At 70.2% G+C, this 115002-nt stretch carries 99 protein-coding genes and 3 pseudogenes (2 of these 102 only partly in view); 51 read left to right on the top strand and 51 right to left on the bottom strand.

Annotated elements, in window-relative coordinates; all coding sequences use genetic code 11:
* The 3 genes in view from C8E87_RS00880 to C8E87_RS00890 are tightly spaced (each overlapping or abutting the next) and all read left to right on the top strand, a layout consistent with a single transcriptional unit that may run on beyond the window.
* A protein-coding gene (locus tag C8E87_RS00880; protein WP_133871296.1) for a hypothetical protein crosses the window boundary here: on the top strand, positions 1–19 show its 3' end. 299 nt of this gene lie to the left of the window's left edge; the window shows 19 of its 318 coding nt (coding positions 300–318); the start codon falls outside the window, past its left edge; it ends in the stop codon at positions 17–19.
* Positions 12–731 (top strand): hypothetical protein, encoded by a 720-nt coding sequence (locus tag C8E87_RS00885; protein WP_133871297.1) that lies wholly within the window; start codon positions 12–14, stop codon positions 729–731. The genes C8E87_RS00880 and C8E87_RS00885 overlap by 8 nt, the downstream gene beginning before the upstream one ends.
* Positions 721–1152 (top strand): hypothetical protein, encoded by a 432-nt coding sequence (locus C8E87_RS00890; RefSeq protein WP_133871298.1) that lies wholly within the window; start codon positions 721–723, stop codon positions 1150–1152. Before C8E87_RS00885 ends, C8E87_RS00890 begins: the two co-directional genes overlap by 11 nt.
* A 72-nt stretch (positions 1153–1224) precedes the next feature.
* Here the strand turns inward: C8E87_RS00890 and C8E87_RS00895 are convergent, their stop codons facing one another.
* Positions 1225–2118, bottom strand: coding sequence for a LysR family transcriptional regulator (locus C8E87_RS00895; RefSeq protein WP_133871299.1), 894 nt, complete (start codon positions 2116–2118; stop codon positions 1225–1227).
* A 202-nt stretch (positions 2119–2320) separates the two neighbouring features.
* Here C8E87_RS00895 and C8E87_RS00900 point away from each other — a divergent pair, with 202 nt between their 5' ends.
* The 12 genes from C8E87_RS00900 to C8E87_RS00955 all read left to right on the top strand — a co-directional run bounded on the left by C8E87_RS00900 (position 2321) and on the right by C8E87_RS00955 (position 14697).
* Positions 2321–3340, top strand: coding sequence for an alcohol dehydrogenase catalytic domain-containing protein (locus C8E87_RS00900; protein WP_239080630.1), 1020 nt, complete (start codon positions 2321–2323; stop codon positions 3338–3340).
* 111 nt (positions 3341–3451) lie between these two features.
* The gene (locus C8E87_RS00905) at positions 3452–3655 is read left to right on the top strand and encodes a hypothetical protein (protein WP_133871300.1); all 204 of its coding nucleotides are present in this window, start codon (positions 3452–3454) and stop codon (positions 3653–3655) included.
* Positions 3652–5268, top strand: coding sequence for an amino acid adenylation domain-containing protein (locus C8E87_RS00910; RefSeq protein ID WP_133871301.1), 1617 nt, complete (start codon positions 3652–3654; stop codon positions 5266–5268). The genes C8E87_RS00905 and C8E87_RS00910 overlap by 4 nt, the downstream gene beginning before the upstream one ends.
* Positions 5269–5647: 379 nt before the next feature.
* A complete protein-coding gene (locus C8E87_RS00915) occupies positions 5648–7279 on the top strand; it encodes a tannase/feruloyl esterase family alpha/beta hydrolase (RefSeq protein ID WP_203720965.1) in 1632 nt (543 codons plus the stop codon).
* A complete protein-coding gene (locus C8E87_RS00920; RefSeq protein WP_239080629.1) occupies positions 7276–8037 on the top strand; it encodes an ABC transporter ATP-binding protein in 762 nt (253 codons plus the stop codon). The genes C8E87_RS00915 and C8E87_RS00920 overlap by 4 nt, the downstream gene beginning before the upstream one ends.
* Positions 8030–8722 (top strand): ABC transporter ATP-binding protein, encoded by a 693-nt coding sequence (locus C8E87_RS00925; protein WP_133871302.1) that lies wholly within the window; start codon positions 8030–8032, stop codon positions 8720–8722. The genes C8E87_RS00920 and C8E87_RS00925 overlap by 8 nt, the downstream gene beginning before the upstream one ends.
* Positions 8723–8741: 19 nt before the next feature.
* On the top strand, positions 8742–9992 hold the full coding sequence (locus tag C8E87_RS00930; protein WP_133871303.1) for an ABC transporter substrate-binding protein: 1251 nt from the start codon (positions 8742–8744) through the stop codon (positions 9990–9992).
* A complete protein-coding gene (locus C8E87_RS00935) occupies positions 9989–10861 on the top strand; it encodes a branched-chain amino acid ABC transporter permease (RefSeq protein ID WP_133871304.1) in 873 nt (290 codons plus the stop codon). The genes C8E87_RS00930 and C8E87_RS00935 overlap by 4 nt, the downstream gene beginning before the upstream one ends.
* A complete protein-coding gene (locus tag C8E87_RS00940; protein WP_166661009.1) occupies positions 10858–11940 on the top strand; it encodes a branched-chain amino acid ABC transporter permease in 1083 nt (360 codons plus the stop codon). The genes C8E87_RS00935 and C8E87_RS00940 overlap by 4 nt, the downstream gene beginning before the upstream one ends.
* Positions 11937–12617, top strand: a complete 681-nt coding sequence (locus tag C8E87_RS00945) for a TetR/AcrR family transcriptional regulator (protein WP_133871305.1) — start codon at positions 11937–11939, stop codon at positions 12615–12617. The genes C8E87_RS00940 and C8E87_RS00945 overlap by 4 nt, the downstream gene beginning before the upstream one ends.
* A 25-nt stretch (positions 12618–12642) precedes the next feature.
* The gene (fabG, locus tag C8E87_RS00950) at positions 12643–13380 is read left to right on the top strand and encodes a 3-oxoacyl-ACP reductase FabG (protein WP_133871306.1); all 738 of its coding nucleotides are present in this window, start codon (positions 12643–12645) and stop codon (positions 13378–13380) included.
* A gap of 51 nt (positions 13381–13431) precedes the next feature.
* Positions 13432–14697: a serpin family protein gene (locus C8E87_RS00955; protein WP_133871307.1), complete on the top strand. Its 1266-nt coding sequence runs from the start codon at positions 13432–13434 to the stop codon at positions 14695–14697.
* On the opposite strand, the gene C8E87_RS00960 is transcribed toward C8E87_RS00955, so the two are convergent.
* The 6 genes and pseudogenes from C8E87_RS00960 to C8E87_RS46225 form a co-directional block, all read right to left on the bottom strand.
* Positions 14677–15144, bottom strand: coding sequence for a hypothetical protein (locus tag C8E87_RS00960; protein WP_133871308.1), 468 nt, complete (start codon positions 15142–15144; stop codon positions 14677–14679). The two genes, C8E87_RS00955 and C8E87_RS00960, sit on opposite strands and share 21 nt — an antisense overlap.
* A 113-nt stretch (positions 15145–15257) precedes the next feature.
* Positions 15258–17228, bottom strand: a complete 1971-nt coding sequence (locus C8E87_RS45120; protein WP_341771753.1) for a beta-galactosidase small subunit-related protein — start codon at positions 17226–17228, stop codon at positions 15258–15260.
* A gap of 197 nt (positions 17229–17425) precedes the next feature.
* Positions 17426–19681, bottom strand: a pseudogene (locus C8E87_RS45125) (glycoside hydrolase family 2 TIM barrel-domain containing protein); the annotation flags it as partial.
* 117 nt (positions 19682–19798) lie between these two features.
* Positions 19799–21640 (bottom strand): DUF1996 domain-containing protein, encoded by a 1842-nt coding sequence (locus C8E87_RS00970; RefSeq protein ID WP_133871309.1) that lies wholly within the window; start codon positions 21638–21640, stop codon positions 19799–19801.
* Positions 21641–21690: 50 nt separating this feature from the next.
* Positions 21691–22941: a lactonase family protein gene (locus tag C8E87_RS00975; protein ID WP_166661010.1), complete on the bottom strand. Its 1251-nt coding sequence runs from the start codon at positions 22939–22941 to the stop codon at positions 21691–21693.
* Positions 22942–23128: 187 nt separating this feature from the next.
* A complete protein-coding gene (locus C8E87_RS46225) occupies positions 23129–23260 on the bottom strand; it encodes a hypothetical protein (RefSeq protein ID WP_275409156.1) in 132 nt (43 codons plus the stop codon).
* Between the two features lie 262 nt (positions 23261–23522).
* Between C8E87_RS46225 and C8E87_RS00980 the strand changes: the two genes are divergently transcribed.
* The 3 genes from C8E87_RS00980 to C8E87_RS00990 all read left to right on the top strand — a co-directional run bounded on the left by C8E87_RS00980 (position 23523) and on the right by C8E87_RS00990 (position 25212).
* A complete protein-coding gene (locus C8E87_RS00980) occupies positions 23523–23975 on the top strand; it encodes a DoxX family protein (protein WP_133871311.1) in 453 nt (150 codons plus the stop codon).
* Between the two features lie 29 nt (positions 23976–24004).
* A complete protein-coding gene (locus C8E87_RS00985; protein WP_133871312.1) occupies positions 24005–24781 on the top strand; it encodes a hypothetical protein in 777 nt (258 codons plus the stop codon).
* A 203-nt stretch (positions 24782–24984) separates the two neighbouring features.
* The gene (locus C8E87_RS00990) at positions 24985–25212 is read left to right on the top strand and encodes a hypothetical protein (RefSeq protein WP_133871313.1); all 228 of its coding nucleotides are present in this window, start codon (positions 24985–24987) and stop codon (positions 25210–25212) included.
* 179 nt (positions 25213–25391) lie between these two features.
* Here C8E87_RS00990 and C8E87_RS00995 read toward each other — a convergent pair whose 3' ends face one another.
* The 3 genes from C8E87_RS00995 to C8E87_RS01005 form a co-directional block, all read right to left on the bottom strand.
* Positions 25392–25892, bottom strand: a complete 501-nt coding sequence (locus C8E87_RS00995; protein ID WP_133871314.1) for a cupin domain-containing protein — start codon at positions 25890–25892, stop codon at positions 25392–25394.
* Entirely contained in the window at positions 25889–26818 is a 930-nt protein-coding gene (locus tag C8E87_RS01000) for an NADP-dependent oxidoreductase (RefSeq protein WP_133871315.1), read from the bottom strand. The genes C8E87_RS00995 and C8E87_RS01000 overlap by 4 nt, the downstream gene beginning before the upstream one ends.
* Positions 26819–26981: 163 nt before the next feature.
* Positions 26982–32210: a diguanylate cyclase gene (locus tag C8E87_RS01005; RefSeq protein ID WP_166661011.1), complete on the bottom strand. Its 5229-nt coding sequence runs from the start codon at positions 32208–32210 to the stop codon at positions 26982–26984.
* Between the two features lie 227 nt (positions 32211–32437).
* Here C8E87_RS01005 and C8E87_RS01010 point away from each other — a divergent pair, with 227 nt between their 5' ends.
* Positions 32438–33235: a helix-turn-helix domain-containing protein gene (locus tag C8E87_RS01010; RefSeq protein WP_275409158.1), complete on the top strand. Its 798-nt coding sequence runs from the start codon at positions 32438–32440 to the stop codon at positions 33233–33235.
* A gap of 33 nt (positions 33236–33268) precedes the next feature.
* Here the strand turns inward: C8E87_RS01010 and C8E87_RS01015 are convergent, their stop codons facing one another.
* The gene (locus C8E87_RS01015; RefSeq protein ID WP_133871318.1) at positions 33269–33475 is read right to left on the bottom strand and encodes a DUF397 domain-containing protein; all 207 of its coding nucleotides are present in this window, start codon (positions 33473–33475) and stop codon (positions 33269–33271) included.
* 352 nt (positions 33476–33827) lie between these two features.
* Between C8E87_RS01015 and C8E87_RS01020 the strand changes: the two genes are divergently transcribed.
* The gene (locus tag C8E87_RS01020; RefSeq protein ID WP_166661013.1) at positions 33828–34712 is read left to right on the top strand and encodes a GGDEF domain-containing protein; all 885 of its coding nucleotides are present in this window, start codon (positions 33828–33830) and stop codon (positions 34710–34712) included.
* A gap of 130 nt (positions 34713–34842) precedes the next feature.
* Here the strand turns inward: C8E87_RS01020 and C8E87_RS01025 are convergent, their stop codons facing one another.
* From C8E87_RS01025 to C8E87_RS01045, 5 genes are all read right to left on the bottom strand, one after another.
* Positions 34843–35769, bottom strand: a complete 927-nt coding sequence (locus tag C8E87_RS01025; protein WP_133871320.1) for an NADP-dependent oxidoreductase — start codon at positions 35767–35769, stop codon at positions 34843–34845.
* A 61-nt stretch (positions 35770–35830) separates the two neighbouring features.
* Entirely contained in the window at positions 35831–37087 is a 1257-nt protein-coding gene (locus C8E87_RS01030) for a cytochrome P450 (RefSeq protein ID WP_133871321.1), read from the bottom strand.
* A 4-nt stretch (positions 37088–37091) separates the two neighbouring features.
* Positions 37092–37445, bottom strand: a complete 354-nt coding sequence (locus C8E87_RS01035) for an acyl carrier protein (protein WP_133871322.1) — start codon at positions 37443–37445, stop codon at positions 37092–37094.
* Positions 37427–38773 carry a carotenoid oxygenase family protein gene (locus C8E87_RS01040; protein ID WP_133871323.1) on the bottom strand — a complete coding sequence of 449 codons (1347 nt, stop codon included), beginning with the start codon at positions 38771–38773 and terminating at the stop codon, positions 37427–37429. The genes C8E87_RS01035 and C8E87_RS01040 overlap by 19 nt, the downstream gene beginning before the upstream one ends.
* The gene (locus C8E87_RS01045; protein ID WP_133871324.1) at positions 38770–40071 is read right to left on the bottom strand and encodes a cytochrome P450; all 1302 of its coding nucleotides are present in this window, start codon (positions 40069–40071) and stop codon (positions 38770–38772) included. The genes C8E87_RS01040 and C8E87_RS01045 overlap by 4 nt, the downstream gene beginning before the upstream one ends.
* 610 nt (positions 40072–40681) lie before the next feature.
* On the opposite strand from C8E87_RS01045, the gene C8E87_RS01050 reads away from it, so the two are divergent.
* The 3 genes from C8E87_RS01050 to C8E87_RS01060 all read left to right on the top strand — a co-directional run bounded on the left by C8E87_RS01050 (position 40682) and on the right by C8E87_RS01060 (position 45737).
* A complete protein-coding gene (locus tag C8E87_RS01050) occupies positions 40682–42322 on the top strand; it encodes a protein kinase domain-containing protein (RefSeq protein ID WP_438865998.1) in 1641 nt (546 codons plus the stop codon).
* Positions 42323–42642: 320 nt separating this feature from the next.
* Positions 42643–44211, top strand: a complete 1569-nt coding sequence (locus C8E87_RS01055; protein WP_133871325.1) for a ricin-type beta-trefoil lectin domain protein — start codon at positions 42643–42645, stop codon at positions 44209–44211.
* 242 nt (positions 44212–44453) lie between these two features.
* Positions 44454–45737, top strand: coding sequence for an outer membrane protein assembly factor BamB family protein (locus tag C8E87_RS01060; RefSeq protein WP_133871326.1), 1284 nt, complete (start codon positions 44454–44456; stop codon positions 45735–45737).
* A 259-nt stretch (positions 45738–45996) separates the two neighbouring features.
* Here the strand turns inward: C8E87_RS01060 and C8E87_RS01065 are convergent, their stop codons facing one another.
* The 4 genes and pseudogenes from C8E87_RS01065 to C8E87_RS01080 form a co-directional block, all read right to left on the bottom strand.
* The gene (locus tag C8E87_RS01065; RefSeq protein ID WP_133871327.1) at positions 45997–53643 is read right to left on the bottom strand and encodes a type I polyketide synthase; all 7647 of its coding nucleotides are present in this window, start codon (positions 53641–53643) and stop codon (positions 45997–45999) included.
* Positions 53636–54640 carry an FkbO/Hyg5 family chorismatase gene (locus C8E87_RS01070; protein WP_203720964.1) on the bottom strand — a complete coding sequence of 335 codons (1005 nt, stop codon included), beginning with the start codon at positions 54638–54640 and terminating at the stop codon, positions 53636–53638. Before C8E87_RS01070 ends, C8E87_RS01065 begins: the two co-directional genes overlap by 8 nt.
* A 259-nt stretch (positions 54641–54899) precedes the next feature.
* A pseudogene (locus C8E87_RS01075) lies at positions 54900–55334 on the bottom strand (methyltransferase); the annotation flags it as partial.
* A 121-nt stretch (positions 55335–55455) separates the two neighbouring features.
* A complete protein-coding gene (locus C8E87_RS01080; RefSeq protein WP_166661015.1) occupies positions 55456–57120 on the bottom strand; it encodes a methyl-accepting chemotaxis protein in 1665 nt (554 codons plus the stop codon).
* A 304-nt stretch (positions 57121–57424) separates the two neighbouring features.
* Between C8E87_RS01080 and C8E87_RS01085 the strand changes: the two genes are divergently transcribed.
* From C8E87_RS01085 to C8E87_RS01120, 8 genes are read left to right on the top strand one after another with little or no spacing between them, the layout of a single operon-like run.
* Positions 57425–58012 (top strand): chemotaxis protein CheW, encoded by a 588-nt coding sequence (locus C8E87_RS01085; protein ID WP_133871329.1) that lies wholly within the window; start codon positions 57425–57427, stop codon positions 58010–58012.
* Entirely contained in the window at positions 58009–58845 is an 837-nt protein-coding gene (locus tag C8E87_RS01090) for a CheR family methyltransferase (protein ID WP_239080627.1), read from the top strand. Before C8E87_RS01085 ends, C8E87_RS01090 begins: the two co-directional genes overlap by 4 nt.
* Complete coding sequence (locus C8E87_RS01095; RefSeq protein WP_133871330.1) at positions 58838–59329, top strand: chemotaxis protein CheD; 492 nt, start codon at positions 58838–58840, stop codon at positions 59327–59329. Before C8E87_RS01090 ends, C8E87_RS01095 begins: the two co-directional genes overlap by 8 nt.
* Positions 59326–60384, top strand: a complete 1059-nt coding sequence (locus tag C8E87_RS01100) for a protein-glutamate methylesterase/protein-glutamine glutaminase (protein WP_203720963.1) — start codon at positions 59326–59328, stop codon at positions 60382–60384. Before C8E87_RS01095 ends, C8E87_RS01100 begins: the two co-directional genes overlap by 4 nt.
* Entirely contained in the window at positions 60377–61411 is a 1035-nt protein-coding gene (locus tag C8E87_RS01105) for a methyl-accepting chemotaxis protein (RefSeq protein WP_133871331.1), read from the top strand. Before C8E87_RS01100 ends, C8E87_RS01105 begins: the two co-directional genes overlap by 8 nt.
* Positions 61412–61420: 9 nt before the next feature.
* The gene (locus tag C8E87_RS01110; protein WP_133871332.1) at positions 61421–61789 is read left to right on the top strand and encodes a response regulator; all 369 of its coding nucleotides are present in this window, start codon (positions 61421–61423) and stop codon (positions 61787–61789) included.
* The gene (locus tag C8E87_RS01115; protein ID WP_133871333.1) at positions 61786–62049 is read left to right on the top strand and encodes an STAS domain-containing protein; all 264 of its coding nucleotides are present in this window, start codon (positions 61786–61788) and stop codon (positions 62047–62049) included. Before C8E87_RS01110 ends, C8E87_RS01115 begins: the two co-directional genes overlap by 4 nt.
* The gene (locus C8E87_RS01120; RefSeq protein WP_133871334.1) at positions 62049–64205 is read left to right on the top strand and encodes a chemotaxis protein CheA; all 2157 of its coding nucleotides are present in this window, start codon (positions 62049–62051) and stop codon (positions 64203–64205) included. The genes C8E87_RS01115 and C8E87_RS01120 overlap by 1 nt, the downstream gene beginning before the upstream one ends.
* A gap of 130 nt (positions 64206–64335) precedes the next feature.
* Here C8E87_RS01120 and C8E87_RS01130 read toward each other — a convergent pair whose 3' ends face one another.
* Genes C8E87_RS01130 through C8E87_RS01170 form a run of 9 tightly spaced genes read right to left on the bottom strand, consistent with a single transcriptional unit; the run spans position 64336 to position 72751 of the window.
* Entirely contained in the window at positions 64336–64950 is a 615-nt protein-coding gene (locus C8E87_RS01130; RefSeq protein WP_133871335.1) for a nuclear transport factor 2 family protein, read from the bottom strand.
* Positions 64947–66374 (bottom strand): aldehyde dehydrogenase family protein, encoded by a 1428-nt coding sequence (locus C8E87_RS01135; protein WP_133871336.1) that lies wholly within the window; start codon positions 66372–66374, stop codon positions 64947–64949. Before C8E87_RS01135 ends, C8E87_RS01130 begins: the two co-directional genes overlap by 4 nt.
* Positions 66364–67050: a 3-oxoacid CoA-transferase subunit B gene (locus tag C8E87_RS01140; protein WP_133871337.1), complete on the bottom strand. Its 687-nt coding sequence runs from the start codon at positions 67048–67050 to the stop codon at positions 66364–66366. Before C8E87_RS01140 ends, C8E87_RS01135 begins: the two co-directional genes overlap by 11 nt.
* Positions 67047–67709, bottom strand: coding sequence for a 3-oxoacid CoA-transferase subunit A (locus tag C8E87_RS01145; RefSeq protein ID WP_133871338.1), 663 nt, complete (start codon positions 67707–67709; stop codon positions 67047–67049). The genes C8E87_RS01140 and C8E87_RS01145 overlap by 4 nt, the downstream gene beginning before the upstream one ends.
* Positions 67706–68899 carry a thiolase family protein gene (locus tag C8E87_RS01150; protein ID WP_133871339.1) on the bottom strand — a complete coding sequence of 398 codons (1194 nt, stop codon included), beginning with the start codon at positions 68897–68899 and terminating at the stop codon, positions 67706–67708. The genes C8E87_RS01145 and C8E87_RS01150 overlap by 4 nt, the downstream gene beginning before the upstream one ends.
* Positions 68896–69861 (bottom strand): LLM class flavin-dependent oxidoreductase, encoded by a 966-nt coding sequence (locus C8E87_RS01155; protein WP_133871340.1) that lies wholly within the window; start codon positions 69859–69861, stop codon positions 68896–68898. The genes C8E87_RS01150 and C8E87_RS01155 overlap by 4 nt, the downstream gene beginning before the upstream one ends.
* Entirely contained in the window at positions 69862–70953 is a 1092-nt protein-coding gene (locus tag C8E87_RS01160) for an ABC transporter substrate-binding protein (protein WP_203720962.1), read from the bottom strand. It abuts the gene before it with no gap.
* Between the two features lie 14 nt (positions 70954–70967).
* Positions 70968–71834 carry a cupin domain-containing protein gene (locus C8E87_RS01165; protein WP_133871341.1) on the bottom strand — a complete coding sequence of 289 codons (867 nt, stop codon included), beginning with the start codon at positions 71832–71834 and terminating at the stop codon, positions 70968–70970.
* Positions 71835–71860: 26 nt separating this feature from the next.
* Entirely contained in the window at positions 71861–72751 is an 891-nt protein-coding gene (locus C8E87_RS01170; RefSeq protein WP_133871342.1) for a DUF6282 family protein, read from the bottom strand.
* 197 nt (positions 72752–72948) lie between these two features.
* On the opposite strand from C8E87_RS01170, the gene C8E87_RS01175 reads away from it, so the two are divergent.
* From C8E87_RS01175 to C8E87_RS01195, 5 genes are read left to right on the top strand one after another with little or no spacing between them, the layout of a single operon-like run.
* Entirely contained in the window at positions 72949–73728 is a 780-nt protein-coding gene (locus tag C8E87_RS01175) for an IclR family transcriptional regulator (RefSeq protein ID WP_133871343.1), read from the top strand.
* 43 nt (positions 73729–73771) lie between these two features.
* Positions 73772–74560, top strand: a complete 789-nt coding sequence (locus tag C8E87_RS01180) for an ABC transporter ATP-binding protein (RefSeq protein ID WP_133871344.1) — start codon at positions 73772–73774, stop codon at positions 74558–74560.
* An 8-nt stretch (positions 74561–74568) separates the two neighbouring features.
* Positions 74569–75411, top strand: a complete 843-nt coding sequence (locus C8E87_RS01185; RefSeq protein ID WP_203720961.1) for an ABC transporter permease — start codon at positions 74569–74571, stop codon at positions 75409–75411.
* Between the two features lie 3 nt (positions 75412–75414).
* On the top strand, positions 75415–76170 hold the full coding sequence (locus C8E87_RS01190) for an HpcH/HpaI aldolase family protein (protein ID WP_203720960.1): 756 nt from the start codon (positions 75415–75417) through the stop codon (positions 76168–76170).
* Positions 76167–76922 carry an SDR family NAD(P)-dependent oxidoreductase gene (locus C8E87_RS01195; protein WP_166661017.1) on the top strand — a complete coding sequence of 252 codons (756 nt, stop codon included), beginning with the start codon at positions 76167–76169 and terminating at the stop codon, positions 76920–76922. Before C8E87_RS01190 ends, C8E87_RS01195 begins: the two co-directional genes overlap by 4 nt.
* Positions 76923–77204: 282 nt before the next feature.
* On the opposite strand, the gene C8E87_RS01200 is transcribed toward C8E87_RS01195, so the two are convergent.
* Both C8E87_RS01200 and C8E87_RS45130 read right to left on the bottom strand, forming a co-directional pair.
* Complete coding sequence (locus C8E87_RS01200) at positions 77205–78023, bottom strand: alpha/beta fold hydrolase (protein ID WP_133871345.1); 819 nt, start codon at positions 78021–78023, stop codon at positions 77205–77207.
* Between the two features lie 133 nt (positions 78024–78156).
* On the bottom strand, positions 78157–78342 hold the full coding sequence (locus C8E87_RS45130; protein WP_239080636.1) for a hypothetical protein: 186 nt from the start codon (positions 78340–78342) through the stop codon (positions 78157–78159).
* Here C8E87_RS45130 and C8E87_RS01205 point away from each other — a divergent pair.
* On the top strand, positions 78284–78886 hold the full coding sequence (locus C8E87_RS01205) for an MFS transporter (RefSeq protein ID WP_239080626.1): 603 nt from the start codon (positions 78284–78286) through the stop codon (positions 78884–78886). The two genes, C8E87_RS45130 and C8E87_RS01205, sit on opposite strands and share 59 nt — an antisense overlap.
* Here C8E87_RS01205 and C8E87_RS01210 read toward each other — a convergent pair.
* Positions 78798–80774 (bottom strand): PucR family transcriptional regulator, encoded by a 1977-nt coding sequence (locus C8E87_RS01210; RefSeq protein WP_133871347.1) that lies wholly within the window; start codon positions 80772–80774, stop codon positions 78798–78800. The genes C8E87_RS01205 and C8E87_RS01210 overlap by 89 nt on opposite strands.
* Before the next feature lie 228 nt (positions 80775–81002).
* Positions 81003–81269 (bottom strand): STAS domain-containing protein, encoded by a 267-nt coding sequence (locus C8E87_RS01215; protein WP_166661018.1) that lies wholly within the window; start codon positions 81267–81269, stop codon positions 81003–81005.
* Between the two features lie 268 nt (positions 81270–81537).
* Between C8E87_RS01215 and C8E87_RS43425 the strand changes: the two genes are divergently transcribed.
* Positions 81538–82212, top strand: a complete 675-nt coding sequence (locus tag C8E87_RS43425) for a YoaK family protein (protein WP_166661019.1) — start codon at positions 81538–81540, stop codon at positions 82210–82212.
* 123 nt (positions 82213–82335) lie between these two features.
* A complete protein-coding gene (locus C8E87_RS01225) occupies positions 82336–83154 on the top strand; it encodes a PrsW family intramembrane metalloprotease (RefSeq protein ID WP_133871349.1) in 819 nt (272 codons plus the stop codon).
* 126 nt (positions 83155–83280) lie between these two features.
* Here the strand turns inward: C8E87_RS01225 and C8E87_RS01230 are convergent, their stop codons facing one another.
* Entirely contained in the window at positions 83281–84495 is a 1215-nt protein-coding gene (locus tag C8E87_RS01230; protein WP_133871350.1) for a cupin domain-containing protein, read from the bottom strand.
* A 246-nt stretch (positions 84496–84741) separates the two neighbouring features.
* Here C8E87_RS01230 and C8E87_RS01235 point away from each other — a divergent pair, with 246 nt between their 5' ends.
* The 5 genes from C8E87_RS01235 (at position 84742) to C8E87_RS01255 (ending at position 89350) form a co-directional block, all read left to right on the top strand.
* Positions 84742–85683 (top strand): metal ABC transporter substrate-binding protein, encoded by a 942-nt coding sequence (locus C8E87_RS01235; RefSeq protein ID WP_133871351.1) that lies wholly within the window; start codon positions 84742–84744, stop codon positions 85681–85683.
* Positions 85680–86420, top strand: a complete 741-nt coding sequence (locus C8E87_RS01240) for a metal ABC transporter ATP-binding protein (protein ID WP_133871352.1) — start codon at positions 85680–85682, stop codon at positions 86418–86420. The genes C8E87_RS01235 and C8E87_RS01240 overlap by 4 nt, the downstream gene beginning before the upstream one ends.
* Positions 86417–87292 carry a metal ABC transporter permease gene (locus C8E87_RS01245; protein WP_133871353.1) on the top strand — a complete coding sequence of 292 codons (876 nt, stop codon included), beginning with the start codon at positions 86417–86419 and terminating at the stop codon, positions 87290–87292. The genes C8E87_RS01240 and C8E87_RS01245 overlap by 4 nt, the downstream gene beginning before the upstream one ends.
* A 22-nt stretch (positions 87293–87314) precedes the next feature.
* Entirely contained in the window at positions 87315–87875 is a 561-nt protein-coding gene (locus C8E87_RS01250; protein ID WP_133871354.1) for a hypothetical protein, read from the top strand.
* A gap of 134 nt (positions 87876–88009) precedes the next feature.
* Positions 88010–89350, top strand: coding sequence for an IS4 family transposase (locus C8E87_RS01255; RefSeq protein ID WP_239080768.1), 1341 nt, complete (start codon positions 88010–88012; stop codon positions 89348–89350).
* Between the two features lie 181 nt (positions 89351–89531).
* Here C8E87_RS01255 and C8E87_RS01260 read toward each other — a convergent pair whose 3' ends face one another.
* The 3 genes from C8E87_RS01260 to C8E87_RS45135 all read right to left on the bottom strand — a co-directional run bounded on the left by C8E87_RS01260 (position 89532) and on the right by C8E87_RS45135 (position 93968).
* Positions 89532–92282, bottom strand: a complete 2751-nt coding sequence (locus C8E87_RS01260; RefSeq protein WP_239080749.1) for an AAA family ATPase — start codon at positions 92280–92282, stop codon at positions 89532–89534.
* A 5-nt stretch (positions 92283–92287) separates the two neighbouring features.
* Positions 92288–92482 carry a hypothetical protein gene (locus C8E87_RS01265; RefSeq protein ID WP_133871357.1) on the bottom strand — a complete coding sequence of 65 codons (195 nt, stop codon included), beginning with the start codon at positions 92480–92482 and terminating at the stop codon, positions 92288–92290.
* Between the two features lie 298 nt (positions 92483–92780).
* On the bottom strand, positions 92781–93968 hold the full coding sequence (locus C8E87_RS45135) for a LuxR family transcriptional regulator (RefSeq protein WP_239080748.1): 1188 nt from the start codon (positions 93966–93968) through the stop codon (positions 92781–92783).
* A 124-nt stretch (positions 93969–94092) separates the two neighbouring features.
* On the opposite strand from C8E87_RS45135, the gene C8E87_RS45140 reads away from it, so the two are divergent.
* Positions 94093–94986 (top strand): hypothetical protein, encoded by an 894-nt coding sequence (locus tag C8E87_RS45140; RefSeq protein WP_239080747.1) that lies wholly within the window; start codon positions 94093–94095, stop codon positions 94984–94986.
* Positions 94987–95160: 174 nt separating this feature from the next.
* Here C8E87_RS45140 and C8E87_RS46750 read toward each other — a convergent pair.
* The 6 genes and pseudogenes from C8E87_RS46750 to C8E87_RS01300 form a co-directional block, all read right to left on the bottom strand.
* Positions 95161–95559 (bottom strand): annotated as a pseudogene (locus tag C8E87_RS46750) (AAA family ATPase); the annotation flags it as partial.
* Positions 95556–96173, bottom strand: a complete 618-nt coding sequence (locus C8E87_RS01280; protein ID WP_166661021.1) for a helix-turn-helix transcriptional regulator — start codon at positions 96171–96173, stop codon at positions 95556–95558. The pseudogene C8E87_RS46750 and the gene C8E87_RS01280, both read right to left, overlap by 4 nt.
* Complete coding sequence (locus C8E87_RS01285) at positions 96115–98151, bottom strand: ATP-binding protein (protein WP_133871361.1); 2037 nt, start codon at positions 98149–98151, stop codon at positions 96115–96117. Before C8E87_RS01285 ends, C8E87_RS01280 begins: the two co-directional genes overlap by 59 nt.
* Before the next feature lie 158 nt (positions 98152–98309).
* Positions 98310–99203, bottom strand: a complete 894-nt coding sequence (locus C8E87_RS01290; protein ID WP_133871362.1) for a sugar phosphate isomerase/epimerase family protein — start codon at positions 99201–99203, stop codon at positions 98310–98312.
* A gap of 114 nt (positions 99204–99317) precedes the next feature.
* Complete coding sequence (locus C8E87_RS01295; protein ID WP_133871363.1) at positions 99318–100070, bottom strand: SDR family NAD(P)-dependent oxidoreductase; 753 nt, start codon at positions 100068–100070, stop codon at positions 99318–99320.
* Between the two features lie 27 nt (positions 100071–100097).
* A complete protein-coding gene (locus C8E87_RS01300; protein ID WP_133871364.1) occupies positions 100098–101081 on the bottom strand; it encodes an NADP-dependent oxidoreductase in 984 nt (327 codons plus the stop codon).
* 140 nt (positions 101082–101221) lie between these two features.
* Between C8E87_RS01300 and C8E87_RS01305 the strand changes: the two genes are divergently transcribed.
* Entirely contained in the window at positions 101222–101590 is a 369-nt protein-coding gene (locus C8E87_RS01305; protein ID WP_133871365.1) for a winged helix-turn-helix transcriptional regulator, read from the top strand.
* 25 nt (positions 101591–101615) lie between these two features.
* Here the strand turns inward: C8E87_RS01305 and C8E87_RS01310 are convergent, their stop codons facing one another.
* Positions 101616–104045, bottom strand: a complete 2430-nt coding sequence (locus C8E87_RS01310) for an AAA family ATPase (protein WP_133871366.1) — start codon at positions 104043–104045, stop codon at positions 101616–101618.
* Positions 104046–104433: 388 nt separating this feature from the next.
* Between C8E87_RS01310 and C8E87_RS01315 the strand changes: the two genes are divergently transcribed.
* A complete protein-coding gene (locus C8E87_RS01315; RefSeq protein WP_133871367.1) occupies positions 104434–104895 on the top strand; it encodes a nuclear transport factor 2 family protein in 462 nt (153 codons plus the stop codon).
* 81 nt (positions 104896–104976) lie between these two features.
* Here C8E87_RS01315 and C8E87_RS01320 read toward each other — a convergent pair whose 3' ends face one another.
* The 3 genes from C8E87_RS01320 to C8E87_RS01330 all read right to left on the bottom strand — a co-directional run bounded on the left by C8E87_RS01320 (position 104977) and on the right by C8E87_RS01330 (position 108728).
* The gene (locus tag C8E87_RS01320) at positions 104977–105804 is read right to left on the bottom strand and encodes an MIP/aquaporin family protein (protein ID WP_133871368.1); all 828 of its coding nucleotides are present in this window, start codon (positions 105802–105804) and stop codon (positions 104977–104979) included.
* Positions 105805–105972: 168 nt separating this feature from the next.
* Positions 105973–108372: a phosphoketolase family protein gene (locus C8E87_RS01325; protein WP_133871369.1), complete on the bottom strand. Its 2400-nt coding sequence runs from the start codon at positions 108370–108372 to the stop codon at positions 105973–105975.
* 152 nt (positions 108373–108524) lie between these two features.
* Positions 108525–108728, bottom strand: coding sequence for a hypothetical protein (locus C8E87_RS01330; RefSeq protein ID WP_133871370.1), 204 nt, complete (start codon positions 108726–108728; stop codon positions 108525–108527).
* Positions 108729–109126: 398 nt separating this feature from the next.
* Here C8E87_RS01330 and C8E87_RS01335 point away from each other — a divergent pair, with 398 nt between their 5' ends.
* Together C8E87_RS01335 and C8E87_RS01340 are read left to right on the top strand one after the other, a co-directional pair.
* Positions 109127–109654 (top strand): hypothetical protein, encoded by a 528-nt coding sequence (locus C8E87_RS01335; RefSeq protein ID WP_133871371.1) that lies wholly within the window; start codon positions 109127–109129, stop codon positions 109652–109654.
* A 347-nt stretch (positions 109655–110001) separates the two neighbouring features.
* The gene (locus tag C8E87_RS01340; protein WP_133871372.1) at positions 110002–110532 is read left to right on the top strand and encodes a hypothetical protein; all 531 of its coding nucleotides are present in this window, start codon (positions 110002–110004) and stop codon (positions 110530–110532) included.
* A gap of 106 nt (positions 110533–110638) precedes the next feature.
* Here C8E87_RS01340 and C8E87_RS01345 read toward each other — a convergent pair whose 3' ends face one another.
* On the bottom strand, positions 110639–111610 hold the full coding sequence (locus C8E87_RS01345) for a TerC family protein (RefSeq protein ID WP_133871373.1): 972 nt from the start codon (positions 111608–111610) through the stop codon (positions 110639–110641).
* 286 nt (positions 111611–111896) lie between these two features.
* Here C8E87_RS01345 and C8E87_RS01350 point away from each other — a divergent pair, with 286 nt between their 5' ends.
* Positions 111897–112208, top strand: coding sequence for a helix-turn-helix transcriptional regulator (locus C8E87_RS01350; protein ID WP_133871374.1), 312 nt, complete (start codon positions 111897–111899; stop codon positions 112206–112208).
* A gap of 88 nt (positions 112209–112296) precedes the next feature.
* On the opposite strand, the gene C8E87_RS01355 is transcribed toward C8E87_RS01350, so the two are convergent.
* Positions 112297–112659: a carboxymuconolactone decarboxylase family protein gene (locus tag C8E87_RS01355; RefSeq protein WP_133871375.1), complete on the bottom strand. Its 363-nt coding sequence runs from the start codon at positions 112657–112659 to the stop codon at positions 112297–112299.
* 481 nt (positions 112660–113140) lie between these two features.
* Here C8E87_RS01355 and C8E87_RS01360 point away from each other — a divergent pair, with 481 nt between their 5' ends.
* Positions 113141–113833, top strand: coding sequence for a ferritin-like domain-containing protein (locus C8E87_RS01360; RefSeq protein ID WP_133871376.1), 693 nt, complete (start codon positions 113141–113143; stop codon positions 113831–113833).
* Between the two features lie 103 nt (positions 113834–113936).
* On the opposite strand, the gene C8E87_RS01365 is transcribed toward C8E87_RS01360, so the two are convergent.
* Together C8E87_RS01365 and C8E87_RS01370 are read right to left on the bottom strand one after the other, a co-directional pair.
* Positions 113937–114206, bottom strand: a complete 270-nt coding sequence (locus C8E87_RS01365) for a metal-sensitive transcriptional regulator (RefSeq protein WP_133871377.1) — start codon at positions 114204–114206, stop codon at positions 113937–113939.
* An 18-nt stretch (positions 114207–114224) separates the two neighbouring features.
* A protein-coding gene (locus C8E87_RS01370; RefSeq protein ID WP_133871378.1) for a HAMP domain-containing sensor histidine kinase crosses the window boundary here: on the bottom strand, positions 114225–115002 show its 3' portion. It continues 632 nt past the right edge of the window; the window shows 778 of its 1410 coding nt (coding positions 633–1410); the start codon falls outside the window, past its right edge — the gene reads right to left on this strand; it ends in the stop codon at positions 114225–114227.

Here is a 115002-nt window from a genome sequence, read left to right on the forward strand (position 1 = left end):
GTGGGACGTCCGTGAGTAGCGAAGCCGCACTGCTCGCCGAGATCAACGCGGTCGTGGAGCGCATCGACCGCAAGACCACCGAACTGCAGAACGCGATCAACTCGAAGATCGGCTGGCTGCCCGGTTTCCTGCGGGACAAGGTCGTCTCGGGCTGGAACACGTTCTGCGACTACCTCAACCGCGTCTGGAGCAACTTCCGCGAGGTCGCCACGAACATGGGCTCCCCGTCGGCGTTGTGGGAAACCGCCGACGGGTGGAGCGACCGGGTCGGCAGCCCGGTCTCCGCCGAGGTCCAGACCGCCGACGCCGGCCTGCTGAACGTGGACGACAAGTGGGACGGCGACGCCGCCGACGCGTACCGGCAAACACTGCCCCTGCAGAAAACAGCCCTCGACAAGGTCAAAGCCACGCTCAGTGATGGCGTCTCGGCCGCCCTCAGCGACGTCGCCAAGGGCATCATCGTGTTCTGGACCGGACTGGTCGTCGCCCTGCTCACCCTGGTCGGCGGCATCATCGGCGCCCTCGCCTCCGCCGCCACCATCGCCGGCCTGCCCGCCGGGCCGTTCATCGCCGCCGGCGCGGCTCTGGTCGCCTCCGCCTCCATAATCGCCGGAGCCGAGGTCCTCAAATCCGTCTGCGCGGCCGCCAACTCCACCCTGCGGCAGAAACTCGCCGACAACTCCGGATTCCACCGAGGCCACTGGCCCCCGGCGGCCACCGATGTCCAGTAACCCCGCCCGCCGCGGCAACTCGGCACTGTCAGCGCTGACCGGACTCATGGCCCTCGCCGACGCCGGCCTGGCCCTGCTCGGCCTGCTGATCTGGAACGCCTACCGGCGCGACAACCTCACCGGCTCCGAAGCCGCAACGTTCACCCTGCTCGGCGTGTCCGCCGCCGTCGGCGCCCTGATCCTGCTCACCGCGGCGATCGGTCTCGCCCGCCACAGCCAGGGCGCCACCCGTCTGGCAACCGCCCTGGCCGGCCTCCGCACCGCGGCGGTCGTCGTGGCCCTCGCCGTCATCGCGATCCAGATCGGCGGTTCAGCGCTCGCCGGCCTGCTGGAAACCACCGGTGCCCTCGTCGCGCTCTTCGACGCCCTGATCGCACTGTGGGTGACAGCCGTCGCAGCCCGCCGCACCCGCCACCGATAATCGCCTCACCCCCGCCGCAGCAGGTGCGGGGTGAACGCCGGCGGCGGTGTCGCGACCCGGGACTGGTCGGTCCTAGCCGGCCGGCGGGTCGGGGAGGTGGGCGAGGGCTGACTTCTGGAACTCCTCCACCAGCTTGTTGTCCTCGCCCGGGCGCGTCAGCGTCACGGCCTGACACGGTGGGATGCCGTCGATCGGAATCGTTGTCAGGTCGGGGCGGATGAGGATGTGCTGGTCGCCGCGGGGGTGGATGGTTACGGCCTCGCCGCTCGCGACCAGCTCGAACTTGTCCTGGACGGTGTGCACAGCTGGGCCGGCGAGGAGCCGGCCGCCGCCGGGGCGTTCGGGCCACCAGAAAGCCAGCCATTCCGCGGAGGCGCCGGGAATGGCGAAGTTCACCATGGGTTCCTCGGCGAAGTCGTCCAGGGTGACCGACGCCCGCCCGGCCAGCCGGTGGGTGACCGGCACGACGAGCACCCGCGGATCGTCGTAGAGCACCGTGATGTCGCAGCCCTCGATCGGGAAGGCGAACGGCTGCCACGCCACCACCACGTCCACCCGGTGTTCCGCCAGGGAACGGGCGTCGTCCGGGGTCAGATACCGGGTGTGGATCTCGGCGTCGGGGAATCGCTCGCGCAGGTCGCGGACCGCGGGAGTGATGATGAAACCGGGCGCGTACCCGACGGTGACGGTTCCTGAGGCCGCGGCGGCGCGGACGGTTGTCACGGCTTGGCGGGCCGCCCCCAGCAATTCGTTCGCCTGGGCGACGAAAGCACGTCCGGCGGCGGTGAGCCGGCTGCCGTGGGCGTTGCGGTCGAACAGCCGGACACCGAGCTGCTCCTCGAGGCGTTGGATCTGACGGCTCAGCGACGGCTGCGCGATGTGCAACTCGGCGGCCGCCCGGCCGATGTGCTGATGCTCGGCGACGACGGTGAAGTACCGCACCAGCCGCAGATCCAGATCCGGCATGGGCAGATTTTACCGAGCCGCACAACATGCTTTTCGGGCATGAAGCGGATACGGAACGGGTCTTGGACGTGCGCTCGAGGCCGCTCATAGCCTGGCGATCACGGGGCGGCCCCACCGGCCCGCCGAGCGAGCGTGAACCGGATCGGCGAGCAGCAGTGGAAACAGTCGCAAACCCGATCCTGGAAACGATGGGAGTCCGACCATGTCCGGCCAGATGCAAGCAGCGGTGGTCACCAAGCCCGACGCCGTTTGGGAAATGCAGACGCGCCCCATTCCGGAGGCCGCCCCGGGGCAGATTCTCGTCCGGGTCCACGCCTGCGGAATTTGCGGCACCGACCTCTGGATGGCGCAGAACAAATTGTCGTACCGGCAATTCCCCCTCGTTCTCGGTCATGAGGGGGTCGGCGAGGTGGTCGCGGTCGGAGCCGGCGTCACCACACGCGCGGTGGGCGACCGGGTCGGCATGCCGATGGTGCAGAAGGGCTGCGGCCGCTGCGAATTCTGCCGCGAGGAGCACCCGAAAAGCTTCGTGACGGCCGCCAACTGCGCCGCCCCGATCCTGACCGGCGTCACCGTGGACGGTGCGCACGCCGACTACATCGCCGTGGACGCCGCCGGCACTGTCCGGTTGCCCGACGGCATCTCGTACGAGGACGCAGCCCCGACCTTGTGCGCCGGGTTCACGGTGTGGGCGGCGCTGCGACGCGCGGATCTGAAGCCCAACGCCCGGGTGACCGTCGTCGGCATCGGCGGGCTGGGCCACCTGGCGATCCAGTACGCCAAGGCCGCCGGATACCACGTCACCGCGATCACCCACTCGCCGGACAAGCAGCAGATCGCCCGCGAACTCGGCGCCGACCTGGTCGTCCCGGACGGCACGGCGCTGCGCGACGCCGGCGGCGCCGACCTGATCATGCATACCGCCAGCCACCACGGCGTGGTGAACGACGCCATGGCCGGCCTGAAACCGTGGGGCAAGGTGGTGATGATGGGCATCGCGTTCGACGACATGTTCGTGCCCGCGCTGTCGCTCGTCTCGAACAGCCACCAGATCATCGGTTCGGCCCACAACGGCTACGAATACCTGGAGGAGGCCCTCGGTTACGTAGCCCGCGGCGAGGTGAAGCCGCGGATCGAGGTCTTCACGAAGGACAACGTGGCGGAGGCGTACGACCGGGTCGTCTCCGGCGACGTCCGCTTCAAGGCCGTCGTCACCTACTGAACGGCCGTACACATGCGATGGCTTCGGCGCAGATTCGAGAGGTCTTTCCTGGCCGCTCTGACCTACGCCGTGACTTGCCGGCTGAAACGGACCCGCCACTAGGCTGGGCCCGTGACGAATGACGAGCTGATCGCCATTGCGCGGGCCACTGCGGCCGAGCTTCGTCGTGTGTCGTTGCGGGACGCCGCGGTGGAGGTTCGGGAGGCCGAGGCGGAGGTGTTGCTGAGCGACCCGCGATACGCCCGCGGCGGTGGGCTCCTCGTGGTCATCGACACCGTGACCGGTGACGTGCTGCGGGTGGTGCCGCAGTTGTGACCAACGTCGACGGTCTGGACGACCCGGATGACCTGACCCGGCTGATGGCCATCTGGGCGTCCGGGTCCGACGGTGGGCCCGAGGTCGTGGGCAAGCTGCTCGACCTGGCGTTGCACGACGACACCGAGGTGCAGGTGACGGGTGGCATCGCCGAGCGGTGGGACGCCGTGAGCGACGCCGCGGCGAACGCCCTGGTCTCGGTGGTACGGCGGCACGCGCTGGACGAGCCGCGGATCAGGAGGGCCGTCGTTGATCTGGCGGAGGACGACACGCGTGTCGGGCGGTTGCTGCAGTTCCTCGGGCCTGACGCCGAACCGATGCGCCGCGAGCTGGAGGCGAGCAGCGAGGAGCGGCTTCGTCTGCGGGCGCTGCACGCGGTCCACCCCGTCAATCGGTCCGTGGAGTTCAACCACCGTTTCCTCGCCGACCCCTCGCCGCTCGTCCGGCTGGAGGCGCTGCGCGGGCGCTCGTGGTTCGACCCGGAGGACGCGCAGCGGGCGCTGACCGACGTCGACGCTGACGTTCGGGCAGCGGCGGTGCGCAAGGCGCAGTGGCAGGGCACGCCGGCGTTCATCGCCGCCGCGCGTGCCGAGACGGTGCCCAAGGTCCGGGAGCTCTACGTGCAGGCGCTGGTCAAGCAGCCCTTGACCGACGACGTGTTCCGGTCGCTCCTCGGCTACCTCGCCGACGACGGCTGGGTGGGGCGTACGGCGGCCCAGCGCCTGCGCCTGATCGACAATCCCGGGGTCGTGGCGGCGGTCGCCTCCCGGATCCTGGTCTTCGAGGACGAGGCGCACCTGGCCGCCCTGACCGAGTTCCCCCACCTTTTCGAGTACGCGCCCGAACTGCTGGAGCCGCTCCAACGTCTGCGCCGCAGCGCGACGAACAGCAACCTGCTCGGTGTTCTGGACCGGCTGCCGCAGAGGGTGCAACATCCCCTCGAAGACCCGGCGGACGGCCTGGACGCGGTGCAGCAAGGTCGGCTGCTCCACGCCGTCCTGGGCTGGGCGGACGGCGTCGTGGAATCGGAGGGCCTGTCCGCGTGGCTGGCGGCTCCGGACGACCACACCGCCGCGCAATGGATCACCGAGCACGACTGGTTCGGCACCGGGCCGGCCGCCGAGTTGCTGCACGCGGCCGTCGACGGCGACCTGCGGCGCGCCCTCTCCGTCGATCTCGGCGAGGATCTGCTGCGCCTGGCCCACCTGTTCACAGCTCGGCAGATCCGCGCCGGCCTGGACCCGCTGCCGCCGCGACCACTGAGCCGCCTGCTGACCGAAGGTCCCGACCGGTTGCGTGTGCGTTTCACCAGGGGCCGCACCGTCGTCCTCCGGCTGTACGGGTCGGCCGCCGTCGCCCCGCACCTCGATCCGATCGACGTGGTGCTGCACGTGTCGTGCCCGGACTGCGGCATGTCAGCGCGGTTGCAGGGCCGGCCCGAGTGGAAGTATCGCGACGAGGACCGCATCCGCGAGTTCGAGGACGGGTACGCGGTCACGCTGACCGGCGCCTGCCCGGCCTGCGGAGCCCTGGTGCGTATGGAGGTGCGGATCTCGGTGACGGAGGCCCGGTTCGACGGCCCGCGCGAGGTCAGCTGGGACGCCCGCTCATGAAGGTCGCCACGGGAATCCTGCTGCTCGCGGTCGGCGACGAGCAGCGCGACCATGCCTTCCGGGACGACGAGGCCGTCGAACGTACGGTCGTGGGGAGACGTTGCCGGCCTTGAGGTAGTTGCTGACCCGGGCCGGCGCGCCGGTGGCGATGACCCGGCAACCCCAAGACCGCACCGGCAAGTGGTCGAAACAGACGCTGCGGCAACGCTTCGACGCCCGCTGAGCCTCAGCAACGCATCGCTCAAGATCAATAGCCCTGTGTGGACATTTCCTCGGCGTTTCCCTTGCGAGTCGAATGTGACCCATGGCACAGTCAATGGCACTCAGTGCCGTGTATCGATGCATTGGCGGCACAGCGTGCTCTTCTGGAGGTCCGCAAATGAGTCGAATGCTGGCACTCGCGACCGCACTGGTAACTACGACCGTGATTTTCGGGCCGAGCCCGGCCGCGGCCTCGGGGAGCACGACGCCGAGATGCGCGGAGCTGACGGGGACGACGATTCCGGCGGCGGCGATCAGCCTGCCGACCCGCGGCGGCCGGGTCGAGTCCGCCTCCCTGGTGACCCGGGTGGTGAGCGGCCGCACCGTCATGTACTGCAGCGTCGGCGCGTCGCTGTCGCCCAAGGACCTGTCCGCGCCGGACATCCGGCTGCAGCTCGCCCTGCCCGTCGACTGGAACCGCAGCACGATGATGTTCGGCGGCGGCGGATACAACGGCACCATTCCCGACGTCGGCCAGAACGTGCCGTTCGGCCGGCCCGACTCGCCTGCTCCCCTGGCACGCGGCTACGCGACCTACGGCAGCGATTCCGGTCACCAGGCCGGGCCCACCGCGTCGCTGGACGGCTCCTTCGGCCGCAACGACGAGGCCCTGCGGAACTTCGCCGCCGGTGACGCCCTCAGGAAGACCCACGACGCCGCCCTGTACCTCGTCCGTCGTGGCTACGGCGCCGGACCCGGCCGGACGTATTTCGCGGGCGGCTCGACCGGCGGCCGCGAGGCCCTGATCGTCGCCCAGCGGTGGCCGAGCGCCTTCGACGGCGTCATCTCGGCCTACCCCGCCTGGAACAACATGGCCGAGATCCTTCAGCTCGGGCACCTGGCCCGCGTGATGTCCCGGCCGGGCGCCTTCCCCGAGCCCGCCAAGCAGGCCGTGCTCTACGAAAGCGTCATGGCGGCCTGCGACGGGCGCGACGGTGTCCAGGACAGGGTCATCTCGAACGTCGAGGGCTGCCACTTCGACCCCCGGTCGATCCGCTGCCCGGACGGCGCCGACACCGGGCCGGCCTGCCTCTCCGACGCGCAGATCGCCGCGGTGACGGCCGCGTCCACACCGTTCCGCTGGCCGTACCGAATCGCGAGCGGCGAGAAGCAGTACCCGGGATTCCCGTTGCTGTCCGGCGCCGACATGCGGACCTTCTACCTCGGCTTCGGCACCACCGCGCCCGCCAACCCCATGCCGGCCACCAGCGCGTACGGGTTCCAGTACTGGGACCAGTGGGTGAAGCACTTCCTGACCCGCGACCCCGGCTACAACTCCCTGGACGTGGACCCGCGGCACCCCGGGAAGTGGCTCCCCCGGATCAGTTACCTCTCCACGATCCAGGACCGCAACAATGTGGACCTGCGGCCGTTCGCGCGGGCCGGCGGGCGGCTGATCCTGATGCACGGCTCCGCCGACGAGCTGGTCTCGCACCGAGCCACCAACGACTACTACCGGCGCGTGGTGGCCACGGTCGGCGCCCGGCAGACCGACGCGTTCCTGCGCTACTACGTGGCGCCGGGAGCGAATCACGCCAACTTCGGCGCACCCGCGTTCGCCGCCACCTGGGACTCGCTCTCCGCCCTGGAACGCTGGGTGCAGGACGGGCAACCGCCGGCCCGCCCGGTGGTGCAGGACTACCGGGACGGACGGACCCGTCCGCTCTGCGAATACCCGGGCTGGCCGAAATACCGCTCCGGTGACCCCGCGTCAGCCCAGAGCTTCGTGTGCGTCAAGGGGGCGGCGTGAAGGGCGGCCAGGTGGCGATCCGCACCCGCGCGTTGACCAAGGTCTTCCGGGGTTTCCGGGCGGTCGACACAGTGGATCTGGAGGTACGTGAGGGCAGCGTGCACGCGCTGGTCGGCCCGAACGGCGCCGGCAAGACCACGTTGTTCAACCTGCTGACCGGCTTCCTGGCCCCGACAACCGGGACGATCACGGTGTTCGACGAGGACGTCACCGGTCTGCCGCCCGAACGGGTCGCCCGCCGGGGTGTGGCCCGCTCGTTCCAGATCACCAGCCTGTTCGACACCCTGACCAGCCGCGAGCACGTGGAGCTCGCGCTGCAGGGGCACAGCCGGCAGGGGTTCCGGTTCTGGCGGTCGGACAAGCTGCTCGGCCGGAATCGGGCACGTGTGGACGAGCTTCTCGCCCAGGTGGGCTTGGAGGCGCTGGCGGACAAGCAGGCCGGGCTTCTCGCGTACGGGCAAAAACGCGCGCTGGAACTGGCGCTGGTGCTCGCTCTGGACCCGCCGGTGATGCTCCTCGACGAGCCGACGGCCGGGATGGGCATCGAGGACGTGGACCGCACCATCGAACTGGTCCGCCGCCTCGCGTCCGGTCGCACCGTGGTGTTCGTCGACCACAACATGCACGTCGTCGGCAGCCTGGCCGACCGGGTGACAGTGCTGCAGCAGGGCAAGATCCTGGTCGAGGGCGCCTACGACGAGGTCCGCAACGACGAACGGGTGATCACCGCGTACCTGGGCGAGGCCGAGCATGCTTGAGGTCACCGGGTTGACGGCGTGGTACGGCCAGGCGCAGGCGCTGCACGGGGTGGACGTCCGCGTCGACGAGGGTGAGGTCGTCTCGCTGGCCGGTCGTAACGGCGCCGGCAAGACGACGCTGGTGCGGTGCCTGATCGGTCTGCACGGGCAAGCCGGAGGCGCCGTACGCCTGCACGGGCGCGACATCACCGGCATGCCGGCGCATCGGCGGGCCCGAGCCGGCATGGGCTGGGTCCAGGACGACCGCGGCATCTACGCCAGTCTCACGGTGGAGGAGAATCTGCTGCTGCCGCCCAAGGTCTCCGACCGGGCCTGGACGCTGCCGCAGGTGTACGACGCCTTTCCCATGCTCGCGGAGCGTCGCAAGGCGCCCGGCACCACGCTCTCCGGCGGGGAGCAGCAGATGCTGGCCATCGCCCGGGTGCTGCGAACAGGCGCCCGTCTGCTGCTCATGGACGAGCCCTCCGAAGGCCTGGCCCCGGTCGTCGTGGCCCGGATCGGGGCGATCATCCGCGAGATCAAGGCCACCGGCGCCGGCGTGCTGCTGATCGAACAGAACGTCAAGTTCGCCGCCACCGTGGCCGACCGGCACTACCTGCTCAGCCAGGGCCGCATCGTCGAGACCCTCGACAACGACGAGTTCCGGCGCCGCGAGGGCGACCTGCTCAAACACCTCGGCATTTGACGAGGAGGGGGGAAACACCATGGAGAGCAAGCGGAAGTGGGCCGGCGCGTCGGCCCTGACGATGACACTGCTGCTGAGCGCCTGCGGCGGCGGAGGACCCGGAAGCTCGGGCGGCGATTTCACGGGCGACAAGCTGGTGCTGGCGGTGCTCAACGACCAGTCCGGCGTCTACAAGGACGCGTCGGGGCCGAACTCGGTCAAGGCCGTGAAGATGGCCGTTGCCGACTTCCAGGCGAAGTACGGCGACAAGGCGGTCGTCAAGAACATCGAGGTGACCTCGACCGACCATCAGAACAAGCCGGACATCGCCAACACCAAGGCCTCCGAGCTGTACGAGCGTGGCGGCGCGGACGTCATCCTGGACGTGCCCACCTCGTCGGCCGCCCTGGCCGTCGCGAACCAGGCGAAGAACCACAAGAAGCTGTTCCTCGACGTGAGCGCGGCGACCACCGCGCTGACCGGCGCTCAGTGCAACAAGTACACGTTCCAGTGGGCGTACAACACGTACCTGCTCGCCAACGCCACCGGCACGACGGTGACCCGCGACGGCGGCAAGAAGTGGACGATCATCTACCCCGACTACGAGTTCGGGCAGAACATGACCAAGTCGTTCACCGACGCGATCACCAAGGCGGGCGGCACGGTCGGCGAGACGATCCCGACGCCGTTCCCCAACGAGAACTTCGCGACGTTCCTCACCAAGGCCGGCAGCAGCAACCCCGACGTGATCGGCACGATGCACGCCGGCGGTGACCTGATCAACCTGGTCAAGCAGTTCAACGAGTCGGGGCTGAAGGAGAAGGGCGTCGAGCTGGCCGTCGGGCTGATGCTCATCAACGACATTCACTCCCTGGGTGTGGAGCAGTTCGCCGGCACGCTGTTCACCGACCCCTGGTACTGGAACCAGGACGCCGAGGCACGCGCCTGGGCCGACAAGTTCATGACCGAGACCGGGGTCCGCCCGAGTTTCGAGCACGCCGGCAACTACTCCGCCGCGCTGCAGTACCTCGAGGCGGTGCAGGCGGTCGGCACCGACGACGCCGACAAGGTGATCGCGAACCTCGAGGGCAAGAAGGTCAACGACGTCTTCCTGCGCAACGGCGAGATCCGGGCCGCCGACCACTCCGTCGTGCACGACGCCAACCTGGCCCGCGTCAAGAAGCCGGCCGACGTGAAGGAGCCCTGGGACTACGAGGAGATCGTGACGAAGATTCCGGCGTCCGAGGGGTTCGCGCCCGCCGAGGCGTCCGGCTGCTCGATGAAACCATGAGCGCGGTCCTTCAGTACGCCGTACAGGGGCTCGCGGCGGGAAGCTTCTACGCCTTGGCGGCGCTCGGGCTGGCGGTGATCTTCGGGGTCCTCGGCGTGGTCAACTTCGCGCACGGCGCCTTCTACATGCTGGGCGCGGTGGCCACGGCGGTGCTGCTCGACACCCTCGACCTCACGCTGTGGTGGTCGCTGCTGGTGGTGCCGGTGCTGATGTTCGGGTTCGGCGTCGTGGTGGAGCGGCTGCTCGTGCAGTGGCTGCTCCAGCTCGACCCGCTCTACAACCTGCTGCTCACCTTCGGCCTCACGCTGGTCCTGGTCGAGCTGGTCAAGCAGCGGTACGGGGTCTCCGGGCTGCCGTACCAGCTGCCGGGCGGGCTGCAGGGACGCCTCGACGTGGCCGGCGTGGTGCTGCCGCGCTACCAGCTGTTCGTCCTGCTGTTCTCGGTCGCGGTGTGTGTGCTCGTCTGGCTGATGATGACGCGTACCCGGATCGGCATGATCGTGCGGGCGGCGACCGAGAAACCCGAGCTCGCGCGGGCCCTGGGCATCAACGTGGGCCGCTGGGTGACGCCGGTCTTCGGCTTCGGTGTCGCGCTCGCCGGGCTGGCCGGGGTGCTCGCCGCGCCGTTCCGGGCGATCACCGCCGACATGGGCAACAACTTCGCGATCATCCTGTTCGCGGTCGTGGTCATCGGCGGTCTCGGCTCGATCGTCGGCGCGGTGGTCGCGGGCTTCCTGGTCGGCCTGGTCGAGGCGTTCGGCCAGGCGTACGCCCCCACGTTCGCGCAGATCCTCATCTTCGTCCTCATGGCCCTGGTCATCGTGGTCAGGCCGGCGGGGTTGTTCGGACGTCAGGAGGCGACAACGTGACCAACTCGGTCATTGCCGAGGCCCCGCCGGCGGGGGCCGATGTCCCCGTGGCCGCGCGGAATCCGCGGGTGCGGTGGATCTTGCTGGCCATCGGCCTGGTCGCGGCGTTGGCGCTGCCCTGGTTCATCTATCCGCCGGTCGCGATGGACATCGTGGCGCTGGCGCTGTTCGCGATCGCGCTGGACATCCTGCTCGGCTTCACCGGCCTGCTCTCGTTCGGGCACGCGGCGTTCTGGGGCAGTTCGGCGTACGTGACCGGCCTGATCGCCACGCACTACGGCGTGCCGTTCCCGGTGGCCGTCGCCGGCGGCGCGGTCTTCGCGATGATTCTCGCGCTTCCCATCGGGTACGTGTCGGTGCGCCGCTCCGGGATCTACTTCGCGATGGTCACCCTCGCCTTCGCGCAGATGGTCTACTTCATCGGCTATCAGTGGAGCGACCTGACGGGCGGCGAGAACGGACTGCAGGGCGTACCCCGGTCGTTCTTCGGCATCGAGCTGATCGAGACGGAGTCGTTCTACTTCTACTACGCGGCCCTGCCGATCCTGCTGTTCGGCATGTGGGCGGCGTGGCGGATCGTGCACTCGCCGTTCGGACGGGTCCTGGTGTCGATCCGCGACAACGCGCCGCGCGCCCGGGCGCTCGGCTACGAGACCGACCGGTACAAGGCACTCGCCTTCGTGCTCTCCGCCGGGCTGACCGGACTGGCCGGCGGCGTGTTCGCCATCAACCACGGATTCGTCGCGCTGACCGAACTGCACTGGACCACCTCCGGTGACGTCGTGCTGATGACGGTTCTCGGTGGCATCGGCACGCTGTGGGGCGGCATCGTGGGCGCCTTCCTGACCGTGATGCTCGCCGATTACCTCGCCTCCTCCGGCTTCAGCGGCATCGACCTGATCACCGGTTCGGTCTTCATCCTCGTGGTGCTGCTGTTCCGCCGCGGAATCTGGGGAACCGTCCGCCAGCAGTGGGATGTCCGGCGGCGACGTGTGGCGGCACGCCGCGCTCTGCGGAGTTACAGTTCGCCGGACCGCAGTTCGCGCCGTACGACGTCAGGAGAGGGCACCGGTCGGTGACTTCGCGGAGGATTCTCGACACCAAGTACCGGATCTCGGAAACGGCGATGGCCCTGTTCCTGACGGAGGGGTACGCGAACGTCACGGTCGAAGCCGTCGCCGAGGCGTCCAGCGTGTCCCGCCGTACGGTGTTCCGGCACTTCGAAAGCAAGGACGAGCTGGTCTTTCCCGACCACACCGAGCGCCTCGGGCTGGTCGAGCGGTGCCTCACCGCGGCGCCGCCGGGCACGGACCCGGTGGAGGCCGTCATCGCGGCCACCGAGGAGTCGCTGCGGGAGTTCCTCAGCCGGCCGGAACTCGTCCTCCGGCGCTACAAACTGACCCGCATCGTGCCCGAGCTGCGCAAACGGGAGGTCGTCGAACACGAGCGGTACGTGGCGCTGACCCGGTCGTACCTGCGTGATCACCTTCCGCCCGACGCGCCGCCGTTCCAGCCGATGGCCCTGGCCGCCCTCATCGACGGGATCCACCGGTCGGCGCTGGGCAACTGGGTGCGCGAGGGCGGCACGACAGACCCTGAGGCCGAACTCGCGGCGGGCATGGAGTGGGTGCGCCGCATGATGGTTCACCAGGCGGCGTTCTCGGCTGCTCCGCTGCTGCTCGCGGTGCTCCCCGACACGCCGCAGACCCGCCGCGTGCTCACCACGTTGAAGGACGCCGCGGAGGAACTGCCCTGACCGTCGCGGTCGAGAAGGAGCGGAAATGCCGAACCTGACGTTGGATTTCGCGGGAAGAACCGTGGTCGTGACCGGGGCGGCGCGCGGGCTCGGGCTCGAGTTCGCCCGCCTGTTCCACCGCTCCGGGGCGACGGTGTTCCTGGTCGACGCGGACGCCGACGAGGTCGCGCTGGCGGCCGGTGAGCTCGGCGCGGCCGGCGCCGCCTGCGACGTCACCAGCACCGAGGCCGTCGAGGCCCTGGTGGACAGGGTGGTCACGGCTTCCGGCCGGCTCGACATCGTCGTCAACAACGCCGGCATCCTCCGGGACCGCCGGCTCTGGAAAATGTCCGACGAGGACTGGTCGCAGGTGATGGACGTTCACCTGGGTGGCACGTTCCGGCTGACCCGGGCCGCGGTCCCGGTGTTCCGGCGGCAGCGTTACGGCCGGGTCATCAACGTGACGTCGTACACGGGTCTGCGCGGCAACATCGGGCAGGCGAACTACGGCTCGGCCAAGGCCGGCATCATCGGCTTCACCAAGACCGCGGCGAAGGAGCTCGCGGCGTTCGGGGTCACCGTGAACGCCATCTCCCCCAACGCCGAGACGCGAATGATCAGCTCGATCCCCGAGGAGAAACGCCGGGAACTCGAGGCCGCCATCCCGCTCGGCCGCTTCGCCGCCCCCAGCGAGATAGCGGCCTCCACCGCCTTCCTGGCCTCCGAGGAGGCCGGCTACATCACCGGGGTCGTCCTGCCCGTGGACGGAGGCATATCGATCTGACGCAAGACATTGATGGTTGTAAATCTTGGGCGGTCGTTTTACCGTCGCTTCATGGTCTCGCGTCGGTCCCTCCTGCAGGCTGCCCCGCTCGCCCTGGCCGGCCTCGCCGTCCCCGTTCCGTCGCGCCGGCAAGCCGTGCGTGTGCCGCCCGATGCGGCTGCGGCGCCGGCCGCCGCGCGAGCCGTCCGGGGCTTCACCGTCGATCTGTATCGCTCGCTGGCGGCGGCGGCCGGTGACGGCAACGTTGTCTGCGCCCCGTACTCGGTCGCTGTCGCGTTGGCGATGACCCGGGCCGGCGCCGCGGGCGTCACGGCCGACGAGATGGACACGGTGCTGCACGCGCCGCAGCCGCGCCCGGCCGCGCTCGACAACGGGCTGAACGCCGTTGATCAGCTGCTGGTCGGCCGATACCAGAACGGCGACGGCACCAAGACGCCCAAGCTCACCACCGCCAACGCCCTGTGGACGCGGCTCGACCTCGATCTGCGGCCGGCCTTCCAGGACGTCCTGACGGGGTACTACGGCGCCGCGGCCCATCCGGTCGACTTCCGCGGCGCGACGGAGGAAACCCGCCAAGAGATCAACACCTGGGTGTCGGACCGGACCAACTCGAGGATCCCCGAGCTGCTGCAGAACGGCTCGGTGAATCCCGACACCACGCTGATCCTCACGAACACGATCTATCTGAAGGCGCCGTGGCGATACCCGTTCACCGTCTCGGCGACGGCGGCCGCGCCGTTCACCCGCGATGACGGCCAGGTCGTCGACGTGCAGCTGATGCGCGGGCCGTTCGAGCGGATGGGCTACTCCGAAGGAAGCGGCTGGCGCGCGGTCGACGTGCCGTTCGCCGACGGCAGCCTCGCGATGGCGATCGTCCTGCCCACCGGGCCGGGGCTGGCCGCGGTCGAAGCTCAGCTCGACGAGGCGTGGCTGGACGCCCTCCTGCACGACTTCCGGATCCGCGACATCCGGTTGCGGTTGCCCAAGTGGACGTTCCGGCTGCCGGTCCAGCTGCGCGCCACGCTGAGCGAGCTGGGCATGCCGACCGCGTTCACCTCGCGGGCCGACCTCACCGGCATGAGCGCCGAGCCGTCCCTGAAGGTCGACGACGTGGTGCACGAGACGTTCATCGGTGTCGACGAGAAGGGCGCCGAAGCGGCTGCGGCATCGGCCGTGATCGTCCGGCCGCCGTCGATCCCGAGCGGGCCCGACTTCTTTGTGGACCGGCCGTTCCTGTACGTCATCCACGACGTGTCGAGCGGCGTGCCGCTGTTCATCGGCCGGGTCCACGACCCCTCAGTGACCGCGGCGGGCTGAACGCGCCCGCAGAGCCATGACCAGGCCGGCGACGGCGAGCAGCGCGGCCACGGTTTCGGCGACGGCCGAGAAGGCCTTGCCGGGGGCGTTCCACGTGTTCTCGTACAGGTTGGGCAGCGGACCCAGCTGACCCACGTTCACGTACGTGTACAGCGTCACCGCCACCGCCGCGCTGCCCGCCACCAGCAGCGACACGATCCAGGTGAGCACGCGCGGCCAGATCAGCAGCGCCAGCGCCACCACGATCGCGACGACTCCCTGAATGCGGAACACGTCGCCCTCGCTCATCACGGACGAGCGGAACTGGTCGTACTGGGCGGCGTCGTGCAGGTGCACGAAGGCGTCGACCCCCAGCAACGCCGCCGTCACCACGGCCAGCACCCGCTGCCCCACGGAAACGTCCTGCCACATCGCCCGCGAACCGGCACGCATCACCTGATCGGTCATTGCTCCCACCCCTTTGCGTAAGGACTTGCTCGTCCCCCACGCTCGTCCGTTCGGGCCGGGCACGCATTGCCGCCAACTGCAAAACCGGATACCGGCCAGCCGGTACGGGGGTCTCAGGAACAGGCCAGGCGGGCGGCGGCCCAGTCGGCGTGGTCGTTGCCGTTGCCGTCGCCGGCGTCGGTGACCTGAAGCCGCAGCGTACGGGCGCCCGTCACGTCCACGTCGAAGCGGTGGGCCGGCCCGGCGCCGGTGAGTGTGGGCGACACCGCCGTGCGGACGCCGTCGAGCCAGACCTCGAACACCACCGAGCCGCCGCTGCCGGTTTCGTCGTCGACGCCCGCGTCCGCCCGGAACCGGGTGCAGGAGCCGTCGAGCGGCACGTCGACGGCCGACAGGGCGTGGACGCCCAGCCCCTTCTCGTACTCGACGCCGGCCACGGTCAGAGTGCCTCCGTCACCGGCCGCCTGTTCACCGTTGCTGAGGTCCTTCTCGACCGGGCCCCAGCCGTTTGTCACGGCGGTGAACGCGCCGTCGCTGAGCCACCGGTAGCCGGGCAGCAGCGGTGTCTTCACCACGGCCGTGGCCGTCGTCGACGTGGGGAACACCCCGCCGGTGTCCACGGTCGCCGTCAGGTGATGCGTGCCGACATCGGTTCCCGCCGGCGCGGTCACCGTGAAGGCCGCAGTCCCGGTGCCGGTGACGACGCCGAGCTCGACCACCGAGGGGGTCACCGTCCAGCCTTCCGGGGCGGCCAGCCGTACCGTCGCATCGTCCAGTCCGGCGGCGCAGCGCGAGGTGACCTCGACGCTGACCGCGGCGTCGTCGACGGCGACGGCAACCCCGGGCGGGCACGGCGCCGGCACGTTCGAGTCGGGCACACCGCCCGTACGGGCCTCCGCGGCGGTCAACGGCCGCAGGACCAGCTCGTGACGGTAGGTGGCCGTCGGCGAGAGGCGGAACGGCGCGAGCACCGAGTTCGGGGTCTCACCCATCCCCGTCTCCCCCGCCGAAGCGTGCAGGGTGACCCAGCCGCGGTTGCGGACCAGCGGCAGCTGGTGGTCGTACTCGGCGCGGTCGAGGTCGTCCCAGGCGGTGACGCTGACGTCGGACATGCCGCCGACGAGGAGCCCGGAGCGGCCGTCGGTCAGGGCCGCCCAGCGCGTGTCGTGGTGGTTGCCGTACGCCTGCGGACGCGAGTACCGCACGTACTGGTCGTCGACCGTGCTGCGGTAGACCCCCATCGGGGCGCCGCTCCGCCGGTCGTTGTAGTTCTCCCGCGGTCCACGGCCGTACCAGGCGAATTTCCGCAGGGTGTCCGGAAGCTTCAGGGCGACGCCGACCCGCGGCAGGTACGGCAGGGCGGCCGCGCGCGCGTCGGGAACCACCTCGTGCCCGAGGGTGACCGTGCCCCGCTTGTCGATGCGGTAGGTCATGGTCTGCGCGAACGACACGCCCTTGCCGGCCACGGTGCTCGTCACCCGGACGATCACGGCGTGGGCCTCGCGCCGGCTGGTGACGCCGGTGACCGTGGTGGCGAGGTCGTCGAGCCCCAGGTTGTGCCAGATGCGGCGGTCGTCGGTGCCCCAGTCGTACGTCTCGTTGCTCGTCGGCGGCCGGTACACGTCGAGGGCCGGGCCGCCGTGCAGCAGCTCGCGTCCGCCGGCCCGCATCGACGCCAGGGCGCCGTTGTCGAAGCGGTACGCGAAGTCCTTGCCCGACACGGTGAGCCGGTTCCCGTCGGCTTCCAGGCCGGGCGCGCCGGGCACCGGAACGGGCCGGATGCCGGGCACGGCGTGGCCGCCCACGGCGTACTGGTCGTGACCGAGCACCCAGTCGCCCTTGGCCGCCGACACGGTCAGGAACCGTTCCCGGTCGTACGGGTTGGCGGGCGGCGCGCCGGTGTCGAACTCGACCGTGGCGCCGGGCGCCAGCCGGACCTTCCGGCTGCCGCTGCGCAGGGTCCGGTCCTGTTCCTTCAGCGACCAGCGCAGGGTCACGTCGAGGGCGCCGGCCTGTTGTTCGTTGTGGGCGCGCACCTTCGTGCCGGTGCGGGTGAAGCGGACCGGGGCCTGCGCCCACGCCATTTCGGCGGTCTCCGGCTGGACGTAGCGGTCGGAGCCGACCAGCCCGTCGGTGCCGGACAGGCTGATGCCGAGGCTGAGGAAGTCGCCGCGGCGCTGGAAGCTGTCGAAGTCCAGGGCCAGCACCGCCTGACCGGCCGGGTCGGCGGCCAGCTCGGCGGCGGTGAGCGCTCGCGAGTAGACGCGGGCGTCGTCGATCAGGCCGCGGCCGGTCCGTCTGCTGCCCAGGTCGTTGTCCTGCTGGGTCTCGGCGTTACGGCCCAGGTTGATCTCGAACAACCCCGGGTCGACAGCGCCCGTACGCGGGGTGGCCGCCATCTCGGCCCCGTCGATCAGCAACCGCAGCGCGGCGCCGTCGTAGACCCCGGTCACCCGGTGCCACGAGCCGCCGTACCAACCGGCGGGCACGTCCGCGGCCGCCGTCGACCCGCCGATGCGGAACTCGAGGGTGTCCTCGTCGCGCATCTGGATCCCGTACGCCTGGCCCTTGGTGAGGATCGGGAAACTGCCCGCCCACGCGCCCGGCCGGACCCACGCGTCGAGCGTCAGCGGCCCGGTCAGGTCGAGCCGCCTGTCCCGGAAGACGTCCACGAAGTCGTCCAGGCTGGACAGCTCCACGGCCTTTCCCCGCCGGCCCGGCACGACCCCCGGTTTGCCGACGAGGAAGGCCTGGATCCCGCCGGCCGAGTCGGGGGTGAGGACGAGGGGCTGGCGCAGGTTCTGTTCCGCCCAGTCCCAGATGAAGCCGCCCTGCAGCTGCGGATGCTTGCGGGCCAGCGCCCAGAACTGGTCGAAGTTGCCGAGGCCGTTGCCCATCGCGTGGGCGTACTCGCCCATGACCACCGGCTTGGCGCTGCGCTGCACCCGGCTCTCGAGACGGGCCGGGGTCGGATAGCGCGGTCCGTCGACGTCGGCGTACGGCGCGTCCCCGTCCGGGTTGTTCGACTGGTGGTACAGCAGCCGGGTCGGCTCGTTGGCGTCGGCCCAGGACGCCATGGCGTGGTGCGCGGCGCCGAGACCGGCCTCGTTGCCGGTGTCCCAGAAGATGACGCTGGGATGGTTCTTGTCCCGCTCGACCATCGCCCGGAACCGGTCGGCGAACGCGGCCTGCCACTCGGGACGGTCCGCGAGGCAGTTCGACGGGCAGTTCTCGTGGCTGTGCGTCTCGATGTCGACCTCGTCGGCGACCCACAGCCGTGCCGGTCGGCCAGGTCGTAGAAGTACGGGTCGCTGGGGTAGTGCGACGTGCGGACGGCGTTGAGGTGCAGCCGCTTCATCAGGGCCACGTCGTCGCGCTGGGCCTGGCGCGTCACGTGCCGGCCGGTGTCCGGGTCGGTCTCGGCGCGGTTGGTGCCCTTGACGAGGATCCGTTCGCCGTTGACCAGGATCTGCCGGTCGCGCACCTCGATCTCGCGGAACCCGACCGGTTGCGCGGTGGTGTGCACCGCCTTGCCGTGGTCGTCCAGCAGTTGCAGGACGAGCGTGTAGAGGTGGGGTTCCTCGGCGGACCACTTCGCCGGGTTCTCGATCGCCGCGGTGAGGGTGCTGTCGCCGGTCATGGTGGCCACGGTGCGGCCTTCGGCGTCCAGCAGCGTTCCCCTGGTGCGTGTCCCGCCCACCCGGTCGACGGCGACGCGCAGGGTGGCGTCGCGGTGGTCCGCGTCGAGGTCCGTCGTGATGTACGCGTCCCGCAGCCGCGCCTGGTTCGTCCGGTACAGCCACACGTCGCGGAAGATGCCGGAGTACCGCCACTGGTCGACGTCCTCGAGGTACGCCCCGCTGCCCCACCGGTGCACCTGGACGGCGATCGTGTTGCGCCCAGGACGCAGCCGGTCGGTGACGTCGAACTCCGCCGGGGTGTAGCCGCCCTGGTCGTACCCCGTGTAGGCGCCGTTGACCCAGACCAGGTAGTTGCTGGTCACGCCCTCGAAGCGCAGGAACACCCGGCCGCCGGCCCAGTCCGCCGGCAGGTCGAAGGTCTTCACGTACGCCCCGGTGGGGTTGACGTCGCGCGGCACCCGGGGCGGGTCGTCCGGTGAGATGTCGGACGGGATGTTGCGGAACATCGGGTGGTCGAGGAAGTCCGACTGCCAGGTGTGCGGCACGCCGGCGGTGGGCCAGCCCTGGGTGGCGGCCCCGCCCGCCCGGAAGCCGGCCGGCACGTCGTCCGGCCGATCGAAGATCTTCAACTGCCACGAACCGTTCAAACTCCGGGCGTACGGGTTGGGCAGCTCGTGCCGCGTCACGTCCGCCGCCGCCGTCCGCGCGTCCGGGTAGGGCCGCAGGTCGGCGTGCGGCTCCTCCTGCCCCTCAGCGGTCAGCTCCGGATCTTCCAGATACCGATAGACGTCCTCGACGGTCTGCGGCCCCTCCCCCACCGGCGCAGCCGCGGCCGCGGGGACAGGGCCGGGCACGGCGAGGATCAGGGCAAGGGCAGCACTCGACAACCACGACATCGGCACTCCTCCGTCAGGCCATCGAAGCCAATCAATTCCTGAGACGTGTGTCAACGCCCGGCCGCCCGTGTCGCCCCCGCCGTGCCGAACGGGCTGACGGCACGGCGGGCGCAGCGGTCAGACGCAGTTTTTCCCCTTGTTGATGCAGGTTGCGATGCGCTGCATCGTCCCGGCGGAGTTGACGTTGACGAAGTCGTTGTGGTCGGAGAACGGGTTGTGGTTCTCCTCCGGGAAGGAGTCGAGTGCGTACTGGCCCTTGAGCTGGACGTCCCGGGGGATGTCGTACGAGATGGTGATCCGCAGCTGGGGAACGGCGACGAAGCCCTGCGGGCACGCACCGGTGTTCTTGTCGGCGAACGCCAGGTGCTTGCGGTGGTTCTCACTGTCGGTGTTCTTGCCGTCCCAGCATCCGGGGAAGTCCTGCACCCGCTGCACCCGACTGTTCGGGGGGCACACGGGGTACTTGTCGGAGAGACGGTCGCCGAAGCCGGAACAGGTCCAGGTGGCGCGGGCGTTGGCCGGGCCGCGGCTGGTGGGTTTGGCGTCGCCGGTCAGCGCGCGCAGGAACTTCGGCATGGGCACGACCTTGCTCGTCGCGTTCCCGCGGTACTCGATCAGCACCTTGGCCGGGCGGACGATGCCGCCGGTGTTGTTGGGCAGTTCGAGGTTGGCTCCTTGCGGGTCGGGCAGCGCGCCGCCGCTCGGTCCGGGCGTGCCGCCGCCGTCCTGACCGCCGCCGTCCTGACCGCCGCCGTTCTGACCGCCGCCGTCCTGACCGCCGCCGCTCTGACCGCCGCCGTTCTGACCGCCGCCGTTGTGGCTTGCCCCGTCGGTGGTGCAGCCGGCGAACGGGCTCAGGTCCGGTGGTCGCTGACCGGTGCGGCCGATCGCGATCGCGATCCGGTCGAGAACTGCGCTCCGCTTGGCCTTCAGCGGGCCGAGGACGGCGTTGTCCACGAAGCCGGGCCCGCCCTGCCCACGGGTCGTGACCAGCCGCTCGTTGGCCTCCGAGATCTGCCGGTCCAGTTCGGCGAGGTTCCGGTCGACCTCGTCCAGTGCCTGCCGCGGCACGCCCGGCAGTTTGTCCCGGACACCTGGGCACCGCACCACCGGGTTGGCCGATCCGGTCTTGGCGGAAGCCGTGTGGCTGCCGCCCATCATGGCGTGGAGCCCGTCGTAGCTGACGTCGCACTCCGTCAACGACACTGCGCCGGCGGGCCGTCGGCCACCGGCCGCGCGAATGCTGTCGCCGATCTCCGTCAGCACGGCCGCCCGGCGGATCCGTAGCCCCTGCAGCACGTCGTTGTTGAGCCGGACGTTCGCCCCGCGCGACGCCAGCACACGCCGGCCCGCCGTCACAGTCAACTGGTCCAGATCGGCCAGCAACCGGTCGACGTTCGCCTTGGCGGCAGCGGGGACAGCCGGCAGCCGGTCCCGGACCGACGGGCAGACCACTGTTCCGGACGTGGCGGCAAGTGCCTGCTGGACCGACGTGTCGCCGGAGTGCACCGTACGGTCGATGCGTACCACCGGCCAGAAGTAGGAGGATTTGTCCCCGTTGCGGCAGGTGGTGCCCGACGCCTCGAGGTCGGCGTCGGACGAGTTCGCGGTGATGGCCAGGTTGCCGACGAAATCGTGGAGGTGCTCGGCGCCGTTCTTGATGCCGGGCTGAGCCACCGGGTTGTCGGGGCTGAACTTGCCGTTGCCGTTCGTCCCGCAGTTCACGATGAACCGGCCACGGGCGGCGCCGGGACCCGGCCGCGGCACGACAACGTTGGCCGCCACCCGCTCGATGGGCACGAACTGCGAGAGACTGGTGGCCGCGTCCGCGGTGCCGTTGCCGCCGCCGGACACAAAGGTGGCGGTCAGCACCCCGGTCGCGGCCAGAGCCGTGCTCGCCGCGAGAATCCGTACCGTTGTCGATCTTTTCGGCGCCGGCCGCCGATACCGAGCCTTCATGAGCTTGCTCCCATCAAAGAACGTCAATAAGTGGTTACGGGCCGGCTGGGCTACCAGGCGACAATGCCCTCCATGCCGTTGCCGTTGCTGAACACGGGCAGCCCTTTGTCCAGCGTGGACACCAGCCTCAGGGCGCCGTCGTCGCCGACCCGGAAACCCTCGACGGTTCCGGCCAGCGTGTTCTGCACGTAAAGCAGCTTCCCGTCGGCGGTGGCCGCGAGATCGATCGGACCCGCTCCTGGCGCCCGGGCAGCGTCCATGCCGGCCCGGGCGACCTCCTCGAGCGCTGCCTGGCCACCGGCGGGGGCGATCACGCCGTCCTCACCGCCGATCGACACCCGCCCGCCGGCATCGACGGAATAGACGCTGATCGTCGAGCTGCCCGGATTTGTGCCGTAGAAGAACCTGCCGGCGCGAGCAATCCAGCACAGCACCTGCTGACCCGACTCGACCGACCGAGTGATGACCTTGAGCCTGCCGTTGCGCTGCAGCGCGTACGAGGTGACGCCCGACTTGGCCGCCTCGGTGACCAGCAGGTGACCGCGTTCGTCGAAGACGAAGGAGAACGGGACGTCGCCGGCCGACCGGGTCGACACCGCCCGCGACGACAAGCGGCCGTGCCCGTCGACGGCGAACACCTCGATCGTGTTGGCGCTCTTGGTCGTGACCAGCAGCTGCTTGCCGTCCGGACTGAAGCCGACCTGCGGCGGCGAGTCGGTGAACAGCGGAACAGCGTCGTTGACGACGCCGAGTTCCCGGGTGGAGCGGCTGATCGGGCGCAGGCCGTTCGGGGTCATCCGGAAGCCGGTCACGTTGGTCCGGCCGCCCGCGTTGAGCACGTACACGGTCCGGCCGGACACCGCGATGCTTGTCGGGAACTCACCGCCGGAGGGCACGGTGCGCGGATCCGTGAGCCGGTCCCCGCGCACCTGGAACGTGGTGACCGAATTGCTGCCCGCGTTGACCACGAGCATCATCCGATGGGCCCGGTCGAAGACCAGGGAATCCTGTGACGCCAGCGGATCGAACGGGTTGTCCTTCTGCGCCCCGCCCCGGCCCCCGGTCCGGTACTCGCCGGCCGGGCTGAGCTTCCCGCTCGCGGCCCGGCGGAAGGCAAGCACCGCATTGTGCCGCGGGTTGTTCGACTGCACGAACACCATTCCGGCGCTCGCTTCCCCGGGCGGCCCGCCGTGTCCCGGCCGCCGTCCGGGGTTCTCATGAGCGGACGCGATGCCGGTGGAAACAGCACCACCGGTGATCAGAACGGCGACAGCGCACAGAACACCGGTTCTCCTACGCATACGTACCTCCAGCGCCTCGACATTGGTCGCTGGGCAGTACGGCGTTTCTCGTGACCATCGCTCAAGCCGCGGGACACCGGTAAGCATTCGGTAATCTCCGGGCCCGAGGAGCACACGAAGAGGTGCTGACCGGCCTCCGGGGCGAATTTGCCGCCAGACGTGTCAACTGCGAGGAGGAGCCGAGCGGTCAGGCGGTGAGCTGGCTCCACGACCACACAGCGGCGTACGCAACCCCGCCGAACAGCACGATGGCGAACAGCCCGAAGAGGGCGGGCCAGGCCCAGGCGACGGGTTCCCGGTCGTTCGGTGCGACGGTCACGATCACTCCCAAGGGTCGTCTTTGCCGGACTCCCTTGATTCTTCGGTCCGGCGCCCTTCCCCACATCCGCACACGGTCAGATCCCGGCCCGCGCCGTATACGACCAAGGTCGTACACGGCCTCGTCAGCCCAGCCGCCTCTTCCCAGCCTATGGGAGCGCTCCCATACCGTGACCAGGACATTGACGTACGTCGTTGCCTTGGGCCTGCCGAGTCCTTAACCTGCGGGAACTCCCCATCCCACTGCTCCCCCAAGGAGAGCCATGTCTCCCCACCGCTTCACCGCGCCGACGTGGTCACTGTTCCGAATGGTCGTCGGCCTCCTCTTCCTGTGCCACGGACTCGCCTCGGTCTTCGGGGTGCTCGGCGGCAACCGCGGCTCCGGTCAGGCGATCGAGCCGGGCACCTGGCCGAGCTGGTACGCCGGAGTTATCCAGCTGGTGTGCGGCGCCCTGGTCCTCGCCGGACTCGCCACCCGGCCCGCGGCGGTCCTCGCCTCCGGCTCGATGGCGTACGCCTACTTCGTCGTCCACCAGCCACAGGCCCTGATGCCGATCCAGAACGGCGGTGTCACGTCGGCGCTCTACGCCTGGGCCTTCCTGATGATCGCGGTGGCGGGCGCCGGCCCGTGGTCGCTCGACGCCCTCATCGCCCGGCGCCGCGACGTTCCCGCCACCGCGGCGGACGCTCGCGATCTCCAGACCAGCCGCCCCTGACACCTCATGATCCCTGCGAAGGAGCAACCATGCGCCACCTCGTCACCGCTGCCGCCGCGGCCCTGATGCTCGGCGTCGTGGCGGGCAGCGCCCCGGCCGGCGCGGCGAGCGCCGGTCATGGCGGAACCTGCGCCCGTGACCTGCTCTTCTGCGAAGACTTCCAACGACTCCCGACGGGCGGCCCCAGCACCCTGAAATGGGGCGTCGACACGCGCAACGGCACGCTCAACGTCGAGCGAGCCCGGCGCGGGAACCAGGTGCTGCACGTGCACACCGTCGACAACGGGCGAGCCTTCCTCCGGGTCGACGACCTCTCCGTGCCGGGCAGTCGCCTCTACGGCCGGATGCGGCTGCGCGTCGACGCGTTCCCCACCGCCCCGGACTGGGCGCATTTCACGCTCGTCGAGGCCACCGGCAGCGGCAGCGCCGAGGTCGTCCGCCCGATCGGCGGCCAGTACGCGCCAACGGTCCCCGGCACCTTCTGGGGCGTGGGGGCCGACGGCGGGCCCACCGGCGACTGGACCAACTGGCGCGAGTCGGCGCCGGTCGCCGAGGACACGTGGCAGTGCTTCGAGTGGTCGCTCGACCGGAACGGCAACCGCGTCGCGGTGTGGATCAACGGCGTGGCGAATCCGGAGCTGACCGCCTCGACCAGCGAGCACGGCGGCAACGACGTGCCGTTCGTGCTGCCGGCCGTCGACACCGTCAAGATCGGCTGGCAGCTGTATCAGAGCGGCACCACACCGGCCGCGTTCGACCTGTGGATCGACGACGTCGCCCTGGGCGCCCGACGGCTGGGCTGCTGAGCGCCTCAACCACCGCCGTGGCACTTGCCGGGGCCGGACGCCACGCCCGACCCCGGCCCCACCGGCACAGCCTGATCTCCCTGGCACCCGGCAACTGAGCAGCTCAGCGCCCGAACCCGGCCGCGACGGTACAGCCTGCTGCACCCCGAGGTGGCCCGCTGGCGGGATCGTCCGGCGGGCCGTGACCTCATAGCGTTGCAGGCATGAGCGATTCCTCCCGCGTCCTCGCGGCATCCGAACCCGGCGCCACCCCTGCGCGAACCGGCGCGTTCCGCCCCGTCCTGTGGCTCCTGCTGATCGTCAGCATCGCGGCGAACGCGATCAGCAACGTCATGGGGCTCAACCCGGCCGTCGGCATCGCGTCCGGCGTGCTCGCGCTCGGCTGCGCGACCACCCTGATCACCGATCACCGCCGGCGCCGGCAGTCCTGATCCGGTCCCGAACCCTCCAGGCCCCGGACGCGTGCTCGCCGTCCGGTCCGGCGCCGGATCCCCCAACGAGCTGCGTCGCTACGCATCCGACCGCCGGCGCGAAGCTCAGACTGGGCGGATCGTCGTCGGGACAACCGCCTCGGCTCCTCGACGGTGATGACGGTCTTGCCCGGCAGCTTCTAGATGAACTCGCTGCGGTAGGTGTCGGCGAGCTCGGCCGCACGGCGGCGACGTGCGGCGAGCTCATCGGGTGACAGCTGCGGAGGCGGGGCGTCCTTGCCGGCGATCACGTCACCGATCCGCAGGAAGTACTCGTCCTGCCCCGCCGGCGTGCACATGCACAACATCCGCGCCGGCGCGCCGGACACGTTGCGGAAGTTGTGCGGCGCGTTCGCCGGCACGTTGATCGTCGTCCCCGCCCGTACCGTGTGCTTCTCACCCCGGAAGACGAACTCGACCTCGCCCTCGAGAACCGTGAACATCTCCTCGAAGTCATGCCGGTGCGGAGGCGGGCCGCCGCCGTCGGGCACCCGCATGTCGATCAGGCAGTACTTGCCGTCCGTCTGCTTGCCGCTGATCAACATCGCATACGTGTTGCCGACCAGCGAGAGGTAAGTGGTCGCGGGATCGTCGGGGTCGGCGACGGTCAGCGTACGGTTCGGGTCGTCGGCGGGAATCATCGCTGCGGCTCCTCGACGGTGAGGACGGTCTTGCCCGGCAGCTCACCCGCGGCGGCCTGGGCGTGCACCGTGGTCAGCTCGGCCAGGGGCACCCGCTGACCAACTTCGACGCGCAACTCCCCCGTGCTGACCCGCGCGGCCAGGTCGGCGAGCTGGTCGGCGTCGCTGCGGACGAACAGGTCGATTCCCCGTACGCCGCGCAGCTCGTCGGACGGCGCGGGCATCCAGACCGTCGTGTTGACCAGGGCGCCGCCGTCCCGGATCAGCGTCAGCAACGAGGCCAGCTGCTCCGGGGCGACCGGCGCCAGGTTGAGCACCAGGTCGACCGGCTCGGTCACCGCAGCGGTGTTGTCCCACACCTCGTCGGCGCCCTTGACGCGTTCCGCGCCGTGCGGCCCGGCCACCCCGATCACGTGAGCGCCGGCCTCCTTGGCCAGCTGAACGGTGTACCCGCCGACTGCTCCCCCGGCGCCGTTGACCAGCACCCGCTGCCCGGCGGTCAGCTTGCCGTGATCGAACAGCGCCTGCCACGCGGTCAGGCCCACCAGCGGCAGCGCCGCCGCGTCCGCCAGCGGAATGCCCTTCGGCGCCCCCGTCAAAATCTCAGCCGGCGCGATGACGTACTCCGCCGCCGCCCCCGTTCCAGCCATCGGCAGGAACCCGATGACCTCATCACCGACCGCGAAGTCCCGCACACCGTCCCCGAGCGCGTCAACCGTCCCGGCGACGTCGATGCCAGGGGTGTGCGGCAACTCGACCGGGATCGGCCCCTGCATGAAGCCCGCCCGAATGTTGCCGTCGACCCCGTTGAACGACGTCCCCGCCACGCGGACCCGCACCTGCCCCGCGCCGGGGGTGGGCTGCTCCACGTCCTCGTAACGCAGAACCTCGGGACCGCCGAACTCGTGAAACCGTACTGCCTTCATTGCCGAACCTGCTTCCGTGAGCACCGTCAAGGCACTCAACATCGCAGGATCCACCGCAGTCATCCTGGGCCGAGCTGGCCCACCCAGATGATCACCACCCGCTTGCAGCGTCCCAGGGCGCCACGGTCGAGTGTGCGGCGCCGGGTCACGTGCAGCCGGCCCGTCAGTCCACGGGCTGGTGGCGTACCCGGTCGCGGCCGGAGCGCTTGGCGTCGTACAGCGCCTGGTCGGCGGTGTCCAGCAGCCTCTGCACCTCGGGGTGCGCGTGTGCCGCCCCGGTTACTCCCACGCTGACCGTTACCCGCAGCGCGCCGGCCTCGGTCACGATCGGGGCGTCGCCGACAGCGGCGTGCAGCCGCCGGGCCACGATTTCGGCCTGCTGCGCCGACGCTCCGGTCAGCAGGACAGCGAACTCCTCACCACCGTAGCGGCAGATGATGTCGCCGGCGCGCAGGCAGCGCGACAGCCGATCGGCGACCTCCCGGATGACCTCGTCGCCCACACCATGCCCGTACGTGTCGTTGATCTTCTTGAAGAAGTCGATGTCGACCATTGCCGCCGCGATCGGCTGCGCGCCGCTTTCCCCCGCGCCGGTCGTGGCCGTCTCCATGAAGTGCCGCCGGTTGTACAGGCCGGTCAGCCCGTCGCGGGCGGCGAGTTCACCGACCTGCCGGAAGAGCCGGGCATTCTCGTACGCGGTGATGCCCTGCCCGGCCAGTGTCGCTGCGATCCGGGCCGTGCTGTCGCTGTACACGCCCGCCCGGGAACTGCCGATCAGCAGGACGGCGGCTTGCCTGCCCCGGCTCAGCAGGGGCAGCGCCATCCACGCCGCGGTCCCGGCGCCGAGGCGACCGGCGACCAGGTCGGGTTCCGCCCCGCACAACGGTTCGCTGAGGCGGAGCAGCCGCCGCACCGAGCCGGATTCCGCGAGCATGGCGCCGGCGTCGATCCCGCCCAGGGCCGACACCGAGCCGTTCTCGTCCTGGAGCAGCAGGGACCAGCTGTCGACCGGCGCCACCCGGCCGATCATGGCGATCATGCGGCGGAGGACTTCTTCCGGGTCGAGCGTGCCGCCGACCTCGACGATGGCCAGCCGGAGCGTCTCCGCGAGGTCGCGTTCGCGCTGAGCCGTTCGGATGTCCGCCTCCAGCTGCGCGGCGCGCGCGGTCTCGAAGGTGACCGCCACGTGGTGGGTGATAGCGGACAGAATTTCCACGTCGTCGGCGGTGAAGATTCCCCGGGCCACCCGGCTGTCCAGGTAGACCACGCCCAGCAGCCGCTCCCGCAGGCACACCGGGGCGGCGATGATGCTGCGCAGCCCGTGCACGAGGGTGCTTTGCGAGCCCAGTGCGGCGCCCTGGTCGCTCCCGGTCACGACCAGCGCGGTGGCGGTGTCCCGTACCCGCTGCACCAGGCTCGCGCCGTAGCCGGTCAGGGTCTCCAGGTCCTGGTGGTCCGCATCGCGCCCGAGGAAGGGCAGCAGTTCGCCGGTCGCCTCGTCGGCCAGGAAGAGGAAGGCCCGCTCCCCTGCCAGGATCTTGAGGGTTTCGTCCAGCGCGACCCGGCACACCTGACGCGGTTCGAGGACCGCGGACGCCGCGAGGCTGATCTGATAGACAGCCTCCAACCGGCGCACGTTCGAGGTGATGTTCCCGGCCGGATGGCGGTGCGAGCGCATGGTCCGGCCCGCCACCGTGCCGGCCGCGGTCAGCCCGAACTCCTCGCGGGCCCAACGCGCCCGGGTACGCCAGCCGTACTCGTCGGCGAGTGCCAGCGCCTGCTCGGCCTGGCGGCGGGCCTCGTGCGGCCGGCCGAGCGCGGTCAGCGCGCGGGCGCGTACCCGGGCTGCCTCGTAGTCGACCAGGACCGAACGGTGACCCGTAGCCGAGGCGGCGAGTGGGGCGAGGCGGCGCAATGCACCCTCGGGCCGGCCGTTCAGCTGATCCAGCCATGCCTCGGCCACCGTGGCGTAGGCCTCGTAGAGGGAGCCGCGGGCCACCCGCCGGAGCTCGGCCACCGCCGACGCCGTGGCCGCGAGCCTGGCCGGACCGTCCGAGGCGGCCTGCCCCAGCCGCCCGTACGCCTGAAATATCCAGAAGCTGCGCTGGATGGCGAAGACCCGGCGCGGTCCTACTCCGATCGCCTTGAAGGCGGCGACCGCCTCCTCGAAGGACTCCCCGAGGTCGCCCTGCTCGACGGCCACCTGTGTCGCCGTAAGCGCGTAGTTGACCTGAAGTGCGAGGTTGCCGGGCTCGGTGGCGGCGAATTCGCGCACGTCGTGCAGACGCTTCGCGGCCTCCGCGGGATCGCCGGCGAGCGCCGCGACGCTGGCGCCCAGGGCCATGGCCGGGTTGCCGAAGGACGCGGCCGAGACCCTTCGCAGCGCCGACCCGTACCACCGGGTGGCCTCGGCGAGCTCGCCGCGCAGCACCTCCAGCAGACCCAGCGACGAGGCCATCAGCAAATAGTCCGACGAAGGCAGCCACTGGCCGTGCGCGGTCAGGGCCGCCCGGAACAACTCGCCGGTTCTCTCGTGCGGGTTCTGCATACCGTCGGTGGCCAGCGCCCGCATGAGGTGAATGTTCGCGATCATCGTCGGATCGCCCAGCGCCTCGGCCTCCGCCAGCGCTTCGGCGAAGAGCCGGGCACCGCGTTTCGCCCGGCCGGTCGTCTCCGCCGTCATAGCCGCGCTTGCCTTCGCCAGGATGTTCTCGCGAGCTGTGCCGAGCCGGACGGCCAGCGGCGCCACCCGCATCCCCAGCATGGCGGACTCGGGCAGGCGCAGCGCATAGGCCGCGCTCTGCGACATCGCCCGGAGCAGGAGAACCTCGACCTGATCGCGGTCGCGGAGGTGCCCCGAGGAGAGCCGCAGCCGGCCGGGCAGCAGGGAGAGCAAACGGGCGCGCGCCATCTGCCCCAGCGACGTCAGCGCCAGGACGGCCGGGTTCGCGGGCACCTGGCGGTCGATCTCGTCGAGGCCCCGGCGGGCCATCTCCATCGCCCGCGAGCCGTCCCACTGCGTGTGGTACGACTCGGTCAGGTGGGCGAACAGGATGCCGCGCCGGTTCGGGTCCGGCTCCTTGTCCAGCGCTCGCTGCGCCTGCGCCTGTGCGATCTCGTGCTGGCCGACACGGCTCGCGGCCAGCCCGAACGACGCGTGGAACGCCGCGTCCGGTTCGATGCCCGCGCGCGTGGCGGCCTCCTCGGCCCGCTCGAAGTAGAAACAGGCCTGGGCGGAGTCGTACTCGGCGAGGGCACGCCGCCCGGCGGCCGCGGCGGCACGGAACAGCCTGTACGGCTCACGGCCGGTCTCGCCGTGGAGGTAGTGGTGAGCAACCGTGTAGACGTCCACCGTGTCCGCCGGCGCGGTCTGCTCGATCGTCTCCGCGATGAGCTGGTGCAGCCCGCGGCGCTCGGCCGGGTCCAGCCGGTCGAGCAACGCCTGCCTGATCCGCTCGTGCGGGAAGGCGTAGCGGGAGCCGACCGGCTCGACCAACCGCAGCGCGAGGGCTTCGGCGAGCGCGTGCGGCATGTTCCCGTCCGCGCCGGCGGCTCGCCGGCCGAGCACCTCGGCGACGAGCTCGGGCGCGAACCGGGCGCCGATCGCCGCCGCCACGACCAGTGGCTCCTGCGCCTGAGGGCTGAGCTGCCCGACGCGGCGCAGCATGAGGTCGAGAAGGTCGGCCGGCAGGCGCAGGTCGTCGAGGCCGGCCTGGTCGACCACCCAGCCACCCCATGAGGGCAGCAGGACACCGGCCTCCAACGCCCTCCGGACGTACTCGACCACGGCCAGCGGGTTGCCGTCGCTGAGCGAGATGAGACGGTCGGTCAGCGACGGCGGCGCCGCACCCCCGCCGAGCGTCGCGGCGATCAGCGCGGCGACCTCGTCGGGCCCGAGCGGTCCCAGGGTGATGTGGGTACGCAGCCCCAGCCCGAGCGCCGCAGCGATCGCGCCGTCATCGTCGTCGCGCGCGGTCACCAGGACGAGCAACCGGGCAGCCGGCGCGGCGACCGCAAGCCTGCCTACGACGTTCAGGGTGGCCGGATCCCACCATTGCGCGTGCCGCAGGTGCAGCAGCGCACCCCCGCTCGCCGTCGCCAGCCCGGTCAGGAAGACGGCGACGATCTCGGCGACCCGGTCCTGGTCCAGATCCGCCTGACGACCGTTCACCGGCCGGCCGGGCAGCAGCCCTCCGAGTGCGGGCACAAGCTGAGTCAGCAGCGCCGACGCCGACCCGGCAGCCTCGCTGATCGTGGCGATCGCCGCGGCGCGCCGCGGTTCGGGCAGGGCGGCGACCGCGGCGACGTACCGGTCGACAGCCTCGATCAGCGGTCCCAGTGGAGTCCGGCCCTCGGCCGTCGCGGCGCCTTCGAGCACCGGGTGGTCCGTGGCGATCCGATGGGCCAGTTCGGCGGCGAGCCGAGCTTTGCCCAGTCCGGCGCCACCGGTGACCAGCACCGCGCCGCCGCTGCCGTCGGTGGCCTTCTCCCAGCAGGACAACAGCTCGGCCCGGGGCCCGGCGCGGCCCACCACCAGCGGAGCCCGGTCCGGTTTGTGGGTCTCGTCGCCGCCGGCCAGCCGGGCCAGGTCGCGGCGCGCCTCCTCGGCCGAGGCGTACCGGTCGTCGGGGTCCTTCGCCATCAGCCGCCTGATCACCGCGGCCAGTTCGGCGCTCACCTCGGGCCGGCTCTCGCGGACGTCCGGCACCGGCGCCGTCAGGTGCAGGCGCATCAACTCGCCGGTGTCGCCGCCCCGGAACGGCGGCGCCCCGCTGAGGCACTCGAAGAGCACCACGCCGAGCGCATAGAGGTCGGCCCGGCCGTCCACCGGACGGCGCAGCAGACCGGTCTGCTCGGGAGCGCTGTAGAGGAAGGTGCCCGCGGCGTCGTCACCGGCACGAGCACCGGCGCGAGCCGCCAGCCCGAGGTCGATCAGCCAGGCCCGGCCATCCGCCCGGACCAGGATGTTGTCCGGCTTCACGTCCCGATGCACCAGACCCGCCCGGTGGGCCACCCCGAGCACGTCGACTATCTGGGCGCCGAGCTCGGCCGTCCGGGGCCCGTCGTACCGGCGTTCCCGGATCACCTGGCCGAGCGGACGCCCGTCGATCAGCTGCATGACGATGTAGGGCCGCCCGTTCGCAGTGCCGACCTCGTGGACGGCTGGCAGGCCGGGATGACGCAGACTGGCCGAGAGAGCGGCCTCCCGGACGAAGGCGGCCGCCTCTTCCGAGCCGGCCTCCGCGATCACGACCTTGACGGCGACCTCGTGCCCGTTCCGGTCGGCACGATGAACCACCGAGCCGGCCCCGCGCCCCAACTCGCCGAGCAGCCGGAGCCCAGGGAAAGGCTCCGGTGGCGACACGGAGACCGAACCGGGCTGTGTACTCACGAACCTACTTTCGTCCGCTGAAGCTCGGACATGAGCCTTGCCACCGCCGATCGTGGCGAAGCACCACGCGATCGTCAACGGCGGCCGGGGGCGCCGTCCTCGCACGTTCGGTGGGCGACGCCGGGTCGCCTGTTGACAACGCGGCGTCGCGGGTAGGGTGGTCGGCGTCACCGTCCACATGTGTTGGCAAGGCGGAGGTAAGGGTGCCGGTCACAGGCCAACGCGTCGTGCGGCGGGCGTTGGGGCGGCGTTTGACGCGGCTTCGTACGGCGTCCGGGATGAGCCGGCGTGATGTGGTGGAAGCTCGGCTGGGCATCTCCGAGCCGACGCTGCACCGCATCGAGACGGGCAAGGTGCCGGTCACCGGGGCCAACGTACGGGCGCTCTGCTGGCTTTACGGCGCCGACCAGAGCATCACCGACGCGCTTGCGGACCTCGCACTGGGGACGTCACAGCAGGAGTGGTGGGACGCCAGCCCGGTGATCCCCGAGTGGTTCAAGCTGTACGTCGGGCTGGAGGCGTCCGCGTCCCGGATGTTCGGGTACGACGGCGAGATCGTTCCCGGCGAGTTGCAGACCCCGGAGTACGCGCGAGCCGTCTTCGGCGCCGAACAGCCGGCCGACACGGAGATTGCCGAGCGCCACATCAACCTCCGCATGCAGCGGCAGAAGACGCTTTTCTCCCGCAACCCACCGATCCGCCTCGTAACGGTGCTGGGTGAGGGAGCACTGGCCCGGCCGGTCGGCGGCGAACAGGTGATGAAGGGGCAGATCGAGCATCTGCGGCGGTTGTCCCAACAGGACACTGTCGACATCCGGGTGCTGCCGTTCTCGGTCGGGGCGCACGCGGCGATGGCCGGCGCTTTCCGGATCCTGGAGTTCGACGACCCGGACGATCCGGACGTGGTCTACCTCGAGTCCCACGTCGGCGCCCTCTACCTGGAGGAGCAGGTCGAGGTCGACGAGTACCGGCGTATCTTCGACCTCATCACCAAGGATTCCGTGCCGGTCGGAGAGTTCCGCTGACGACCTGATGGGCGGCGCGGAGGTCCGCCGCGGTCAGTCGCTCAGGAGTTGGTCGAACTCGCCGCGCTTCGCTCCGAACAGGAACGAGTCCCATTCCTCGACCGTGAAAACCACGGTGCCGGCCTCGCGTGCCTTGCTGTTGCGGACCTCGATGAGGCCGTCCTGACGGCGGGCCTCGACGCAACTGCCTCCGTTACCTGTCGACCTGCTGGAAATGATCCAGCCGGTTTCGCTGCTCATCAGTGCCCCTCCCCACGGAGTTGCTTACTGTGCGTGATCAGCCTGCCACCGATCTCGCGGCCCCCTCGTAGCTTTCTGACGTGCAGGAGCGGGAATTCGCGACCAAGGGCGATTCTTTCACCACGAAAGTGCACGCACCTAGAGTAGCCGAAACCCGCTTTCGATGCATCACATCGCCGTGACAGTTGTCCCCGTGAAATCTTGCACGTGCCTCGAACGGCTGCCATGATTCGTCTGTGGCGCTCGGCGATGCCTCGCCGTCGACTCGACAGCTCCCCGCTGGTCCGCCGCAGCTCTGAGAGGACGGCCTATGCGGATCCTCGATCCTGCCGCCGCCGAAACAGGCGGTGTAATGCCAGATGACGCTCAGCTGCGGACCGAGTCCGAAACCGCCCGCCTCCGGGCCCGCATCGATCAGCTGGCGGCGCACGTCCAGAAACTGGAGCAGGAGCGCGCCTCGCTGCAGTGGCTGGCCGGCCACGACGAGCTCACCGGACTCGCCAACCGCCGCCTCTTCCACGCGCTCGCGCCGGGCCGGCTGCGCGACGACGACTGCTCGTCGGCCGTCGTGATCCTCGACCTCAACGGTTTCAAGCCGATCAACGACACGTATGGGCACGAGGCCGGCGACGAGGTCCTCTGCGTGGTCGCCCGGCGCATGGCCGACTGCCTCGGCGATCATCTGGTGGCCCGGTTCGGCGGTGACGAGTTCGCCGCGCTGCCGCGTGCCCCGCACGCCGACGTCCCGGAGGCGTGGTGGCGGGAGGTGGCGGGCTCGCTGAGCGCCGCTATCGCACCCCCGATCGACGTGCAGGGCCACACCCTGTCCGTCACCGCCTCGATCGGTGTCGTGCCGGCCGGGCGCTCCGCCGACCTTCCCGACCTGCTGCGCCGGGCCGACCAGGCGATGTTCGGCGCCAAGCGGCACGCGTACACCACCAACCAGGTCGGTATCACCTGGGTCGTGTCCACGGAGAGCGGCGACCACATCGAGACGTACGAGCCGGCCGCGATCCCGGGCTCGACCGCCTCGGGACCCGCGGTGGGGTGCCGGCCGGGCGACCCTGTGTGGGTGCACCGCAGTGGCGTCCGCCGGGCGGGAGTGGTCGAGAGCGCCTGCGAATGGGCCGCCCTGGTCCGCTACCGCTGTCTGAACGGCGCGGGCACGATGGTCGACACGATCCCCACGCACTGTCTTACGGTGCGGGCCGAGGCCGATCCGTACCTCGACCGGTGAACGCCCGAGCCGAGGGCCACCGCAGCAGATCCAGCCGCCGCCACGGTTGACCCGGCCCGCGGCCACAGGAGCCGACCCCGCCGCACGAGGGCCAACCGCCGCCACGCGAGGCCCCGGCCAAGCTTCCCCGTCAGCCGGTCGTCAGCACGATCTTTCCGTGCAGTCCCCCGGCCAGCACCCGCCGGTGGGCGTCGGCGGCCTCGGTCAACGGCATCGTGGCCGCCACCCGCGTGCGCAGTTGTCCCGCCGCCACCTGCCCCACCAGGACGGCCAGCAGCTCGTGGTCGTGCCGGATGAGTTGCAGCTCTTGACGCACACCACGGGCCGGAACGATGGGCGGCGTGGGCCGGGTCGTGACCACGATTCCCCTGTCCTCGACCGCAGCGGCCGCCGCCTCGCCCAGAGGGATCGCGTCGAAGACCGCGGACACCGGCCCGACCGCGGCCAGATCGGCGGAACGGGAGACCACCTCGTGAGCGCCGAGATCGCGCACCCATTGCTCGTCGTCGTGGCCGGCCTGCGCCAGGACACGGAAGCCGCTCTGAAGGGCGAGCTGGGTGGCGAAACCGCCGACACCGCCGCTGGCGCCGGTGACGAGAATGCTGCTGCCGGCCGGAAGCATGGCCAAGGACACCAGGGCCAGCCCCTGCTGTGCGGTCTGGGCGTTGAGCGGCACCGTGGACGCGGCGGCGAAGTCGACCCCGTCGGGCAACGGCACCAGCCAGTCGGTGTCGGCCGCCACGAACTCGGCGTAGCCACCCGGGTTGCCCCGGGTCAGATACCACGGAATCATGCCGACGACACGATCGCCGACCGCGAATTCGGCCGTGCCGGGGCCGACGGAGGCCACCTCGCCGGCGATGTCCCAGCCGGGCGAGAACGGCGTCGGAACCGGTCCGCGAGGAATTTCCCCGGTGGTCGACGCCACGTCGGCCGGGTGCACACAGACGGCGCGAATCCGGACCACAACCTGCCCTGGCCCCGCCTCGGGGTCGGGCAGCTCGGTCACCTGCAACACCTCAGGACCGCCAAGCGCGGTCGCGACGACTCCCAGCACGCGTCCACTCTAGACCCCGGCCGCCGGCGAATCGGCCCCGCAGGCCTCTCAAGCCTCGGGGTCAGCCGCCGACGTGCAGGGGCAGCCGGGTGAACCCGCGGATCATCCCGGAGGAGCGGCGAGCGGTTCGCCCGTCGATCCGGAGGCGGGGAAGCCGTTCGGCGAGGGCGCGGACGGCGACGGTGGCCTCCAGCCGGGCCAGCGGATGGCCGACGCAGTAATGAATGCCGCCGCCGAAGGCCAGGTGCGCGGTCGTGGGCCTGCGGAACACGTCGAAGCGGTCCGGGTCGTCGAAGGCGGCCGGGTCCCGGTTCGCGCCCCCGATCAGGGTCACCACGAACTCGCCGGCCCGGATCGACGTGCCCGCGATCTCGACGTCCGCCAGGGCCTCCCGGCCGGCGCGGTGAACGGGTGGGTCGTACCGCAGGGTTTCCTCGACGACGGAAGCCGCGAGTTCGCCCGGGGCGCCGGCGAACGCCGCCCACTGGTCCGGGTGCCGCATCAGGGCGTGCACCGCGTTGCCGATCAGGTTGGTGGTGGTCTCGAACCCGGCGACCAGCAGCAGCGTGCACAGCGGCAGCAGTTCCTCGGCGCCGACGTCGCCGGCGGCGTCGGTGACCAGCCGGCTGACGAGGTCGTCGCCGGGCTCGCGCCGACGCCGCTCGATCAGGTCGGTGAGAAGGCGGTCCAGGGTCAGCGTGGCGGTGCGCAGGCGGGCCGCCTGGGTCATCGTCCGGACGCCGTCGATCGCGCTGCCCAGCACCGCCGCGCTGCGGTGGAAGGCAGCCCGCCGGTCGTCGGGTATGCCGAAGATCGCGGACATCACGGCCAGCGGCAGCGGCTGGGCGAGGCCGGACATCAGGTCGAAGCGCCGGTCGCGCTGGGCCCGGCCGACAAGGTCGTCGACGGTACGTTCGACGAGTTCGCGGTAGCGGCCGACCGCCTTGGTGCCGAAGTCGGAGCGGATCGCCCCGCGCAGCCGGGTGTGGTCCGGCGGCTCCATGGCGAGGAACGAGGTCTCGAAGAAGCCGCTGAGCGACTCGTCCACGGTGAGGCGGTCGGGTCGTGCGCCGAAGCGCCGGTCGCGCAGCACGTCCCGGCAGATCTCGTGGTCGACGGTGACCCACGCGCCGGACCGGTTGCGCGACAGCCGTCCCTGCTTGCGTAGTTGCTCGTAGAGCGCGTACGGGTCGTTCTGCCACACCGCGAGGTGCAGCCGGGCGTCCGGGTCGGCGTGCAGGTAACCGTCGGCGGCCAGGGTGAGCCGACGGCGATAGACGCCCCTGGCCAGCCGCAGGAACGTGTCGAAGGTACTCATCTGTTCACCTGTCGTTGTCGCCGTCCGGATCGCCGAACAGCCGGCCGTGGATCACGTCGGCCACCGCGTCCGGACGTGGATGCTGCTCGAGGAGGTCTCGCGGCAGGTCGGTCCCGCAGACGACGGCCAGCCGGTCCCGCAGCTCGACCGCCTCGGCACGGGTCAGACCCAGGTCGTCGAAGGTCACGCCGGCCGGAACAGCCTCGGGCTCGAGGGCGCCGAGCAGGATCGCGGTCTCCGCGCGAACCAGACCCACCAGGTACGCGCGCCGGTCCTCCGGCGGCAGGGATCGCAGAATGGGGTCCGGGCCTCGGGGCTGGGCCCCGGGGTGCGAGGGGTTCACGGCATCGCCTGCCATTCGTCGGATCTGATCCAGCTGCTGTGGGCGCCCATCGGCACGCGGACCGGGAGCGGGACGACGGCACAGGGCGCCTCGTCCAGGCCCGCGGCGTCGCGGACGACCAGCGCGGAAGTGCCCGCTGCCAGGTCGGTCTGGAAGTGGACCAGCCAGCCGTCGGTCTCGGCGCCGCCGGCCGTACGCGGCACGAAGACCACCTCGCCGGAGACGACCCCGGCCGGGAGTTCGAGCGTCTCGGCCTCCCCCCGCCGCAGGTCGAAGCGGAGCAGCCCGGAACGGTCCGGCTCGGCGGGGTCCTGGGCCACCGCGTAGTAGTAGCGGTGCGGCCGGCCCGTCCGGCGCGGATCGGAACGGGGCATCTCGTGCGGCCGGTCGTGCAGCGTACGGGTGGTGGCGTGGTCGGCGCCCGCGGCGGCGTGCCACTCGGACAACGTCGCGGGCCGGGCGAACGGGTCGGCGGCGCGGTCGTCGAAGAGCCGGTCGTACCGCAGCGCGCGGACGGTCAGTCCACCGTCCGCGGTCTCCTCCGCGCCGACCAGGTGGTAGACGAAGCACGGCTCGATGGCGATCCACCGGACCGGGCCGCCGTCGCGGGGCAGCACCCCGATCCGGGACTGGTGCCGGTCGCTCCACCGGTAGGGGAACGCTCCGGTGACGCCGCGCAGCGGGGCGAAGCGGACCGGCAGGTCCAGGAAGACCAGGAAGCGCGGCGTGAGCGCGATGTCGTGCATCAGCGGCCGGCCGCCCAGCTCGACGCGGTCGCTGCGGGTCACCCGGCCCTCCGCGGACAGCACCAGGTATTCGGCCCAGGAGCGCAGCGGCGAGTAGGCGAGCGCGTGCAACTCGCCGGTCGCCGGGTCGACCCGGGGGTGGGCCGCGAACCCGCGCGGGAGCTGGCCGCCGAGGTCGGTGTAGCCGACGGTGTCCAGCGTTTCCGAGAGCTGGGCCGGCAGGCAGCCCGATTCGATCAGCGCCAGCAGAACCCCGTGGTGGGCGACGACGTTGGTGTTGACCGTGTCGACCAGGAAGTGGCGTGGCCCGGGAGCGGGCTTCTCACCCAGCGACCGGGCCGCGCGTCGCGAACGTACCCACCGGTTGCGGAACCAGAGCGCCCGCCCGTGCCGCAGCCGGACCCCGCAGACCAGGCCGTCCTGCATGAACCAGGGGTACGTGCCGTCGAGTGCCCGGCGTGGCCGACCGGCGGGGGCGGGGCCGATCTGGGTGAACAGCCCGTCCAGCTCGGGCGGCAACTCGCCGTCCACCCGCAGCGCGTGTTCGGTGTGCTCCCCCCGTACGGGGTCGAAAGCGCCGGACAGATAGCGGCTCATCCGCCGGCCAGGTGCAGCGGAACCGGACCGGCCGGGCGCAGGGTGATGGACGGGACCGGGGCCACGGCGGCGCCCGGCGGCGGTGTGCCGCGGACGTGCCGGGCAAGCGTCGCCACGGTCAGGCACGCCTGGATCGTTGCGAGGTTCGAGCCCGGGCAGGCACGCGGGCCGAGGCCGAACGGGACCACGGAATTCCGGTGGTACGCGGCGCCGCGGCCGGCCTCGTCGGCGAAACGCTCCGGCCAGAAGTCGTCCGGGCGCTGCCAGACGTCCGGGTGACGGTTGCCTGCGTACGGGCTCCAGGTGACCAACGACCCCGCGCCGATCCGATGGCCGCCGATCGTGTCGTCCCCCACGGCCCGCCGCATCATGATCCACACGACCGGGTAGAGCCGCATGGCCTCGTCGACGACCTGCCGGGTGTAGACCAGCCGGGGCAGATCCGCCGAAGCCGGCCGCCGGTCACCGAGGACGTCGTCCAGTTCCGCGTGCAGTCGTGCCGCGGCGGCGGGATGCCCGGCCAGCAGCTGCCAGCACCAGGCGAGCGTGTGGCCGAGGGTCTCGTGCCCCGCGAAGAACAAGCCGAGCACCTCGTCGGTCACCTGCTCGCGGGTGGACCCGCCGTCGGCGGTCAGTCGCGAGATCAGCTCGGTCCTCGGGTCGGCGACCAGCTCGGCGACAGTGGCCCGGACCCGGCGCATGGCGGCCCGGAACCGCAGGTTCGCCGGGGTCGGCACGGCGAGCGGCGGGAACGGCCGGGCCAGGAAGTTCGCCACGTGGTCGCAGATCAGCCGCAGGTCCTCGACGAGCGCCGCGGCCTCGGCGGTCAGTTCCGTCCCGAACAGGATGCGGCAGGCGAAACGCATCGACAGCGCCGACATCTCCGCGGACGCGTCGACGGTGTCCGTCGTGGCCCAGCGGCCGGCGACCTCGGCGAGACATTCCTCGGTGACCCGGGCGGCGTCCTCCACTGTGCTGCGGCCGAACGCCGGCTGCACCAGGCGGCGGCGCCGCAGCCATTCCTCCCCGCCCGGCGACACCGTCAGGCCGTCCCCGAGGAACGGGCGGGCGACCCGGTACACCGGCGCGTCCTTGGTGTAGTTGCGGTGGTTGTCGCGCAGCACGTGCACCACGTGGTCCGGGTGAGTGATGAAGACCATACGGCGTCCGAACGCGCTCGTCTCCGCGATGCCTGCCGGCGCCCGCGCCACGTCGGCGAACAACTCCAGCGGATCCCGCCGGAACGCGCCGAGCACGGCCATCGGCGCCAGCCTCTGGACGTCCTGGTAACCGCCCATTCTGTACCCTCCGATCGGGGTAGCCCCCCACGTCCGGCCCTGCACGGGGCCGGGGCCTTTCGTTGCGGCAACCAGCCCCGGAACCGGCCACCTGAATCAGCCGGGGAATCTATCGAGGTGGGGCAAATCTTCGCGAAGCCGCGGCATGACGATGATTACCGTCCGATCTGGACGAGTTACGCTTTGTCCTCAATCGCCTGCGCCCCCGAATCCCCGAGGCCGGCGGCAACGGCGGAACATCGGACGACGTGAGCGTGTCCCAGCTCCGGAACGAAACCGCAGTTGTCTGCTATCCGCGCAAGTAGGGCAGGTCTGCGGGCCGGGCCAGGTGGAAGCCTTGACCCAACATGACGCCGAGTTCGGTGAGCGCTGCTGGGCCAGGGATGAACCCATGTGGTACATCAACTCCGTCATCGAGACCGCGGCCTCGTCCGACATGGATATGTATTCCCGGATAGTGCGGTTAGGTCGGCGGCGGTCCGAGAATCCTGGCGGGGTCCTGCACCCGCCGCGCGTCCTCCTCGGCCGGGCGGGTGGGGCGGCGGGGCGGGTATCGTTTCGTCCGCCGTGATCGACCGGACCGGGGAGCGACGACCGGATGAGGAGTCCGTTGAGGCCGGCGGACCCCCGCCGGCTCGGGCAGTACCGGCTGGAGGCGCGCCTCGGGCAGGGTGGCATGGGCACGGTCTATCTGGGCCGCGGCCGCGACGGCCGCGCGGTCGCCATCAAGGCCGTCAAATCCGAGTTCGCGTACGACCCGGAGTTTCGCGCCCGGTTCCGCAGCGAGGTCAACCGGGCCCGTCAGGTGCCGCCGTTCTGTACGGCCGAGGTGCTCGACGCGGACGCCGACCATGAGATCCCCTACCTGGTCACCGAGTACGTCGACGGGCCCAGCCTGGCCGAGGTGGTGGCCGAGCAGGGCCCGCTGACCGGCGGGAACCTGCACAGCGTGGCGATCGGGGTGGCGACCGCGTTGGCCGCCATCCACGGCGCCGGGGTCATCCACCGTGACCTGAAACCCCGCAACGTCCTGTTCGCACTCGGCCACCCGAAGGTGATCGACTTCGGCATCGCGCGGGCGTTCGAGGCGACCAGCCACCACACCGCCACCGATCAGATGGTCGGGACGGTGGCGTACATGGCACCGGAGCGGTTCGACACCGCCACCGACCGGGTCGCCGGGCCGGCCGCCGACGTCTTCGCCTGGGGCGTCATCGTGACCTACGCCGGCACCGGGCGTACCCCGTTCGCCGCCGACTCCCCGGTGGCCACCGCGGCCGGCATCCTCACCCAGCCCCCGGATCTTGGTGACCTGCCGACTCCGCTGCGTGACCTGGTCGCCGCCGCGCTGGCGAAGGACCCGGCCCGGCGGCCGACCGCGGCGCAGCTCATCGACGCCCTGGTGGCCTACGGCGTGCCACCGGCCCCGACGGCGGTGATCAGAGCGACCACGCCGAGCCGCAGCCCCGCGGCCGGGGCCGCCACGGCGCGTGGGCCAAGGCGCCGGCGCTGGGCGATCCCCGTGCTGGCCGCCGCGTCGGTCGCCGCGGTCGCAGCCGGGATCCTCGCCTTCGGGTTGGGGCGCGACCTGGCTGTGGACGGCCGTCCGGAAGCGGGTGACCTCGTCGCCCCGCCGCCCTCCAGCGGCGCTCCAACCCTGGCCGACCCGGCCACTCCGACCCGCTCGGCCACTCCGGCGCGCTCGGCCGCACCGGCCGGTCCGGCCGAACCTACGCGCTCGGCCACAGCGAATCCGGCGGGCGCCGGGGTGACGGCCGAGCCGTTGCCGACCGGCAAGGCCCGGCTGTGCACCAACGCCGACATAAAGGTCTCGATCAGCGCCCAGAGCGAGAACCCCACCGCGGTCGGCACCCAGCGCGGGCTCATCTCGGTCGCCAACCGGTCCGGCACGCCGTGCCGGGTCGACGGCCGGGCCTTCGTGCGGCTCTACAACGCCGCCGACGAGCCGGTGACCGTGCCGACCACCACGGTCGACGAACCCGGCGAGGCCGTCGACATTCTCCTCGAGCCCGGCGGCGGGGCCTTCCAGGGGATGAAGTGGCAGGCCTGTGACAGGGACAGCAGCGACTGCCCGACCGGCAACTCGCTGCGCGGCAGCCTGGTCCGGTCGTCGCCGGGTGTCGTAGCCGAACTGCTGGGGTTTCCCGACCCCAACCGCAGCCAGCTCACCATCGGCTCACTGCGGCTGGGCACCCTGCAGCCGAGCACCCAGGGCGTGGTCGCCTGGTGAGTGGCGCGCCCCGCGCCAACTGACCGGACGGACGACCGGCACCTGGCACTCCGACGGCGGCACGATCGATCGAACATGGCCGCACTGCCCGAAGTGCCCCATCCGAGGGGTCGACAGGGCATCAAACGTACTTGCGCGATCGAGGCGGAACCCTCGGGACGTCGGGCGTACAGGGCTTCACCGGGATGAACCGGCAGCTCACGGCCCTGTCGACGAGCCACCGCGGCTTCTTGACACATTGTTAATCAAATCGCAGACTTCGATGCGATGTGCGACGTGTTCGCTCATGTTCCCCCACGTCCCCTCACGAGGAGCTCCCCATGGCTCGCCCGTACCGGTGGATCGCGGTTGCCGCAGTCGCGGTGACGACGATCGGACTGACCCCCCTCACCAGCTTCGCCGACGACACCCCCGGCCCCACGCCCTACCCTCGGCCCGACGTGGCGCAGACCCTGGACCTGCCGGCCGGCGTCGTCGCGGCGATGCGGCGTGACCTGAACCTGACCGACGAGCAGATCGCCGAGCGCTTGCGCGTCGAGGCCGCGGCCCCAGTGGTGCAGAAGCGCCTGAAGGCCAAGCTCGGGCAGGCGTACGGCGGCGCCTGGATCAAGAAGGGCGAGCGGCGCCTCACCGTCGCCGTCACCACCGAGGCCGCCGCCGAACAGGTCCGGGCCGAGGGTGCCGAGGCTCAGCTCGTCGGCCGGGGCGAGAGCGCCCTGGCAGCCGACCGCGCGAAGCTGGACAAGCGCGGCGCGAAGGCGGGCGACGCCATCCGGGCCTGGCGTGCCGACCCCGAGACCAACACCGTCGTAGTGACGGTCAAGCCGGGCGCCGAGGCGCAGGCCCGCAAGTTCGCCAAGGACAGCGGCGTCAGCACGGTCACCGTCGAGACCTCCGCGGTCGCCCCGAAACCGGTGTACGACGTCCGCGGCGGCGACCAGTACGTCATCAACGGCAACACGCTGTGCTCGGTCGGCTTCCCGGCCCGCCGCGGTGGTGCGCCCGGCTTCGTCACCGCCGGTCACTGCGGCGGCCGAGGCGCCCCGACCCGCGGCTTCAACAACGTCGACATGGGCAGCTTCCAGGAGTCGGAGTTCCCGACCACCGACATGGCCTACGTGGGCGTGAACGGCAACTGGACCCCGCAGCCGTGGGTGAACAACTACGCCGGCGGCAACGTCGTCGTGGCCGGCTCCAACGACGCCGCGATCGGCTCCTCGATCTGCCGCTCGGGCCGCACCTCCTCGTGGACCTGCGGCACCCTGCAGGGCCGCAACGAGACGATCAACTACTCGAACGGCCCGGTGTACGGCATGAGCCGGATGAGCGCCTGCGCCAACCCCGGAGACTCCGGTGGCTCGGTCATCGCCGGCAACCAGGCGCAGGGCGTCACCTCGGGCATCTCCGGCGGCTGTGGCGCGGCCAACCCGCAGACCTGGTTCCAGCCGGTCAACCCGATCCTGTCGCGCTGGGGCATCGCCCTGGTCACCAGCGGCGGCGGCAGTGCCGGAGGTGCGGTCATCAGCGCGCTGAACAGCCGCTGCCTGGACGTACCCAACGGCAACTTCTCGGACGGCGTACGGGTGCAGATGTGGAACTGCAACGGCTCGGCCGCCCAGAGGTGGGAGTTCGTCAACGGAACGCTGCGTACGTCCAACAACATGTGCCTTGACGTGGCGTGGGGCTCGACGGCGAACGGCGCGATCCTGCAGATCGTCACCTGCTCGGGCAACCCGGCCCAGCAGTGGGTTCTGTCGGCCGCCGGCGACCTGGTGAACCCGCAGGCCAACAAGTGCGCCGACATCGACGCGTGGAACCCGGACGAGGGCGCCGTGCTGGTGCTGTGGGAATGCCACGGCGGCGCGAACCAGAAGTGGCGCCGCGGTTAGCGGTTCCGTGCAGGCGGGCCGGCCGTACGACACGGCCGGCCCGTCACGCGCGATGGGGCAACGACACCGACCCGAACCGGTCGCCGGGCGCGTACGCTGCGACGGCGGGAGCCGCGAAGGATCGGATGCCGAGCCACCCGGAGGCACACCATGCGACTGCGGGCGCGGGACGTCACGCCGTTCGCCTGCGATGACGGGTCACCGGCGCGGGACGCGTACGCGGTGACGACGGCCGGCCGACGATGACTTTGATCGACCTCGGCGACGCCAGGGCTGCCGTCGTGCCGGCCGGCGCGCCGGTCAACCTGGCACGGCTGCGCCGGCTGGTGCTGGCCGTGCTGACCGTGGTGGGCCTGGCCGCCGTGACCGCCTCGACGCCGCCGTCGCCACCCCTGGTGCGGCCCCTCTGGACCACGGCGCTGCAGCCGAGCGACACCGTGGCCCTGAACGGCCGAACCGTCTACCTGAATCGCAGCAGCTCTTCCGGGCCGGCTGAGGTTGTCGCCTTCGACCTGCCCACCGGCCGCCTGCGGTGGAGCACACCGACCGGAGACGCGTACGGCGTCCGGCCGGTCGGAGATGTCGTGCTGGTGACCACCGGCCCGTTGCCGATCGCCTCGTCGCCGGGACCCCGCACGATCGCGCTCGACGCGGAGACCGGCGCGCCTCTCTGGCAATCGGCCGGCGCCTCCGCCCCGTCGGCGGTGGGCAGCGACATTCTGCTCGCCGAGACCGACCGCACCGGCGCGACCACCGGCCTGCGCCTGCTCGGGCTGCGCGACGGCCGGCAGGTGTGGCGACGCTCGATCACCCCTGCCGAGGAGTGGACGACGATCGTCGAGGGTGGGCGCCCCACCGCTGTCGTCACGGTGACCGGCACCGGCGACGCCACCGTCTACGGCCATGCCGACGGCGCCGTCCGCCACCGCGTCCGCATCCCCTGGAACGGGGTGTACTCGGCGACGCTCTTCCCGGCCGGCGCCCAGCTGGTGGTGATCCGCACGGCCTCCGCCCAGACCGTCGCCACCATCTACCGCGCCGCCGACCTGCGCCCGCTGTGGCGATCCGACGAGCTGATCGGCTACGTCACCGGCTGCGGCCGGCTGATCTGCACGGTCGGCGTCCGCGGGGTGGCCGGCCGCGACCCCGCCACCGGCCGTCAGGCCTGGCGCCGCGACGACTTGAACTTCGTCTGGGACCTCGGCGCCGGCCGCCTGCTGCTCTCCGCCACCGCCAACCTGGCCTCCGCCACCACCGTCCTGGTCGACGCCGCCACCGGGCGCACGATCGGCCGCCCCCTCGGCGGGCCGGAGGCGTTCGTGCCCGGCCCGGCCGGTTCGCTGACGTTGCTGCACGCCACCGGAACACCCCCGGATCGCACCACGGTTGACCGCCTCGACCTGACCGGAGGCAGGCGGACCGTCCTCGGCACGGTCGACCGGCTCGCCGAGCAGGACTGCCAGGGTGTCTCCGGCTATCTGCTCTGCCCGCGCGGAGGCACCCTGACCGTCAACGCTGTCGGCTGACTCGCGGAGTGCCGCCGGTCAGCGGGCGTCCACCCGGGCGTTGCTCGGGTAGGCGGAGCCGTTTCCATCCCCGTTCAGTGGTTCGACTCCGCCGCGCACGGCGGCGGAACTCCCTTCAGACTCTTTCGACAGAACGGTTGGTGTCAATGCGGTGCGCCCACCCGGAAGCGACGGCAAGCCGACACCTCCGGCCGGTCACCGGGCGCGGGAAGCACAGGACGTCGTCGAGCGGCGCTGCCCGATCGCCCGTACGCCGCACTCATGGTCTTTTGCCGCGCAGCCATGAGTCGACCGCGCCGGCCGTGGCGGACGCGTGCTCGCTCAGCATGGTGAAGTGGTCGCCGGCGACATCCACCACATGTGCTCCGGTCCAGTCGAGCCCCTCGGTGGCCCGTACGAAGAGCGTCGCGGTGCCGACCGGCGCCGGCTGCCAATCGGTGAACATGTCGAGGTAGCCGCCCATCGCGATGAGCCGCCGGTCGTCGAGCTCCTCCGTTCCGAGCTGTTCGCGCAGGTTCCGTGCCATTCCGGTAAGGGCCCGGGGGTCACTGCTCGACGGGTACGTGTCGAGCAGCACGAGCGCGGCCGGCGGGCGGCCCTGTGTCTCCAGCCGGCCGGTGACGGCGTGCGCGATCCAACCGCCGGCGGAATGCCCCAGCAGCGCGAACGGCCCGTCGCCGACGGTTCGCAGCACCTCCTCGACGTGCCTGTCCACCAGAGCCTGCACGGTCCGGGGCAGTTCCTCGCCACGGCCGAACCCGGGGTTCGGCAGCACAGTGATGTCGCGGGCGCCGCGGAACCCGGCAGCGAGCCGGGCGTACTCGTGCGGGCCGGACACCGGGCTGATGGTCGGGAAGCAGACCAACTTGGGCATGGCATTGCCGCGGGCCAGCGTGACCGGCTTGGTGACCCGGCCGTCCCCGGCGGGCCGGGAACCGAGCCGTGAGGCGACCACGACCAGCGCCATCGCGTCGGCCACGCTGCCCCGTTCGCAGCCCTCGAGGAAGAGGCCTCCCAACGTCGCGGCCTGCTCGGCGACGTCGGGCGCCGCCAGTTGGCTTGTCAGGAACGTCGCCAGCGCGTCCGGGGTGTCGTGGTCGAAGATGACGTTCGGCGGGAGCCGCAGACCGGTGGTGGTCTGCAGCCGGTTCCGCAGCTCCAGGGCGGTGAGCGAGTCGAGCCCCAGCTCGGTCAAGGGTGCGGCGGCGGGCACCTGGGCAGCGTCGGCGTACCCGAGGACGTGCGCCGCTTCCGCCCGCACGGTTTCCCCGACGAGCCGCGAACGCTCGGCCTCGGCCACACCGGCCAGGCGTGCGGCGAAGCTGGTCGTCCCCACCGGCGCGGCCGTGGTGACCGGCGCGGGGAGCAGCGAACGTAGTGGCGGCGGCAGTTCCTCGGGGCGGGCCGTGCCGTCGCGCAGCCGGGCCGGGTCCCACCGCTGCGCCACCAGCACCGGATGCTGCCGCGCGCAGGCCGCGTCGAACAGCGCCAGCCCTTCGTCGCTCGTCAGCGGCACCGCGGCCGAGCGGGTGATCCGGCGACTGTGCGTTTCGTCCAGCGTGCCGGCCATGCCGCCCGCGAGGTCCCAGGCGCCCCACGCCACCGAGGTGCCGGGCAGCCCACCGGCCCGCCGATGCGTGGCCAGGCCGTCCAGGAAGGCGTTGGCGGCGGCATAGGCGGCCTGGCCGGGGTTGCCGAGCACGCCGGCCGCGCTGGAGAACAGGACGAACGCGGTCAACGGCAGTCCGCGGGTCAGCTCGTGCAGGTGTGTCGCACCGTCCACCTTGGGCCTCAGGACGGCGGTCAGCCGCGGGCCGGTGAGCCCCCCGACCATCCCGTCGTCGAGGATCCCGGCGGTGTGCACGACGCCGGTCAGCGGCGCGTCGGCGGGCACGGCCGCCAGCACCTCGGCGAGCCGGTCGCGGTCGGCGACGTCGCAGGCCGCGGTGGTGACCGTGGCGCCGGCGGCGGACAGCTCGGCCACCAGCTCGGCCGCGGGCGGCCGCCGGCTGATCAGCAGCAGCCGCCGCACCCCGTACGCGGTGACGAGGTGCCGGGCCATCAGACCGCCGAGCGCGCCGGACGCCCCGGTGATCAGCACAGTTCCCGTCGCCGGCCAGGCGGGGGCCGGGGCAAGGCCGGGGACTGCGGCGGGGTCGGGGGCGGGCAGGCGGGCCAGGCGCGGCATCAGCAGCCGGTCGCCCCGAGCGGCAATCTGCGGCTCACCGGCGCCGAGCACGGCCGGGAGCAGCTCGGGCAGCCGGGCCGGCTCGTCGACGTCCAGCAGCACGAACCGCCCGGGATGCTCCGCCTGGGCCGAGCGCACCAGCCCCCACACCGCCGCACCGGGCAGGTCGGAGACGTCCTCGCCCGGACCCGTCGCCACGGCGCCCGCGGTCATCACGACCAGGGGTGGCGAGCCCGGGTCGGCACGCTCCAGCCACTGCTGCACGGCCGTCAGCGCACGCTCGGTGGCGGCGTGGGCATCGGTGCGCGAGCCGGCGAGCACTGTCACGGCGTACGGGTCGGCGGCGGGATCCGGCATCTCGTCCCCGGCGACGATCAGCCCGTACGGCGTGACCGGCGCGGAAGCCGGGACGCGGACCCACTCCACCTGGAACAGCGAGTCCCGGGTGGGGTCGCCGCGCAGCTGCTCGGGCGTGGCGGGTCGCAGGGTGAGCCCGTCCACGGTGGCGACCGTACGGCCGGAGGCGTCCGCCAGCACGATCGAGACGGTGTCCTGCCCGGCCGGCGTCATCCGGACCCGCAGCGCCGAGGCCGCGGAGCCGTACAGCCGTACGCCGTGCCAGGCGAACGGCAGCCGCACCGCACCCGTGTCGTCCGCGGTGACCGCGGGGTGCGCGCCGACCTGCAGGGCGGCGTCGAACAGGGCCGGATGCAGCGCGAAGCCCTCGCCGGCGACGTGCTCGGGCAGCGCCACCTCGGCGAAGAGCTCGCCGTCGCGGCGCCACGCCGCGCGCAGGCCCCGGAACGCGGGTCCGTAGCCGAGTCCACGATCCGCCAGCGCCGTGTAGAGGTCGTCCACGGCGAGCGTTTCGGCGCCCTCAGGCGGCCACGGCATCGCGGTGGCCGCGGCGGGTGCCGCCGCCGGATCGAGATGGCCCGACGCGTACGGGGCCCAGTCGCCGTCGGTTGTCCCGCGCGCGTGCACCGTCACCGCCCGGCGCCCCGCCTCGTCCGCCGCCGTCAGCAGGACCTGCAGCTGCACCGCCTCGCCCTCGCCGATCACCAGCGGGGCGTGCTGCACCAGTTCGCCCAGCGGCAGGCCACCGGCCCGCTGCCCGAGCCGCGCGAGCATCTCCACCAGGGCTGCGCCGGGCAGCACCAGGGCGCCACCCACGGTGTGATCTGCCAGCCAGGGGTGCCGGGCCGCGGAGAGCAGGCCGGTGCTGACGAGGTCGCCGTTGGGCAGCGCCAGCTCCGCCCCCAGCAGCGGATGCCCGGCGCTCAGCAGTCCGGCCTGCGCGACGTTCGTCTCGCCGGGAGGTTCGGCGAGCCAGTAGCGCTCGCGTCGGAAGGGGTACGTCGGCAGGTCCACCCGCCGGCGCGGGCCATCGTCGTCGACGATGTGCATCGAGCCCGCGGCGCCCGCGGCGTACAGCTGGGCGGCCGCGGTGAGCAGCGCCTCCGGCTCGTCGCGGTCGCCACGCAGCGCCGGCGCCGCGACCGTCACCGCGTCACCCGGCAGGACGCCCAGCACGGCCGGGGCCAGCACGGCGTCCGGGCCCAGTTCCAGGAAGCGGGTGACGCCGCGGGCGGACAGGGCGGCGACGGCGGCGGTGAATCGCACCGGCAGGCGCACCTGGGAGACCCAGTAGCCGGGGTCGCGAAGTTGCTCGGCCGTCGCCGGCGAGCCGGTGACGGTGGACACCAGCGGCACCGCTGGGAAGGCATAGCTGATCTTTTCGGCGACGGTCCGGAACTCGTCCATCATGGGTTCCATCAGCGGGGAGTGGAACGCGTGGCTGACGCTCAACCGACGGGTCCGGCGGCCGGCCGTTTCCCACCGCGCGGCCAGCTCTTGCACCGCGGGCCCGGTCCCGGCGACGACCACGGCCTCGGGGCCGTTGACCGCGGCCAGCGAGACGTCGGCGCGGCCGGACACGGCCTCCAGCGCCTCGGCCTCGGTGGCCTGGACCGCCAGCATGGCGCCGCCGGGCGGCAGCGCCTGCATGAGCTGCCCCCGCGCGGCGACCAGGGCCGCCGCGTCGTTCAGGCTCCAGAGGCCGGCCACGTGTGCCGCTGCGAGCTCCCCGATGGAGTGCCCGGCCACCAGGTCGGGACGGAAGCCCCACGAGCTCAGCAACCGGTGCAGTGCCACCTCCAGCGCGAAGGTGGCCGCCTGCGTGAACACGGTCCGGCCGAGTTCCGCGGCGTCACGGTCGACGACAGCGCGGACGTCGGCGCTCAGGTGATCGCTCAGGGCGTCGCAGACCTCGTCGAAGGCGGCGGCGAACACCCCGAACCGTTGTCGCAGGCCGGCGCCCATCCCGAGGCGTTGCGCGCCCTGGCCCGTGAACAGGAAAGCCGTGCCGCCGCCGGACGCGACGCCGCGGACGACCCCCGCCGTGTCCTCGCCGTTCGCGACGGCGTCCAGTTGCTCCCTGAGCCGCGCCCGGCCGGCGCCCAGCAGGACGGCCCGGTGGCTGAGCGCGGCCCGGGTCGTCGCCAGCGACCAGCCCACGTCGGCCGGGTCGAGGTGCGGGTGTGCGTCGAGGTGGCCGGCGAGCCTGCGGGCCTGCTCCCGCAACGCCGGGACGGTCTTGGCCGACAGCACCCACGGCGTGCCGGCTTCCGTGGCCTCCCCCTCCTCCGGCGCCGCTTGTTCCCCTTCTTCCACGATGACGTGGGCGTTCGTGCCGCTGATCCCGAACGCCGAGACCGCGCCGCGGCGAGGGCGGCGCCCGGCCGGCCACGGCGCCGGCTCGGTCAGCAGCCGGACAGTCCCGGACGACCAGTCGGCATGCCGGGTCGGCGCGGCGACGTGCAGCGAGGCCGGAAGCTCGGCGTGGCGCATCGCGAGGACGAGCTTGATGATCCCGCCGACGCCGGCCGCGGCCTGGGTGTGTCCCAGGTTCGACTTGAGCGACCCGAGCCGGAGCGGATCCGCCGGGGACCTGCCCCGGCCGTAGGTGGCCAGGATGGCGTTGGCCTCGATCGGGTCGCCCAGCGCGGTGCCGGTGCCGTGCGCCTCCACCACGTCCACGTCGGAGGGACCGAGCCCGGCCGAGGCCAGCGCCTGCCGGATCAGGCGTTGCTGGGCGTCGCCGTTGGGTACGGTCAGGCCGCTGCTGGCGCCGTCCTGGTTCACGGCCGAGCCGCGCACCACCGCCAGGACGGGATGGCCGTTGCGGCGAGCGTCCCCGAGCCGTTCGAGCAGCAGCATCCCGGCGCCCTCGGACCAGGCGGTGCCGTCGGCGTCGTCGGAGAACGGTTTGCAGCGGCCGTCCGGGGCCAGCGCGCGCTGGCGGCTGAACTCGACGAACGACAGCGCGCCGCTCATCACCGTCACTCCGCCGGCCAGGGCGAGGTCACATTCGCCGCCGCGCAGGGCCTGCCCGGCCAGGTGCACCGCCACGAGCGACGACGAGCAGGCGGTGTCGACCGTGAGCGCCGGGCCGTTCAGCCCGAAGGTGTACGACACCCGGCCGGAGACGACACTGCCGGCACTGCCGACCGCGGCCAGGCCCTCCACCTGCGCCGGGATGTGGTGCAGACGGGTCGCGTAGTCCTGGTACATGACGCCGGTGAAGACCCCCGTACGGCTGCCGCGCACGGCGCCGGGGTCGATGCCGGCCCGCTCCAGCGCCTCCCAGGTGACCTCCAGCATCAGCCTCTGCTGCGGGTCCATGGCAAGCGCCTCACGGGGGCTGATGCCGAAGAACGCCGGGTCGAAGCCGGCGACGTCGTCGAGGAACCCGCCGTGGCGGACGTAGCTGGTGCCCGGGTGGTCCGGGTCCGGGTGGTACAGCCCGTCGAGGTCCCAGCCCCGGTCTGCGGGGAACGGCGTGATCGCGTCGCCGCCGTCCGCGAGCAGGCGCCACAGGTCTTCCGGCGATCGGACCCCGCCGGGATAGCGGCAGGCCATGCCGATGACGGCGATCGCATCATCGTCGTCCAGGCTGCGCGGCACTGCCTCGCCCGGGGCGGGTCCGCTGCGCGTGCCGGCGTCGATGTGGCGGGCCAGGGCGGCCGGTGTCGGGTGGTCGAACACCACGGTGGCCGGCAGTGCCACCCCGGTGATCGCCGCCAGCCGGCCGGCGAGTTCGACGGCGCCCGACGAGTCGATCCCCTGCTCGGTGAAGCCGCGCTCCGGGTCGACGTCCGCCGGTCCGGGCGCGCCGATCATCGCGGCCGTCGCCGTACGGACCGCGGCCAGGGTCGACGGCACGGGCTCCTTCACCGGCGGCAGGAATGGGAGGGAGAGTTCGCGGACGACAGCGTCGGGCAGCAGGTGCCGCATGATCTTGCCGGAGGCCGTACGGGGAATCGTGTCGACCTGGTAGAGGCGCACGGGCACCTTGAACGGGGCCAGCCGTTCCCGGACAGCCGCCAGGACCGCCCCGGGCTCGATCACGTCTTCACCGGCGACGAGATACGCCTCCGGCACCTGGCCGAGAACCGGGTCCGGGGCGCCACGGACGGCAGCGTCGGCCACCCCGGGCACGCTGATCAGCGCCTGCTCCACCTCGGCCGGATGGATCTTCTCACCGCCGCGGTTGATCAGCTCGCGGACCCGGCCGGTGACGGTCAGCCGCCCGTCGGCGTCCCGGCGGGCCACATCGCCGGTGCGGTACCAGCCGTCGGGCACGGCGAGCGCGGTTGCGTCCGGGTCGTCGCGGTAGCCCGCCATCACGGTGGCCCCGCCCACGTGGACCTCGCCCTCGCCCGGCGACCCCGGCGGCAGCGGAACCGCGGTTTCCGGGTCCACCAGGCGCACGTGTACGCCGGGCACCGGTGCGCCGCACGATTCGAGCTCCGGCGGGGTCGACGGCGTGGAGATGGCGATCGGGCCGGAGGTCTCGGTGCAGCCGTACACGTCGCACAGCGGCGCGCCGAAGACCTCGGCGACCGTACGGCGCAGGGACGCCCCGGCCGGGGCGCCCGCGGTGAGGCAGACCCGCAGCGACGGGGCGGGGTGGCCGGTCGCCACCCGGAGCAGCCGGTGATACATGGCCGGGACACCCGCCAGCACTGTGTACGGTTCGGCGGACAGCTGGGCGAGCAGCATCTCGGGTGCGAACCCGTTGACCAGACGCACCCGGGCGCCCGCGATGAGGGCGCTGTGCAGCGCGAAGCTGTGCGAGAAGCTGTGGAAGAGCCCGAGCGGCCACAGCACCCGGTCGTCGGGGCCGAGCCCGAGCACCTCCACCGACGCCCGCGCGGCCCGCAGGCACGCGTCCGGTGTCAGCAGAACGCCCTTCTGCCGCCCGGTCGTCCCGGACGTGAACAGGGTCCAGGCCGGTTCATCGCCGGGCGCGTCGTCACGCGGCCCGGCGACCGGCTCGCGGTCAAGCAGATCCTCAACCATCACGAGCTGGGCACGTAACGGGCTCAGGCGTGTGGCCTGATGCTCGTCGGCGATGACCACGCGAGGGTCGCTGTCGGCCAGCAGCGCCGCCAGTTCCGGCCTGGTCATGCTCGGGTTCAGGGGAACGCCCACCGCCCCGGCCCGCAAGACCGCCAGGTAGCTCTCCACCATCTCGACCCGGTTGGACATCACCATCGCGACCCGGTCGCCGCGCTCGACGCCCGCGTCCGCCAGGTGACCAGCCAGCCGGCCGCTGTGCCGGAACAGCTCGGCGAAGGTGACGGCCCGCCGGTCGTCCTCGTACGCGATCCGGTCGCCGCGCGTCTCGGCGTGCCGGCGCAGCAGATCAATCACGGTGCTTTTCCGTTTCGACGATGATTCCCTCGATCTCCACGAGCAGGTCCGCCCGGCAGATGTCGACGTTGAAGAACGCGATGTCGGCCTCGGGCGAGAACGCGTCCCGGCAGAGCCTGCGCACCCGTTCGAGGTCACCGGCGTGGCGGACGTAAACCTTGACGGTGCGCAGGTCGGCAGGCGAGTAACCGCCGGGCACACCGTGGGCGGCCAGGTTGTCCCGGCCGACGACCCGATCGATGTTCTCCAGCGTGCAGGCCACCTGCCGGTCGAGGTCGCCTTCGTGCACGGTGCGATGCCCGCGGATGCTCGCCGTCCCGGACACGTACAGGTGACCGGGAGCGCCGTCCGGCCCGGCCAGGTAGGTTGCCCGCGCAAAGCTGGGCGACCGCGGGCCGTGCTCCGGCGGATAGTGGTACGCGGGCACCTGCCCCGGATTCTCCAAGTGCACCGGCCGTACGGACCGGGACGCGAGAAGGCAGAACGCGATCCCGCCACCGCGGGCGCCCACACCGGTAGCGGCGGGCATCACACCATCCGTGGCCCAGCGGTCCACCGCCTCCGCCCGGCCGATGCAGAAGTCCCGGTACACCTCGACGCCGTCGGCGTTGGAATCGTTGATGCCGGACACGAAGTTCCACATCCGGAACGCGTACGGGAATCCCAGGCTCTCCATCAGCCGGAACGCTTCACCGTAGGCCTGCCGGACGGCCTCGCTGTACCGCGGCGCCGGGGCGATCCGGCCGGCGCAGAACAGGTGCTCACCGTCGTGGCTGTACCGCAGACCGGCGTACCGTCCGGCGGTGACCGGCCCGGTCGTCTCCCACAACTCCGTGAAACCCGCCTGCCCGTCCGTGGCCATCGGCACGGTCAGCTGCGGCGCCAGCGAACCGGCGGGCTCCTCGGCCGCCTCCGCCGCAAAGTGGACGGCCGCCAGCGGGCGCCGGAAGCCGTCATCGACACCCACAGTGCCCAGGTCGACGAAGCGTGACCGCAACGACGGCACCGGGGCCGGCGGTGGAGTCGCGTCACCGTCCTGGTCGTACCGAGCCCGCGAACTACTGCCCGTGATGCGCAAAGCTGACCCTCTCGCCTGCCGTCGAAGCGGATGCCAGCATCGAACCTCACCCACGCAAGCCCATGATCATCGTCGCGACGATGTATCAGCGCCCCCACGAAGGACGAAGCCGTCTCCCTTCCGCGCCAGGGCCCACGGCGCGGCAGGGCGACGGCCTTCAGGCCCGCACGAGTCGAGGTCAGACCGCGCGCAGCTCCATGGCGTGATAGCCGGCACGGACCGGATAGGTCGCGCCCCGTTGCCAGCCGGTCGCGGTGAAGAGGGCGTCGAACTCGTCGAGGTCCCGTTCCATGCCGCTGGTCACGGCCAGCATGAACAGGTCGGAGATGGCGGTGAAGTCCCGTTCGCCGAGTTCCCCGAGGAGCATCTCCACGACGACGGCGCGTCCGCCGGTCATCGTTGCCGCTCGGCAGTTGCGCAGGATGGTGCGGCAGCGGTCGTCGTCCCAGTCGTGCAGCACGGTCTTGAGCAAGTACAGATCCCCGGCCGGAACGGCGGTGAAGAAGTCACCGGCCACCGCCGTGCAGCGGTCGGACAGGCCCTGCTTCGACGCGTTCTGACGCGCGATTTCGGCGTTGTTCATCGCGCATGAGACGGAAGGTGGCGCGCTCGTGACTGCCCTCGCGCCGGCTCACCTCCAAAGCGGTCTGTGCACCCTCCGTGTACCGAGATCGGCGGTCAGTGGCGCGACCCCCGGGCCCGCGGGCTCCGGCTGCGCGAGCCCTGCTGGACGCTCAGAAGCGGTCGAACTTTGCTTCCAGGTCGCCCGGCGGCACGCTCGCGCCGCTCAGTGCGGGTGCCGCGTTCTCGTGGTAACCGCTGCCGTCCCGGCCGGATCGGTAAGGAGTGCTGTTCCAGGCTGAGACGGCACGCGAGCCGGCGTGTTCGGGCGTGCGCGGGGTCGACGGCCGGCCGGGCGAACCGGTGTGGAAGAAGTCCATCAGAGCGGTGAGCTGCGCCGTCTGCGCCGACATCTGCTGGGCGGTGGCGGCGAGTTCCTCACTGGACGATGCGGTCTGTTCGGTGACCTTGCCGATCTGGGTCATCGCGATGTTGATCTGTCGTACGCCGGTGGACTGTTCCCCGCTCGCCGCGGCGATCTCCTGCACGAGGTCGGAGGTGCGGATGATGCTGGGGATGATCGTGGAGAGCAGGTCGCCGGCGCGTTCGGCGGTCTGCACGCTGCCGGCCGCCAACTCGCTGATCTCCTGGGCGGCGATCTGGCTGCGCTCGGCGAGTTTGCCGACCTCGCTGGCCACCACGGCGAAGCCTTTGCCGTGCTCTCCGGCACGGGCCGCCTCGATCGTGGCGTTGAGCGCCAGCATGTTGGTCTGGAAGGCGATGTCGTCGATGATGCCGATCTTGCTGGTGATCTCCTTCATGGCGGCCACGGTCCGCTGCACGGCGTCGCCACCCTCCTGAGCCTCAGCGGCGGTGGTGGTCGCGATGCCCTCCGTCGCGCTCGCGTTCTCGCTGTTCTGGCTGATACCCGCAGTCATCTGCTCGATGCTCGCCGTCGTCTCCTCCACACTGGCCGCTTGTTCGGTGGCGGCCTGGGACAGGCTCTGCGACGCGCCGCTGATCTGCAGCGACGCACTGTTGAGCTGCGCCGCCGACTCCACGACGGTGCTGACCGTCTCGCCGAGGCGCCCGAGCGCGCTGTTGAGGGCAGTGCCCATCCGGCCGACCTCGTCGTGACCGGCCACAGCGACCCGCTGGTCCAGGCGGCCCTGCGCGAGGCCGGTGAGCACGGTGACCGTCTCGTTCAGCGGCCGTGCGACGGCGCGGGTGATGAGCTGGACCACGGTGAAGGTGAGGATGAGCGCCCCCACGATCAGGATGATCAGCATCAGCCGCGCCGTGGAGTAGGCGTTCGCGGAGTCGTCCAGCGACTTCTTCGCAGCGGCATCGTTCTGGGTGATCAGGTTGTTGACCGCTGTGCTGATGGAATCGGACACCGGGTTCACGTCCGTATTGACGACCTGGTTGAATTCCGGTAGCCGGTTTGCGACGGCGAGCGGCTTGAGCTTGTCGTTGACCAGCTTCTTGTACGTGGTCCAGGCGGTGAGGAAATCCTTCTCGTCGGAGTCGGTGGGCGTCGCGGTGGAGAAGCTGCCCCAGACCTGATCCAGTTTCGCGATCGACGCGTCCAGGTTCGTCACGGCGGCATCGGTTTCTGTCCCCGCACGCGCCATGGCGACGCGGCGCAGCTGCAACCGGACCTCGTTGTAGTCGGTGGCCACCTCGCCGAGAATGCGTACGTCGTGCAGGTTGTTGCCGTAAAGGTTCGCCAACCGGTCCTGGGTCTTGCCGAGCTGAACTATTCCTACCAGCCCGATGGCGATCAGCAGCACGCACACCACACCCGCGAGCCCGCGCAGTTTCCAGGCGATGGGCATGTCCCGGAACCCGGCGCGACCACGGTTCTGACGTGTTTCCGGCGACTCTGCCATGGAACGAAATCCCCCATCTGGCACTTCTGCTGCCATCAGACCCAGCCGGGCCCCGGCCACGACCAAATCAGCCTATCGACGTGCGGTCCCGCGAAATGCCGGAATGGAAGCAATGTTGGAGACCTTCGCGGGTTCCGGGCCCGGCGGAAACAGACAACCGGCCGTATTCAGGGCCGAGTCCCGGATTCGCCGCAGCCCCTTCAACAATCTGATCGAATGAGAGGAGGTGCGGGGTAAAGGGGGGCCAACTGTGAACACGGTTACCGAGGCCGGGCGGTACCTGACGTTCACGCTCAACGGCGAGGCATACGCGCTCGACATCTTCCATGTCACGGAGATTCTCGAGTACCGATCGCTGACCGTGGTGCCGATGATGCCGGACTTCATCCGGGGCGTGATCAACTTGCGCGGCCGGGCGGTGCCGGTCATTGATCTCGCGATGCGTTTCGCCCGGGGCAGCACCACCATCGGGCGTCGCACCAGCATCATCATCGTGCACATCCAGGACCCGTCGCTCGCCGAGATCGCCGAGGTGGACTCCGACGACAAGGGCATCGCTGACGGTCAGGACATCGGCGTCCTGGTGGACTCCGTGACCAAGGTCGTCACGCTGTCGTCCGATGACATCGAGCCGGCTCCCGCGTTCGGCGCCGGGATCCGCGCGGACTACATCAGCGGCATGGCCCGCCGCGACGACGACTTCCTCATTCTGCTGGACATCAGCCATGTGCTGTCGATCAGCGACATGGTCCGGCTCAGTGATCTCGCCCAGCAACCGCCGATCGATCGTTCGCCGGTTGAGGACGGTGGCATACCGGCCGGGCCGGGCGAGCCGTGACAGCTCCGAACCATCACCCGAGGACGATCAGCCACGGTGATTTCCGGTACATCACCGGCGTACTGCACGAGCAGACCGGCATCTGGCTCGCGCCGGGCAAGGAGACCCTGGTCTCCGGACGGCTGGACAAACGGATCCGGGCGCTGGGCCTGAGCGACTACTCGGACTACGTACGCCTGCTGCGCGACCGCCGCGACGAGGCGGAACTGCACCATCTGATCAACCTGCTCACCACGAACGAGACCTTCTTCTTCCGCGAGGCGCAGCATTTCGACTACCTGCGCCGGGAGGTCCTTCCAGCACGTCGGACCGGACGCCCGTTCCGTCTCTGGAGCGCGGCCAGTTCGACCGGCGAGGAGGCCTACACGGCGGCCATGGTGCTGGCTGACACGCTGCCCGCCGGCACGTGGGAGATCGTCGGTACGGACATCTCCACCCGGGTGGTGGAGCGCGCCCGGAAAGGGCTCTACCCGATCGAGGCGGCCGAACGCATCCCCCGGCCGATGCTGCGCCGCTTCTGTCTGAAGGGCCGCGAGGAGTACGAGGGGCTGATGACGGTCACCGCCGAGCTTCGCTCAGGGGTGCAGTTCCACCGCCGCAACCTCATCGAGGACTTTCGCCAACTGGGCCGCTTCGACGTGATCATGCTTCGCAACGTGATGATCTACTTCAACCTGGAGACGAAGCGCTCGCTGATTCCGCGGCTGCAGGAGATGCTGGTGCCCGGCGGTCATCTGATCATCGGCAGTTCCGAGTCGCTCAACTCCATCCCGTCGCAGTTGCGCATGGTGGAACCGTCGATCTACCGGTGGGAAGGCGACGCCCGTGCCTGAGGTCTTCCTGCATCCCGGCGACTACCACTTCGGGGGTGCCGGCACCCGGATTCACACAGTGCTGGGTTCGTGCGTCTCGATCACGGTCTGGCATCCCACATTGCGGCTCGGAGGCATGTGCCACTACATGCTGCCGGCTCGGCGCCGCACCGATCACGGTCCGCCGGACCCCCGCTACGCGGACGGTGCGATCGGCATGTTCCTGCGCGACGTGCGACGCGCGAACACGACACCAGGACAGTACGAGGTGAAGATGTTCGGCGGGGGCAGGCAATTCCCGGAGTCCGGCATCCCGGCTCCGCTCGATGTCGCCAGGCACAACATCGACGCCGGGATCGCGCTGCTCGAACGGCATGATTTCGCTCTGACCGTCAGCAATCTGGGGGGCACCGGAGCACGCCGGCTGATCTTCGACATCGGCACCGGAGACGTGTGGCTACGCACGCTGGACCGGTCCCGCGACCGCGACGAGGCGACGGCGTGACGGGGCGCATCGGGGTGCTGATCGTGGACGACTCGGCAGTCGTCCGGCAGGTGCTGTCCACCCGCCTGCGAGAGAACCCCGGCATCGACGTCGTCGGGGCCGTGCCCGACCCGATCTTCGCCATGGAACACATGAACAAGACCTGGCCGGACGTCGTGGTGCTGGACCTCGAGATGCCGCGAATGGACGGGCTCACGTTCCTGCGGAAAATCATGGAGGTCCGGCCGACGCCGGTGGTGATCTGCTCAACGCTGACCCGCCGGAGCGCCGACATCTCGATGGAGGCGCTCGCCGCCGGCGCCGTCTCGGTGATCGCCAAGCCGACGACCGGGCTGAAGAAGTTCATCGAGGACGAAAGCGGCGACATCGTGGCCGCTGTCCGGGCGGCCGCTGCCTCCGCACAGGCGAGAAGAACCCGGACGGCCCGGGCCGGTGGGCCGGCGCCCGCCGCTCCGCCCTCACCTCCCCGGAACCGGCTGACGGCCGCGAAGGAGGAACGCTTGATCGCGATCGGCACGTCCACCGGCGGCACGCAGGCGCTGGAGGTGGTGCTGCCCGCCCTCGCGCCCGGTGGGCCGGGCGTAGTCGTGGTGCAGCACATGCCGGAGAAGTTCACCGCGGCGTTCGCCGCCCGGCTCGACACCATGTGCAGGGTACGGGTCCAGGAGGCGCAGGACGGGGATCCGGTTCTGCCGGGCCACGTGCTGATCGCGCCGGGCGGCCGCCACCTCGAGGTCGTGAGGATGGATACCGGCTTCCGGGTCCGGGTCTTCGACGGGCCGCCGGTCAACCGGCACCGGCCATCGGTGGACGTGCTGTTCCGATCCGTCGCGAAGGCCGTCGGCCCCGGCGCGCTCGGCGTGATCATGACGGGCATGGGTGACGACGGCGCGCGTGGACTGCTGGAGATGCGCCGGGCCGGCGCTTACACGGTGGCGCAGGACGAGGCGACTTGTGTGGTGCACGGGATGCCGCGGGAAGCGGTCGCGCTCGGGGCCGTTGATCGTGAGTCATCCCTTGCCCTGATCGCGGAGGTGATCCACCAGCATGGCTGAAACGCTTGTCGCAGTGATCGCATTGGCTGCCGGTTTCGGAGCCGGTTATCTGGCACGGGCCCGCCGACGCGGCGGGCGTACCGACACGGTGCGTTTACCACCGGATCGTTACGCCGAAAGTGTCGCCGAGTTCGCCGGCGCGGTGGCGCCCGTGTGGTCCGGGCAGATCGACTCGTCCCGGACCCAGATGGAAACGGCCGTCGGACGGCTCACTGAGACCTTCGGTGGCATCGTCGAGCATCTCGACTCTGTGCTGACGTCGTCGTCGGAGGCCTTGCACGATGGGCAGGGCGGCGCGTTCGACCGCAGCCGCCAGCGTCTCGATGACGTGGTGGACACGCTTGACCAGGCACTGACCGCCAAGCGTGAATCCCTGGCGGAACTTCACTCACTGCTCAGCCTCAACCAGGAACTCCGGCAGATGTCGCACGAGGTCACCCGGATCGCCGCGCAGACGAACCTGCTGGCCCTCAACGCCGCCATCGAAGCCCAACGCGCGGGTGCGGTGGGCGCGTCGTTCGGCGTCGTGGCCCTGGAGGTCCGTCAGCTGGCCGACCGCTCGCAGAACACCAGCGCGCGCATGGTCGACAACGTCGACCGGGTCGCCGCGGCGATCACCTCGGTGCTGACCGCCGCGGAGTCCAGTGCCGAACGCGAGGGCAACTCGGTGACCCACGCCAACGGAGAGGTGCAGGCCGTTCTCGACGACCTGATGGCCATGCTCTCCCGGATGCGGGATTCCTCCCAGCAACTGGAACAGGCCGCGGTCGGCATCCGCGGGGAGATCGCTGATTCACTGGTCAGCCTGCAGTTCCAGGACCGGGTCAACCAGATGCTCGAACACCTGCGGGACAACATTCTCCGCTTTCCCGAGCTTGCTGCCGACGCAGCGACCGGCGGGGCGCCTCTGGACGCCCGCGTGCTCCTCGACGATCTTGCGGCCAAATACACCATGGCCGAGGAACACAAGACGCACAGCTCCGGCACGTCCGCGAAAGTATCCGAATCCGAAATCACGTTCTTCTAGGAGACGGCCATGGCCAAGACCATTCTCATCGTGGATGACTCCGCGTCGGTACGACAGGTCGTCAGCATCGCCCTGAAGGGTGCCGGCTACGAGGTGATCACGGGCACGGACGGCAAGGACGCACTGACCAAACTCAACGGGCAGCGCATCCACCTGATCATCTCGGACGTCAACATGCCGAACATGGACGGCATCACCTTCGTGGCCGAGGCGAAGAAGCTGCCCGCTTACAAGTTCACCCCGATCATCATGTTGACCACAGAATCCCAGGAGGACAAGAAGCGCCAGGCCCAAGCAGCAGGCGCCAAAGCGTGGGTGACCAAGCCGTTCCAGCCCGAGCAGATGCTCGGCGCGGTGGCAAAGCTGGTCCAACCGTGACAGCACCACGCCGGTTCGTCGTCGACGAGGAACTGACCATCGTGACCGCGGCCGACCACCGGCAGCGTCTGCTGGCCGCCCTGGGCGACCCCAACGGTCTGAGCATCGACCTGTCCGGGGTGGCGGACATCGACACCGCCGGTCTGCAGCTGCTGGTGATGGCACGCGCCGAAGGCGAGCGCCTGGGCATACCGGTCGAGTTCGCCGAGCCCAGCGCCGCTGTCACCGAGGCCCTGTCGTTGACCCGGCTGGAGCTGTGATGGCGCTCGACGACGATATGCGCGAAGCGCTCGACATGTTCGTGACCGAGGCGCGGGATCTGGTGCAGGGCCTGGAGGAAGGGCTGCTGGAACTCGAGGACCAGCCGTCCGGCGGGGAGACCGTCAACGCCGTGTTCCGGGCCGCGCACACGCTCAAGGGGTCGTCCGGCCTGTTCGGTCTGCAGCACCTGGTCGCCTTCACGCACGTCGTGGAGACCGTGCTGGGCTCGGTCCGTGACGGGACGTTGGACGTTACGCCGGGCCTGGTCAGCGCGCTGCTACCCTGCACCGACCACCTCTCCGCGATGATCGAGAACTTGGCCCGAGGGCAGCTCGAACCGGACGCCGCGCTGGCCGCCGACGGTACGCGACTGCTGTCCGGGCTGGAACCGTACCTCGCGGACGGCGGTGCCATGACCCCGGCCAGGGCGGCGCCCGGCGCCGACGCGGAGCCGCACGAAGGGGCGTGGCGGCTCGAGCTGGGCTTCGGTGAGGACTGCCTGCGCAACGGCATGGACCCGCTGTCGTTCCTGCGCTACCTGGCCACCCTCGGCACGGTGACTGATGTCGTCACGGTCACCGACCGGCTCCCGGATGCCGCCGAGATGGACCCCGAGTCCTGTTATTTCGGTTTCCAGGTGGATCTCGTCACCGCGGCCCCGAAGAGCGAGATCGAGGCGGTCTTCGACTTCGTCCGCGAGGACAGCGACATCCGGATCGTCCCGGCGGACAGCCAGCTCGACACGTACGTGCGGGCCATCCGTGCCATGCCGGAGAACGACCGCATCGGCGACGTGCTGGTGGCCAGCGGCGCGGTCACCGAACTGGAATTGGCCGAGGCGCTGCGCATCCAGCAGGAACGAGCCTTACGGGGGAAAACCCAGCCGGTCCCCATCGGCGAGATCCTGATCGAGCAGGGGATCGTCCAGCGGGGCATCGTGGACGCCGCGCTGGGCCGCCAGCGGCGGACCACCGAAACCCGCTCGCAGGACACGCGGACGATCCGGATCGACGCCGCCCGCCTGGACAAGCTCATCGACCTGGTCGGCGAATTGGTGATCGCCCAGTCGAGCACCGGCATACCGAGCAGTTCGGGAGGGGAAACGTCTGCCGAGGCACAGGGCGAGGTGATGCGGCTTGTCGACGAGGTCCGGCACAGCGCGCTCTCGCTGCGCATGGTGCCGATCGGCTCGACGTTTCGCCGCTTCGAGCGGGTGGTGCGCGATGTCTGCATGGAGTTGGGCAAGGAAGTGTCCCTGGTCATCACCGGCGGGGACGCCGAGATGGACAAGGCACTCGTGGAGCGAATCAGCGATCCGCTGCTGCACCTGGTGCGAAACTCGCTGGACCACGGGATCGAACTACCCGGGGAGCGACGCAATCGCGGCAAGACGCAGCAGGGCACGCTGCGGCTCAACGCCTATCACGACGCCGGGAACATCGTGATCGAGGTCGCTGACGATGGCCGGGGCCTGGACCGGGAACGCATCCTCGCCAAGGCTGTCGAACGGGAACTGGTCGCGCCCGGTACCCCCCTCACCGACTCCGAGGTCTACAACCTGATCTTCGAACCGGGCTTCTCCACCGCGGAGACCGTCTCCAACCTCTCCGGCCGCGGTGTCGGCATGGACGTGGTGAAGCGCAACGTCACCGCACTACGCGGCAGCATCGAGGTGGAGACGGCCCGGGGCGTCGGCACCACGATGCGCATCCGGCTTCCTCTCACCCTGGCCATCATCGACGGCTTCCTGGTCGGCGTCGGCTCCTCCTCGTTCATCGTGCCCCTCGACCGGGTGACCGAATGCGTCGAGCTACCGCCCGGCCCTCTCGTACGCGACTGCATGAACCTGCGCGGCGAAGTGCTGCCGTTCATCCGGCTCCGGCAGATCTTCGGGATTCCTGGCCAGGCGGCACGACGACAGAACGTCGTGATCGTCGAGCAGTCCGGACAGCGTACCGGCCTCGTCGTGGACAGCCTGCTCGGTGAGTTGCAGACAGTGATCAAGCCGCTCGGCATCCTCTTCAGCAGGGTGAAGTGCATCAGCGGGTCGACCATCCTCGGCAACGGCGAGATCGCTTTGATCCTCGACGTGGGCCCGCTGATCGCCGACCACTCCGATCGCGAACAGGTCCGCCAGGCCGTTCCGGTCGGCTGATCAGCGGGACGGATCCGCAGGCGGCGCTGTCCGCACGCGAGACCGCCCCGCGCCTGGCCGTCGTGGTGCAGGAAACCGGCGGCGAGGCGGCGCTGAGCGTGGCCGAGATGGTGCTGCTCGGAGCCTCAGTTCACGGGCCGCTGTGTCCCGTGCCGGTGAGCCAGGCGGTCTCGCCCTGGTGGAACGCGTCGAGCTCGGCCGGCCGGTCGTCGCCGAGCAGGTCCTGACTCACCGTCACGCCGCGGGTGGACTGGATCCAGGTGAGGAACCGGTAGGACGGCCGGAACCCGGCGAGCCGGCCCGCGTCCACCGGCAGCGCCTCACCCGCGTATACGGGACGTAACTCGTCGCGTTCCAGCAGGACCTCGAAGCTCATCAACTTCCACCGTCCGTCGACCCGTACGGCTCGGGAGAAGAACCGGCAATAGGCGTGGAAGTCGACCTCCACCCCCTCCACCATGGTCCGGTTGAAGATCTTCGCCGGGCTCTCGACGGTTGCCCGGTCGCCCCGGACCCGCGCGTAGGCGGGAAAGACCCAGTGCTTGCTGTTGCCGGTCCGCGCCATCCACGCCTTCGTCGCCTCGACGTAGGCCTCGCCGCCGTGTCCGTCGTACCACGTGGTCCGTACGTACGCGTCGTCGTGGAAGCAGTCCCGCATCACGTCGAAGAGCCGCTGGTCGCGGGCGAAGCGTTCCCGCCGTACGAGGTCGAACAGCTCCTCGCGGTCCAGGGTGGCGGCGTTCACCGCGGATACCCGAGGACGGCCTTGACCTCGAGGTACTCCTCGAAGCCGAACCGCCCGAACTCTCGCCCGTTGCCCGACTGCTTGTAGCCGCCGAAGGGCAGGCTGCGGTCGAACGGAGCGCCGTTGAGGTAGACGCGGCCCGCGCGGATGCGGTTGGCGACCCGGCGGGCGTGGCCGGGGTCCTTCGACTGCACGAAGCCCGCCAGCCCGTACGGCGTGTCGTTGGCGATCTCGACGGCCTCGTCCTCGGTGTCGTAGAGCAGGATCGAGAGCACGGGGCCGAAGATCTCCTCGCGCGCGATCCGCATCTGGGGCGTGACGTCGCCGAACACGGTCGGGCGGACGTAGAACCCCTTGCCGAGCCCGTCGGGGCGCCCCGGGCCGCCGGTCACGAGCGTCGCGCCCTCGTCGATGCCCGACTGCACGAGCGCGGTGATCTTGTCGAGCTGGGCCTGGCTCACCACGGGCCCCATCGTGGTCGACGGGTCGAACGGGTCCCCGAGCCGGACCTGTTCGACCGCCCGTCGCGCGGCGGCGTACGCCTCGTCGCGCTGCGAACGGTGCACGAGCATCCGCGTCGGCGACTGACAGTTCTGGCCGCCGTTGGTGTAGCACGAGTGCACCCCGGCGACGACCGCTGACTCCAGGTCCGCGTCGGGCAGGATGATGTTGGCCGACTTGCCGCCGAGCTCGAGCGCGACGCGTTTCACCGTGTCGGCCGCCAGCTTGGAGACCCTGATGCCGGCGCCGGTCGAGCCGGTGAGCGAGACCATGTCGATGCCCGGGTGCGCCGCGATGGCCTCGCCGACCGTGGGACCGTCGCCGTTGACGAGGTTGAACACCCCCGGCGGCAGCCCGGCGTCGTGGATGACCTCGGCGAGCAGCATGGCGCTGAGCGGCGCGATCTCGCTGGGCTTGAGGACCACGGCGCATCCGGTGGCGAGGGCCGGCGCCACCTTCGACGCGACCTGGTTCAGCGGCCAGTTCCACGGCGTGATGAGACCGCAGACCCCGATCGGCTCGCGCCGTACGATCCCGGCGCCCATCTCTTCCTCGAAGGGGTAGTCCGCGAGCACGCGGGCCGCCTCCTCGAAGTGGAACAGCGCCACCGTGGCCTGGCGCTCGGTCGAGAACGTGATCGGCGCCCCCATCTCGCGCGTCATCGTCCGGGCGATCTCGGGCAGCCGGGCCCGGAAGCCGGAGATGATCTGCTCGAGGTGCTTCAGTCTCTGCTCCACGCTGGTTTCCGCGTACGCGGGGAAGGCCTCGCGCGCCGCCGTCACCGCGCGGTCGACATCCTCGGCCGTCCCGAGGCTGATCGTCGCGAACGTCTCCTCGGTCGCGGGGTCGAGGACACCCAAGGTCCGCGGCGCGGCCGGGTCGACCCACGCGCCCCCGATGTAGAACTGGCGCCTAGTGAACATGTCGCTCTGCAACCTCCTGACGAGCCACGGTGAGCGGGACGTCGACGCGCGAGCGGAGCTCGTCGAACGAGATCCCCCACGTCTCCCTGACGAGAACCTGGTCGCCGGTGATCTCGAACGTGGCGACATCGGTGTAGATCCGGTCCACGCATCGCAGCGCGGTGAGCGGATACGTGCATTCTCTGACGAGCTTCGGCTCACCTGTCCTGGTGAACAGCGACATCAGCACGAAGACCTGCTTGGCGCCGACGGCGAGGTCCATCGCCCCGCCGACCGCCGGGATCGCGTCGGGCTCACCGGTGTGCCAGTTGGCGAGGTCCCCCGATGCCGAGACCTGGTAGGCGCCGAGGACGCACAGGTCGATGTGGCCGCCCCGCATCATGGCGAACGAGTCGGCGTGGTGGAAGTAGGAGGCGCCGGGCAGCTCGGTCACGGGGAACTTGCCGGCGTTGATCAGGTCGGGGTCGATCGCGTCGCCCGTCGCCGCCGGGCCCATGCCGAGCATGCCGTTCTCGGTGTGCAGGGTGATTCCCGCGTACGGGGGAAGGTGGTCGCCGACGGTCGTGGGCTGACCGATGCCGAGGTTGACGTACGCCCCTCGCGGGATGTCGGCGGCGACCACCCGGGCCATCTCGTCGCGTCCGAGCGGCCCACGATCGGTGTGCTCGACGATCATGACGGCACCCGCACCATCCGGTCGACGTAGATGCCCGGGGTGACCACGGCCTCGGGATCCAGCGCTCCCGGCTCGACGACGTGCCGCACCTGCACGACGGTGGTCGTCGCGGCCGTCGCCATGACGGGAGCGAAGTTGCGGGCCGTCTTGCGGTAGACGAGGTTGCCGAGGGTGTCAGCGGTGTGGGCGCTGATGAGCGCGACGTCGCCGGCGATCGGCAGCTCGAGGACGTACGTGCGGCCGTCGAACTCGCGGGTCTCCTTGCCCTCGGCGAGCAGGGTCCCGACCCCCGTACGGGTGTAGAACCCGCCGATCCCGGCTCCGGCGGCACGCATGCGCTCGGCCAGGTTCCCCTGCGGCGCGACCTCGAGCTCGATCTTCCCGCTGCGGTACAGCTCGTCGAAGACCCAGGAGTCCTTCTGGCGGGGGAACGAGCACACGACCTTGCGCACCTGCCCGGCCGCGAGCAGCGCCGCGAGCCCGGTGTCCGCGTTGCCCGCGTTGTTCGACACGACGGTGAGGTCCCGCGCGCCCTGCCGGATCAACGCGTCGATCAGCTCGAACGGCATGCCCGCCGTGCCGAAACCGCCGACCAGCACCGTCGAGCCGTCGGCGATGCCGCTGACCGCCTCGTCGGCAGAAACGCAGAGCACCGTCATGCGACGTTCTCCAGCACGACCGCCAAACCCTGGCCCACGCCGATGCAGATGGCCGCCATACCCCACCGTTCACCCGACTCCGCGAGCCGCGCCGCGAGGGTCCCGAGAATGCGCCCGCCGGAGGCGCCCAGGGGGTGTCCGATGGCGATCGCCCCGCCCCTGGCGTTGACGACCTCGGCGCCCCGCAGCCCGAGCTCGAGCCAGGCGTCGACGCAGGCGATCGACTGGACGGCGAACGCCTCGTTCAGCTCGACGGCGCCGACGTCGCCCCAGGTGATGCCCGCCCGCTCGAGCGCGTCGTTGGCGGCCTCGACCGGGGCGTAGCCGAACCGCTGCGGCTGCAGCGCCGACCAGCCGCGACCGGCGATCCGCGCGACCGGGTCACGACCGATGGCGGTGGCCGCGTTCGCCGAGCCCAGCAGGACGGCGCTCGCGCCGTCGTTCAACGGCGAGCAGTTGCCGGCGGTGATCGTCCCGTCGGGCCGGAACGCCGGCTTCAGCCCGGCCAGCGCCTCGATCGTCGTGTCGGCGCGGATGCTCTCGTCCCGGACCAGGTCGGCGCCGGGGACGGGCACCACGAGGTCGTCGTAGAAGCCCTTCTCCCACGCCTCGGCCGCGAGGCGGTGCGAGCGGGCGCCGAACTCGTCCTGCCGCTCGCGAGAGATCGAGAACTTCTCCCGCAGCTGCTCGTTGCACTCGCCCAGCGAGACCGTCCACTCGGCCGGCATCCGCTCGTTCACCAGACGCCAGCCCAGCGTCGTCGAGACGGCGGTCACGTCACCCGCCGGGAACCGCCGCGACGGCTTCGGCAGGACCCACGGCGCCCGCGTCATCGACTCGACGCCTCCGGCGATCGCGATCTGCGCGTCGCCGGTCTCGATCATGCGGGAGGCCATCATGGCGGCGTCCAGCGAGGAGCCGCAGAGCCGGTTCACCGTGGTCGCGGGCACCGAGACGGGCATGCCGGCCAGCAGCACGGCCATCCGGCCGACGTTGCGGTTGTCCTCGCCCGCGCCGTTGGCGTTGCCCCAGAACACGTCGCCGACCAGGCCGGGATCCAGGCCCGGCGAGCGGTCGAGAAGTCCCCTCAGCGCGGTCGCGGCCAGATCGTCGGTCCTCGTGTCGGCCAGGGCCCCGTTGAACCGGCCGAACGGGGTCCGGACCGACGCGTACACGAAGGAGCTGCTCATCGGGTCGTCTCCACTTCCTGCCCGCAGGAGGGCGTCGTTTCGTGCCAGTTCGGAAGGACGTGCCGCCCGACGAGGTCGAGCGTGTGGCGGGCGACGTCCGGCGGGGTGCCGGACGGGGCGACCCGCAGCTGGACGGACGTGACCCCGGCCCGGACGTACCGGGCGATCGTCGCGTCGATCTCGTCGGGCGTGCCCACCATGGGGAGCTCGACCTCGGCGGGGCCGTCCGCGCCCATCCAGGAGCCCCGCTCGGTGTAGTAGCCGGTCGCGGCCTTCAGGTGACGCGCGGCGAGCTCCCGTGCGGTGGCCGCATCCTCGTGGACGAGGCAGAGCCTGGTGGTGGCGACCACTCCTCCCATCCCGTCGCGACACGACCAGTACGCGGCCGCCTGCTTGATCAACAGGTCGTCGCGGTAGTTCGTCGCGCCGTAGAAGCCGTCGGCGAGCGTCGCCGCACGACGGGCCGAGGCGGCCACCTTGCCGCCCACCAGGATCCGCGGCCCGCCGCGACGCGCCGGGGGTGGGACTGCCGCCGGCGCGTCGGCGGACCAGGCCTCGCGCAGCAGCTTCAGCGTGGCGTCGAAGGCCGCGCCGGCCGGACCTGACGCCGGCAGCCCGGCCCGCTGGGCGACCTCCGGGCTGCCGAGCCCGAGGCCGAGGGTGAGCTTCCCGCCGCACAGCTGGTCGAGCAGTGCGGCCTCGTGAGCCAGCTTCCGCGGGCTGTACGCGCGCAGGAGCAGCACAGCCGACCCCAGCGCCAGGGACGTCCGGCCGGCCAGATGCCCCAGGACCATCAGGGCGGACGGAAGGTGGAACGGCTGAGGGACCGCGTGGTAGCTCTCCCCCACCCATGCGGAGCCGAACCCGAGCTGCTCCGCATGGGCGAGCATCGTGACTGTGCGATCCACCTGCGGGCGTACGGGCTCCCGGGAGCTCAGGTCGAGCGCGATCCCCAGCCGCATTCAGCCGGCGCTCTCTGCTTGCTTGACGACGTCGTCGTACGAGAAGTTGTTGAACGCCTGGAACATCGCGTCGGTGTAGATGTCCTTCGCCGGGAACTTCTTGATCAGTCCGGCCGAGGCCATGAAGTCGAGCGAGCGGGTGAACGCGGCGTCGTCGATGCGGCCCAGGGTCTTGTCGTCGAAGCCCTGTCCTTCCAGGCGGACCTGGAGGACCTTGACCCCGTCGGCCAGCGCCTTCTCCTCCGGGTCGGACCCGCGGGTCTCCGGGTAGAGCTTCCACAGGTCGCGGATCGCGGCCTCCGGATTGGCCTTGGCGAAGACGAACGCTTTCGCCACCGCACGACCGAACCGTTCGAGGACGTCCTTCTTGGCCTCGAGGTTCTTCTCGGTCGTCGCGAAGCCGCCGCCCCACGCCTCCTCCGTCTCCTTGACCGGAAGCGGCGTCATGGTGACGCCGGCGTTCTTGACCATCTGGTACTGGATGTCCCAGAGCGCCAGCGCGTCGACCTGGCCGGTCTTGATGGCGTTGATCTGCTGGGCGCCGGCGCCGATCGGCACCAGGGCCGCGGCGTCCTGGCTCATCCCGTTGAGCTCGAGCGCGGTCCGGGCGAACGTCGCGCCGGAGCTCGCGACCGCGGAGACGCCGATCTTCTTGCCCTTGAGGTCGGCGATGCTCCTCACCGCCGACCCGTCCGGCACCTGCAGGCTGTAGATCCACTTCGCCCAGTAGGAGCTGAAATAGCTCAGGTTCAGGTTCTTGTCGTGCCCGATGGCCACGGGCTCGACCGTCATGAGGCCGAGGTCGGCCCCGCCGCCGGCGACCTGCTGCGCCGCCTGGGTGGCCGACGGGAACAGGTTGGTCGTGACCTTCAGGCCCTCCTGTTCGTAGAAGCCCTCGGCCTCCACGACCGCCATGACCGCGTAGCCGGCGTTCCAGCTCGGGGAGGCCATCGCGAACCGCACCGGCGTCAGCTCGCCGGCCGTGGCCGAGTCGCCGGATCCGCTGTCGTCGCCGCACGCGCTCAGCGTCGCCGCCACGCACAGGACGGCGACCGCACCACTCAGCACCTTTATCGCTCGTCTGGTTCTCACGACGGAACCTCCATTTATGTGTTGGGCATCGGGTAGGTGTCTTCGTTGAGCACTCGGCCCGGCGTCCGGGAGAAGTCCAGACGCGGCGGACAGAAGATGTCGATCAGCTGGTTGGTCCCCGATCCCACGGCCTCGCTGGTGTGGATCATGGGCGGCGGGATCACGGCCACCGAGGGACTGCCGCACCGCAGGTGCTGGTCCTCGCGCCACTCGCTGCGCCGCTTCGACCACGGGGTCCGCAGGTGGTGGACGTACTCCCCCTCCACGGCGAGCGAGCACTGCTCGAAGTCGTCGTGGTCGTGCGGCGAGAGGCTGTCGGGATCACGCGGGCCGACCCGGGGCGCCAGAAAATTGATCATGAAGGTGCTGCACCGCACGATCTGGCCCGGGCGGACGGCGTCCTGGGTCACCTCCAGGTCGGCCAGCCGGTAGGGGCGGATGCGATAACCCTCCGGCGGGTCCGGCCACGGCTCGAACGGCTTGGTGTTCGGGTGCGGTTCCGCGTACGAGTCCCGGTTGCGCGCCTTGTCCAGCAGGTCGGTGGAGCGGGCGCTGAACAGCCGTACGACGGTGCAGTCCTCGACGCCGGCGATCGCGCTGTTGCCGGGCGGGACCATCACCACCGCCTTGCCCGAGACCCGTTCGACCTCCCCCTGCGTACGGATCTCGACGCTGCATTGCTCGTACGGGAGGATCACGACGTACTCGTCCGGCTGGTCACCCCGCTCCAGCACGTCACCGGCGACCAGCGTCGTGTGGGCGAGCACGAAGTTGTGTCCGCGGAAGTACCACGTCGACGATCCGCCGGGGGTCGTCTCGTCGGGATCGCCCGTGCCGAGGTCGGAGAACTCCACGTCGGGCGGGGTGGCCAGGGTGGTCATCGCCTGTCCTTTCGAGTGAATGCGGTTCAGTCGTCCAGGCCCAGCAGGAACGCCGGGTTGTCGCAGAAGATCTGCCGCAGCGACCGCTCGTCCAGGCCGAGGTCGAGCAGCGCGGTCGCGACGCGGATGTAGGAGTCCACCGGCAACGGCCGATCCTTCTGACCGAGGTCGGAGGCCATCACGGTGTGCTCCGGGCCGACCTTCTCGATCCAGTCCAGGAGGATCTTCGGGTCCCACTTCTTGGTTCCCTCGGGGTCGTAGAAGCCGGTCTCGTGCTCGATGTACGCCCCATAGCCGACGAGCTCACGGCACTTCGCCAGGTCCGCGCCGATGACGTAGTCGGGATGGTTGAGCAGCATCCGGGTGACGCCCTTGTCCCTGGCCGCGGCGAACAGCTGGGTGATCGACTCGGTTTCCATGTGACCGCCGGTCACCATCGCGCCGGTCTCCTTCACCAGGTCGAGCACCTCGTGGACCTCACCGATGAGCTCACCGTTCTCCTGGTGGATGTCGACCCGGGACGACGGCACCTCGACGCTCGCCGTGGGGAAGCCGACGCCCTCCGGATGACAGTCGATGTGCCGGCCGGCCGAGAACGTCGGGAACCACACGGCTCGGCCGCCCATGCGCAGTGACATGGCCACCGCTTGCGGATTGATGCCGCCGACCATGCTGTTCAGGGTGATGCCGCCGAAGACCGGGGTGCTGATCCCGGCCAGCCGGTCGCGCATGGCGAGCAGGTCCATGACGGTGTTGTGGTGGTGGGACTTCACCAGCACGCCGCGCATGCCGAGCCGCTCGCCGTCCTTGGCGGCCTCGGCATGGTCGATGCGCCGGGGGAACGGATTCGGGCCGGAATGGCAGTGCAGGTCAACGCAGCCGTTCAGCAGCTTGATGACGGCGGGCGTGTCACTCATGAAGCCTCCTGGATTCGGCAGCGTTCGCATCACAGACTGAGAGTTCGCTATCCGGTCTGTCAAGGGAGGGTTTCGGATGGCCCTTTCCCGAAACCAGCTGGAAAACCTTGCAGTGCGATAGCGCTCGTGCTTACGCTCCGTCCGTACTGCGAACCTCATGTACTACTTTTTGACACTCAACGGGACGGTGAGAGCTGATGGCCGAGGGCCAGGCCGACAAGCAGGCGACTGCTCGCGAGCAGGACATCCAGGCCGTGAGCCGGACCGCGCAGATCCTCGGGCTGTTCGGTCCCGAGACTCCGGAGCTGTCCGTCGCGGAGACCACCCGCCGGCTCGGTCTGAACCGGACCACGGTGCACCGCTACTTCAGCTCGATGATCAGCTCCGGCCTGCTCGAGCGCGTCGAGGACTCCGCACTCGTCCGTCCCGGACGGTCGATCCTGCAGCTGGGCAGCTTCATGCTGGGACAGCAGCGCATCATGCAGATGGCGCCGGCCCACCTGCGCGAGCTCGCGCTCGACATAAAGGTCAGCACCGTGCTGTCGCTGTGGGGCACCTCCGGCCCGGTGGTCTCGCTGGTGGAGGAGGCCGACCATGCCACCCTCGTGACGGTGCGGGTGGGCTCGCAGCTCGCCCTGAACTCCTCGCAGGCCAAGGTCTTCCTGGCGTTCCTCCCCGACCAGTTCCACGCCGAACGGCTCACCGGAAGCATCCCCGAGCCCCAGCGCACCGAGACCCGCCGTCGCATCGAGACGATCCGGCAGGCCGGCATGAGCAGCAACGTCAACCACCGCGGCATCTGCGTCCTCGCGGCGCCGGTGTTCGCGGCCGGCGGCATCTGCGCCACGATCGCGGCCGTCGGCACCGAGCGGATGCTGCCCGAGGCGCTGGACTCCCGGGAGGCCATGGCCTTGAAGGCCGTCTGCAAGCGACTGACCAAGGAGATGGGCGGCACGTGGCCCGAGGGAACCGATTGATCGCTGCCGGCACGACAACCGCATCAGGGGAGGAAGGACAGGCATGCCCACCAGCACCGACACCGACTGCGTGATCCGCTTGGACTCGCTGTCCATGATCTACCCGACGAAGTCCGGCGGGAGCGTCCAGGCCCTGGACGACATCTCCCTCAGCGTCCGGGCCGGTGAGTTCATCTCCATCGTCGGCCCCAGCGGCTGCGGCAAGAGCACGCTGCTGCGCATCATCATGGGCCTGTCCCGCCAGACGTCCGGCCAGGTCACCTTCGGGCCGTCGGACGACACCCACCGCAACCAGCTCGGGATGGTCTTCCAGCAGCCGCTGCTGCTGCCGTGGCGCACCGTGCGCAAGAACCTGATGACGTCGCCGGACCTGCACCACGCCCGGGACGCCGCGACCCACGCGAAGGCCGACGAGCTGCTGGTGATGCTCGGCCTGCAGGAGTTCGGCGACCGGTACCCCAACGAGCTGTCCGGCGGCATGCAGCAGCGGGTCGGGATCGGCCGCGCCCTGATGCACGACCCGCGCATCCTGCTCATGGACGAGCCGTTCGGCGCCCTCGACGCGATGACCCGCGACCAGATGGGACTGGACCTGCTGAGGATCTGGGACTCCGACCGCAAGACCGTGCTGTTCGTGACGCACAGCATCCCCGAGGCGGTGCTGCTCGCCGACCGCGTCGTGGTCATGACGCCGCGGCCCGGCCGGTTGGCGGACGTCGTCGAGGTCGGGCTCCCCCGGCCGCGGCGGCTCGAGAACATCAACACGCCCGCGTTCGGCGAGATCGTCCTGAAGATCCGCAAGCTGCTCGACTCCGAGCACAGCGCCCACTAGGAGACGTGATGTCCACCAACACTGTGCCCGTGGAGGCGCCGACGAGCCTGGACACCCGACCCCGGCGCCGGCGCCGCCGGGTACCGGAGATCACCTACAGCGTGCTGGTGTTCCTCGGGCTGTTGGTGGTCTGGCAGGTCGTCGTGAAGCTGTTCGACGTCTCCAACATCCTCGTCCCCGCCCCCACGGCCGTCGGCGGCTCGCTGGTCGACGGCTTCCAGGACGGCAGCCTGGTGACCCACTCGATCGTCACCCTCAAGGAGATCCTGATCGGGTTCGGCATCGCGGTCGGCTCGGCACTGCTCGCCGCGGTCCTGATCACCCAGTTCCGGGCGGTGGAGCGGGTGCTCTTCCCGCTGCTCATCCTGACCCAGACCATCCCCAAGGTCGCCATGGCGCCTCTGCTGATCATCTGGTTCGGCATCGGGATCAGCTCGAAGGTGCTGACCGTGGCCCTGATCGCGTTCTTCCCCCTGCTCATCAACGCCATCCTGGGATTCCGGTCCGCCGCGCACGAGCAGGTCGAGATGCTCCGGTCGTTCGGCGCGTCCCGCATGCAGGTCATGCGGCACCTGCAGATCCCGTCGGCGCTTCCGCACATCTTCGCGGGACTCGAGGTCGCCGTCATCCTGTCCGTGACCGGCGCCGTGGTCGCGGAGTTCGTGGGCAGCTCCGAAGGTCTGGGCTACCTGATCCAGGCGAGCAACTTCACCCTGGACGTGGCCAGGACCTTCGCGGTGATCGTGGTGCTGTCGGCCGTCGGCATCGTCCTGCACGCGGTCGTCGTGCAGCTCGGCAAATGGCTGGTCTTCTGGACAGCCACCCCCACCGACACCGCCGGCGAGGTCTGAGCCATGGCACGGATGCGCGACGGGATCAACGGCGGCACGCTCGGGACCTGGATCAAGCTCGCCGGGCCCGAGAGCGTCGAGATCATGGCGTACGCGGGCTTCGACTTCGTGGTCATCGACCTCGAGCACACGGCGCTGGATCTGGGCGCCGCCTCGAACCACATCGCGATGGCCCGCGCCCTCGGGATGGACCCGCTCGTCCGGGTGCCCGACCACGGCCTCAGCGTGATCCAGCGGGTCCTGGACGCCGGCGCGGCGGGGGTGGTCGTGCCGCACGTCGACACGGCCGAGCAGGCCCGGGCGGTCGTGCGGGCCACCTGCTTCCCGCCGCGCGGCGACCGCGGGTCCGGCAGCACCAGCCGGGCGGGCCGCTGGGGACTGCTGCCCCGGACGGACTACCTGGAGTACGGCAACGAGCAGGCCCTGTGCGTCGTCCAGCTCGAGAGCGAGGTGGCGATCAGGAACGCGAAGCAGATCCTGGCGCTCGACGGCATCGGCGCCGGGTTCGTCGGGACGGCCGACCTCTCGATGTCGATGGGAGTCCCGGCGGGAAGCGACGAAGTGGACCGGCTCGTCACCTCCGCGCTGGCGGCCGCCGCCGCGGCAGGTGTTCCCCTGGGCACCGCGTGCGCCACGAGCGACCAGGCCCTGGCCGCACTGGACCGGGGCTACGACTACGTGGTGGTCAGCAACGACACCTCGATCCTGGCCGCCGGGGCGCGGGCGATCGTGAACGCGCTGAAAGCGACCGCCCGATGAGCGCGCCCCGTGTCGCCGTCGTGACGGGTTCCAGCTCCGGAATCGGCGAAGGGATCGCCCGCGCGCTCGCCGCCGACGGCTTCACCGTCGTGGTGCACTCGGCCACCTCGGCCGACGCCGGTGAGCGGCTCGCGGCCGAGCTCCCGGGGGCGAGTTACGTCCAGGCCGACATCGCCGACCCTTTTGACGCGGTACGCCTGGTGGAGACGACCGTGGAACGGCACGGCCGGCTCGACCTGCTGGTGAACAACGCCGGGGTGTCGCGATCCGTCCCCCACCCCGACCTCGACGCGATCACCCCCGGCGACTGGCACCAGATCCTCGGCGTCAACGTCGTCGGGACGTGGCAGGTCTCCGTCGCCGCCGTGAAGGTCATGGAGCCCGGCAGCCAGATCGTCAACATCACGTCGGTGGGCGGCTCGCGTCCCCTCGGCAGCTCGATCCCCTACTCCGTCAGCAAGGCCGCGCTCGACCACCTGACAAGGCTGCTGGCCAAGGCCGTGGGACCGGACATCCGGGTGAACGCGATCGCCCCCGGCCCGGTCGAGACCCGGCTGACCGCAGACAGCCTCGGCCCGCGGGCGGTGCGCACCGCGGCGATGACACCGCTGGGAAGGCTCGGCCGGCCCTCCGACGTCGCAGCGATGGTCCTGGCCCTCACCAAGGTCCCCTTCATCACCGGCGAGGTCATCCACATCGACGGCGGCATCAACCTCATCACCCACATGGACCTGCCTCGCCCCGACGCGTGACCCGCCCGGCCGCGCTTCGTCGAACTGAGCGGCGGTCAGGAGGCGGCGGTCGAGAAGTCGGTCGAGCGGCTCGCGTCGGCCCACTTCTCGGCCTCGGCGGTGCGTGCCGCGTCTGACTCCAACGCCAAGGCGAGCGCGTCGGAGCCGAGCAGCAGCCGGCGCGGCGGGTCGTCGCAGGCGACGGTGGCAACGATGGCCCGCGCCGCCCGCTGCGGATGTGTCCGGGCTGCCAGTCAGCGGCATCGGGCCGGCGGCGAACCCGCCGCCGGCCCTCACCGGTTCTCAGCTCCTCCAGAACTCCAGCAGGTCCCGGTCCAGCGCCACTTGGTAAGCCCCGGCGATGCCGTGCGGCGCCCCCGGATAGACCTTCAGCGTCCCGTTCTTCACGAGGTCGATCGACTTCAGAGCCGCGTCGGCGATCGGCACGATCTGGTCCGCGTCGCCTTGGCAGATCAGCACCGGAACGTCCAGCGCCAGGAGGTCGTCGGTGAAGTTGGTCTCCGAGAACGCCGCGATGCAGTCGTACGCCGCCTTCAGGCTCATCTGCATGCCCAGTCGCCAGAACTGCTCGCGCTGGCCCTGTGACACGCCCGACCCCTTGTTGATGCCGAAGAACTGTTCGGAGAGGTCCATGAAGTACTGGGACCGGTCGGCCATCACACCGGCCCGGATGCCGTCGAAGACCTCGATCGGCGTACCGTCCGGATTGCTGTCGGACTTGACCATGATCGGCGGCACGGCGCCCACCGTTACGATCTTGGCCACCCGTCCGCCGCCGTGCTGCGCGGCGAACCGCACCACCTCGCCGCCGCCGGTGGAATGCCCGACCAGAATGACGTCGTCGAGGCCGAGCGCGTCGACCACGGCGGCCAGGTCGGCGGCGTACGTGTCCATGTCGTGGCCGTGCCAGGTCTGCGACGAGCGTCCTTGCCCGCGCCGGTCGTGGGCGATCGCGCGGAAGCCGTTGTCGGCGGCGAGCTTCATCTCGACGTCCCACGCGTCGCCGCTCAGCGGCCAGCCATGGCTGAAGACGACCGGCTGGCCGCCGCCCCAGTCCTTGTAGAAGATGTCCGTGCCGTCGGCGGTGGTGACGAAAGGCATCTCTGCCTCCTCCTGTGCGTGTTCCTGTGGGTCGCCTTCGAGGCTGCCGGGCCGGCGCGGGCCTGCCATCGGGTGTTGTCCACACCCGTAGCCGCCCTTTGTTGAGGAGGAGGAACACCGGTGGCCGGAGTCGTCACCATCCCGGGGCGCCGTTCGTCGACGGCAGGACGAGCAGAGCCTGAAGGAACATGACAAAGAGCTCACAGAGCCCGAACAACAGCACGAGCGCGGCGGCATACAGCCAGAACGGAAACTTGCCCATGCCGTTCACCGAACCAAGCCGGCCGGCCGGCGTCAGTGGGCGATCGGCCCACCACACGCACGGGATTCGGGGCCCGCACCCAGGGGGCTGCGGGCCCCCGGACGGCCTCGAGCGCCTTCACACCGAGCCGCTGGCGCCGTTGGCGCTGTTCCGGGTGCGCAGTTTCGCTGCCGCGTTCGCCACTGCCGTCCTCGCGTTTCTGGCGTTCTCCGGCCTGCTGTCCCCCAACACCCTCTATCTGCAAGAGGTGCGCGACGTAAGCACCTTCCACGCGGGACTGCTCACCTTGCCCCTGGCGGCCGCAACGGTCATCGCAGCACCGTTGTCGGGAAGTATGACGCGATTCGGCCCCCGCCCGCCGTTGCTGATCGCCGAAGCCCTGACGACGGCGGCACTGCTGCTGCTCGTGACACCGACGGCCCCGGGACGCCCGGGGCTGGATCGTTTGGTGCTAGGTGACGGGCTGTGGCGCGGCCATCGTCGCGCCGGCAGTTCGGAGATGACGACCACTCTCAGGCGGCCGTGCGGCCGGCCGGAGCCGGATCCGGGCGCCGGCTCAGCGATTCCAGATGGATGGCCAGTCGCAGCCGGAGACCGTTGATGCCTTCCGACCAGTCGTCGCCGAGCAAGCGGGAGATCCGTTCGAGCCGTTTGCTCATGGTGTTCGGGTGAATATAGAGCTTGCGGGCCGCGGCTGCGGCGTTGCCGCCGGTGGCCAGGAAGGCCCGGACGGTCGAGACCAGGTCGACGTTGTGCTCTCGGTCGTAGTCGACGAGCGGGCTCAGGGTGGAGTCGAGCAGGTCGCGAATGTCATCGGCCCGGTCCGGATCGAACAGTGGCCTGAACAGGGCCAGTTCGCTGGTGGTCGCGGCGGCCCCCGGGGCGCCGGCTACCTTGAGCAGGGCCAGCCCGTGGCGTACGGCTTGGACGGTGTCACTGAGACGGCCACCAGCCGGGGTCAACGGCTCCGAGACGCAGATGAACGGCCGTGCCCCGATGACCCGCCGGATCCGCGAGGCGAGCGCGTCCGCAGCGCGCCGGGGGTCGGTGCCGGGTAGCAGAGCCAGATGAATTCCCTCGTGCAGCCCCCCGATACCGCCGAGCAGAGCTGCCGAGTCGGCCACCAACGGGTCGAGCACGGCGCCGTCAGCGGCCGTCAGAGCCACCAGGACGTGCGGGCGGTCCAGACCGAAGTTGTTCGCCTCGGCCATCACTCGGACTGATCTTGGCAAGGCCCGGTGTGCGCCGAGCAGCTCGGCAAACAGGTCGGCTCGAACCTCCTCGTACGCTTGTCGCAGCGCGCTCCGCCGGGTCAGCAGCGCCCCGAGCACGGCTGCCGCCCGGCGCAAGTCGGCCAGGCCGTCCTCGGAGAACGGCGTGTCCCGCACCGTCATCAGCGTGCCTTGTGACCGACCGGACCCGGTGACGGAGATGGCGTAACGGGTGACCGAGCCGCACTCGACGACGACCCGGCCAGGGGCCGCGGCAGCCCGGTTGATCAGGTCGCTACCGGCCACCGGAAACCCGTCAGGAGCCGATCCTGCGAGCATTTGCCCGTACGGGCCCAGCAGCACGACCGGCGTCCCCAGCGCCTTGCCGATGATGGTCAGCGCGATGGCCGGCTCCGGTGGCTCGGCTGCCGCTACCAGTTGCAGCAGCTCGTCGATCATGGCGGTGGAACGGTCCCGGTCCCCCAGCCGTCCAGCCAGTTCGCCGGCATGACGGCGGCTGGCCGTCAGAGCGTCGACCACCTCGAGCTGCCCGGCCGCGACGTGCGCGAAGTGGCTCAGGACGGCCATGTGCTGGGCCGCGAAAGGAGTCGCATCGCGCCGGGCGAGGTGCAGCACGACCTTGTTCGCGCCGGTGACCGGCAGCTGCACGGCCAGCACCGGCCCGATCCTGTCCTGCCGGATCGCCGCGTCAGCCGAGGCGTCGTGGGGAAACAGGGTGGAATCGAGGTACGACGGCACCGCGAAAGGAACCGCCGACCTGACCGCAACCGCGGCCATGCCACCAGCTCGGCCCACCACCCTCAACGCATCGGGCACCGTCAGACCCGACGCGGCGTAGCCTCGCCACCCGTCGCTGCTGTTGCCGACCACGAGCCACGCTGCGTCGACCGGCGCGGCCAGCCGGGACGCGGCGGACAGGATCGCGTCGCTCAGCCGCGCCACGGTGTCGCGCCGGCCGAGGTCGGCAGTGGCCTGATACAAGGACAACAGCGCCAGTTCTCGACGTCGGCGCTCCTGAGTTCGTCCGGCGGCGTGCAGTGCGGCCGGCGCGACGGCAGCCGTGTCGAGATCGATGCCGTGGCTCGAAGCCACGCCGTGCAGGCCTCGCAGCGCACGGTCGACGGCTGCGGCGGGCGACTCGCCGGTCACCGCGTCCAGCACTGCCGAAAGCGCCCCGGCCAGCAGTCGTCCTGGTGTGGCCGGCGGGTTTCGGAGGGTGACCGGGAACCGGTCGTCCTTGGAAAGTTGGTTCATCATCGGGGGCACCGCCTTCAGATCGTGGTGGCGTCAATCTGCGGCATGGGTGCGCCGGTAAACATCGCACGGATGAGGGACAGCTGAACGCGGCGGGTGTCCCCCTGATGTCAAACGCGGAGGTCAGGCGGGCGCGGGTGCGGGCAGACCAGTTCCGGGCCGCAGCGTGCCACCGCTCACAGCGTCACGCCGGCCGAGGTCGCGCGGCCCCGCTGAGGCGGTCACCCACCTTCACGAAGCCGAGGCGAGCAGATCGGTCCAGGACAACAACCGAAGCACGCGGCGGGTCATCGGATCGAGCCCGACAACGGTGACGGCACGGTCGGCATCGCGGATCGACCGAGCCGCCACGTTGAGGATCCGGAGCCCGCCGACATCGATGAAGTCCACCTCCGACATGTCAATTCGTATGTCCCCCGCCGCCGACACCAGTTCCGCGATCGCCGAGTCCAGGATGTCGTGGGTGGCCAGATCGATCTCCCCCTGGAGCCGCAGCACCCGGCCCGAGGTTCCGCCGACGGCCGACGTGGCTAGCAACGGTCGCCCCGGAGGGAGCCGGACGCAGGTCGCTCGATGCCGACCGGGTTCGCGGGCAGTGATGTGTTCGTTGGTGTGCACACTCGGGATTCCCCTCACATCGACTCGCCCCTACCCTCGGCGGAACCGTGGCCGCCCGCATCGGGTGAGGTCCCCACCGGCGGAGCGGTGCCGCTGTATGCGATCGCCACCTCATGTGCAGCGGCCTCTGCTCCGCAAACTCAACGGCATGCGAGAGGCACTTTCCCGTCCCGTTGCCACGGCGGCGCTGACGGTGGCCGCGGGCGCCACCGACCTCTTGGCTCTGACCGTTCTCGGCGGTGCCTTCGCGAGCATCGTGACCGGAAACCTGATCATGTTCGGCTACGGCATCTCCACCACCGACCCCCACCGCGTGATACCGGCAGCGGTGGCTGTGCTGGGTTATGCGGCCGGAGTCCTGATCTGGTCGTGGATCTGGCGGTCCCGCCCCACAGCCGTCCGCGGACCGCTGATCGCCGAGCTCGTCCTGCTGGTCATCGTCGCCGCGGGCCTTGTGATGACCGGCGAAGAGCCGGCCATTGTGCCGGCGCGGCTGCTGCTGGCCGGGGCTGCCGTGGCGATGGGCGGTCAGAGCACCGTCGGGTTACGTCTCGGCGCTGCCACCACCTACATGACCGGCCTGGTCGCGACGACAACGCGCGATCAGGCGACGGGGCGGCATCGTGCCGTGGCGCCGACCCTGTTCACGCTGACCGCACTGGTGGCCGGCTCGGCCGCCGCGGCCGCCTTCTTGGCCGGCCCGCGCTGGCCCGCGGCGCTGCTCGAGCCTGTCATGGTCGGCACGGCCATCGTATTGTTGCCGGCCAAGATCGAGACAGCTGGACCAAACGCTCCTGCGCCGCCGGCCCGCCACCTCCGATGAAGTGCAATCCGAAAGCGACCCACCCGTCACCAGCGGCCGGTGGGCCACCTCCACGTTGGACCGCGCGCCCGGGTTCTCTGCACTGGAGGAGTCGGCACACCTACCCAGCGATCGGGAGACATCATGAGCCTTTCACGACAAGTGGCCGCGCCGCCGAAGGGTGCCTGGTTACTGGTGCTGGCCGTGGGCGGTGGGCTGTTCGAGCTGCTTCGCCGCGCGCTCGCCGACACCCGGAATCCAAATCTGGTCCCGACTCTGCTGCTCCTCGGCGCGGTTGTTGTGCCGGCGGCATTCGTCACGTTCATTCGCGGGCGCCGGATGACGTTCTCGGTTGACGGCGGCACCATCGCCCTGATCGCGTTCCTTGGTGGCATCGCAGGAGTCACCGCGGCCGGCACGCTCGAGGCCGACACCTTGCACGACCTCGGGACGCTTCCGAAACTGGCGGTTGGGCTGATCGAGGAGTCAGCCAAGTTGATCGCACCAGTTCTGGTTCTGGTGTTCACCCGGCACCGCCGTCCGGCGGACGGGTTGCTGATCGGGGTGGCGAGCGGGGCCGGGTTCGCCGCACTCGAGACGATGGGGTACGCGTTCGTGGCCCTCGTCCAGAGCCAGGGCGATCTCGCCGCGGCCGACGGCATCCTCCTGTTACGCGGCTTGCTCAGCCCGGCTGCCCACATGGCCTGGACCGGACTGACTGCGGCTGCTCTGTGGTCGGCCGCCAACCACCGATGGTCGGCTGCAGCCACCGCCCGGTTCGCTCTGGCCTTCGTCGCTGCCGTTGGACTGCACGCGGCGTGGGACTCGATCGGATCCTTCATCGGATATGCCGTCATCGGCCTGCTCAGTCTCGGACCGCTGGCCATCGCCGCGCACCGCCTCGGCGTACGGGACAGGACCGAGCGGGCCGCCGTCGCCAACGGCCTGCTCGCCGCGGACTGACGGGCCAAGATCGGATCGCGGGCATCGGTGTGCCCGGCACGGGAGTCTCGCACGCGGTGTTACGGGAACGGGCCGGTCGTTCACAGGAACGGCCGGCCCGTACACCGAGGAACCAGGTTCGTCGCGCTACCGGAGGGGGACGATGCCCTGGGAACCACGCGGGAAGGTGGCGAGGACGTCCTCCGGGATGTTGAGGTGCTGAGAGACGAGCTTGGGCGGAAGATGGCTGAGCCAGTTCGCCAGCGACACTTCCTCGTAGTGATCGCTGCGGAAGGTCTCGAGGTAGATCAGCGTCTCGTCGCCGGTGTTCTCGACGTAGTGCCCGAGATTGCGGCGCACGAGGCCGACGTCACCGGCGCGGAAATCCGTTGTGTTCGCGTGCGGGCCGGTGTTGAACACTGTCATACGGGCCGACCCCTGAAGGTAGTACTGCCATTCGTCGGCGTTCGGATGCCAGTGCAGCTCGCGCATCGAACCCGGTTCGACGATGGTGAGGGCCGCGGCCATGGTCTTGGACGAGGTGTAGTTCTTGCTGTCCGCGATGCGGACGCTGCCCCCGCTGTTCTGATATCGGGGTTCGGACCTCGAGAGGCGGAAGATCACCGGAGTGGTCGCCCCCCATTCCACGCCCGCTGCCGCCTGGTCGGTCTCCAGATCTCCGGGCTCCTCGCCGGGAAAGATCCACAGGTTGTGCAGCGGGATGTCCTTGAACACTTCCTGGGCGACGCCGAAGTTCTTGGCGAGCACCTCGGGCGGAGTGTGGGCGAACCAGTCGGTGAGCGGCAGGGTGTTGCTCTCGGACTGTTCCCCGTCGTCGAAGGCGAGCACGAACTCGGCGCCGTCCGGGCCCAGGCCCTGCAATGAGTGCGGCAGTCCGGCGGGGAAGAACCACAGGTCGCCACTTTCGACATCGTCCACGCTGGGCAGACCTTCACGGCTGAGAGTCGTGACGCGGCAGCGGCCACGGCTCATGTAGGCCCATTCGGCGGTCTGGTGCCAGTGCAGTTCCCGGATACCGCCGGGTTCCAGATACATGTTCACGCCGGCGATCTCGTCGGAGATGGCGAAGTCCTTCTGCGTCACCTCACGGGCCCAGCCCCCTCGCTGCTGCCGGCGAGGTGAGATGTTGAACGACGACCAGAAGAACGGCTGCGTGCTGACGTCGGTTGCCGGCGCCCGGACAGCACTCGGGAACTGGCTTTCGATCACCGGGTTACGGGGTCCGGTCATTCGTGCGCTGCCCGGATCGCCGACGGTGGTCTGCATCCCCTCCGGCGGCAGGTCCGGGTTCCCGAAGGTGGGGGTTTCGTGATGCGGCGCCGCGACCTCATCAGACTCCATGACTCTCTCCTTGGATCTCGTGGACGCTGAAGGCCCTCGCTGAAAGGGCCCATCCCCAAAGCACCATCGGAGGAGCGTCGCCGCATAGAGACAGTTGACTGCGTTCACCTGCGATGACGACCACACCCGGAGCCCGCCGGGCGTGGTCATCTGACGCTACCGGGCCGGCTCGGCGCCGGTGCAGGCTGAGGCTCCACGACCCTCGTCGCTACTGATCCGGTTCGAGGCCGGCCGGGAGGGGAAGCCATGGACCACCATCGCCATCATCCGAGAACCGCATTCTCGCTGGTTGCCACCCTGGTGCTGATACTGGTGACAGGCTCCCCGGTGGGGTGCGCGGCGCCGGGAGACTCAGACGGCAGAGAGAAACCGCTTGTTCTGACAACCTTTACTGTGCTGGCTGACATTGCGCGAAATGTGGCCGGAGACCACCTGTCCGTCGCCTCGATCACGAAGCCCGGCGCGGAGATTCACGGCTACGAGCCGACGCCGGGCGACATCCGCAAGGCTTCCGATGCGGATCTGATCCTCGACAACGGCCTGAACCTCGAAGCGTGGTTCGGACGGTTCGTCGCGGATCTCGATGTCGCGCACGTCGTGGTGTCCGACGGCGTACAGGTCATCGGCATCACCGGAGACGCTGACGCGAGCAAACCGAACCCGCACGCGTGGATGAGCCCGCTCAACGCGCAATTCTACGTCGACAACATCGTCGGAGCGTTCAGCCTGCTCGATCCTGCGCACGCCGCCGATTTCCGGGCGAACGGCGCCGCGTACAAGAAGGCTCTGCAGCTCGTCCAGGAGGAGCTCGTCGACGGGCTGTCCCGGCTGCCACAGCACCAGCGGGCTCTGGTGACGTGCGAGGGGGCATTCTCCTATCTCGCGCGCGACGCCGGGCTGACCGAGAAATACATCTGGCCGGTCAACGCCGAGCAACAGGCCACACCGCAGCAGATCGCCTCGACGATCGAGTTCGTGAGGGCCAACGACGTCCCGGCCGTGTTCTGCGAATCGACGGTGTCGGACAAACCGATGCGGCAGGTCGTCACCGCGGGCGGCGCGTTGTTCGGCGGGACGCTCTACGTCGACTCGCTGTCAGAGGCCGACGGGCCGGTGCCCACCTATCTCAGCCTGATCCGGCACGATGCGAGCACCATCATCGGGGCGCTCACGGGACGGGCGTCATGATCTCGGCCATCGAGGTGGCCGGGCTGACTGTCCACTACGGCGACGTATGCGCCTTGGACGACACGTCCGCACGCGTCCGGCCGGGCCGGGTCACCGCACTGATCGGAATGAACGGATCGGGCAAGTCGACGCTGTTCAGAACCATCATGGGCATGACGCGCCCGGACCGCGGATCCGTGCTCGTCGGCGGCGCCGCGCCGGCCCTCGCCCGTCGGCGGGGAATCGTCGGGTACGTCCCGCAGAACGAGGACGTCGACCGGAGTTTCCCGGTCTCGGTGTGGGACGTGGCGATGATGGGTCGCTACGGGCGCCTGGGACCGGCGCGCCGGCCTCGGGCCGCGGACCGTACGGCCGTAGCGGGAGCGCTGGAGCGGGTCGGGCTTCACGACTACGCGGATCGCCAGATCGGACAGCTCTCCGGCGGACAGGCCAAGCGAGCCTTCGTTGCCCGAGGTGTAGCGCAGGACGCCCAGATTCTCCTGCTCGACGAGCCGTTCGCCGGTGTGGACAAACGCTCCGAGGCGACCATCGTCCGGCTGCTGCGCGAGCTGGCCGCGGAGGGGAGAACGGTCCTCGTCTCGACACACGACCTGCACACTCTGCCGCAGCTCGCCGACGAGGCGATACTGCTGATGCGCCGAGTCCTGTTCCAGGGCAAGGTGTCCGAGGCGCTACGACCGGAAGTCCTCTCCTTGGCCTTCGGAATCGATGTCGTCGACCGGGAGAGTGCCGCATGAACCCGCTCGACCTCGTTCTTGAGCCGCTGGGCTATGACTTCATGGTCCGGGCACTGGTGACAACGGTGATGGCGGCCGTGGTCTGCGCCCTCTTGTCGTGCTGGCTGGTGCTCATCGGCTGGTCGCTGATGGGTGACGCGGTCTCACATGCCGTCCTGCCCGGCGTGGTCATCGCCTACGTTCTCGGTGCGCCGTTCGCCATCGGCGCGCTGGTGTTCGGCGGGCTCGCCGTAGGACTGATCGGTGCGATCCGCGACTCGAGCCGGGTGAAGGAGGACGCAGCGATCGGTATCGTCTTCACCACGCTTTTCGCGTTCGGGCTTGTCCTGATCTCGGTGACACCGAGCCAGACAGATCTGAATCACATTGTGTTCGGCAACATCCTCGGCGTGTCGGCAGCCGATGTCGCTCAGATCGCCCTCATCGCTTCGGTCGCCCTTGCCGCCCTCCTCGTCAAGCGGCGCGACCTCGTGCTCTACGCGTTCGACCCCACGCACGCCCACACCATCGGGCTCAGCCCACGCCGGCTCGGAGCGCTGCTGCTCGGGCTGCTGGCGCTCACGACGGTGGTCGCGCTGCAAGTGGTCGGTGTGATCCTCGTCGTGGCCATGCTCATCATCCCCGGAGCAACCGCTTACCTCCTCACCGACCGCTTCCCACGCATGCTCGTGATCGCGCCGGTCACGTCGGCTCTGTCTGCCGTGACCGGCATCTACCTGAGTTATTGGCTGGATGCCTCGTCCGGCGGACTTGTCGTCGTCGTACAGGGCGTCGTGTTCGGGTTCGTCCTTGTCCTCAGCCCCCACCATGGCGTCGTCGGGCGCCGTCTCACGCGGAAGCGCCGCCGACAGGCGCTCGTCGCGATCCGATGACGTCCTGCCCGGAGGTGACGGGATGACCAGTCGCAGCAGCACCAGTTACTCCTCGCGTACGGAATCGGCGGCGGCACGGCTGTACCTTGCGACGGTCACCCCCTTCGCCCTCTCCTTCGCCGCCGGCGCCATCAACGTGTTCGCCTTCCAGAACCTCCGGCGCTTCTTCACCGCCGATCCGACCGGCAGCTCAACTGTCGTCCCCGAGATCGTCGGCGCGGTAGCCGGAGTCAGCGTGGCCGCGCTTGCCTTCGCCGCAAGTCTGTTCGCCGGCTTGCACGGCACCGCCGTGCGCGACGAGCGGCGGCCGTCCCGGATACCCACGGCGCCTTGGGCCTTCCCTGCTGTGGCGGGCGCGCTGGTGGTCACGTGGACCTCCGTCATGGGGCTGGACGTCGGCAATTGGCTGCTCGTGATCGCGTTGTCCGCCGCCGCGCTCGCGCTTCAGGCCGCCGGGGCCCGCCGCATCACCGACTCCGCCGGTGGGCCGGTGGCTCGGACCAGCCTCGGCGGCCACCGGCAGTCTCGGGCGTGGATGCGCACAGGCTCGATCCCGGCGCTAGTGGCAATGCCGGGTAGTTAAGCGCGGCGGTGGTTGGTCAAGAGGGTGTGTTGGTGCTGAGACTGGCAGCGGGACTCCGGTAGGAGAGGTACGTCCGCCAAAGACATGCCTTACCGCCGGGAGCCCCGCTGTTGGTTCAGTCTGTCATTACGCGTGTGGTCCGGGTCGCGGCAGGCCCGTTCGCGCCGGGTCATCTGGGTGAGCTGACCCAACAGGTGCCGTTCGAGATGATCGATACGGTCCTGGCTCAGACCCGCTGTACTCAGCAGCGGGTTCGGGACCTGCCCTCGCGGGTCGTGGTGTATCTGTTGCTCGCGGGGTGTTTGTTCGCCGAGATCGGCTATCGGCAGGTGTGGCAACGCCTGATCAGTGGCCTGGACGGGCTGCCGGTCACGGACCCGAGCGCGGCCGCGTTGACCAAGGCCCGTGCCCGGGTCGGCCCGCAACCGTTACGGGCGTTGTTCGACCTGCTGCGCGGCCCGGCAGCCAGCATGGCCGGGCCGGTGCGCTGGCGCGGTCTGCTGGTCTGCGCGATCGACGGCACCACCTTGTTCACGGCCGACACCACGGCGAACCTGGCCCGATACTCCAAACAACGCGGCGGACGCACCGGCGGGTCGAGCTATCCGATGCTGCGGCTGGTCACGATCATGGCCTGCGGCACCCGATCGGTGATGGACGCCGTGTTCGGGCCGATCACCAGCGGCGAGACCACGTATGCCAAGGATCTTCTCGCCCGGCTACCCGCCGGGGTGCTGTTGCTGGCCGACCGCAACTTCGCCGCCGGTCAGCTGCTCAACCTCGTGACCGGCTGCGGATCACATCTGCTCGTCCGGGCCAAGACCGGCCGTGGTGGTCCGAAGCTTCCCGTACTGCACCGTTTGGTCGACGGCTCCTACCGGTCGATGTTCGGCGGCCAGAGCGTCCGGGTCATCGACGCCGAGATCAGCATCAAGACAAAGGCCGGCACGGTCACCGGTGTCTACCGGCTGATCACCACCCTGCTCGACCCGGACGCCTACCCCGCCACGACGATCTTGCGGCTCTATCACGAGCGGTGGGAAATCGAGACCGCCTACCTGGAGATCAAATCGAGCATCCTCGACGGCCGGGTACTACGAGCACGCACCCCGACCGGCGTCGACCAGGAAATCCACGCGCTGCTGGTCACCTACCAGATCCTGCGCACCGCGATGACCGACGCCACCAACAGCGACACCAGCACAGACCCGGACCGGGCCAGCTTCACCATCGCCCTGCACGCCGCCCGTGACCAGGTCATCCAAGCCGCGGGTGTCATCGCCGACACCGTCATCGACCTGATCGGCAAGATCGGCCGCCTCGTCCTCGACGACCTCCTGCCCGCCCGACGGCTACGCGTCAACGCCCGCACCGTCAAACGAGCCATCTCCAAATACAACGCCCGCGGCCCAAACATCGACCGGCGCACCTACCAGGCCACCATCAGCCTCACCATCCTCGCCGGACCACCTTGACACCCAGCCCGGACCCTTAACTACCCGGCATTGGCGCTAGTGGTCGGCGCGATGCTCGGCATGGCGATCACCGCGGCCGCACCGGCGATGGGCGCGATCGTCACAGACACGTCGGTGATCGTTGCGGTCGTGCTGGTGCGCAGGCTGGATCTGCATCGTGATTGACGTTGGGTCCCGGCGGTCACGCGGTGGCGGAAGCACCCAAGGAGTCGAGCTCAGCAAGGGCGGCATGGAGCTGCACGCGTGAGGTGATGCCGAGCTTGGGAAAGATCCGGTACAGGTGCGCGGCAACGGTCCGGTGCGACAGGAACAGATGCCGGCCGATCTCGCGGTTGGACATGCCCTCGGAAGCCAGCTGTGCGATCTTCAAGTCGGCGGGGCTGAGAACGGCGGAACGCGGCTCCGCGAACATGCCGCTCCGGAGCCCGGCCACGCGGGCCTCGCGTTGCGCGCGGTCCGTCCACGCGGGCAGGCGCAGTGCTTCGAACCCGGCCAAGGCCGCGCTGAGGGGAAGCCTTGACTCCGCGACTCGACGGCGCCGTCGAAGCCACTCTCCGTACGCCAGCTGCCGTCGAGCCCGGCCGAACGGCTCGGACGACGAGTCGTCGGCGAGCGCCTGCTGGAAATGCTCCTCGGCCTCGTCCCCGGCGGACAGCAGAGCCTTGGCGTAGCAGATCGCGGCCCGTGCACGGGCCGCTCCGGTTTGTTCGGCGATTTCCTCGACAGCGGGCAGCAGGGCGCGCGCCTCCGCGGCACGACCGAGATTGCCCGCGGACTCGGCCAGGTCGCCGAACATCCAGCACCCGAGCAACGGGTCATACGCGGCCCCCGTCGGATCGAACAGCCGCAGCAGCGCGGTGAGAGCCGGCTCGTGACGGGCAACGGCCATAAGCGTGATCGCGCGAACCGCCTGCGCCCGGGCGAGCAGTCCACCGGCCTGATGGGTCGACGACTCGATCTCGATCGTGTCCGTCATCGCCAGCGCAGCGCCGGTCTCGCCTCTTGCCCCGCGGACCGCTGCCACGACGAGCTTCCCGGCCGACGCCCACAACGGTTGTGCGGCCTGTTCGGCCAGCTGGATGCCCTCGGCCGCGTTCTCGTAGGCCGCCGCATGCCGGCCGAGGTGGATCTGAGCCCATGCTTGTTCGACGAGAGTGCTTGCCAGCCGTCCCTGGAGGCCCTGGGCACGAAAGACAAAGCCGGCCTCGCTCAGCAACGGCACCGCCAACGAGAAGTGCCCCACACGCGTCGCAGCGCATCCGAGCAGAGCCGGCTGATCACCGCTGACAGCGATTCCGACGTTGTGCGCCGAGGCCGTGTTCTCCCCGAGCAGTTTCAGGAGCGCGCCGGCCCCGGCGGTTGGCGCGGCCAGCACCTCGACGGCAACCCGCTCGCGGTTCGGCAGATGTTCGGCAGCGGCCAGAATCGAGCGGCGCGGCCTGTCGCTCTCCCCGGCCCAGAGTCCGCCTTCGACGGCCTGTCTGAGCAGGTGGAAACCTCTCGATTGGTTCCCTTGCTCGAGGGCACGACGCGCCCAGTGTGCCGCCTCCTCCGCGACGGTGGCCGGAACCGGGCCTGGCTGGTGCACAAGACCCAGCCACCTCACCCGGTGCCGGTCCATCGGCCGCAGCGCACAGCCGGTAGCCATGCCCGCGAGCCGCAGAACCCGGTCGTGATCGCCGAGTTGCAGCGCCAGCTCAGCGGCGTCGAGCAGGCGACGTCCGCATTCGGCCGGGTCCTCGCTCAGCTTCGCCGCCCGCTCGAGGATGCTGACTGCCGCATCCGGCGTGCCGCGGCGAAGAGCAAGGTGTGCCGCATCCTCCAGGGAGTTGGCGGCCGGCCCGTCCGGGCCAACCAATGTCGCGGCGGCGTGCCACGCCTGCCGAGCCGGATCGTGCGTCGCGATGTGCGACAGCACCCTGTGGGCCTGAAGCCGGTCGGAGGGTGAGGCGTACTGGTACGTCGCTGCCCGGACGAGCGGGTGCCGGAACGAGAGCCGCCCGTCATCGATGCTGATGACGTCGGCGTCGAGCGCGGGCAACAGGGCCGAGACCTCCATGGGACGGCGGATCAGCCGGGCGCCGGCTTCCAGAACCTCAGGCAGGGTCGTGCCCTCGTCCGCCGCCAGGATGATCAGCAATGTCAGCGTCTCCGCGGGCAACCCGAACGTCTGGGCGGCGAAACGTCGCACGAGTGTTGGTGTGACCGTCGGCCGTAGCCCGAACGCGAGGCCACCTTCGACCTTCCGCCCGAGGGGTAGCTCTCGCAACAACAGCGGGTTGCCGCCAGCTTGTCGCTGCCACTGCGCACGGACGTTGGCCGGGGCCTCGGGATGAGCTCTGTGCAAGAAAGCGACGGCAGCGGCCTCCGACAGGGGTTCAACCCGGTGTCGACGGAAGCCGCTCTCCTCGAGCCGTCCGGCGGCGACGGCTCCCGAGCGCCCGGCCAGGAGCAGACCGACGGGCTGGTCGTTCACCCGGCGCGCGACGAATGCCAATGCCTCCAGAGAAGCCCGGTCCACCAAGTGCCCATCGTCGACCACTACGATTGTGGCTGAATCCGACAGCAGCTCCACCGTGGCCGTTCCGACCAGGAAGCGGTCCGGACGAGGGCTCTCGACGGAACCCAACACTGCTGGCAACGCCGAGCGTTGGGCCGGAGGAAGGGCACCGGCCCGGTGCACGAGCGGCCGGAGCAATCGCTGCAGGACCGCATACAGCATATTCGTCTCAGCGGCATCCCCGCTTGCCGAGAGAACACGGATGTCGTGTCGGCTCGCATACGCTTTGAGGAAGTTCAACAACGACGACTTGCCTATTCCGGGTTCGCCGTGGAGCAACACAGCAAAGCCATGATGGTGTAAACCGTCGACGAGATCTCGTAGCCGGCCGGTTTCGACGTCGCGGCCGATCAGTTCGCTGGAACTTTCCATGTTCGTCAACCGGCACACAGTTCGACATCGACAAGATCACGAATCATCATGCCTGCTCCAAGGCGAACGCCCGCCAGCGGTAGCCAGGCCCTGATGGCCCGCTCTCGCAGAACTGCCCGCGACGGATGACCGACCGGCGTTTCCTCCGTCGCTGCCAGAATTTCCGACGGTGCGGCCGTCACGTCCGCGAGACCGGTCATTGCGCGACCCGAGGCGAAGGACGCCGGACCATGAACCCCTGGGCGTGCTGCACGAAGGCTGACATGAGGGTTCCCCTCGAATTGGTGGACGGGTCTGCGCCAACTCACCAATCACAGCGAAGAGCCCTGAGCGCCTCAACGTGTATGCATGACACCCGGCGGCGCTCAGCGGTGTCGGTTGGATGGCGTCCGGCTTGTATGCAGGAATCGATTCGCTTGAGTCGCCACATCGCATGGCAGGGGTCACACATTCGTATCAACAGCGGGTGGTGGTGACGTCCGAGCAGCCGAATGGGCCTCAAGTCACGGTCTCAGCCGGCGAATCCGGTCCTTGATCTCGCGGCATGAGCTCGTCCAGCCGGTCGCGCAAGGCGGCCCTGGTGGTGACGCCGAGCTTGGGGAACAGCCGGTACAGGTAGGCGCCCACTGTTCGATGCGACATGTTCAGCCGCTCGCCGATCTGGCGGTTGGTCAATCCCGACGCGGCCAGCCGGGCGATCTCGAGCTCCTGCGCGCCGAGCACCGCCATGACCGGCTCGGCCGAGGACGCGGTGGTTCCCCCGGCCCGGAGCCCGGCGACCGCGCGGCGCGCCCACGGCCGTGCGCCGAGCCGTTCAAAGGCCTCCAAGGCTTCCCTCAGATAGGGGCGAGCCGCGGCAGGGCGACGTACCCGTCGCAGATGCTCGCCGTACGCGAGCTGGATCCGCGCCCGGTCGAACGGCCAGTGCTCAGCCTCCGGCACGGCCAGGGCTTGCTGGTAAAACGCCGTGGCCTCGTCGTCATCGGCGACCATCGCGGCACATCCCGCCGACACGAGCGCCAGCCGCGAGGACAGCCGGTCGATGCGTTCGCGTCTCATGGCTGCCACGTGGGCCCGTGCCTCTGCTGTCCGGCCGCTGTGCAGCGCGGCCTCGACCACGTCGATCAACACCCACAGGGCGTGCGGCCGGAACGGCGCCAGGGTGCCGGCCGGGCTGATCGCTGTCGCCTCCTGATAGGCCCGTTCGTGATCCCCGCTGCCGGCGTGCACCAACGCCCGTACGTGATGAGCGAACTGAACGGTGATCCCGGCGCCGCGCGGCGTGCTCCACCGCGTCATGGCGTCGACCGTCGCGAGAGTGTCCTCCACCTCGCCGCCGGCCGCCGCCACCAGGCATCGGAAATAGCGCAGGATGTACGAATAACGCGGGTAGTTGTACCGCTCGCACAACGCGATGCCCTCGGCGGCGAGCCGGTCGGCCTCCACCCAGCGCCCGGTGTGCCAGTTGTCGACGGAGTTCGACACCATTGCGCTGATGCCCAGTCCGACGGCTCCGCCGGCGCGCCCGTCCTCGATCACCCGGTCGAGCGCCTCCCGGCAGGACGCCAGCCGGTCGATGTAGACGCAGCCGATGGCCACCCGACTGATCGTGATCGGGTTGAGTTCGTCCCGCAGCGCGTCGGCCCGCGCGGACGCGAGCTCCAGGACGGGCGCGGCTTGGCGCACCGCCGAAGCTGCGGACGCACAGATCCAGTAGAGGCGGCGGCTCCGGTTCGAGCCGGGCGACCGCCGCGACCACCGGCTCCCACGCGGCGGCCCGCCCGCTCACCCAGGAGCTGAGCAACAGCGAGTGCAGCGCGTCGATGAGCACGGTGTCATGCGGATCGGCGCGGTTGGGATAGAACTCGACCGCGGCGGCCAGAAGGTCGTGTGCGATTCCGGCTTTGGCCTCGGCGTTCACCAGCATCTGGGCAGCCGCCACCGTCGCCGGCAAGGAGTTCACCAGCTCCGATGCGGCGACGTCGGCCTGCTGCAGCCACTGCGAGGCCTTGCTGAGGTCACCGACCACGTCGGCGCCGATGTACGCGGCTTCCAGCAGCCGGCGGGCCCGCAGAGCCGGCGTCGGGCTGAGTTCGGCGGCCCTGCTCAGCGCGGACACGGCCAGGAGGGTGTCACCGCGCCGGACGCTGTCGCGGGCGCTGCGTTCGAGCTGAACCGCCACCTCTTCGTCGGTCCCGACCGTGGCACGGGCCAGGTGCCAGACCCGGCGCTCCGGGCGATCGACGAGCACAGCTGCCAAGGCGCGATGCGCCCGCCGCTGAGCCACCGGCGCCGCCAGCACGACCACGGTGGAGCGGATCAGCGGATGCGTGAAGGCGAGACGGTTGGCGGCGATGTCGACCACCGCCAGTCCGGCCCGCTCGGCCGGCGCCAGGGTCGCCAGCACATCGATGCCGGGCGCGGACGCTTGGAGCACCGCAAGGTCGCCCATTCTTTCCAGGGCGCCGAGCAGCAGCAGGTCGCGGGTCGGCGCAGGCAGCCGGCCGATCGCCGCCGAGTACATCGAGCTCAGTTGCTCGGTCAGCGGCAGCACCGGCGGCAACGCCTCCTTGCCGGCCCGCTGGGCGGGGCTGAGCGCCGCGGCCAGCTCCATCAGGGCGAGCGGATTGCCCTGGGCGACGGCCAGCAGGTGGTCCCGTACGCGGACGCTCACCTGGGGCCGGCGGGCGTGCAGCAGGAGTGACGCGGCGCTGTCATCGAGGGCCGCGACCCGATGGCCGGGCAGTCCCGCGTCGAGAAACACGGAGTCCGAGCCTGCGCGCAGCGCGGCAAGCAGGGAAGCCCGGCCGCCGCGCAGACGACGGGCGACGATCATCAGTATGCGCGTGCTGGCCAGGTCGAGGTTGTGGACGTCGTCGGCCACCAGCATCAGGGGCCTGTCCCGGCCCGCATTCTGCAGCAGATCCAGGACAGCGTTGCTCAGGGCCAGGACTCCCGGTTCGGGCCCCTCGGCCAGCCCCAGCGTGACCAGCAGAGGGTGCCGGGTGGCGGGTGGCAGCGCATCCAGCTCCGGCCGTAGAGAGGTCAGCAGGCCATCGAGCGAGGCGAACATGTGCTCGACCGGCCGCCGGGATCCGGGCAGTCGCAGTACCCGCAGCCCACTCTCCGCGGCTCGGCGCGCTGCCACCTCCAGGAGCGCGCTGAGACCGACGCCGGTGTCGCCGATCAGCAGGAGGGCGCCGCCCTGCTCGGTGGCAGCCGCGAGGAACGTGTCCAGAACGGCCAGGTCGGCGTCGCGGCCGAGGAGTGCGCTCACCGCTCGGCCTCGATGTCGGCGAGGGCAGCGCTCAGCGCGGCCCGTCCGGACACGCCGAGCTTGCCGTAGACCCGGCTCAGGTGGGCTCCGACGGTGCGATGGGACATCAACAGCTTCTCGCCGATCTGCTTGTTGCTCAGCCCGGCGGCGGCCAGTGCGGCGACCTGCATCTCTTGCGGGGTGAGCGACGACTTTCCGGACGCGTGAACCCGGGTGCGGGTGGCAGCGGTCGCCTCGAGCTCGCGGGCCGCGCGCGCCGCCCACGGTGTGGCGCCCATCCGCTCGAAAGCGGCGAGTGCGGCCTCGAGCGGGGCCCGTGCCTGCGTGACCGCGCGGGCACGTCGAAGCCGCTCGCCGAACAGCAGTCGTACGCGCGCCTGGTCCCATTCCAGATCGTCGGCGCCCGGCACGCTCAGCGCCCGGACGAACAAGGCCTCTGCTTCCGCATGGTCCTCCGCGACCGAGGCGGCGGCGGCCAGCGTGAGGAGGCCGAAGGAGGGCGAGACCTGGGTCAGGCCGGACGCGGCGATCGCCCGTGCGTGGGCGACGGCCTCGTTACGGCGCCCGGTACGCAGCGCCGACTCGATCAGGTCCAGCGAGCTGCGGAACGGCATGGGCGTCTGCAGTGGCAGAACACCGGGTACGGCCAACGCGACGCAGTGATGATAGGCCTCTTCGAAATCGCCACGGGCCATTGCCGCGGTGGCCTGCCCCCAGTCGCAGTACTGAGCGAGGGGGGCGGACGCCGCGAGGCACTGCCCAGGCCGCCACGCGCATGGCCGGCTCGCGCACCCCGTCCGCCTGGCCCCGCCGCGCCGCCACCATCATCCGGATGACCTGGAACGGCCCCTCCATCAGCTCGTATCCACGTGTCTCGCACAGCTGTAGAGCTTCGGCTGCGAGCGCGTCGGCACGATCCAGGCGGCCCGTGGTCATGTCGTCGGCGCTGAGCAGCATCATGGCGTTGATGGCAATGCCGACCGCCCCGCCGGCCCGGCCGTCGTCGACGATGCGATTCAGCGAGGGCCGGCATTCACTGAGCCGGTTGCAGGCGATCGCGATGCGGCTGATCCGGTAGACAATGCTCGGATCCTGGACGTTCGACGAGTCACGCAGAGCGGTGTCCAGACGCAGCCGGTCGGATGCCGTCAGCAGGACCGGGCTGCGCAGCGTGTGCACGTACATGCGCAGCAGGTCCGGCGCTCGTGGACCGAGACGACTGAGCGCGTCCTCCAGTCCCGGCCACAGATCGTCGCGGGCGGCGTAGAAGCACACGTCGGCCAGTTGGTACAGCGCCTCGACCAACATCGGATCATCGTCGGCGGATCCGGCGACGGCATTGTCGACTGTCGCGGTGAGCAGGCGGTGTGCCGTCTCGATGTGGCCGTCGTTGTTGAACAACAAGTGCGCCGCAGCGACGGCCACCGGCAGCGACCCGTACCCCTTGGGGTCGGCGTGGCGGGCGTCGTTGAGCAGGCCTGGCACCGTCCGCAGGTCGCCGCCGACGTTCGCTCCGACGTAGGCGGCCTCCGCCAGTCGCCGGCTTCGCCGGGCCCCGTCGGCGCTCAGATCGGCTGCGCGCAGCAACGCTGCCACCGCGCCGGGAGCGTCCCCGGTGCGCATCGCCCGGCGTGCGTTGTTCTGTAGTGACGCGGCCACCGACTCGTCCGCGCCGACGGTCGTCTCGGCCAGATGCCGGGCTCGGCGCTCCGGTTCGTCCGCGGCGCGCCGTGCCAGCTCTCTGTGTGCGGCGGCCCGTTCCTCCCCGGTCGACGAGCGCACTACCGCCGAGCGCATGAGCGGGTCCAGTCGATCCGTCGAGTCGTCGAGCGCGTCGAGCAGCAGCCTGCGCCGTTCGGATCCGGGCAGCTCTTCGACCCGGCTGACGCAGAGGTCGTGGAAGCGGCCACTCGCCGGTGGCAGCGGCCGCCGGCCGAGGCGCTGTTCCTCGTTGAGTGACCCGGCAAGCTCGAGCAACGCCAGGGGGTTGCCCCGAGCCTGATCGCGCAGACGCCGGCCGACACTCGCGGCAAGCATCGGAAAGCGTTCGGACAGAAGAATTTCCGCGTGCGCCTCATCCAGCGGTGGGACGTCCAAGGTCTCCGGACCGGCCGCCTCCACACTCGCCATCAGCAACCCCGCAAGGGTGCGGCCCAGGTCGGTCAGCACCTCACCCGAACGCGGGTCGACCCAGTGCCAGTCGTCGATCACCAGCAGAATCGGGGCGCCGGCGGCGTGCCGGCGGAGCAGGCCGGCGATCTCGGCGCAGAGGTCGCCCTCGGCTCCGGAGCCGAACCCCAACGCGGCCGAGAGCGCCGGCAACGAAGTGAGGCTCCGGCGCAGCGGATGCAATAGCTGGTGAAGCGTGGCGAAGTCGATGCCGGACTCGGGCCGGGCGCCGGCTGCACGCAGCACAACCATGCCTTCGGCGGCGGCCGAGACCGCCGCGGCGTCGAGCAGCGCGGTCTTGCCCACGCCCGGCCCGCCGGACAGGCGCAACGTGGCTGCGCCCTCGGCCACCCGGGCCAGGAACGCTTCGACAGAGGACAGCATGGACTCACGGCCGACCAGCCGCACGGTGCCGGGGGCCATGACTGCTCTCCTCCCGCTGGCCTGTCCCCTCGGGTCGGTGGTAGTCGGTGACGTTAGCCCGTGCCAGTCCAGGTGGGTATCGGTTTGTTGGTCAACTCACGTGTCGCTGAGCTGGGCAATCGCGTCGGAAGCCCGGGGCCGGCCTTTCACGCGGCTCCTCAGGAGTTCTCCGGCGTCTGCGCGAGCGCCCACGTGTCCCGTGCCGCGGCGGCAGTGCGGATGCCGGCGGCCGCGTTGTCAAGGCCGTCGATCGCCTCACCGAAGATCTCCACACCGACATGGGTCAGGCCACCCTTGTCGTGCAGCAGGCGGACGAGCGGTCCGAGCGGCAAGTCGCCCTCGCCGGGGAAGCATCGCAGCGGGCTCCGGGCCGGTTCGGTGGTCAGCGCGTCGGCGAGTTGCAGGCCGGTGAGCCGGTCGCCGGGAATCTCGGGCAGCAGACCGAGCGCAGCCTCCGGGTCGGTCGAGGCCTTGAGCAGGTGCCAGGTGTCGATCAACAGGGTGCCGTTCTCGCGCTCCGCCCGGCGCACGATCTCCCATGCCGTGGCCAGGTCAGGGATGCCCCAGAAGGGAACGAACTCCAGCTCGACATCGAGACCGCGCTCGGCCGCCCGGTCGGCGAACGACGCGAACGACGCCACAAGGTCATCAATTCCGACAGCTCCCCGTTCGAATGCGCCGGCGGCCAGGATCCGGTCGGCTCCCGCAGCCTGTGCCAGGTCCAGTATCCGGCTGGCGGACAGATCGAACCGTTCTCGCAGCCGGGCCGGCATGCCGGCGCTGTACCGGATCGGCGCCCAGCTCGTCACGCCGTCGATCTCGGCCAGCCGGACTCCCCGTTCTGCGGCCTGTTCCCGGATCGAGTCGGCGCTGCGTCCGCCGGTCAGCATCTGATCGAGGGTCAGCGGGCTGATCGCGGTCTCGGAGAACCCGCCCGCCCGCGCGGCGTCCAGCACCGCCGCGAAGCCGCGGTTGCCGAGGCTTCCCGGCCAGAAGATGAGCCGGGTCATCGGAGCGGTCACCTCCTCGAACCACTGCTTCTGGTTTGCCATGACCGTCCTTTCTGTCTTCCCCCGAGCCTGATCGCCGGGCCGCACCCGTACATCGCACGACACCGCGACACACGGATCGCCTCGATGTTCGAGCGGCTGGGCGCCGTGTGCCGGTCAGGCGGCCGTGAGGCCACCGTCGATGGCGAGGGCGGCGCCGGTGATGAACTTGGCGTCGTCACTGAGCAGGAACGCGACGAAGGCGGCGATCTCCTCGGGTTGTCCGATCCGGCCGACCGGGTGCAGGCCGGCGGCGAAACGCAGCGCCTCCTCGGGGGAGTCGCCCAGGTTGCCGCGCAGCAGCGGTGTGTCGACGCCACCGGTCACCAGCGCGTTGACGCGGATGCCCCGTGCCGCGGTGTCAAGAGCCGCCGATCGGGTGAGACCGACGACGCCGTGTTTGGCGGCGCTGTAAGCAGCCATGCCGGTTCCCCCGGTCACACCGAGGTTGGACGCGTTGTTGACAATGGCTCCGCCCCCGGCCGACTCGAGGACGGGGATCTCGTGTTTGAGGCTGTAGAAGACGCTGCTGAGGTTCAACGCCAGCTCGGCGTTCCAAGCCTCGCCGCTGATGGCGGTGACCGGTCCCGTCGCGGTCGCGGCGCCGACGTTGTTGAAGACTCCGTCGATACGGCCGTACTTCTCGACGGCCTGCCGGACCAGAGCGGCCACCTCTCTCTCCACAGTGACATCGGTGGGCACGAAGATGGCGTCGGGCAGGCGTGCGGCCAGCTCGTCGCCGGCTTCCTTGCCGCGGGCGGCAAGGACCACTCGGGCGCCCTCGGAGATGACCCGCTGGGCCACGGCGCGGCCCATTCCGGAGGTGGCTCCGGTGATCAGAACGACTTTGCCGGTGAAACGCTCGGACATGATGGCTCCTTCGGTGATTCGGTGTGGTCAGAAGGTGAGGACAAGCCGGCCGCGGACGCCGCCGGCCGCGAGAAGCCGATGAGCATCGGGCGCCCCGGAGGCGGGGAGAGTTCGCGCGACGCGGGGAACAAGGACGCCGGTTTCGGTGAGGCGGCGAATCTCAGCCAGTCGATCGGGGCGGCCTGCGTACTCGGGGACGAACGGGGCCCGCACGGTGATCCGGCGTTCGCCGTGTGCCGCGTAGCCGCCCGGCTCGCCGGCGCCGCGAATCAGCGCCAGGCTGCCGCCGTCGCGGACGGCGTCGAGCATCCGCGGCCCGATCAGTGCCGCGTCGACGACCGCGTCCACGCCGTACGGATGAAGCTCGCGGATCCGGCGGGCGACGTCGTCGCCACGGGTCACGATCTCGGTAGCGCCCGACTTGCGCACCAGCGCCTCGTCGGTGGGCGCCGCGTCAGCGACCACGATGACGCCTGCGGCCGCGGCCATCTGCACCAGGTACCCGCCCAGGGCCCCGGCGGCTCCGGTCACGGCGAGCACGGAGCCGGACGCGAGGGCGAGCTGGTCGAGCGTGAGCAGGGCGGTCAGGCCGTTCATCGGCAGGGTCGCGGCGTCCGCGTGATCCAGGCCCTGGGGCGCCCGGACCACCCACTCGGCGGGAAGCACGACGTACTCGGCATAGCCTCCGCCGTGATAGCTGAGGGCGCCGCCGGGGCCGGGCACAACCGGCAGCACCATCGCCATGACCGGGTCGCCGAGGACCAGCTCGGTGGTGGTGCCGGAACCGATCTCGTCGATCGTGCCAGCGATGTCCATGCCCGGCACGAAGGGCCCGGTCAGGCCGCGCATTGCCGCGGCGTGCACTCCGGCGCGCAGGAGTGTGTCGGCGGGGCTCACTGCGGCGGCGCGCACGCGGACCCGGACCTGCCCCGGTCCGGCGTGCGGCTCCGGCAGGTCGATGATGTGCAGAACATTCGGCCCGCCGAACTCGGTCAAAGCCACAGCACGCATCTCTCTAGTTCCTTCCTCGTACCTGGTATCCAAGTGATACTTCGGCGCGAGGATGTCGGCTAGAGGGCACTTTGAGATGACTTGGTATACCCGGCTATACCGTCTCGTGCCGTACCTGGTATTCGACGTATATTGGCGGCGTGGGCCAGGAGGACGCGCCGGAGCTCTGCGGTCGCGGGCGGCAACTCGTACGCGATGTGCTCGAACGCGTCGGCGACAAATGGTCTGTTGTCGTCATCTGCCAGCTCGGCGACACCACCCGGCGATTCAACGAGCTGCGCCGCCTCTGCGAGCCGATCACGCAGCGCATGCTGAGTGCGACCCTGCACGGGCTGGAGCGCGACGGCATTGTGACCAGGACCGTCTTCAACACCAAGCCCATCCGGGTCGACTACGCGCTCACTCCGCGCGGGCTCAGCCTGCTCGAGGTGGTCCTCGGCCTCGCATGGTGGGCCGAGCGCAACGCCGCCGAGATCCAGCGGGATCGGGATCTCTTCGACGCCGGGTGAGCCGCATCAGGTCCGATCCTGGCCCTCAGCCGCCGATGTCGTGCAGCCTGTTCGCCAACTGGACCCGCGAGTTGATGTCCAGCTTCGCGAAGGCCCGCCGCAGGTGAGTGCTGACGGTGTGCGGCGAGAGGAACAGCTCCAGCGCAGCTTCCCGATTGGTGGCTCCGCCGGCCACGAGCCGGACCACTTTGCGCTCCATGTCGGTGAGTGCGGCCCACCCGGTGACGGGACGGCGGCTCCGTGGACCCGCATGCCGGCGCAGCCGCTCGGCCAGCCGGCGGACATCCGCGCCTGCGCCGCAGACGACATACGTCTCCGTCGCGAGGTTCCATTGGGTGGCAGCGGAGCTCAAGCGCCCTTGCCGGGCCAGCGTGTTGCCGATCTCTTCGCGTGCCGCCGCGTACAGCAGGGGCCGCACGCCGTGGAGTGCCTGTGCCGCGGTGTGCAGCCTCTCAACGTCGTGATCCACGATCCCCAGGACGTACGCCGAGACGCCGGCAAAGGCGGGCGACGCGGTGCTGCCCCCGTGCAGGGTCGTCGCCACCGCTCGTACGCGGTCGCCCAGCGCCTGATCACGAACTTCGGCGGCGAGTCGCGCGGCGAAGGCAAGGAAGTGCTGGTCCGCGGGCATCGGAGGACCGGCCGGCCGGAGTGGGTCGTCGCCGAGCAAGCGGACCGCCTCGAGCGGTTCGCCGGGCGCCGCCAGTTCGGCCCGCACGCGCGTCGCCCACCGGCGGTTGGCCGGCAGGTCTTCGGACTGTGCTCTGTGGGCCAGGACCTGGGCCGCGCGGCGCGGGCCGTTCTTGCCGGTGTGCCTTGCCAGTTCGGCATACGTGATCATCTGGAGCACGCTGGTGAAGTCGTCGCCGCCGGTCTCGTTCAGAGGCAAGGCCGTGGCTTCGGCTCGGCCGCGGGCGTCGTCGATCCGGCCGGACGCCACGCTCAACATCCCTGAGAACTGTGCGCACAGGTTGATCAACGGGCCGTCGCCGTCACGGCGTGCGCTTTGCTGGGCCGCCATCAGCAGTTCGGCAGCCTCGTCCGGGCGGCCGAGGCAGTGCAGCATGTTGGCGATGTGCACCTTTCGCAGCGGCGCCCCGGCATCGGCGTAGTCCCGGCCCAGCAGCTCATCGAGCCGGGCGGTGGCCTCGACACTCTCGCCCCGGGCGATGTCTACACCGGCGAGAGTGAGCAGGGCGAACCCGCGGGTCTCGTCGTCGGCGTCGGCGTTCCCGAGGTCGTGCCGGGCCTCGGCGGCGGCCGCCTCGGCTTCCCCCGCCATCCACAGGTGGTACGCGAGCCGCCCCTCGGGCCGGCGGCGAACCGCCGACCGCGTCGCCACCGGCGGCGCTGCGGCCGGGGTCACTTGATCGGTGACGCCTACCGCGTCGGCTTGCAGCGCCTGACGCAACGCCCCAGGCAGGGACTCGCGTGCCGCCTGTCGGAGCAGGTCGTGCCGGAATCGAAGGCGCCCGGCCTCGCTGATCAGCAGGTCGGCCCGCACCGTCTCCTCGATCGGGGCCACCAGATCGGCTGTTCGGCGTTCCAGCATGCCCGCCAGCTCCGCGACGGTGAACTGCCGCGGCAGCATTGCCGCTACCCGCATCAGCTGCTGGGCCTCCGCGCTGAGTCGTCCCAGCCGCTCGACGACGACCTCGACGAGGCGCCGAGGCACCGGACCGCCGCACACCGTGGCGTGGCCGTTCACAACTCCCAGGCGGTTCTCTTCTCGCAGGCCACGAAGCAGCTCGAGGAGCACCGAAGGATTACCCATCGCCTGCTCGGCCAGCGCCAGCAGATCAGGATCCGGCGGAGCGCCCGCGAAGTCGGCGACGACCGCGGCCGTCTCCCGGCTACGCAACGGGGCCAGGCTGAGCCGTTGCGCGTCCGCGTCGTCCAGGTGGCTCAGCGCCTCGCGTACCGCCGGACCTCCGTCACGGCCGTGACAGAAGCTCAAGACCCACAGGACGCCGACGTGCCGCAACCCGGTGGTCAGTGCGGGGAGGGCCATCATGGTGCCCGCGTCGGCCCGGTTCAGATCATCGAGCAGCACTGCCAGCGGCTCCCCCGACGCGGCCGAGGCCAAGGCTGCCTGCAGGTCGTGCACGACCCAGAAGCGCAGGTCGGCGCTGGCTCCCAGCGTGCGGGCGGCGTACGGGTCGCCGACGGGCGGGACGCTGCCCACCGTGGCGGCCAGCAGCGGCGCGAACGGCATTGCCTGCTGACCGTCCAGCGCCTCACCGAACAGGACCCGTATCCCGGCTCGCTCCGCCCGGCGCCGCGCCTCGTACAGCATCCGGGTCTTGCCCGAACCGCAGTGCCCCTCGACCAGCAGAACTCTGCCGTGCCCGTTCAACGCCGCCGCGACCCCGGCGTCCAGCGTGCCGAGCAGGTCGTCGCGCCCGTGCAGTGCCGACTCGGGCAACGCTTGGTGGATCTCCTTCGTCGTGGTCATGGAATCTCGGCCCCCCAGCCATCGCACAGCTCACACCGTGCTCTCACCGTCGCCCGAGCCGGACGGTCCGAGCATCGGGAAACTGACTGCGGAATCTTCGCTGCGCTCATCGACGGCGAGGCGGGGGCCGGTGGGGTCTCGGTTCCCGGCTCAGTCAGATGACCGATGGGACGCCGGTGACATGAAGCGATCACACGACTGTGCGACGGGCGGTGTTCCCGCATCTCACGCCATTGTGCGATGCGCCGGCCGGGCCTTCCGGCGCATCGTTCAGGCTGATCTCCGCGAGGCGTACGCCGGAGATCGACGCGCGGTCGTGGCAACGGCAGAGCGGACGGCCGCCGTCCATTGAGGGCGCCGAACGGTGCCGGAGTACGGAGGTTTGATCATGAATCAGCTCAACGGCATCGTCCGGCGGCTGGACGAGCTCGAATCGGTCGAGAGCATCAAGAAGCTGAAAGCCCGCTACTTCCGGTTCATCGATGAGAAGAAGCACGCTGAACTGGCCGCGTTGTTCACTCCCGACGCCACGGTCGTGACCGACGGCATCACCTGGGCGTCGCCCAAGGAGTTCGCGGACACGATCCGCGACCTCACCGGCGCCGCGCCGTCGGTCCACCACGGATACATGCCGGAGATCGAGATCACCGGCCCCGACACAGCGTCCGGAACCTGGTCGATGGACGACCTGCTGACCTTTCCGGCCGGCCCGCAGGCTCCGGAGGGACATCACGGTTACGGGCAATACCGGGAGACCTACCGGAGGGTCGACGGGCAGTGGCTCATCGACTCGGTGCTGCTGACCCGCTTCCGGATGGATCCTCTGGAGAACTGGATCCCGGTGGAGTGATCGGCGTAGCGCGAGTGCCGGTGCGGTCAGCCGCCCAAAACCAACTGTTCGACCGGCCTCACGGTGCCGGCGAGTTACCCCTCACCGGCCGGCACGAGCCGACGCCCGGTCACCGAGGTTCTCCTTGATCACGTGGCCCCACCACGAACCGTTCCGAAGCGCGACGGAACCGAAGTCCCTGATGCGCGGGGTCAGGAGACGGCGGGCGATCCGGCCCGCCAGCATTCCACCGGCGACCGGTGCGAGCAGATAGACGGCGAGCAAGTGCGACTCGCCTGAGAACAATGCGGGTCCCAACTGCCGCGCCGGGTTGGCGGAGCCACCGGTGAGAGTGCCCAAGAGTGCCGCTTGGAGCCCGAAGAGGCCACCGACGATCCAGGCCGCCGGCCAGTTCGGCCGGCGGGCGGTCATCCAGCACATCACTCCCACGATGACCATCAGCGTCATCGCCTCAGCGACCGTGACGGACGCGCCGGTCCAGCCGGGTCCAGGCTGCACCACAGCCCATTGGACCGGTTTGGCGGCCGGCGAGGAGCCCCACAAGGCCCCGGCGAGCGCGGCCGCGGTGACCGATCCGGCGATCTGGGCACCGAGGTAGGGAACGACTCGGCGCCCGGGGAAGGAGCCGGAGGCGTACAGGCCCAGGGTGATCGCCGGGTTCATGTGAGCACCGCTGAACCGTCCCGGAGGCGAGACGGCGAACCCGACGATCACCAAGCCGACGAGGATCGACACCGCAGCGACCCTCAGCCGCAACTCGTTGGCCGACGCGGTCGCGGGCATCGTCCCGACCCCCCACCGGACCAGGGTGAAGACGGTGGCCATGAACGTTGAGGTGAGGCAGAACTCGACCGCGGCAGCGCGGGCCTCAACAGCGATGTCCCGCATCGTCACCTGCAAGATCCCCATGACATGAGCATCGTCAAAAGATCAAGTTGCGGGCAGAGCCGAAAGTCCCGGCGCCGTAGGTACAGCCGGTGCCGGCGTGCCACGAGACGGAGAAGACAGTCGCAACGATGCGCCGACGACGTACAACGGCGGCTCCGCGATGCGGAGCCGCCGTAGTTGCCGGGCCGACTACCTGGAGCCGCTGTCGAGGGACCAGTCGCGGACCTCGGGCATGTCCTCCAGGTGCTCGACGACGTAGGCCTCGTGACGCCGCAGCTGCGCCTCGCACCAGGCCTTGAGGTCGGCCGCGCCGCGGGGCAGACGGTGGGCGTTGTTGATCGCGTCCATCACCAGGTGGTAACGCGACGCCTTGTTCCGCACCGTCATGTCGAACGGGGTCGTCGTGGTGCCCTGCTCGATGAAACCCCGCACCCGGAACCGGTCAGCGTCCGGCCGCCCGTGCACCAGCTGGTGAATCGCACCCGGATAACCATGGAACGCGAACACCACATCGACGGTGTCGGTGAACAACTCGGTGAACTGGGTCTCGCTCATACCGTGCGGGTGATCCTTGGGACGCGGCAACGTCATCAAATCGACAACGTTGACCACCCGGACCTTGAAACCGGGCAACCGGTCCCGCAAGATCTGCGCCGCCGCGACCGTCTCCATCGTGACCACATCCCCGGCACAGGCCAGCACGATATCCGGGTCACTGGCGCCGTCGTCAGTACCGGCCCAGTCCCAGATCCCGGCACCACGGGTGCAATGCTCGATCGCCTCGTCCATGCCCAGATACTGCAACTGCGGCTGCTTGTCGATCACGATCAAGTTGATGTAGGACCGCGACCGGAAACAATGGTCGGCCACCGACAACAGGCAGTTCGCGTCCGGCGGCAAATACACCCGCGAGACGTCCCCACGCTGGGTCAGCACATTCTGAATCAACCCGGGACCCTGATGACTGAAACCGTTGTGATCATTACGCCACGCCGTCGAGGTGAGCAACACATTGAAACTCGGCACCTTCGCCCGCCACGGCAGATTCTTCGCCTCCTGCAACCACTTACCGTGCTGCACCGTCTGCGACGCACTGACCATCGCGAACGCCTCATAGGTAGCGAACATGCCATGCCGGCCGGTCAGGTTGTACCCCTCCAACCAACCATGACAGTTGTGCTCACTGAGCACCTCCATCACCCGGCCATCCCGGCTCAGCGCCACATCACCGTCGTACACCTTCTCCATGAAGGCACGATCAGACACCTCGAACACCGCACCGAGCCGGTTACTGTTCGTCTCGTCCGGACAGAACAACCGGAACCGGTCGTCGTTGCGGGCATAGATGTCACGCATCATCTCCCCGAGCCGGCGGGTCGACTCGGCCCGCCCGGTGGCCGGCTGCTTCACCTCGACCGCGTAGTCCCGGAAGTCGGGCATGTCCAGCTCACGGGTGACCAGGCCGCCGTTGGCGTGCGGGCTGGCGCTCATCCGCAGATCGCCCTCGGGCGCTTGCTCGCGAACCAGTGCGACGGGCGCCCCGGCGTCGTCGAACAGCTCCTCCGGCCGGTACGAGCGGAGCCACTGCTCGAGCAGCGCAAGATGCGACGGGTTGTCCCGGACACCGGACAGCGGCACCTGGTGCGACCGCCACGTGCCGGTGACCTGCACGCCGTCGACCTCGTCGGGGCCCGTCCAGCCCTTCGGCGACCGCAGGACGATCAACGGCCAGACCGGCCTTGTCCCGTCCCATTCGCCGGCACGGGCGGCGGTCTGGATGGCGCGGATGCGTCCCCACGCCTGAGCGAGGGCGGCGGCGAACCGGATGTGCATGCCGGGCAGGTCCTGGCCGGACACCTCGATGACGTCGTAGCCGTGGCCGCGCAGTAGTTCCTGCACCTCGTCGGCGTGCTTGCGGCCGAGCACGGTCGGGCCGGAGATCTTGGCGTCGTTGAGGTGCAGGATCGGCAGCACCGCGCCGTCGCGGGCCGGGTTGATGAACGACACGCCCTTCCACGAGCCCTCGAGCGGGCCGGTCTCGGCCTCGCCGTCGCCGACCACCGCGATCGCCAGCAGGTCGGGGTTGTCCATGACCGCGCCGAACGCGTGCACAAGCACGTAGCCCAGCTCGCCGCCCTCGTGGATCGAGCCGGGCGTGGTCACCGACACGTGGCTCGGGATGCCGCCCGGGCTCGAGAACTGGCGGAACAGCTTGCGCAGGCCCGGCTCGTCGAGGGTGACCTCCGGATAGACCTCGGAATAGGTGCCCTCCAGGTAGCCGGCAGCGACCAGCGCGGGACCGCCGTGCCCGGGGCCGGTCAGATAGATCGCCTGCTGGCCGGTGTGCCGGATCAGCCGCGACACATGCGCGTAGATCAGCGACAGACCCGGACTGGTCCCCCAGTGACCGAGCAGCCGCGGTTTGATGTGCTCGGCGGTCAGCCCCTCACGCAGCAGCGGATTGGCCTTGAGGTAGATCTGGCCGATGGTCAGGTAGTTGGCCGCGCGCCACCAGGCGTCGAGGCGAGCCAGTTCGGTCTCGTCAGGCTCGGCGAGGGTCTGCAGCAGGTCGGACACAACCGAGGTCACGGCGATTCCCTTTCAGCGGATCTTTGTCGTCGTATCGAACCTAAGGCGTGGTTGTCTGCTTCCGTAGGGCCGCAAGCCGCGGCCGAAAGGACTTTCGGCCCTGCGGGACGGGACTTCCCGAACCCTCGCCGGCCACCGCCTGGGCGGCAATGTCAGCCGGAGATGAATCGGAACAGGTCGTAGACCATGAAGGCAGGCCAGACAAAAGCCTTCAACATGCCGATTACGCCCTCCCCGAAACCGTTCGCCTGACTGACGTAGTACACCAGGGCGCCGATCATGCCGAGGCCGTAGACGGCGTTGCCGCCGCCACCGGCGCCGCGAACCACACGCTGGCGTCGCATCGTGTCGCTCATGGGAAGAACCTTTCTCTGCGCTGGAACCGGGCACCTTCACCGTGCCCTCCCACCGCCCCGCCGGGCAGAGTCGTTGTGCCCGTTCCACAGTGACCGGCCGGCAGCCGAGGAAAACCAATGACGGGCATTCCGCCAACGCTACGAAATCTCCATTCGTCTACGCAGCGCAATCACACAAATAACGATCGTCACGCATTGTTCGGAGAACCGTTTCCCTATTGATCGCGGCCGATTGCGATTCGCGCCATTCGCGTTTCCGCGCCGCCCGCGCGGGACCAAATACCCTGTCCCACCGACTTGCGCCGGCGCAATTATCGCACTTAGGGGCGTCCATCGGACGGCCATTCCCGAACTCGGCGCCGTACCGCGATGACCCCACCGTCCGAAAGGAGCATGCCATGACCGAACACTTCGATCCCAACATCCCGCCGGCAGGCGAGACCGACCCCTGCATCGAGGGAGATTTCGTCGGACCCGTCGTCGTTCTCGAAAAGCCGGCTCTCGGCAAGGGGAACCTCGTCATCGACCGGACGAAGCCGTTCGACATCAAGGTCAAGTGGCACGTCTTCGGCAACCTGGTCCCGCTGTGGCTGACGGCGCTGTCCAAGGAGACCGACAAGTGGATCGTGACTGCGTACGTGGAGTCGCAAGGACCCGGAACGGAGAAAGCGCTGGCCAAGGCTGAAGTAGCTCTGGGCGGGCCACGGTTCACCCTCGACGAGTACTACGAGGCCACGATCACCGTTCCTGCCGGCACACTGGACTCTTCTTTCTCCAGTTCCGAGACAGAGTCCGGCGTGTACAAGATTGTCGTGACCGCCTTCCTCGACTCGAAGATCAGCAGCGTCGTGAACTTCGACGTGCTCGGATCGATCGAGGGCCCGATCATCAAGGTGGAGGAGCCAGAACTCGCCGCCAAGGCCTAGCAGCACCCCGATCCAGCAGCATGTGCCCATCACGCCCGTCCGGAGCAGGAGCCCCGGACGGGCTACCGTCATGGTCGATGCGTCCGAGCGGCAGCCGCTGCCCGTCGGTGCGTTGAGGGTCTCTGTGACGGTAGGTATCACCTTGATCCCACCACTACGCAGTGTGTCGACAACGACAGCGTCGCCTGAGTCCGGCTGCCGGTTGACCCTGCGGCTCCTTCCGAATCGGTAATCAACTTCCGGCGTGGCAGAGGGCCCGGGGTGACGGGCCCGAAGCACCTGGCGCCCCCGATCCGGGACGTGGTTACCGTCGAGGCGAGAGGTCTCTGAGCTGAGGAGGCTGTGTCATGACCATGAACCTCATCCGCATCCTCGACCCGGACACCGGTGAAACCGTCCGTGTGTGCCACGGCCCGTCCCCCACCGGCGTCTGCCCGATGGCCGGTCCCGACGGCGTCGTGCCATGCGCCGGCCTGCTGATCGCGCCCTCTCGACCCGATCCCGAGTACTGGCCGCTTCCGATCCCGGCCGGATACCGCCACTGCGACGTGATCTGGAACGAACGCGCCCGTTCGGGATTGAACAAGGCCGAGCAGGCGCGGGAACAGTGGCAGGCCGGCCTGACCCGCGAGGTCCAACGGGTACGGTACCTGGCCTCCGCCAAAGATCCGCGGTACCGGAAAATGACGGAGCGCGAACTCGAGAAGACTGCCCTCTGGCGCTGGCGGCTCACCGGCGAGGCGCAGTCTCTGCGCCGCTCGGAGGAGAAGAACGAACGGCAGGCCGAGGCCTATCTGGCCTTCGTCAAGTTCCGGCGGACCTCAGGCTCGAGCAGACCGGTTTCCCTGACCGCCCGGAACAGCCGAACGTCGCCGTGAGAAGCCTCGCCGCCCTGCCCTCAACGGCAGAGGCCGGCGTCGTCGGGCGCTGCGGAGAACGCCCACAGTGAGTCGCGCACGGTGGTGGCCACGCCAGGAGGCTGGTTCAGCGGTGCGGGGGCGGTGTGCTGGAGGTGGCGGCCGGGCCGCCGGGTGCGGCGGTGGTGTCACGAGTGGTGCGCAGGCTCCAGACGATCGACACCGCGATCGTCACGACAACAACGCCGAGGGTGACCGGGATGGGCAGTTTGCCGACCGGGGTCTCGGACAGGATCAGCTTGACGCCCGCGAAGGCCAGCAGGACGGCGAGACCGTAGTGCAGGTGCACGAAGCGGCGCAAAAGACCGGCCAGGCAGAAGTACAGGCTGCGTAGGCCGAGGATGGCGAAGGCGTTCGCGGTCCACACGATGAAGGTGCTGGTGGTGATGGCCAGGATCGCCGCGACGCTGTCGACAGCGAAGATCAGATCGGTGGCCTCGACTGTGATCAGCACGACGAAAAGCAGGGTGGCGACGCGTTCGCCCTTGATGCGGGTGAAGAACTTGTCGCCGTGGTAGGCCGGGTCGGTCGGGATGACCTTGCGGAACAGGCGGACGACCGGGTTGCGGTCCGGTGGGGTCTGCTCGTCGTGGCGGAACGCCATCTTGTGGCCGGTATAGATGAGAAACGCGCCGAACAGGTAGGCGGTCCAAAAGAAGGTCTCGAGCAATTCAGCGCCGGCGAAGATGAAGACCAGCCGGAACAGCAGGGCGCCGATGACACCCCAGAACAGCACCTTGTGCTGGAACGCGGCCGGGACGGCGAAGTAGCCGAAGATCAGCGCGAAGACGAACACATTGTCGATCGACAGCGCTTTCTCGATCAGATAGCCGGCGTAGTAGGCGCCGGCCACATCACCGCCCTGCCAGGCCCACAGGACCACACCGAACAACAGGCCCGCGGCGATCCAGACACCGGACCAGATCGCCGCCTCGCGGAAGCCGATGACGTGGTTGTCGCGGTGCAGGAACAGGTCGACGGCGAGCATCGCGGCCACCGCGACCATGAGCACTGCCCAGATCCACCATGAGACGGTCAACGGAAACCTCTCGACCAGCCGAACCCGCCCCGGCGGGTCGGCGTGCTGGTCGAAGGTCTCCCCGGGGCCACCGCACCGGTGGCTGCGCCGCCGGAACCCGGATCGGCCGAGTCCGTACTGACGACGACGCGTCGAGCGCTTGGGTACTCCCCCTCGAACTACGATCTATGATTCACGAAGTGGAAGTCGTATGACAATGGACTGGGGCTGTGGACAAGCTGAGAGTTTCACGTCTTCGCGTGCGTATATTGGGAAGCGTTGTCCGCCGCACGACCATAGGGATGTCATGACCGCTGAGGCCGGACCGGTGCGCGCCGGGAAGGCGTGGACGTTTCTGACCAACCATGCCCATGTCCTGCTGAGCATTGCCCGCGATCCGAGCATCCGGCTGCGGGAGGTCGCCGAGGTCGTCGGCATCACGGAACGCGCCGCCCAGAGCATCGTGGCCGACCTTGAAGCCGCCGGCTACCTGCGACACGAACGCGTCGGGCGCCGCAACCAGTACACGGTCAACCCCGCCGGCCGGTTCCGGCACCCCGCGGAGGCGGACCACCACATCGGCGACCTGGTCGCGCTGTTCACCACACCCGGGACGTAGGCACAGCCCTCTTCCAGGCGGCCGTCGACCGAGAACTCCTTACGACGACCCACACCGCGCAGTAGCTTCCGGATGGCGTCCGGCCCGGTCAGGCCCCTTGCTCCTTGCTCTGCTTCTCGTAGAACTCCTGGAAGGCGTCGAACGCTCGAGCGCCGTAGACGGTGGCCGGGCCGCCGTTCATCAGAAAGGTCACTCCGATCGCCTCGGCTGCCTCGGCGGGGGTGGCGCCGTGCCGGACAGAAGCGTGAGCGTGGGCGGCGATGCAGCCGTCGCACTCCTTGCTGACCGCGATCGCCAACGCGATCAACTCTTTCGTCTTGGCGTCCAATGCACCGGCGGCCAGGGCGGTGTCGTGAAGCTCACGGTAGCCGCGGTACACCTCCGGGATCGCCTGGCGTAGCGCACGGGTGGGGGCCCGCAGCGCGTCGCGGACCGCTGTGCCGTTGCCCATGGTGTCTCTCCTCAACGAGATCGGATACCACTCGGGCAAGCTTCGCTGATGGGCCGGCGCACGTCTGGTGCCGTAGGGCCTCAACCGGCAGGACATCGGACCGGGTTCGCGGATCACGACAGGCGGACGTCCCTTTTCCTCCGGGCGACCGGCACATGCGGGCAGTACCGCCCAGAGCGTCTGCTGCTGAGGACGCCGGCGCCGCCTGACCGGTCGACGACGCACGTCTGCGCGGGTCGCGCCTCGCTTCTCCCCCGGCCTGAGCCGATTCCCGGGCGGCAGGCTTCCGGCCGCTGCCCGGCCTGGAGACCAGGCGTGCCCAGACGGTGCCGCGGCCGGTCGACGGCAGCCCGGCGCCGGCCCGCGACACCCCCGTGATCACCACCCGGCCTTTTCTCCACACGGTCTCCATGCCGGTTGCACACCCCCGCCACCCCGGCGGCCCACAGTGAAGGTGTCAACAGCAAGCAAGGGAGAAGTCATGAAGACCATCACCCGCCGCGCGGCCACGCTGGTGGCAGCCGGCACGCTCGGCCTCGGCGGACTGGCGGTCGCGGCCCCCGCACTGGCCGGCAACGGCCCCTTCGGCACCGGCCCGGCCGGCACCGCCACCGCGAGCCCCGCCACTCCCGGCAACGGCATGGGCATGGGATCCAGGTACGGCATGGGATCCGGGTACGGCATGGGATCCGGCGACGGCGTCTGCAACCAGCTGCCGGTCACCGCGCAGCAGGGCACGCTGTCCGCCGCGCAGAAGGCCACGCTGGCGTCCATGGCCCAGGAGGAGAAGCTCGCGCACGACCTGTACGCCGCGTTCGCCGCCCGCTACGACGCGGTCGTCTTCGACCACATCGCCCGCGCGGAGAGCCGGCACCAAGCCGTGGTCCGCACGCTGCTGCAGCGCTACGGCATCACCGACCCGACCGCGAACCAGCCGGCCGGCACCTTCACCGACAAAGCCGTGCAGGCCACCTACGACAAGCTGCTCGCACAGGGCCGGCAAAGCCAAGCCGCCGCGCTGGCCGCAGGGCAGCAGGTGGAACGCGACGACATCGCCGCCCTCAAGACGGCCGCCACCGGGCTGACCGCCCCCGACGTCAAACAGGTCTACGCCAACCTGCTCGCGGCGTCGCAGCGGCACCTGACCGCATTCACCCGTTGGGCAGCCCGATAACAACCCGGTGGCAGGGCGACTCTGCCGCCCTGCCACGGCCGACTGCTGCCCCGGGGCCCGGACCGGGCTGTGCAGCGACCAGCAACCGACCGGTGGAAACGCTCTACGCCAGGGACAGGAAGAGCTTCTCCATTTGCTCCAGGTTGGCGCTCTGATCCTCGCCGTCCTCGGCCGCGGCCACGCACTGCTGCAACCCGCTGGCGATGATTTTGAAGCCGGCCCGGTCGAGCGCCCTGGAGACCGCGGCCAACTGCGTCACGACGTCAGCGCAGTCGCGGCCCTCCTCCAGCATGCCGATGACGCCACGGATCTGGCCCTCGGCGCGGCGCAGCCGCTTGATCACGTCACCCGTCGCGGTCTGGTCGACCTGCATCCCGCACGCTCCTTGTTGTCAGCCCCTCCATGTTACCCGGTGGGGTATGGGGTCCGACTCGAGCGCGCTGTGAGCGACAGCACCGGCCAGGGGCAGCCGCACCGTCACGGTCAGACCGCCGGTGTCAGGCGATTCCAGGGCGACCGTGCCGCCGTGCGCAGTGACCAGTTCCCGCACGACGGCCAGGCCGATACCCGAGCCTGTCGTCCCGGTCGTGTCGCGGCCCCGCCACAGCCGGTCGAACGCGTGCGGAAGCTCATCCGCCGCCATGCCCGGACCGGTGTCCGCGACACGGACCACGGCGTTGGCCTTCTCAGCCCGGACCGCGACGTGCAGCCCGTCGCCCGGCCGGCAGTAACGGGCGGCATTGGTCAGCAGGTTGCCGATGGCCTGATGCAACCGATCGGGATCCGCCCGTACCGGCACGCGACGGTCAAGGTCGGCGCTCACCGTCAGCCCCGCAGCTTCCAGCCGAGGCCGTTGCGCCGCCAAGGCCGCGGCGGCGATCTCCGCCAGGTCGGCATCGACCAGACGCAGCGACAGGGCGGCCGACTCGGCGGCCGACAGATCGGCGAGGTCCTGCACGACCCGGCCCAGCCGCAACGACTGATCATGCAGCGCCGCCAGCCGGGGACCGTCGGCCGGTTGCAGCCCGTCACGCAGCTCCTCCAACCCGGCCTGCAACCCCGCCAGCGGCGTCCGCAACTCGTGCGCGATGTCGGCCGCCAACCGCCGCCGTACGGTATCGGCGCGAACCACCTCGTCGGCCATGGTGTCGAAAGCCCTTACCACCTCA

The sequence above is a fragment of the Paractinoplanes brasiliensis genome (genome assembly GCF_004362215.1).
In the GTDB taxonomy this organism is placed as follows: Bacteria; Actinomycetota; Actinomycetes; order Mycobacteriales; family Micromonosporaceae; genus Actinoplanes; species Actinoplanes brasiliensis.

What these genes read in the sequence shown, in the direction of transcription:
- C8E87_RS01300 (WP_133871364.1), bottom strand. Translation starts at nt 101,081, where the DNA reads ATGCGTGCTGTGGCTTTGACCGAGTTCGGCGGGCCGAATGTTCTGCAC.
- C8E87_RS01225 (WP_133871349.1), top strand. Translation starts at nt 82,336, where the DNA reads ATGAGCCTTTCACGACAAGTGGCCGCGCCGCCGAAGGGTGCCTGGTTA.
- C8E87_RS01250 (WP_133871354.1), top strand. Translation starts at nt 87,315, where the DNA reads ATGACCAGTCGCAGCAGCACCAGTTACTCCTCGCGTACGGAATCGGCG.
- C8E87_RS01170 (WP_133871342.1), bottom strand. Translation starts at nt 72,751, where the DNA reads ATGAGTGACACGCCCGCCGTCATCAAGCTGCTGAACGGCTGCGTTGAC.
- C8E87_RS01205 (WP_239080626.1), top strand. Translation starts at nt 78,284, where the DNA reads ATGCCGTTCACCGAACCAAGCCGGCCGGCCGGCGTCAGTGGGCGATCG.
- fabG (WP_133871306.1), top strand. Translation starts at nt 12,643, where the DNA reads ATGCCGAACCTGACGTTGGATTTCGCGGGAAGAACCGTGGTCGTGACC.
- C8E87_RS01035 (WP_133871322.1), bottom strand. Translation starts at nt 37,445, where the DNA reads ATGGCAGGCGATGCCGTGAACCCCTCGCACCCCGGGGCCCAGCCCCGA.
- C8E87_RS01230 (WP_133871350.1), bottom strand. Translation starts at nt 84,495, where the DNA reads ATGGAGTCTGATGAGGTCGCGGCGCCGCATCACGAAACCCCCACCTTC.
- C8E87_RS01150 (WP_133871339.1), bottom strand. Translation starts at nt 68,899, where the DNA reads ATGAGCAGCTCCTTCGTGTACGCGTCGGTCCGGACCCCGTTCGGCCGG.
- C8E87_RS00970 (WP_133871309.1), bottom strand. Translation starts at nt 21,640, where the DNA reads ATGAAGGCTCGGTATCGGCGGCCGGCGCCGAAAAGATCGACAACGGTA.
- C8E87_RS01020 (WP_166661013.1), top strand. Translation starts at nt 33,828, where the DNA reads ATGCCAGATGACGCTCAGCTGCGGACCGAGTCCGAAACCGCCCGCCTC.
- C8E87_RS01060 (WP_133871326.1), top strand. Translation starts at nt 44,454, where the DNA reads ATGACTTTGATCGACCTCGGCGACGCCAGGGCTGCCGTCGTGCCGGCC.
- C8E87_RS00935 (WP_133871304.1), top strand. Translation starts at nt 9,989, where the DNA reads ATGAGCGCGGTCCTTCAGTACGCCGTACAGGGGCTCGCGGCGGGAAGC.
- C8E87_RS01140 (WP_133871337.1), bottom strand. Translation starts at nt 67,050, where the DNA reads ATGATCGTCGAGCACACCGATCGTGGGCCGCTCGGACGCGACGAGATG.
- C8E87_RS01000 (WP_133871315.1), bottom strand. Translation starts at nt 26,818, where the DNA reads ATGAAGGCAGTACGGTTTCACGAGTTCGGCGGTCCCGAGGTTCTGCGT.
- C8E87_RS01155 (WP_133871340.1), bottom strand. Translation starts at nt 69,861, where the DNA reads ATGCGGCTGGGGATCGCGCTCGACCTGAGCTCCCGGGAGCCCGTACGC.
- C8E87_RS43425 (WP_166661019.1), top strand. Translation starts at nt 81,538, where the DNA reads ATGCGAGAGGCACTTTCCCGTCCCGTTGCCACGGCGGCGCTGACGGTG.
- C8E87_RS01185 (WP_203720961.1), top strand. Translation starts at nt 74,569, where the DNA reads ATGTCCACCAACACTGTGCCCGTGGAGGCGCCGACGAGCCTGGACACC.
- C8E87_RS45120 (WP_341771753.1), bottom strand. Translation starts at nt 17,228, where the DNA reads ATGGCGTGGGCGCAGGCCCCGGTCCGCTTCACCCGCACCGGCACGAAG.
- C8E87_RS01200 (WP_133871345.1), bottom strand. Translation starts at nt 78,023, where the DNA reads ATGCCTTTCGTCACCACCGCCGACGGCACGGACATCTTCTACAAGGAC.
- C8E87_RS01245 (WP_133871353.1), top strand. Translation starts at nt 86,417, where the DNA reads ATGAACCCGCTCGACCTCGTTCTTGAGCCGCTGGGCTATGACTTCATG.
- C8E87_RS01365 (WP_133871377.1), bottom strand. Translation starts at nt 114,206, where the DNA reads ATGCAGGTCGACCAGACCGCGACGGGTGACGTGATCAAGCGGCTGCGC.
- C8E87_RS01110 (WP_133871332.1), top strand. Translation starts at nt 61,421, where the DNA reads ATGGCCAAGACCATTCTCATCGTGGATGACTCCGCGTCGGTACGACAG.
- C8E87_RS01015 (WP_133871318.1), bottom strand. Translation starts at nt 33,475, where the DNA reads ATGAGCAGCGAAACCGGCTGGATCATTTCCAGCAGGTCGACAGGTAAC.
- C8E87_RS01295 (WP_133871363.1), bottom strand. Translation starts at nt 100,070, where the DNA reads ATGTCCGAGCGTTTCACCGGCAAAGTCGTTCTGATCACCGGAGCCACC.
- C8E87_RS00990 (WP_133871313.1), top strand. Translation starts at nt 24,985, where the DNA reads ATGAGCGATTCCTCCCGCGTCCTCGCGGCATCCGAACCCGGCGCCACC.
- C8E87_RS01045 (WP_133871324.1), bottom strand. Translation starts at nt 40,071, where the DNA reads ATGGGCGGTTACCAGGACGTCCAGAGGCTGGCGCCGATGGCCGTGCTC.
- C8E87_RS01355 (WP_133871375.1), bottom strand. Translation starts at nt 112,659, where the DNA reads ATGGGCAACGGCACAGCGGTCCGCGACGCGCTGCGGGCCCCCACCCGT.
- C8E87_RS01165 (WP_133871341.1), bottom strand. Translation starts at nt 71,834, where the DNA reads ATGACCACCCTGGCCACCCCGCCCGACGTGGAGTTCTCCGACCTCGGC.
- C8E87_RS01055 (WP_133871325.1), top strand. Translation starts at nt 42,643, where the DNA reads ATGGCTCGCCCGTACCGGTGGATCGCGGTTGCCGCAGTCGCGGTGACG.
- C8E87_RS01310 (WP_133871366.1), bottom strand. Translation starts at nt 104,045, where the DNA reads ATGACCACGACGAAGGAGATCCACCAAGCGTTGCCCGAGTCGGCACTG.
- C8E87_RS00975 (WP_166661010.1), bottom strand. Translation starts at nt 22,941, where the DNA reads ATGCGTAGGAGAACCGGTGTTCTGTGCGCTGTCGCCGTTCTGATCACC.
- C8E87_RS01360 (WP_133871376.1), top strand. Translation starts at nt 113,141, where the DNA reads ATGAAGACCATCACCCGCCGCGCGGCCACGCTGGTGGCAGCCGGCACG.
- C8E87_RS01315 (WP_133871367.1), top strand. Translation starts at nt 104,434, where the DNA reads ATGAATCAGCTCAACGGCATCGTCCGGCGGCTGGACGAGCTCGAATCG.
- C8E87_RS01340 (WP_133871372.1), top strand. Translation starts at nt 110,002, where the DNA reads ATGACCATGAACCTCATCCGCATCCTCGACCCGGACACCGGTGAAACC.
- C8E87_RS00925 (WP_133871302.1), top strand. Translation starts at nt 8,030, where the DNA reads ATGCTTGAGGTCACCGGGTTGACGGCGTGGTACGGCCAGGCGCAGGCG.
- C8E87_RS01030 (WP_133871321.1), bottom strand. Translation starts at nt 37,087, where the DNA reads ATGAGTACCTTCGACACGTTCCTGCGGCTGGCCAGGGGCGTCTATCGC.
- C8E87_RS01175 (WP_133871343.1), top strand. Translation starts at nt 72,949, where the DNA reads ATGGCCGAGGGCCAGGCCGACAAGCAGGCGACTGCTCGCGAGCAGGAC.
- C8E87_RS01320 (WP_133871368.1), bottom strand. Translation starts at nt 105,804, where the DNA reads ATGGGGATCTTGCAGGTGACGATGCGGGACATCGCTGTTGAGGCCCGC.
- C8E87_RS01190 (WP_203720960.1), top strand. Translation starts at nt 75,415, where the DNA reads ATGGCACGGATGCGCGACGGGATCAACGGCGGCACGCTCGGGACCTGG.
- C8E87_RS01335 (WP_133871371.1), top strand. Translation starts at nt 109,127, where the DNA reads ATGACCGAACACTTCGATCCCAACATCCCGCCGGCAGGCGAGACCGAC.
- C8E87_RS01120 (WP_133871334.1), top strand. Translation starts at nt 62,049, where the DNA reads ATGGCGCTCGACGACGATATGCGCGAAGCGCTCGACATGTTCGTGACC.
- C8E87_RS00930 (WP_133871303.1), top strand. Translation starts at nt 8,742, where the DNA reads ATGGAGAGCAAGCGGAAGTGGGCCGGCGCGTCGGCCCTGACGATGACA.
- C8E87_RS00985 (WP_133871312.1), top strand. Translation starts at nt 24,005, where the DNA reads ATGCGCCACCTCGTCACCGCTGCCGCCGCGGCCCTGATGCTCGGCGTC.
- C8E87_RS01260 (WP_239080749.1), bottom strand. Translation starts at nt 92,282, where the DNA reads ATGGAAAGTTCCAGCGAACTGATCGGCCGCGACGTCGAAACCGGCCGG.
- C8E87_RS01210 (WP_133871347.1), bottom strand. Translation starts at nt 80,774, where the DNA reads ATGATGAACCAACTTTCCAAGGACGACCGGTTCCCGGTCACCCTCCGA.
- C8E87_RS01105 (WP_133871331.1), top strand. Translation starts at nt 60,377, where the DNA reads ATGGCTGAAACGCTTGTCGCAGTGATCGCATTGGCTGCCGGTTTCGGA.
- C8E87_RS00915 (WP_203720965.1), top strand. Translation starts at nt 5,648, where the DNA reads ATGAGTCGAATGCTGGCACTCGCGACCGCACTGGTAACTACGACCGTG.
- C8E87_RS01330 (WP_133871370.1), bottom strand. Translation starts at nt 108,728, where the DNA reads ATGAGCGACACGATGCGACGCCAGCGTGTGGTTCGCGGCGCCGGTGGC.
- C8E87_RS01280 (WP_166661021.1), bottom strand. Translation starts at nt 96,173, where the DNA reads ATGCCGTTCCGCAGCTCGCTGGACCTGATCGAGTCGGCGCTGCGTACC.
- C8E87_RS00890 (WP_133871298.1), top strand. Translation starts at nt 721, where the DNA reads ATGTCCAGTAACCCCGCCCGCCGCGGCAACTCGGCACTGTCAGCGCTG.
- C8E87_RS01080 (WP_166661015.1), bottom strand. Translation starts at nt 57,120, where the DNA reads ATGCCCATCGCCTGGAAACTGCGCGGGCTCGCGGGTGTGGTGTGCGTG.
- C8E87_RS00955 (WP_133871307.1), top strand. Translation starts at nt 13,432, where the DNA reads ATGGTCTCGCGTCGGTCCCTCCTGCAGGCTGCCCCGCTCGCCCTGGCC.
- C8E87_RS00960 (WP_133871308.1), bottom strand. Translation starts at nt 15,144, where the DNA reads ATGACCGATCAGGTGATGCGTGCCGGTTCGCGGGCGATGTGGCAGGAC.
- C8E87_RS01235 (WP_133871351.1), top strand. Translation starts at nt 84,742, where the DNA reads ATGGACCACCATCGCCATCATCCGAGAACCGCATTCTCGCTGGTTGCC.
- C8E87_RS00895 (WP_133871299.1), bottom strand. Translation starts at nt 2,118, where the DNA reads ATGCCGGATCTGGATCTGCGGCTGGTGCGGTACTTCACCGTCGTCGCC.
- C8E87_RS01350 (WP_133871374.1), top strand. Translation starts at nt 111,897, where the DNA reads ATGACCGCTGAGGCCGGACCGGTGCGCGCCGGGAAGGCGTGGACGTTT.
- C8E87_RS00980 (WP_133871311.1), top strand. Translation starts at nt 23,523, where the DNA reads ATGTCTCCCCACCGCTTCACCGCGCCGACGTGGTCACTGTTCCGAATG.
- C8E87_RS00995 (WP_133871314.1), bottom strand. Translation starts at nt 25,892, where the DNA reads ATGATTCCCGCCGACGACCCGAACCGTACGCTGACCGTCGCCGACCCC.
- C8E87_RS01040 (WP_133871323.1), bottom strand. Translation starts at nt 38,773, where the DNA reads ATGAGCCGCTATCTGTCCGGCGCTTTCGACCCCGTACGGGGGGAGCAC.
- C8E87_RS01265 (WP_133871357.1), bottom strand. Translation starts at nt 92,482, where the DNA reads ATGACCGGTCTCGCGGACGTGACGGCCGCACCGTCGGAAATTCTGGCA.
- C8E87_RS01180 (WP_133871344.1), top strand. Translation starts at nt 73,772, where the DNA reads ATGCCCACCAGCACCGACACCGACTGCGTGATCCGCTTGGACTCGCTG.
- C8E87_RS01195 (WP_166661017.1), top strand. Translation starts at nt 76,167, where the DNA reads ATGAGCGCGCCCCGTGTCGCCGTCGTGACGGGTTCCAGCTCCGGAATC.
- C8E87_RS01290 (WP_133871362.1), bottom strand. Translation starts at nt 99,203, where the DNA reads ATGGCAAACCAGAAGCAGTGGTTCGAGGAGGTGACCGCTCCGATGACC.
- C8E87_RS00900 (WP_239080630.1), top strand. Translation starts at nt 2,321, where the DNA reads ATGTCCGGCCAGATGCAAGCAGCGGTGGTCACCAAGCCCGACGCCGTT.
- C8E87_RS01135 (WP_133871336.1), bottom strand. Translation starts at nt 66,374, where the DNA reads ATGTTCACTAGGCGCCAGTTCTACATCGGGGGCGCGTGGGTCGACCCG.
- C8E87_RS01240 (WP_133871352.1), top strand. Translation starts at nt 85,680, where the DNA reads ATGATCTCGGCCATCGAGGTGGCCGGGCTGACTGTCCACTACGGCGAC.
- C8E87_RS01145 (WP_133871338.1), bottom strand. Translation starts at nt 67,709, where the DNA reads ATGACGGTGCTCTGCGTTTCTGCCGACGAGGCGGTCAGCGGCATCGCC.
- C8E87_RS01285 (WP_133871361.1), bottom strand. Translation starts at nt 98,151, where the DNA reads ATGGCCCCCGGCACCGTGCGGCTGGTCGGCCGTGAGTCCATGCTGTCC.